Below are 97,180 nucleotides of genomic sequence, written 5' to 3' on the forward strand. Positions count from 1 at the left end.
CCGCAGGCCGAACGGCATCTGGCCGGAGGGCAGCACCCGCTGGTGCGGGACGCCGTCGTCGTCCTCGACGATGACCGTGCGGAGGGCCTCGTGCCGGTCGATGACGTCGCGGAGCGCCGCCTGAAGTGCGCCCACGTGCAGCTCACCGGTCAACCGCAGGGCGAGAGCGCCGTTGTAGGTCGGCGAAGGGCCTTCGAACCGGTCCACGAACCACAGTCGACGCTGCGCGAACGACAACGGGATCATTGTGTCTCCAAAATCGGCAGAACCACCAGGGAGCGAGCCGTCACTCAGCTCTGATCGAGCAGCGTCAAGAGTTCGGTGTTGTAGAAGTCGTCGATGGAGCAGGCGCCCGACAGCGTCGAGAAGTACCGGTCGATCAGCTCCTGGTGACCGACCAGTTTCCGCAGCAGCTCGGCCCGCCCCTCGGGCTTGAGCTCGGCCACGTTGAGCGCACCCTGATAGTGGCTGAGGGCGTCGTCGTCCAGGTCGTCCTCGTAAGCCTGCAGCGCGTCCTCGAGTGCCGCGTCGTCGTGCAACCGCTCCCCGATGTGGTCGGTGAGCGACTGGGCCTGGACGAAGGCTTCGGTGATACCGCGGGCGGTGATGGAGTCCTTGTGGTTCACCGCGTCACCGACCAGCGCCCACCCGGGCCCGAAGGCCTTGCGGAAGTAGTTCTCCTGGTGCCCGGTGCCGTACAGCTGCTCCACGCGCTCGCCCGCCGACATCCGCTCGTACAACTCGGGCGCCGTCGTGCGGAAGGCATCGAGGTAGGCAGGTTCCACCGCCTTGCGGATCTCGGAGAACTCGTCCTGCGGGAAGTAGGTCATGAGCAGCGTGAGGTCGTCGTTGGTGGGGATGACACCGATCCAGCGCCCCTGCCGCTCGTACAGCTCGAAGTGCGAGGGAACCCCGGCCCAGTAGCTGTAGTAGGTGCAGGTCATCCGCGGGTGCTCGATGATGTTCGGCGCGCCGACCTTGCGGGCCACCAGCGAGCGCATGCCGTCCGCGCCGACGACCAGGCGCGCCCGGTCCGTCGCCTCGGCGCCGCCGGGCGTCGTGTACCGCACCCCGACGACCCGGTCGCCCTCAAACACCAGATCGTTGACCGCGCAGGACTCCCGAAACTCCACGCCGGCCGCCACGGCACCGTCCGCGAGGATCGGGTCGAGCACGTACCGCCTCGGCGCGTACGTGGTCCGCTGGCCGTCGATCGGCAGGGAGAAGCCGTCGATGCGGACACCGGGCGCCTCGTAGCTCTGGTGGTCGATCGGCCGGCAGCCCGCGTCGCGGAGCTTGTCGAGCAGCCCCCACCGATTGAGCAGCGCCACGCCCTGCGTGTGGATGTAGTGCGAGGACAGCGTGTCCTGCGGGAACCGCGCTTTCTCCAGGAGCAGCACGCGATAACCCTGCTGCGCGAAAAGCATGGCCGTCGGCGAACCCGCACAACGGGCACCTATGACAATCACGTCGTACATGGCGCCTCTCTTACCTCGTGGCTTCTTGGATTCCAACGGCCGCAGCCGGAAATGTCGTTGCGATTGAGCGCACTGTCGATGCAGCGGAATGAAATATCCGCTGCCGCACACGAATGTGATGCTAGCCGCCCGAACCAATGGGAGAAATACACACGGCACTGAACCCGGGCCGGTCCCACGGTCACCCAAAACCGGGCGATCCCACCCGTCCGCGCCCATGACGGGGTGCCGTGTCGTGTCTCGCCGGCGAGACACGACACGGCATCGAACAGGCACGACGCTAGGGGGTTACCGCACTCTGGGATTCGATGTACGCGGAAATGGACGCCACGGTCGGGTTGAGGAACATCTGGTCCACCGGGACCTCGACGCCCAACTCCTCGATGAAAGCACCCTGAATGCTGGCCATTATCACGGACTGGCCGCCCAGGGCGAAGAAGTCGTCGTCGACCGATATGTCGTCGCGCTGGAGTTTCCGGCACCAAATGGCGCGCACCTCATCGGCGATCATCACAGTCCTTTCGGTTGTCATCAAGGTCCGTCGACTATGCCGTGGTGCCGCTGCCGACATACTGGTCCCGGCACGTATCGAGCAGCGCGGCGCGGTCCGCTTTCCCGTGCGGGCTCAATGGAATTCGCGGGATGCGAATGAACCTGGCCGGCACCATATTCCGCGGCAGCGTCCTGAGGAGGCCGGTGCGCAGGTCGTTCTCGTCGAGATCGTCCCCCGCCGGGACGATGAACGCGATCAGCTCGGCCTCGCCGGAGTCGGTGTACGTGACCGCCACGGCGGCCTCCCGGACCCCGGCCAGCCTGCCGAGCGCGCGCTCGACGTCGGTGGGATCGATGCGCATGCCCCGCACCTTCACCTGCGCGTCCATCCGGCCGGCGACGACGAGTTCGCCGGCCTCGGTCACGTAGCCGCGGTCGCCCGTGCGGTACAGCCTGCGCGGCGCACCCTCGACCACGATCGTCGTGAACTTCTCGTTCTCGGGGCCGGAGCCGTTGAGGTAGCCCGCGCCGACGCCGGCCCCTGAGATGCAGATCTCGCCGTACTCCCCCGCGCCGACACCGCGCAGTTGCTCGTCGAGAAGGTGGATGTCGGTGTTGTGGGCCGGCCTGCCGACCGGTGCGATGTCCTGTTCGCCGGGCCGGTGCTCGGCGAGGTCGTACGACGTCGCGACATCCGTGCACTCGGCGACGCCGTACTGGTGCAGGAGTGTGCACGTATTGCCCTGGCGCCGTGCCCAGTCGGCAATCCGTTCGACCTTCAGCGGCTCCCCGCCGAAGAGCACGTAGTCGAGCCGGGTGAGCGCTTCACCTCCGCGTGCGGTCTCCCAGTCCACCAGCACGTACAGCGTGCTCGAGGCGCAGTGCACCACGCGTATCTCGTGCTCGGTCAGGATGCGGTAGGCCATCATGGCGTCGAAGTTCCGGCTCGCCATCAGGTGCTGGGTGGCGCCGCAGAACAACGGCGTCATCAGGGCACGCTGGGAGAGGTCGAACCCGAACGCGCTGACGACCAGGTTGTTCGACCCGCGGTGCAGGCCGTACTCGAGCTTCAGCCAGTTCATCAGGTTGAACCAGCCCTCGTGCCGCACCGCGGTCAGCTTCGGCGTACCGGTCGACCCGGACGTGAAGACGGCGTAGCACACGTCGTCGCCCGTGACGGGGACGTCGGGAGAGGTCGCCGGGAGACCTGCCAGGTGATCGGAGAGCTGCTCGAGATCGACGACCTCGACGGCCGCCGACTCGACCATCTCGGCCGTCGCCGGGGAGGCCACGATCAGGGCGAGATCGGGGACCTGGCCCAGCAGCAGCTGGAGCCTCGCCGCCGGGTAGGCCGGGTCGAACGGTACGTAGGCCGCGCCCGCCTTCAGCGTGCCGAGGATGGCGACGAGCATGTCGATCGAGTAGTCGAGACAGACGCCGACCTTCGCCCCTCGGCCGTGTCCGCGCGCGGCGAGGAAGTGCGCGAACCGGTTGGCCCTCACGTCCAGCTCCGCGTACGTCACCTGTCGGCCGGCGCAGAGGACGGCAACGGCGTCGGGGGTGGCTTCGGCGTGCGCCTCGAACTGCTTGTGGACGACGGGCGCCGGGGGCAGGGCAACCCGCTTTCCCTTAAGGATCATCAACTGACTCCGATGTGTGAGGTGTCCGGTCGGACGAGCCGCCGGCGCACCACGGGGAACGGGGGTCGGCCGGCACGTTCGGGCGATGCGCCTCCAGGGCCTGTCCGCCGGACAGGCCCTAGGCGGTCCGCCGCTCGGCGGTTTCGAGCATCTGGGTCACCCACTTGCCGACGGGCAGACCATGCGCGGCCGCGGCTTTCGAGTAGTACTCCAGTTGGCCGGCGGACAGCTCGATGGTGAGCGTGGTGACCTTCTGCCGGCGCTTCTCAGCGGCCGCCGACTCGGCCAGCCGGGGTACCTCTTGCTTCTCGTCGTCGCTGCTCGAGGGGATCTCGGTCGTGTCGCTCTGCGCGGCCAGGCTGGCGCGAACCGTCCTGCGGAGTTCGTTGCGCGACCACTTCTGCTGCTCGGCCTTGCGCAGCCAGTAGTCCTGCTCCGGTGGCGACAGGCGGGCCACCTCGGCGTGGTGGGCGAAGCTGAGGCTGTCCCACCTGCGGTGGTGCTCGAACCGCCTGCCCACCCACGCGTAGTTGCGCAAGGTCTGGTAGTCGAGCCCCGTTCGCTCGATCGCCTCCTTGTACCGCCGCCAGCCGTAGGTGGTCTCCCCGTAGATCAACCAGTCGGCGAGCCACCACGCCGAGGAGTTCACGAGCTCGCGCAGGCTGGTCCCGATCCGTTCCCAGGACCGCTCCGAGAGGTTCTCCGGGAAGATCATCCCCGACTCGTGCACCTTGGCCTGTGTCCCCACGAGGGACAGGACCGTATCGCGCTGCGCGGGCTCACCGCTGTTGTCCACCGGCCCCGCGCTCGCGGTTCTCACAGCGCCCCTCACAACCTTCATCTCCCAACTCAGAGTGTTTGCCCGGGTGTGAACCGATCACTGGACCGAGCACCCGGGCGGCGATCACTGTCGTTCCACTTGGGCCGGCCGCGTGTTCTTCGCGAGCGCCGGCGAGACGTAGGTGTGCGGGCCCGTCGACGGACGGCCGCGAGTCCGGGGTGACTGCAGGGTGTGTGCCGTACGGCCCTTCCGCGTCACCCCCATGGGTCACGAGCGGTGGCAACGGGTTCCGCGGTGTCGACTCGACGAGAATCCGAGCGGCGTTCAGTCCGCCGCCATGGCCTCCCGCAGGCTCTTGGGGCGCAGGTCGGTCCAGTTGCGCTCGACGTGCTCCAGGCACTCGGCCCTGGCCGCCTCGCCGAAGACCACGCGCCAGCCTGCGGGCACCTCGGCGAACACCGGCCACAGGGAGTGCTGCTCCTCGTCGTTGACCACAACGTAGAAGCGGCCGTCCTCGTCGTCGAAGGGGTTCGTGCTCAACTGGCACCGTCCTTAACCGTCATGGGGTGACTCGGGATGGGGAATCGCCAGGCCGGGTGCGAGAAGCACCGGGCGCGGGTTCGCCGATCGGCGTTGTCCGGTCGACAGGACACCCGGCATCGGGGGCGACCCCGACATTGCCACGTCACCGTAAGGATGTGACCGTCAGCGCTACAAGGGCGGCATGCTCGCCGGTCAACCGGTCGTCCGCCCGGATCTGCACCCCACCGGGATCCTCTGTACCCCGCTGCGTTCCTGTGCCACGATGCCGCGCCGTGTCCCGTGGACGGGCCTGTCAGGGCTGCTCGGTTCGGGTCCGGTCACTCCCTGTGGATCCTCGAGCCGATCATCGGCAGCCGCGCGGCCGACTCGCAGAAGCCGCAGGATGCCCGTCCGCTGTCCGCTCCGGTTCGAGCGGTGGTGCGGGGCCTGGCCTTCCGGGCCGGACCGCCGTCGTCGTACGGGCCTGGCTGCCCGCGTTGCCGGTAGCCGTCCGAGGATCGCTCAAGAGCTGCTACACCAGCGGCAGAGCCCCTCTCGTGCACGCGCCCTGTCGGTCGGACACCGCTCTATGGTCGAAGACCCGTGGCCCGATCCGAGGGGGGAGCGATGGACAGCACACGACCTGCCTTGCGCATGTTCGTCCTGCACCACGCGGGGGGCTCCCACCTGCTGTACCGCAACTGGCCTGCCGAGCTGCCGGACACGTGGGACGTGCGGCTGCTCGACGCCCCGGGCCACGGCCACCTGCTCGACCTGCCACAGATCACGGACGCCGGCCACCTCGCCGACTTCCTGCTGCGCGGCATTGAGCCCGAACTGACCTGCCCCTACGCCCTTTTCGGGCACAGCATGGGCGCCCTCCTGGCTTACGAGATCACCTGTCGGCTCGTCGACCGGGGCTTGCCTCTGCCGGTGTGGGTCGGTGTCTCCGCACGAGCGGCACCGCGGCCGGCGGGGCGGAGAAGCGGGTACCACGAGCTGCCCGACGTCGAACTGCGGACCCGTCTGAAGCTGCTCGGCGGCACGCCCGACGGGGCGTTCGACGACCCCGACCTGTGGGCCGTGTACGAGCCGGTCATCCGGGCCGACCTGCGCCTGGTGGAGAACTGGCGCCCCGCTCCCGACTCCGGTCCCCTGCCCGTGGCGCTGTCCGCCTACGCGGGCGGCGAGGACCACTCCGCTTCACCGCTGCGGATGACGGGCTGGGAAGAGCACACCGAGCACTTCCTGGGCCTGCGGGTCTTCGATGGCGGTCACTTCTACTTCGTGGACGATCCCGGGCCGCTGCTGCGGCAGATCGAGCGGGACGCGACCACGGCGCTCGACGCGACGGGCGCGACGCGCTCCTGCTGAACCTTCGGTGAGCCGCCGACGCGTGGCCGCCCGACGCCTGCAAGCGACTGAGATGCCAGCCTGTGTGAGGTGAAGAGATGCAGTTCCGCATTCTCGGTCTCGTGGAGGTCAAGGACGAGCAGACGGGTCTGCGGATCCTTCCCACGGGTGCCAAGCAGCGTGCGCTGCTGGGGGCGCTGGTGGTGAGGGCCGGGCACAACGTCTCCGCGCACCGGCTCATCGACGAGCTGTGGGGCGAACACCCTCCCGCCAACGCGGCGAACGCGCTCCAGCTCCACGTGACCCGGCTGCGCCGGCTGCTGGCCGGCCCGCAGAGCCGGCCCGTCGAACAGCACGCACAGCGCGCACAGCGCCCGTGGATCGTGACCACCTCGCACGGCTACACCCTGCAGCTCGCTCCCGTCGAAACGGACGCCGCGCGCTTCCAGCACCTGACCGCCCAGGGCCGGCGGGTCCTGTTCAATGACCCCGGGCAGGCGAGTGAACTGCTGCGCCGGGCCCTGTCGTTGTGGCGCGGCCCGGCTCTGGAGGGGAGCGTGCTCGGCGACATCTGCGCGGTTGAGGCGGCCCATCTCGAGGAACACCGCCTGACGGCTCTGGAGATGATGTACGACGCGTATCTGCGCACCGGGCGCCACGGCGAGATCACCGGCGAGCTGATGGAGCTCACCATCGATCACCCCATGCGGGAGAGGTTCCACGACCTGCTGATGGTCGCCTTCTACCGCTGCGGCCGGCCGGCGGAGGCGCTCGGCGTGTACGCCCGGGCGCGCAACGTCATGGTGCACGAACTCGGCGTCGAGCCAAGCCCCGCCCTGCGCGGCCTGAGAGAGCGGATCCTCCACCACGACCCGGCCCTCGCCCTGGCGGCGGGCCCCCTCGCGACCAGCCCGTCTCAGGCCGAGGCGGCGCCCGCGGAGGCGAACGCGACGGCCGACGACGCGGTACTCCCCCTCGACGAGGAGATAGCCAGCCTGCACCGCCGCATCGAGCAGCTGCAGCAGGAGCAGCATCGACTGGTGTGCCGCTTCAACGAGTTGACGGCGAGCACGGCACAGCAGGTGGCGGTCGGCTAGGGGGTGTCGTTTGGATCACCTCGGATCAGGCCGCGGAGCATGGTGCGGTGCATCGCAAGGCGGAGCATGACCCGCGTACTGGGCAGCGCAACGGCAGGACGGCAGCGAAGTCCCGTCGACGGGATAACTCCCCCGGGCTGTCACCTGGACGATCACGTACCCGGCCGTCTGGAGCTCACCGAGGATGCCACCGGACGTTCGGCGCCATGCCACAAAGACGTTCGCCGTGCAACCGTTCGAGCGCCACTCCGGCGCCGCTTCAGCCCGCCCCGCGAGACTTCTGGCTGGTTATATGCACCCTTCTCATGGAGGCATGATGGCGCGTCAGGCCGGTCGAACCTCGGAGTCGCATGGCGGCCCGACAACCGCCCTCCCTCAGCCCCCGCCACGGCAATCGCGCACCGCGGGGGCCGCGCCGGACCGGGGCCAGGTGCTGACGACCAAGGTGGGCCTGCAGATGCCGACCGGGATGGCCTACGACGAGTGGGAGCGGTCCGGGCGCCAGCTCGCCGGCGTCCTCGACTCGTCCTCCTGGTGGCTGGGCGACTGGCTCGTATACGGCAAGGACCACTACACCGACCGGTACCAGCGCGGGATACGCGCCGTCGGCCTCTCGTACCAGACCCTGCGCAACTACGCGTGGGTCTCACGACGCTTCGACCTGACTCGGCGCCGGCCCGCCCTGAGCTTCCAGCACCATGCCGAGCTGGCCTCCATGCCGGTCGAGGAACAGGACTTCTGGCTCGACCGCGCCGAGCAGCGGCAGTGGACCACCAAGCAGCTGCGCGGCGCCCTCCGCGCCGCGCGCCAGAGCGAGCAGGAGCCGCCCACTCCCACCGAGCCGAGCCGCCGCCTGGAGGTTCCCGGCAGCCGTCTTCAGTGGTGGCACAAGGCTGCGGAGCAACTGGGTGTCGATTTCGAGCAGTGGGTGATGACCACGCTGGACAGCGCGGCCACGAACGCCCTGGAGGACCTCGGCAAGCCGGAGGAGCGGGGGGAGATCTCCGAACTCAAGGGCATCAAGGGCCTGGCCGCGTCGGTCGCGGGCGTTTCCGAGGAGAACGCGCGGCCCGGGGGCATCGCCGAGCGGGCCCGGCCGGTGGCCATCGGCGCCTGAGTCCCCGGCGCCGAGGCCTCCGGCGCCGAGGCCTCCGGCACGTCACGGCAGCCGGCTCATCAGCCTGGCGGTCTCGCGCTTGTATGTGCACGCGCTCTGCCCGAACGACTCCCGTACCCGGTCGCGCACGTCGCCCGGTTGCTCCTGGCTGAGCTTGAACATGCCCTCGGCCCCGGTCACCGTGAACCGGAAGGCCCCCACGGCGGGCGCGATCTTGCGGAAGTAGTCGAGCGACTCGGTCATGTCCCAGCCGTTGCCGAACGCCCCCTCGAAGGCGCGCACGGTGGACTGCACCACGCCCAGCGTCTCCTCCATCGAGTCGATCTTCTCCACCACGCCGCGGACGTGCACCGCCGTGAAGTTCCAGGTCGGGGCGGCCGGCGTCACCTCGTACACCGTGGGCGACACATAGGAATGCGGACCGGTGAACGTCAGCACCTGGACACTGCCCGTCTCCAGCGCCGCCCAGTGCGGATTCGCCCGGTTCAGGTGCCCGAGCAGCGTGGCCCCCGGCAGCTCGCCGGACCAGTCGCCGGACGTTTCGGGGTCGAAGATGACCGGCAGATGCGTGGCGAACGGCCCCCTCTCGGGGCCGCCGTTCGCCACCGCGAGCGCCAACGGATTATCGCGGATCAGGTTCACCATCCACGAACTTTCCGGTTCGCGGTAAAAGCTGGGCACAAACATCCGGATTCACCCTTTCGGAAATTGGCTCAGGGCATGGCTGCGGCTCAGGTCATGACTGATCGCATCACTCCGGGCACATACGCCGTCGGCCGCGCCATGGGGAGATTCTGAGAATCCGCGCCGACCATATCTCCGTCCCGTCAACAGGACAACGCTTCCGGATGTCGAGCACCTCGATAGAAGGTCTCGAACGTTCTTCATGTCGTCTTCGAGTTGCCTTTGAGACGCTCTCCGCAGCACACTGCAGAACGGTCTCTCGGGCCACCGGCCGATTTTTCCAGACGCAAAGCGGGAGAATTTTCTATGGGCATAACGGGCAGGCGCAACCAAGAGATCTACGACCTGGTCGGTATCGGGTTCGGCCCGTCCAACCTGTCGCTCGCAATCGCCTTGGAGGAGCACGGGGCGAGCGCTCCGCAGCATCCGGTCACGTCCCATTTCTTCGAGCGGCAGCCCACGTTCGGCTGGCACCGGAACATGCTGCTGCCGTCGACGACCATGCAGATTTCATTCCTCAAGGACCTGGCGACCTTCAGGAATCCGATGTCCCGGTTCAGCTTCATCTCGTATCTGCACGCCTCGAACCGGCTGGTGCAGTTCGTGAACAACCAGGACTTCTTCCCGACCCGGCAGGAATTCCACCAGTACCTGGAGTGGGCGGCCGCCGGCCTCCGCGACCAGGTCACCTACGGCGCCGAGGTCACCTCGATACGGCCCTGCGCCGACGAGGCCGGGGACCGGACGCCCGACCTCCTCGAGATCGAGGTGCGCGGCAGCGACGGCACCATCAGCGTGGTCACCGCACGCAACGTGGCCATCTCGACGGGCCTGGTGCCGCGCCTGCCGGAGGGTGTGACGGCCGGCGAACGGGTGTGGCACAGCTCGGAGTTCCTGAGCAGGTTCGACGCACAGGCCCCGGACGACCTCAAGAGTGTGGCGGTGGTCGGCGCCGGCCAGAGCGCGGCCGAGATCACCCGGTTCCTCCACGACTCGCTGCCGCACGCCCAGGTCTCCGCGATCATCCCGTCCTACGGCTACTCCGTCGCCGACGACACCCCCTTCGCCAACCAGGTGTTCGACCCCGGCGCGGTCGACGAGTACTACTTCGGCGCCGAGCGGGCGCAGGACGCGTTCTGGCGCTACCACCGCAACACCAACTACTCGGTGGTCGACGCCGACGTCATCCGGGCGCTGTACCAGCGTTCGTACGACGAGGAGGTGCGCGGCAGCCGACGGCTGCACTTCCGCAACCTCACCCGGGTCGACGAGGTCAAACGCCTCGGGAGTGGAACGCGGGTGGTCCTGCGCTCGCTGCTCGACGACCGGACGGAGGAACTGGCCGTCGACGCGCTGGTGTTCGCCAGCGGCTACGACGGCCTGGACCCGGCCCACCTGCTCGGCGACTTCGACCAGCACTTCCAGCGCGACGCGGCGGGCAGGCACCGGGTGGAACGCGACTACCGCCTCGTCCCCGCATCGGGACTGACCTGCGGCGTCTATCTCCAGGGCGGCACCGAGCACAGCCACGGCCTGTCGTCGTCGCTGCTGTCGAACATCGCGGTACGCAGCGGCGAGATCGCCGATTCGATCGTGCTGCGGCGCACCGAGCGGGAGCTTGAGCGTGCCCGCCCCGTGGCGGAAGCGCCGTCGGCCGTCTGATGCGGCCCACCCCACGGCAGTTCCGGGGTGCGCCCGGTCACCTCACGCGGCGTCGGCGGCGGCCGTGCCGACGTCCATCGCGTCCCGCAGGCTCCGCGGCCGCAGGTCGGTCCAGTGCTCCTCCACGTAAGCGAGGCACATGTCGCGGCTCTCCTCGCCGAACACGATGCGCCAACCGGCGGGAACCTCGGCGAACGAGGGCCACAGCGAGTGCTGCTGCTCGTTGTTCACCACAACGTAGAACCGGCCGCCCAGGTCGTCGAACGGGTTGCTGCTCATCAATCCACTCCACTTCGAGCCGGCCACGATTCACTTTCGAGCGGAGAGTGAATCATCATCCATCAGTGGGATGGAATTGGCAGAACATATTCAAGCAGGAGAAGCAGTCGGCCATTTCAAGCGAGTTGACGGGAATCGACTTCCGTCGGCCCGCGTCCGCGCGCGATGATTTCGGCGCAATCACAGCTCGGGCCGACAGGTATTCACCTTCCCAAGAGCCCGCATCAGAGCCAAGTGTTTTCGTGCCGAACTCAAGCGCATGTCCACCGGTCATCGGGCCCGGCCCGTGGCCGGCGTCCTCCACAGAAGGAGTCGTGCCCATGAGCACCAACTGCCCGGTCGGCGGCCTCGTCCCCCGGCGTGCGCTCTCATGACCGTCAGCGTGCACCCAGCCCAGGTCAAGGCCCGGTCCATCGGCGACGCCCTGCCGTGGCTGGCCCGCCACCAGGGCCGAACGGTCGTCATCAAACTGGGCGGACACGCCATGGTCGACGAGGACCTCACGGCGGCCTTCGCCCGCGACGTCGTCTTCCTGCGCTACGCCGGGCTGCGGCCCGTGGTGGTGCACGGAGGAGGCCCCCAGATCGATGCCGAGCTCGCGCGGCGCGGCCTGGAGCGCGAGTTCAAGGCCGGGCTCCGCGTCACCTCGCCGCCCGCGATGGACGTGGTGCGGATGGTCCTCGCCGGCCAGGTGCAGCGCGAGCTGGTCGGGCTGATCAACCGCTTCGGTCCTCTGGCCGTCGGCATGACCGGCGAGGACGCGGGCACCCTCACCGCGGTGCGGCACATGCCGTGGATCGACGGGGAGCCGGTGGACGTCGGCAGGGTCGGCGACATCACCGACGTGGACACCGGTGCCCTGGACAGTCTGCTGGCGGACGGCCGGATCCCGGTGGTCTCGCCGCTCGCCCGCAGCGCCGAGGACGGCCTGGTCTACAACGTCAACGCCGACACCGTGGCGGCGGCGCTCGCGACCGCGCTGCGCGCCGAGGCGCTCGTCATGCTGACGGACGTCGCGGGTCTGTACGCGGGCTGGCCGCACAGTGAGGAGGTCATCCAGCGGCTCACGGCCTGCGAGCTGGAGAAGCTTCTGCCGGAGCTGAGCGACGGCATGGTGCCCAAGATGACCGGTTGCCTGCACGCCGTGCGAGGCGGCGTGGGCGCGGCCCGGGTGATCGACGGACGGATCCCGCACTCGGTCCTCCTCGAGATGTTCACCGACGACGGGGTCGGCACGGTGATCGTGCCGGACCCGGACGAGGTGGAGATCCTGCCGTGAACGAGCAGCGGCAACAGCGACGGCAACGGCGAACCATCGGCTCGGCATGGCCCCGCAGCGGCCGATCCCGGCTCACCGGCACCCGAACGGCGACACTCGAGCGAAGGCGAGGGCAGCGCCCGTGACACACACCCCCTGGGCTCCTCCCTCGGCCGAGGGCCGCGTCCACGCCATGCCGTCATCCGGTCCGGCGGATCAACATGCCCGAGGACCGGCCGACTTCATCCGGCATCCGCTGGACTCGGGCCGCCTGACGCACGCGGCGGATCTCACGCCGCAGCTGGCGGCCCTCGGCCACGAGCTGGCCGTCGCAGCCGAAGCGGACGGGGACGAGGCCCGCGCACTCGCCCGCCGTCTCGCCGTCTCCCTCTCGCCCGAGGCCCGGCTCGTGCTGCTGAGCGCCCTGGCCGAAGCCGACGCGTCGCTCCCCGGCCGTCCCGAGTCCGGCGATCCCGAGTGCCGGCCGGCGCCCCGGAACGATCCGCCCGACGGTCTCATCCGCCTGCGGTTCGCCGATGCGATCGCGCTCGAACGTGCCGGCGCCGCCTTCGGCGCCGGATCGGGCCCGGGCCTCGGCGACGCGTGGAGCGACCCCGCGACGCTCACCCTCCGGATCCGCGGCGACGCCGGCATCGAGACCCTGCGGGCCGTGCTCGCGGTCCTCGACGCGGCAGCGGTCACGGCCGAGTCGCTCACCGTTCACACACACGAACTGGACGACGTCTTCGCCGCGTTCACCGGCCTGCCCTGAGCTCCGGGCGGGACCGTCGCCTGCCCCGTCGGCCGCCCGTGAGTGCGCGGGGCCACCGCCGGCCCGATGTCCCGGAGCACCGGACGGCGGTGGCCGCGGGGGCGCCGTGTCACGACAGCGCGAGGGTGCAGCACTTGACGCTGCCGCCCGCCTTGAGCAGCTCCCCCAGGCTCACTCCGATCGGGTTGAAGCCCCGCTCCTTCAGCTGTGCGATGAGCCCGGTGGCCGCCTGGGGCAGCAGCACGTTGAGCCCGTCGCAGAAGGCGTTGAGGCCGAACACCGCGGCGTCCTGGTCCGAGGCGAGGACCGCGTCCGGGAACATCTCCCGCAGCACCGCCCGGCTGCCCGGGCTGAAGGCCGCCGGGTAGTACATGACCTCGTCCGACGAGAGCACCGAGAGCGCGGTGTCCAGGTGGTAGAAGTTCGGGTCGACCAGGGTCAGGCCCGTCACGGGGATGCCGAAGAACTCCTGGGCCTCCGCGTGCGAGCGGGAGTCGGTCCGGAAGCCGGTGCCGGCCAGCATCCGGCGTCCCACGCGCAGGTAGTCGCCCTCGCCCTCGTTGATGTGCTCCGGCCACAGCAGCTCGTGGAAGCCGTTCCGCGCGAACCAGTCGAGGTAGGCCGGCCCCTCCGCGGTCCGCTCCCGGTGCCGGAACCGGGCGCCGAGGACCTTGCCGTCCACCACGGTGGCGCCGTTGGCGGCGAACACCATGTCCGGGAGGCCTTCGATCGGCTCGACCACCTCGACCGTGTGCCCGAGCGAGAGGTACAGCTCCCGCAGCTGCTCCCACTGGAGCAGGGCCGTCTCGGCGTCCGTCGGCTTCTCCGGGTTCATCCACGGGTTGATGCTGTAGGTCACGTCGAAGTACTGCGGGCGGCACATGAGCAGACGGTGCGCAACGGCCTTCCGTTCCGCCCGGGGTGCCCGTTCGTCGACTGCGGCGCCGTTCATGGGCATGGCGGGTTCCTCCTTGTGTTCTTCGTGAGAGAGGGATGCGTGCTCGGCGCGGCGGGGTGTGCGGCGCCGGCCGCTCGGCCCGCGAACGGGCCGTCGTCAGACCTCGATCAGGCCGCTCGCCCGGGGCCCGTGGGGTGCCGGGGCAGCGGTGGCTGCGCATCGGACCGTGGGCATCCGGGTCGAGGGCGGGCATCGGGCAGGGGGCGGCGTGCCGCGGGGCAGGACGGGGCGGGGCCGGGCGGGGAGGGTCCGCGACAGGTCCAGGCTCTCCGCACGGCTTTCCCCAGCAGCCCCAACTCCCCTATGCCACAGGGCAGTTGACTGCCTCCATCCTAGTCCGGCACACCTTCCGCACCCCGATCCCCCCATCCGCGTTCAAGCGTTCTTCCAAGTGGCTCACCGGCTTTCACAGGGAGGCGTGCGGCGCGGGACCGGTCGTCCGGTGCGCGAAGACTTCCCCCGTACGTCGACGCGCCCGCCCTCGTCGGGGTGACGGCGGGCGGGCGCGGACAGGGAGGGGATGTGCACGGCCCACTCTAGGCAAGGGGCGGCCCCGGGTCTCTTCGCTGTGCGGAACCTCGAGCTCGGCTGCAGCGGTGTTCCACCTCACGCCGCCTCTCCCAGGTCATGGTCGTCCCGCTGTTCCGCCCTCGTCGTGGTGGGTCATCAGCGTGACCGGGAGAGCGGTGCGGGCACCGAGAGTCCGCGGCGGCTCGGTGTCCGCGGGCGGCGCGGTCGGCGGGCCCAGGCGTGGATCCGGCTCGCCGACACCCGTTCGTAGGCGGCTCGAGCAGGGAGAAGACCATCCACAAAACTCTGGCGCGGTCCTGGGATCCCACGTGCTCAGGCCAGATCGTCGCGGGTCACCCGGCGGTGCGCGGTGCGCCACTCGCCGCGGGTGCGGACCAGGACGTCCTCCATGACGCACACGTACAGGACCTTGCAACCGCCTCCGCTCGGCGTGACGTACACCAGGGCCGAGCAGCGGGTACGCAGCGACCCGTCCGCGTGGGGCTGTACGTCGAGCTTGCCGACCCAGTGGTTGAGGCGGCTGCCGGCCCGCCGCTGCCGTTCCGCGCCGGCGCGCACGTAGTGGGCGAGCCCGGCGCGGCCACGCACCGGCTCGGACAGGGAAGGCAGTTCGAAGACGGCGTCCTCGGTGAAGGTGCCCGCCCAGCGCTCGGTGTCGTGCGCGTCCAGGATCTGCATCTGGTGCGCGTAGAACTGCTGCACCTCCGTGTACAGGGCGGCGAACTTCTGGCTCCGGAGCGTGCGTTCGGCGGCGCCCACCAGCTCGACGGTCAAGATCTCAGCCCCCGATTCCGTCCGTGTCCTTGGGGTGGTGAGGGACACCGAGGGTTCCCGGGACACCCCAGGGAATCCGAACTCGGTACGGACAGTCTTTGAGGCTCGGATCGAGCATCCTTTGAATGCTCCTCAAGCGCTCCCGCCGACGGAGGCCGCCGCGGATGTCAGCCGGCGTATCGAGTGGCGGGCTCGGTCCTGGCACGCCGGACCTGTTCTCGGCCGCCACCCGCATCGCTGGATCCGCTCTCGAGCGGTCCTCCACAAGCGGTTGTGAGAATGCGTGCCGAGCGGTGCAAAGCCCACTCGTGCGAGCGGCCGCCGCGGCCGGGACGCGGCGGTCGTCCGACCTTCCTGCCCCGGTCCGGGACCGCTGCTCACAGGGCCGGACGCCGGAGGGTCCCGTCGATGGAGTGGACATGCAGAAGGTGGAAGTGCCGGAACTGCGCCTGTTCGTGTTCCACCACTCCGGTGGTTCACATCTGACGTACCGCGACTGGCCGTCCCACTTCCCGGCCGGCTGGGATGTGCAGACCCCCGACGCACCGGGCCGCGGCCCACGCGACGGACGTCCCGCGCTGATGAACGCGGGTGCCCTTGTCGAGTACTTCCTGCACGAGCTGGACAGCCGGCTGACGGGCCGCTTCGCGTTCTTCGGGCACAGCCTGGGTGGGCTCGTCGCATACGAACTGACTCGTCGGCTCATCGATGTGGGCCGCACTCCGCCGGTCTGGCTCGGCTTGTCCGCACGCGGCACGCTGCACCCCGACGGGGACGGTACGCGACGGCACCTGCTGTCCGACGCGGAACTGCGCCGGGAGCTGGTGGCGATGGGCGGTACGGCGCCCTCGGTCCTCGACCACCAGGGGCTGTGGGAGCTGTTCGCGCCGACCATCCGCGCGGACCTGCGCATCAGCGAGACCTGGCGCACGAAGCCCCTCACCGCGCCGCTGCCGGTACCCCTTTCGGTGTTCGGCGGCACCCAGGACCACGTGGCGCCACCGCACCGCCTGGGCGGCTGGGCGGCCGCCTCAGAGCACTTCATGGGCCTGCGTCTCTTCGACGGCGGCCACTTCTACTTCCAAGGCCGGCTCCCGGAGGTCGCCGGGCTGATCCAGGACGACGTGCGCCGCGCCCTGGCCCAGGTGCCCTCCGCGGTGGCCCGATGACCGTCCTCGACCTCGCAGCACCGGCTCCGGTACGCGGCGAGTGACCGGGTTCCGGCTGCTCACCGCCCTGGTCGTCCACGCGGGCAGAGCCGGCGTTCGCCGGCCGGTTCGACGACCAGGTCCGAGCTGCGGGTTTCCGTATCGTGGTCGTCTCCTGCGCAGTGTCACAGGGCGTCGCCCTCGCCCTCAAGGTCGAGGGGCGTGAGCGCGGCGAGCTTGCGGGCGGCGTCGAGGGGCAACTGCCGGCGCACGGCCCGCGGGATGCAGTCGTCGAGTGAGGGGGCGTCGGCGGCGGCGCGCAGCGGTTCGTCCGTGGCGTCCGGGATCCCCTACGTCAGCCCGCCGCCGCCTGCCTGAGCGCCCGGGCCAGCTCCCGCGCTCCGTCGTCGTCCTCGCCGCTGCCGAGCACCACCAGCGGCGGTGTGCGGCCCGCCGCCGCGAAGTGGCGGGCGATCTCGTACGCGATGGCGCCCGCGCCGGAGAAGCCGCCCAGCACCAGGCGGCTGCCTGGGCCGACGACCGGGCCGAGCGCGGCCGCGCCGCCGCGGGGCACGTCCGCCGACGCCCGCAGGACGTACAGCGCCTCGGGGCCGTCGTAGCACCGCACAAGGCCGCGGCACCAGGCGTCGGGCGCGCCCGGAGCGGCGATGAGGCAGATCGTGGCCCTGCCGGGCAGGGCCGCCGCGCGCAGCGGGACGAGCAGGCTCTCGGGCCTGCCGCGGTCGTGCACCCGGGGCATCTCCGCGCCGCTGAGCGGGCCGATCACGTCGGCGACGGTGGTCGTCGGCTCCCGCACCGTGTAGGGCAGCCGGCGCAGCAGCCGGGCGCTCTGCATGAGCATGGCCTGCGTCTTGTCGTCCTCCAGGCGTTCGCGGTCGTGGACCGCGGACAGCACCAGGCCGCCCTGCCCGTCGTGGTGGGCGACGACGCCCAGCGCGCTCGCGGTACGGGCCGCGGTGGGGACCGGGTGCTCGACGTGTACGCCGTGCGCCGCGAGCGCGCCGGTGAGCCGGTCGTCGCGGCGCGGGGTGTGCTCGAAGGCCAGCAGGGTCTCGGCGGGTTCGGCGCCGCCCCGGCCGAGCCACTCCTGGATGCGGCCGGCCGGCGTCCACTCGTGGGCGGCCATGTCCAGCACGCGGTCCCGCAGGGTGCGCAGCAGCCGCGCCACCGTGTCCGCCGGGTCGACCTCGACGGTCAGCGGAAGCGGGTTGGCGAGTGGGCCCGGGATCCGCTCGATGTCCTCCAGCAAGCTGCCGCGGCCCGAGAAGGAGACACCGAAGCCGACCCGGACGGGCCCGCGCAGCGTGCCGGAGGCCCGGTACAGCAGCATCGCCCACACGGTGTGCAGGGCGCTGGACTCGGTGGCGCCCCAGCGGGCCGCCCAGTGTACGAGCCGGGTCGTCTCGGCCCGGGAGAGCCGGGTGCGGCTGCGTCCGGCGCCGTCGTGGCCGGTGCGTTCGCCCGGGGCGGCACGCGGCAGCGGGGCGGGGGCGGTGACGGAGGCGGTACGGCGCCAGAAGTCCTGGGCGGGCGCGGGGTCCTGACGGTCCAGCCAGCGGGTGTAGTCGCGCAGGTCGGGGCGGCGTTCGCCGCCGGGCAGGATGCCGCCCGCGAGGTAGGCGCGGTAGAACTCGCGGACCAGGACGCGCACGCTCCAGCCGTCGAGGAGCGCGCGGTGGTAGGTGAGCACCACGTCGGTGTACGGCTCCTCGTCGAAGGAGCGGACGGGCGGCCTGTCGAGAAGGGCGACGTGCAGCAGGCCGGGGCGGCGCAGGTCGAAGCCGCGGGAGCGCTCGGCGGTCAGGAGGTGCTCGCGGTCGGCGAAGGTGCCGTGCGCGTGGTGGGCCACGTCGGGTTCGCAGTGGTCGAACAGGACGGCGCGGGGGTGCGGGTCCCAGACGAACGCGGACCTGAGGACGGTCTCGCAGGCGAACACCGCCCGCCAGGACGCGGTGAACCGGCCGGTGTCCAGCGGCCCGTGCCACCGCCAGGCGAGCTGCTCGACCTGGTGGTCCGGTCCGGTGCTCGCGTCGGCGAGCAGCTCGCGCTGCAACGGGGTCACGGAGAAGGTCTGCGGCAGCGGCCCGTACACGCTCGGCCGGACTCCTTCGCCGTCGGCGACGGACGCGGGGTCGGGTGCCGCCACCGGGGTGCTGGTGATCAGGTCGGCGAGGAGTCCGGCCGGGTAGGGCGCCGGATCGCCGGCCGGGGAGGGGAGTTCGAGGCTGTGGTGGTCGGGTCCGTGCCGGTGCAGCCGGAGTTGGTCGGTGAACGGCGTGGGATGGTCGGCGGCGATCCGGTCGAGCGCGGCCCGGAACAGGGCTATGTCGAGCCGGCCCCGCAGCTCCAGCACCGGCCGGGACTCCTGGGTGTGGTGTCCGGGGTCGAGGACCACGGTCATGGTCGGTGCCTGGGAGCGATCCATCGGCATCGGTTTCTCCTCCTCTCCTGACTCACGGACCTTCGATCATGGAAGGCCGCGCCACGTGCCGCTGACACGGCGCTGACACGGGTCGGCAGGAATGGCGCGGGCCGGTCTCGAACGGGTAGGCCGCCGCGTGGACCGGTTACGCAGGCGCGGCTTGTGCGGCAGATTCCGCACGTCACTCTTGACCGTGTGTGCGGAGAGGCAGAGCTGGGCGGCGATCTCGCCGTCGGACAGGCCCCGGGCGAGCAGTTCGAGCACTTCGCACTCGCGCTCGGTGAGCTGGTCGGGGCTGACGTGGGAGACCGGGGACTCCCGTGAGGCGGCGGTGCGGTGCGGCGGCTGCGCCGTCTCGTGGACGAAGGTGCAGCCCGCGGCCGCCAGGACGACGGCGGAGGCCGGCCGGCCGGCGGTGGCGGGCAGCGGGCCGTGAGCCGGGCCGGAGGGGCCGGGAGCGGGCTCGCCCATGGTCAGCGGCCGGACGCCGTCGCCGACGGCGCGGGCCAGATCGCGGGCGCGGTCGGCGGGCAGCGGGCTGTGCGCCATGAGCACGTGCGGGCGGCGGGCGCGCAGGGCGGCCGCGGCATCCGGGCCGGGGGTGGACTCGCCGGTGACGCAGATGCCCGGACGGCCTTCGAGCAGGGTGGCGTGCCGCTCGTCCATGGCTGCCTCCTCCCACTCGACACCGGTCACGGTAGTGGGCGCGCACGGCGTCTCCCCGCTTTCTCCGGCGCTTCCCCAGTGTTCCGCGAGCGGTTCTGACTGCTGGTCCCACGCGACGGGTTCGGCGACCGCGCCGAAGGAAGCCGTCGTCGAGCATGGTCTGCACCCGGGTGTCCCGGGAGGGGTCGAGTCCGCAGTCGTGGCACGCGATGCCGCCCAGGTAACGGCCGAGCGTGGACCCGGTGCCGAAGGCCCACGCGCCGCGGGCGGCTGGGCGGCCGTCGGGGGCGAGGAGCTCGGGGCTGCCGGCGCCGAAGCCGAACTCGGTGAAGGGCAGGCGCAGTCCGTGGCCGATGGCCTGGGTGTGGGCCTCCTTGAGGGTCCACAGCCGCAGCATGGCGGCGGACTGCTCCGTTCGGGTGGCGCGTGGGAGAGGCCGGGGCCGTGCGGGAGGAGGAGCCGGAGCGGTTCAGTGGTCGGGGCACCGGACCGTGGGCGGAAGGTCGGTGGCGGGTGTCGGGCGGTGCAGGCGGGTGCGGGCGGTGAGTACGGCTCTCGTGTCGCCGACCGTGACGGGGATGTCCTCGGCGGGGCCGTGCGGGCCGCATGCGAGGAGGTGGGTGTGGCCGGCCGAGCGGAGCCGGTGTTCCGCCCGGGGCGGGGCCGTGGCGGACGGGCGGACGATCCCGCGTGCCGCTGCGCGCAGGGTCAGTGTGCCCGAGAGACGTGGCCGGCGGCGAGTTCGCCCACGCCGTCGCCGGCCACGGCCGCACCCCCGGTCCTCCCACAGCCGGTACAGCGTCACCTGGTAGGTGAGCAGCGCGCTCCGGCCGTACTCCGGCGCCGCGAACAGCCGCGTGTCCAGGCCGTCCTGCGGCGCGAACACCACCGCGGCGAGCGGCAGTGGCCATACGTCGTCCAGCGCGCGGCACACGGTGTCGAACGTGGCGCGGAAGACCGGGAACGTCCCGTACAGGGCACGGCACAGGGTGAGCGGCCGGCCCTGCCGGTCGGGGAACAGCACGGCCGGCCCGGGCCCGCCGTGCGGCACGGGCGTCCGCGGGGCCTTGTGGGTCGTCCTGGACACGGGCACGCGGACCGCCTCTCACAGCATGCGGACCGCGGACCCGGCGTGACGCTTGGCCAGTTCGAGGGTGGCCAGGCTGTGGCGGCCGAGCGACTCGCGCACATGGCGGCGGGCGTCGGCGACGGTCGCACCCGGGCCGAGGACGGCTTCGACGTTCTCCTCGCGCAGCACGACGCTGTGCTGCGCGGTGACCGTGACGCCGGTCTCGTCCGGAACGACGGACCACTCACCGGTGTGGGCCGTCAGCAGGTCGGGCGTGACCGTCTGCTTGTAGACGATGCGGCCGGCGTGCGGGAAGCACACGCGGACCGACTCGGTGGTGTGGGTCGAGCCGTCCGCCGTCGTGGTGTCCATGGACACCATCTGGACGCCCGGCTCGTCCTCGGTGACGTCGAGCCGGGACACGTGCGGAACCCGCTCGGGCCAGTCCGCCACCCAATACAGGAAGTCGTAGACCAGTTCGGCGCCGCCCCTGACCCGGACCGAGTCCTCGAAGACCAGGATCAGTTCATCGAGGCGGCTCCACTGCTCGGCGATCCGGCTCAGGTTGCCCAGTTCCGTACGGCTGTTGGAGTCCACCGCCTTCTCCACCCACGCCACACCGGCCGGGTCGTCGCCCTCGACGGTGAAGTCGCACAGCAGCGTCAGCCGGCTGTGCCGGGCATCAACCTCCTCGACGGTCCAGGTGCCGAGCATGCTCTCGACGGGAGCGGCCGGCGGATCCTGGCGGAAGGTGATCCGGCGGTCCTGCGGGGACAGCTGCCGGCTGGAGGTCCAGGACCTGACCTGTCCGTCGGCGGTGGCCCACATCCGCAGCCGCTCGCTGCGGCCGTCGAAATCCAGCTGTTCGACGTGGACGTTGGACGAGAAGTACCAGGGCCAGCGCGTGGCGTCGGCGATCAGGCCGTAGACCACATCGGCGGGGGCGGCGACGTCCACGCCGTGCACTGTGGTGTGCACTCGCTCGGCGGCCATGTGTCCTTGCACCCTCTCCGTGTACGGCCCGATGACGGCTCGGGTCGGCTCAGTGGTTGCCCAGTCCGCCGCAGACGTTGAGCGCCTGCGCGGTGATGGACGCGGCCTGGCGGCTCGTCAGATGGCCGACGAGGCCCGCGACCTCCTCCGGGGTGGGTAGCGGCCGAGTGGGATCTTCGCCTCGAACTGCTCCTGCACCTGCTCGGTCGTCGTGCCGTAGGCGGCCGCGTAGCCCTGCCGGCCGACGACGGCGTGCTTGGAGGCGGTGCAGGGGGCGCCGAGGACGACGCCCTGCTTGCCCGCCGTGGAAGCGATGTTGATGATCCGGCCGCTGGGATCGCCGGTGATGCCGCCGTGGTTGAGGACCTCGCGGGTGAACAGGAAGACGCGGGTGAGGTTGGTGTCGATGACGTCGTGCCACAGCTCGTCGCTGATGCCCGCGGTGGGGCCGCCGCCGCTGCGGCCGGCGTTGTTGACCAGCACGGTGATCGGACCGAACGTGTCGACGGCCGTGCGCACCAGGGCGGCGAGCGAGTCGGCGGAGCGGACGTCGGCGGCCGCTCCCTCCACTTCCAGGGCTTCGGCGCGCAGGTCCTCGACGGTCTGCTCGACCTCCTCGGTGCGCGCGCACAGGAAGACGCGGTGGCCGCGCTGCCCGAGCTCGCGGGCGACGGCCAGGCCGATGCCGCTGGTGCCCCCGGTGACCGGGGCCACGGGCTTCGGCTGCGTCGCTGTCGTCATCGCTGGGCCTCCTGTCCGGTGACGGTGCTCAACACCCTGTCCCGGCCCGCTGGAGAGGCGGACGAGGAACCCTGGAGAGCCGCCGCCCGGCGGACGCCGCGGCCCTCCCATGTCTCGCCGGTCAGACGGAGTCCGCAGTCCGGACATGGCACCGAGCACCTTGCGCTGGATGGCGCGCCGCAGTGGCGGCACATTGCCTACGACGGTGAAGACGACCGGCAGCGCGGCGGTGGCGAGGAGGTTCTTGAACTGCACGAGGAAGGTGACCGTGCGGGTCGAGCCGAGCAGGGCCCGGCCGATGGGCACCCGTTCCTCGTCGTAGGTGTCGAGCAGTCCGCGGCCGGCGTGGCCGCGGGCGACCTCGGCGAGATTCCGGGCGAGAGTCCACGCCGCCTGGATGCCGGTGTTCATGCCCTGCACGGAGGCCGGGCCGTGACGTGGGCGGCGTCGCCGGCGACGAAGACGCGGCCGTCGTGCACGCGGGGCACCGTGCGCTGCTGGAAGGTGGACACGGACGTCCACTCGGGTTCGCCGACGGCGAGGGGCGTGCCGAGGCCGGCGCTCACCTTCTCAAAGAAGCGTTCCGCCGCCACGTCGGCGCCCTGGGCGCCGGGTGAGGCGCGAGGAGCCGCCAGTGTCCTTCGCGCGCGTAGGGGACCGTTAGCGGGCGGCCGCCGGCAGGGGCGCTGCGTGGTGCTCGACGATGCGGCCCTCGCCGTCGAAGCGGAACTCCGCGAGCAGACACCACACCGCCGCCTCGGTCGTCGCGGTCAGGCGCAGGGCGACGTGGTCGCCGTCGGCGAGGACGCTGTCGCAGGCCAGCAGCGGGCGGTCGGGGGCGAAGGGGGCGGTGAGGGGGCAGGGTTCGCCCCGGTTGGCCGACTCGACCAGGGCGAGGGCGAGTTCCTTGTTGCGCTCCTGCACGGTGTGACGTGCCAGGAGGGAGTGCAGGGTCTCGCTCAGGGGATCCGTCAGGATCAGGCGCACGGCCGGGCCTTTCGTGTCGTCGGGGACACTCGCCGGGTCAGGGTCGCGCCCGGAGGTGGAGGGACATTGGAGAACCGGTGAAACCGGACCACCCGCTCGTTTCCCCGCCCCCGGGCAGCGCATTCGGCCAACGCTCGGTGCGCTCCCGCAGGAGGCCGGGTAGGCGAGGCCGGGCAACGGCCCGCACGCGGGGAGGAGTTCCTCCAGCAGGTGCGGCTGCGGCAGCCGGTAGTGGAGCGCAGGCAGCCGCCGGTGGTCGACGGGGAAGTCACGGCGGAAGAAGGTGCCGCGCTCCGCGAGGGTGACGCGGACCCCAAAGCGCAGCAGCGGGCGCGCGGGGCGCGCGCCGACGGGCGGCACATCGGTGTGCACGGTGGTGTCCTGCCACGGGGACCGGCCCACGGCTCGGACCGCCGCCCGCGCCGCGAGCGGCTCGTTGACGAGGTCCAGGCACCGGCACGGTGTCTCCGCCGCGTTCTCCGCCGCGTCGACGGCCTCCTCGGAACAGGTCGAGGAAGCCGGCGAGAAGTCGGGCGCGGCCGGTGACCCGGGGCTCGCGCCGTCGGCTCTCCCGCCCGGGCAGTGCCGGCGGGACGATCTCGGTGCCGGGGTCGGCGAGGGCCGGTCGGCGGTGGAAGCAGCGCACGCCGGCACCGAGCGTGCGCGCAGCAGTGGAGCGTCACGGACGGTCGTCGGGCATGCGCGACCTCCTGCGGCGGACCCCGTGTCGCCCTGGCCGAGGCGTTCCTCCCATCGAGGCTCACCGACCGGCCTGGAGAAGCGCTTGAGGACCCGTCGGGCTCGTCCGGAACGGGGACGGGGCGAAGGAGCGTCGTGGACGGCGGGCCGGAAGGAACCGGTCCGCCCGGCGCCACGCCGCGCGCGGCCCGCGTGGCGCGAAACCGTCGGTCCCCCGCACCCGCGTCGGTGGGGTCGTCGCGAGGGTGGGCGTCAGGCGGCGAAGAGGTCGAAGGTCGAGGTGCGCCGCGCTCCCGCTACCACGTCCAGCTGCGGGTCGACGGCGAGCATGGCCTGGTGCAGCCGCTGCAACTGCGGCGAGGGCTCCACACCGAGCTCGTCGATCAGCCGCATCCGCAGCTTGCGGTAGGCCTCGAGCGCCCCGGCCTGCCGCCCGGACCGGTACAGCGCCACCATGACCTGCGCGTGCAGACCCTCATGCTGGGGGTGACGTGCCGTCAGGTCGGTGAGTTCGGCGATGAGTTCGGTGTGCCGGCCGAGTCTGAGGTCGGCGTCGATGCGCCGCTCCACGCTGGCCAACCGGCTCTCCTCCAGCCGCCTGACCTCGATCTCCAGGACCGGGCCGACACGTACGTCGACCAGGGCCGACCCCGTCCACAGGTCGAGGGCCGCCCGCAACCGCTGCGCCGACACCTCGTTGTCCCCCGCCTCGAAGGCGACCTGCCCCTCCCGCGCGAGACGCTCGTACTCGTGCACGTCGACACAGTTCTCGGGGATCTGCAGCAGATACCCGCCGTGCCGGGTGGCCAGCACTTCCTTGGCGCTGCCGGGAGAGCTCGGGCCCATCGCGGTACCCAGCCTCCTGCGCAGCTGGAGGATGTACGTCTGCAGGGTGGTGAGCGCGCTCTGCGGCGGCGCGGTCCCCCAGATCTCCTCCATGAGCATCGGAACGGGCATGACCCGCCCCGGGTAGAGCGCCATCAGCGACAGAATCTGCCGCGGCTTGGCCGCCGTAGGAACGATCGATCCCCCGTTGACCTCGGCACTCAACGGACCCAGAACCTGAATCCTCACGGTTTCCTCCGTAGTGGTCGAGCTCTCTGTCCAGTTCCTTTCGGTGGCCAGAAATCTGTGCCGCGAGTCACGCTAGCCGGGCCCTTTTCCAGCAAGCGAAGTTCTGTAGCGGCCCTCTAGCAGGCCTCCAAGTGCGGTATTGCCAAGGATGGTTGAGCCGCTAAAGAACGCTTGCACAAATGCTCGGAGTGAACTCCTGATTCCGCTCCTTCGGCGATCACGCAGATATCGTTCGATGTATTCCGACGCACATTCGGGATACCGCTGCTCGGACGGAGGCGCGATGGAATTCACCGGCCCTGAACGGGGCGGCCCGCAGGAGCCCGGCACAGGCGGTGGGCTGCGGCTCTTCGTGTTCCCGCACGCGGGAGGCTGGAGTCTGATGTTTCGGGACTGGCCGGACCACTTTCCGCCCGACTGGCGCGTGCGGGCGCTGGACGCACCGGGTCACGGGGCGCTGCTGGACACACCGCCACTCACCGACGGCGAGACCCTCGTCGCCCATTTCCTCGACCGGCTCACCCCGGAAATCACCGACGACCGCACCCCGTTCGCTTTCTTCGGCCACAGCATGGGATCCCTCGTGGCGTACGAGCTGACCCGCCGGCTTCTGGCGGAAGGACTGACTCCGCCGGTGTGGCTGGGAATCTCCGCCTTCAGCGCCCCGCAACCGGGCGACGAGACGGCCCCAGTGCTCGACAACGCCCTGTCCGACGACGAATTGCGCCACCGGCTGGGCGCGCTCGGCGGCACCCCCGCACGGGTGCTCGCGGACCCGTGCCTGTGGACGGTCTTCGCGCCGGCGATCCGCGCCGACCTCGCCGTGCTACGCGGCTTGCGCACGGCACCGGCCGCCACCCCGCTGCCGGTCGCGCTCTCCGCCTTCGCGGGTGCCGGCGACCGGGCGGCGCCCCCCGCGCGGATCGCCCCGTGGGCCGACCGCACCGAACACTTCCTCGGTCTGCGTGTCTTCCCCGGCGGCCACTTCTACTTCCAGGACGACCTCGACGCCCTGGCCGCCCAGGTCACCGCCGACGTGCACACCGCGCTGCGGGCCCGGGCCGCGGTCGCGGGTGCCCGGTGATCGGGGCGGGTACCGAGTTGCGGCTCCTGGGCCCGGTGGAGGTGCATCACCCGCGCACCGGGTCGCGTGTCGTGCCACCCGGCGCCAAGCAGCGGGCCCTGCTGGCCACGCTGGTCGTCGAGGCCGGGCACACCGTCTCCGTCGAACGGCTCGCCGACGAACTGTGGGGCGCCGACCCGCCGCGCAGCGCGGCCAACGCCGTACAGGCGCATGTCGCCCGGCTGCGCAGGCTGCTCGGGCCACCGGGCGGCCCGGCGGGCCGCGAGGCGATCGTGACCGAACCCACGGGATATCTGCTGCGGCTCGGCGAAGCGACCACCGACGCCGAGCACTTCCGCCGGCTGTCCACCGAGGGACGCGCCGCAGCCGCCTCCGACCCCGACCGTGCCGCCGCGCTCCTGGACCGCGCGCTGTCCCTGTGGCGGGGCCCGGCGCTCGCGGACTGCCGGGGCGGCCCGATCTGCGCGGCGGAGGCCGACCGGCTGGAGGAGCAGCGGCTGCTGGTGCTGGAGGCGTTCTACGAGGCGAGGCTGCGTTCGGCACGCCCCGACGGCATCACCGGCGAGCTGGAACGGCTGGCGGAGGAACACCCTTTGCGGGAACGTTTCTCCGACCTGTTGATGGTGGCCCTGCACCGCGCCGACCGCCGCTCCGAAGCCCTCGCGGTCTACGAGCGGGTGCGCCGGCGGCTCGCGACCGAACTCGGTGTCGACCCCGGACCGTCCCTGCGCGGCCGCCGCGAGGCCCTGCTGCGTCACGGCCCGCCCCCGCCGCCGTTCCCCGTAGGGAAGCAGGGTTCCGAGGGGTACGAGGGGTACGGCGATGACTCGGACTACGCGGAGGACATGGCGTACGGCGACCCGACCCTGAGGGCGGCCGAGATGGAACGCATCGGCAGGCGGCTGGAGGAGCTGTCGTACGAACTGCGCGAACTGACCCGCCGTTTCGAGGCCCTGAGGGCCGGCCACCACGCCGCCGGCCGGCTCGCCCCGTCCCCTCGCCGCTAGGTCCTGTCGTCAAATTCCCGTTGTCCGCCCGGAGGGCGGGCCTCGCGGCGTCAGGTGCGTGCTCTCGGCGTGCCGGGCGCAGGCCCTCGTACTGGTTGTACGTGGGTCTGTGCCCGGTGCGGCGAGAGTACGTGCATGGCGCCGCGAGGCAGGCGGGAATGTGACGACAGGGCCTAGGAGGCTTCTGATGGATCTCCGCGGCGTCGCCCGGAGGGCGGCCTCGCGACGTCGTGGAGGGTCCCCCTGCTCGAGCGAAGCCGAGAGTGGGGAGCGTGCCCTCGGCGTACCGGGCGTAGTCCCTCGTACTGGTCGTACTCGGGTTTGCGCCTGGTGCGGCGAGTGGGGGCACCACCCACGCTCTCAAGGCGGTGGGGAGCGTGCGTGGCGTCGTGAGGCGGACGGGAATGGTCAGACAGGTCCCAGTCCCCGTTCAGCGTGCGGTCGCCCGGCCGTCGGGGTGCCGACGAGGGGCTCGGGCAGCGCGATCCGGTGCGGTGCGGCCCTGCCCCAGGGAAATCCGTGGTGCAGCTGGAGCACCGGGTCCTGCCCGTCGGCGGCCTGCACGGCGACGGCGACCAGTACATCGGGGACGGGCTCCAGCTCGACGAACCGCCACCGCCCGGCCAGGTCGTCCGCGGGCGGCCGGAACCCCTTCACACCGCGGTCCTCGGCCAGGTCGAAGGCGAACTTGTCGAAAGGCAGGCCGAGTCCGAGGCCGCGCGCCTTGGAGTAGGCCTCCTTCAGCGTCCACAGTCGCAGCACGCGCCGGTCGCGCGCATGTCCCGGCGCGGCCCTGGCCACCCACTCCTGTTCCTCGGGGGCGAACATCTCCTCGATGGTGTCGAGGGCGTGCGCGTCCCGGCCGAGTCGCTCGACGTCCACGCCGATGCGCTGCCCGCGCATCACTCCGAGCAGGTTGTAGCCGTTGGCGTGGGAGAGGTTGAAGTCGAGTTCCGGCCCGCCCCGGGGCAGTCCGCCGTCGGGCGGCCGCAGAAAGGGCCGCCCCCGTGAGGAGCGCAAGATGGCGAGTTCGGCCTCGGCCAGTCCGGTCTCCAGCGCGAGCGCACGCCGCACCAGGGTGTGCGCGACCAGGTACTGGTGACGGTCGCGTTCGAACAGGAACCTGCCTGCGACCTCCTGTTCGTGCTCATCGAGCCAATGCGTGGCGAGCACCCCGGCGATGGCGGGAGCGAGGTCGTCGTTGGCGCAGATCCACAGCCTCACCGGTGCGGGCGCGGCCCGGTCCCGGTCCCGGTCCTGTGCGGTGATCGTCATCGCGTCCACTCCGAAGCCGTGCCCGTCCTGGCCGCGCCGTCCCGGCCGAGCCACAGCGACCGGGGCTGCCGCGCGCTCGTGGGCAACGGCACCACGGGACCAGCCGGGATCGCGACGCGCGTGACGTCGACGCCGGCCGGCCACAGCCGGGTCAGTTGCTCGAAGCGGTGGCCGTGCCACAGGGCGGTCAGGTGGTCGCGGGTCCTTGGCAGGTCGTCGAGAAGGGGTGGGCTGCCCAGCCGCTGCCGACAGCCCGTCATCGGTTCACACCTGCGCCATACGGCCCCTGCCAGATCCGGCGGGGGGCAGCTGGGTTGCCGCGGGCGTCTGGTGGTCCATGGACAGCGGGGTCTCGGACACGGCCATCAGGATCGACTGCTGCAGCCGGCGCAGCCGTGCCGAGGGCTCCAGGCCGAGGTCCCGCACGAGGGTGCCGCGCAGCCGGTGGTAGACGTCGAGCGCCTCACTGCGCCGGCCCGAGCGGTGCAGGGCCAGCATGAACTGGGCGTGCAGATTCTCATGGGTGCGGTAACGGCTGGTCAGCACGGTGAGTTCGGCGAGCAGTTCGCGGTGCCGGCCGAGCCGCAAGTCGGCCTCGATGCGCTGGTCGAGGGCGCACAGCCGGCTCTCGTCCAGCCGTTTGGCCTCCATCTGCAGCTGTGCGCCCGTCTGTACGTCGGCGAAGGCGGCGCCGGTCCACAGGCTCAGGGCCTCCCGCAGTTTGCGGGCGGCGCCGGGGAAGTCCCCCGCGTCCAGGGCCCGGTAGCCGGTGCCCGCGAGCCGCTCGAACTCGCGTACGTCGCTGGTGCCGCCGCCGGTGACGAGCAGATAGCCGCCGGGTGAGGTCACCAGCACGTCCTTGGCGCTGCGCGGCAGCCCATCCTCGGCGGGAGTGTCCTTCTCCAGCGCGACGGTGATGAGTTCGCGCAGCTGCAGTACATACGTCTGCAGGGTGGTGCGGGCGCTGCGCGGCGGTTTGCCTCCCCACAGCTCCTCGATCAGCCCGGAGACCGGCACCACCTGGTCGGCGTGGAGCGCCAGAAGGGCGAGGACCTGTCGAGGCTTCGGTGCGGTGGGGGCGATCGAGACCCCGTTCTCCTTGGCGTCCAGTGCGCCCAGTACGTCGATGTCCACGCCGTCTCCCCCTCATCCATGTGCGGTGTCTGGCACTGCCCAAGTAAAAAACAGCACGGGCAGTCTGTCAATATCAAACCGTCCAAGCTGTTTTATTTATTCCTCCTAGACTGACCCTAAAGCCCAGACAGATGCACCTGACCAGGCAAAACAGCAGGATCTGCAGCATGGACGCCGCGACAGGGCGACCGCTTCGGAGGTGAAACCCGGGGAGATTCAACCCTGAGTCAAGCAAGACGGGACCCTTGACAGACCAGGCGCGCTGTTTACGTCCGGCCGGACACTGTGATCGGCGTCCCGCCGGACACCAGTCGGCCGAGGGCATCGGCCGACGCCAGCCGGGGCAGCAGCAGGTCCCAGAACTGCACGAGCGTGGCCGCGGACATCCACGTACGGTCGTCCGCACCGAGCAGCTCGAAGCCCACTGTCGCCGCCACCACGGTGACCGAGGCATCGGCCGCAGACACGCCCTCGGCGAGCACGCCCTCGCGCTCTGCGTCCCTGAGCACCTCCTCGACCCAGTCCTGCCACTCTCCGCGCAGGTCCACGGCGTCGTCCCGGCGCGGCGAGCCGTTGCCCAGCTCGAAACCGGCCCGGACCACGACGTCCTGGTCCAGCCGTCCCATCAGGGCGTGGGTGGCGTCGATGAGCCGCTGCAGCGGATTCGGCCCGTCGGCCTGGGCCGGCCCGGCGATGGTGCGGAAAACGGCGGCCGCCTCGTCCTCCACAGCGCGGGCCAGGGCCTGCTTGCTCTCGAAGTGGAAGTGCAGCGCGCCGTTGCTCACCCCGGCCTTCTTGCTGATGGAGTTGAGCGACGCCAGAACGAAACCGTCTTGCGCGAACACCTCGGCGGCTGCTCGTACCAAAGCCTGCCGCGTGCGCGCGGCACGCTCCTGCTTCACCATGACGGTTCTCCTGACTGGGGCCGGCCGGTGGCGTCACCGGCCGGCCCTCGGGTTCGTTCCTGAACGGCGGCTTACTGTGGGGGGTTGCCGTGCTGCCGGCCGTAGGGCAGGTCGGCATGCTTGGTACGGAGCATCGCGAGGGAGCGGATGAGGACCCCGCGGAGCACGGGTACATGAGCTCGCCGTACGCGCCTCCGTACGCCGGGCGCAGGATGAGCGAGATCCTCGGCACCGTCGCGTTGCCATACGCGCACAGCAGCCCGGCGCCCTGCCGGATGATGCCGTCGTGCTCCTGGTCGACGCCCGGGAGGAAGCTCTGCGGCTGATTGGCGACGATGCCGACGACCTGGCCAAGGCCGAGGGGTTCCACCCCGGGTCCATGACAGACATCATAACAAACCGCATAGGCGGTTTAAGTAGAGATCTACGAGGATCCCGTGCCGCCGAGCCAGCTACTGGGAGCCGTGTAGACGTCCGGCCTCCGCCACCAACGAGTTTCAGCCGCGGGCGTCTCCTCCGCACCTGTCCGCAGGGCGAGCAACACCGCCACCACGGCGGCCAGTTCCGCCTCGCCGGGCCGGCCTCGCTCCACTTTGATCAGGGATTCTTCCCTGTCCATGCGGCCGGCACCCTTCGCCTCGGACTGGGAGACACGGTCGGTCAAGCCGCTCAAGAACGGCTTTGAGATCGCTTGAGATACGGGGCATGCCGCGCCTCACACGCACCAATGGACACGACCGCCACATGACTCGGCGCCATGGAAGACCCCTCGGGGTCCGAGTCACCCGGCCGGCTCAGGATGACCATCTCCACACTTAGGAATGCATCGTTCCATTTATCGCCCGCTGGACTGTCGCATTCCTTCTAGAAATTAAACCGGGTGGTATGTATCTTCGCCTTGCTGAAGGAGCTCACCCTCAGCAACAGGCCAACGCGGCTCAGGGGGAAACATGTCTGCGAGCACATTCCGCATCGATCACGCGATACCCAGCGCGGCAGGCACAGGGAGCGACACGACGACGCTTCCCGGGACCGGTGCCCTGCTCGTCCGGTCCCTGACCACCACCGTTCCGAAGGAACTCGTCCATCGCGCAAGCGTCGCCGAGGTCATGCTCACCGACTGGGAGCGTGTGGACGACCATCGCTTCGCCGTGGCCGCCCAGTGGCCCCGCGGGCACAGCTTTTTCGCCATGGACGGTCGCTACAACCCGCTCATCGCAGCCGAAACGATCCGCCAGACCGGGATCCTGCTGGCTCACGCCGAGTACGGCGTTCCGCTCGACCAGCAACTGCTGATGAGGGACATCAGCGTGAGCGCCCGTCCCGAGCACTTCGACATCGGCTGGACGCCCGCCACGCTCGAACTCCGCGTCACCGTCCTGGAGGCGGAGGGGCACGACGGCACCCTGACAGGGCTCCGCGTCAACGTGGAGATCCGCCGTGACGGTCACCTCGCGGCGACGGGCGGCGGCGCACTCACGTGTGTCACCCCGCTGGCGGACCAGCGGCCACGCCCCCACCACCTGCCCGGGGAAGGCCGGCCCCAGGTCATTGCGCTGACGGCCCCCGTCTCCCCGCAGACCGTCGGACGCGTCTCGCCCATGGACGTCGTCCTGTCCGCCATGGGGGAGCCGGACCGGTGGCAACTGCGCGTGGACACCGGACACCCCGTGTTCTTCGACCACCAGATCGACCACGTGCCGGACATGATGCTGCTCGAAGCCGCCTGTCAGGCCACGGCCGCGACGCTCGGGCGCTCCTGCATGCCGCTGGACATCACGAGTGAGTTCAGGCGTGACGCCGAACTGACCAGTCCCTGTGTGATCGAGGCGTGCCGCATCCCCGGCACCGGCATGGATGCCGTGGTATCGGTGCTCGTGACGGGTCATCAGGACGGAAAGCTCGTGTTCCGCTCCACGGTGACCGTGGCCACTCCCTGAGCGGACCGGCCGGGCGACCGCCCGGCGCGGCAGAGGTGCAATCCACCCCGCGCGCACTACGAGAGCTCCGTGACCGCGATCCGGCGTCGGAGCCCTCGTGGCCGTGCGGACGGGGTGGCCCGCCCGGTCAGCTCGCCGCCGCCACCGATTCCTCGGCCAGCGCCTCCTGCGCCCGCGCGTCGCTCCTGGCGCCGAGTTCCATCGCCCGCTCGGTGGTGATATCGAGGCTCGCCAGGACGGCCGGAACCGCGATGCCGGGCAGCAGGTGCTCGAAGAGCGACACCACCCGTGCCTCGAGGTCCTCCCGCTGCGAAAGGATCTGCGAATAGATCTGCACGCCTGTCCAGGCCGCCGAGAACAGCCAGGCGGTCTCGGCCGGCACGATGTGCGGAAGGAGCTCGCCCTGCTTCTTGGCCTCGGCCAGCAGATAGCCGCTCGCGTCGACCCACTGGGTGATGGCCGCGGTGCCGAACTGGGCCCGTGCGTCCTGCTCCAGGCTCAGCCTCGCCACGGCGCTCACCAGCGGATCCCGCCGCATTCGGTAGGCCACCGTGAGCCCCGTGTCCACGAGCTCCTGCAGCTTGCAGGCGCTCGGCTCCACCGAGGCCAAGCTGAACTGCTGACTGAGCACGCCCTCCGCCAAGGCCGCCTTGGACGGGAAGTGGAAGTAGAGCGCTCCCTTGGTCACGCCGGCTCTGGCCAGGATCTCACCGATGGTGGCGCGCTCGTATCCGTACTCGTCGAAGACCGAAGCCGCCGCCGTCACGATCGCCAGTCTCGTTCGGATCGCACGCTCCTGCCGCGCCATGAAGGCCCTCCCTGGTTGTTGCTGGGTACGGCACTAGGTCGGGTGTCCGCTCCCACCTAGAACAAAACCAGGGAGTCCGTATTTTCACAAGTCGCCGACTACCGTACTTCGCGCATTTTCGTTACGCGTTCATCCCTGTCCGACGTCTCAAGGAGCTTCCACATGCTGAAGAACGTGCTGGTCACTGGGGCAGGCGGCTTCATCGGCCGCCATGTGGTCCGCGCCGCCCTTACAAAACCGGCTGCGCGGGTTCGGCTGATACACCGCGGCCCGGAGGCTCCCGTCGGGGGTGTCGAGGCCGTGTGCGCGGACCTCACGAACCCCGCGTCGCTGAAGGGCCTGTGCGAGGGGATCGACGCCGTCGTGCACTGCGCGTCCCTGGTGGGCGGAGACGAGCAGAGCCTGCGCACGGTCAACGACCTGGGCACCCGGGCGCTGGTCGACGAGGCGCTGCGCCACAGGGTGCGCCGCATCGTGCATGTCAGCACCGCCGCAGTGTACGGACGCGGCCCCTTCCGCGAGGCCGAGCCCGCCGACCTGGTGCAGGCCCCCGCGTCCGCCACCAGCCGCACCCGTGCCGCCGCCGAGCGGCATGTGCTGGCCGCCGGCGGCACGGTACTGCGTCCGCACCTCGTCTACGGCACGGGCGACCGGTGGGTGATCCCCGGACTGGCCGGGCTCATACGGTTCCTGGGCGCGGGCGTGGCGTGCCCGTCGGTGCACTCCGCCGTCGACGTCGGCGTACTGGCCGAAGTCGCCGTCACGGCCGCCCTCCAGGAACACGACCTGTCGGCAGTCATCCACGTCAACCACCCCCGTCCGGTGCCCACTTCGGCCCTGATCGACCTGGTGATGGAGCAACTCGACCTGCCGGAGCGTGAGTTGCTGCCGCTGAGGCGGGCCAGGGAGCTGGCCGACGGCTTCCCCCCGGCCCTGCACCACCTCGGGATGCTCGGCACGGACCACTGGTTCAGCAGCGATCGTGTGTGGCGGGAGCTGGGCTGCGATCCGGGCCCGGCCCCCGCCGACGGCCTCGCCGCCCACCTGGCGTGGTACGGCCCGCTGCTGCGCGAGACCGCTGGCAACCGTTGCGAGTCGAGATCACGGTGGGCGAGAGCGCCTCAGGAGACAGTGAGGGAAACACGTTCGATCACGGCGGAGGTCCCGATGGCTTCGCCCTGACCGTCCTGCAGGGTCTGCCCGCCTCGACCGTGCACCGGATCCTGAGTCGGCACGCCCTGAACCGGCTGGCCTTCCTGGACCGGCCCCCCGGGCAGGTGATCCGCCGCTACGAACGCGACCGGCCCGGGACGCCAGGCGGGCCGGGCCACCCGCAGCGGGACGGGCTCGACTACGTCCACTCCGCCGTCGACGACCACAGCCGGCTGGCCTACAGCGAGATCCACCCGGACGAGAAGGCAAAAGCTTCGCCTGGCGGCAGGCGCTTGCCGACCTCGGCGCCGCCGGCGAGCTCACCCGTATCTACCGGCCGCAGACCAACGGCAAGGTCGAACGCTTCAACCGCACCCTCCTCGACGAATGGGCCTACCAGCGGCCCTGCACCAGCAACACCGAACGCACCGCAGCCCTGGCAGACTTCCTCCACGCCTACAACCACCACCGCTGCCACACCGCACTCGGCGGCCAGCCACCCATCACCCGCGTGAACAACCCCGCGAGTCAATACACCTAGTGCGCGAGCGCTGTGGCCTCCGGCCGCTCCCCTGCCGCGGCAGACGGTCCGAGCAGTACGGGCAGTTCACGGTGCCCGTTGGAGATGAACGACTCCAGCGGGCGCAGGCTCTGCGCGGGCACGGCGAGTTTCAGCGCGGGGAACCGTGTGAACAGGCCGCTCAGTGCGAGCGTCGCCTCCAGCCGTGCCAGCGGGGCACCGAGGCAGAAGTGCGGACCGTGGCCGAAGGAGAGGTGGTTACGGCGGCTGTCCCGGGTGACGTCGAACAGGTTGGCCTGCTCTCCGTGCACAGCAGGGTCGCGCCCTGCGGCGACGTAGGAGATGACCAGCGGGTCGCCCTTGGGGATCACCACCCCGCCGGCCTCCACGTCCTCCACCGCGTAGCGCAGGATCCCGTTCGCGCCGGGGGCGTCCACCCGCAGGGTCTCCTCGACGGCGTCCTCCCAACTCGCCTGCCCGGACCGGACGAGCGCGAGCTGCCCGGGGTGGGTCAGCAGCAGGGCGACCGCGTTGTCGAGCAGGTTCACGGTGGTCTCGTAGCCCGCCGTGTACAGCAGGATCAGGTTGTCGACGAGCTCCTTCTCCGTCAGCCGGGTGCCGTCCTCGTCCCGTACGGCGATCAGCGCACTGGTCAGGTCCTCGCCGGGGGTGTCGCGTTTGAGGGCGAGCAGGTCGTTCATCGTCAGATACAGATTGACGCCGTTCTGCCGGGCCTCCTCCAGCGAGGCGGAGGTGTGGAAGAAGCCTTCGATGATGTGGCGCAGCATCGCGCGGTGCTCCTCGGGGATGCCGAACAGCTCGGCAAGCACCTGCGTGGGCAGGAGGTGGGCGAACTCCTGCCGCAGGTCCACCGGTTGGTCCGGTGGCAACTGGGCGAGCCGGTCGAGCAGGTCCTGGGTGATCTGTTCGACGCGCGGCCGCAGCTGGGCAACCCTGCGGGCGGTGAACGCGGCGGCGACGAGCTTGCGCAGGCGTGTGTGGTCGTCCCCGTAGGCGGTGACCATGTTCTGCACCGATACCCAGATCGCCAGCGGCCATGTCTGCGCGATCTCTCCGTCGATCCACGCGGGCCAGTGCCGGTAGGCGTCCTTGGAGATCCGGGGGTCGGTCAGCAGGGCCTTGACCTCCTGATGACCGGTCACTGCCCACGCGTCGACACCCCCCGGCAGGGTCACCCGGGCGACGGGGCCCTGCTCCCGCAGCCGGGCGGCCTCACCATGGATGTCCCGCCCCGACGGGTCGAAGGTGTACGGGCACTGCTGCTGACGAGGCATTGACCCTCCGGTCGGTGAGGCGGGCTCCAGTGAGTCCGGGCCCGCGCGAACAATAAAACCGTATACGCGGTATGTTCAAGGGAACAGCGAACAGCGCCCCCATCCCAACCCAGCGGTCCCGCACCCGGGTCACCCTTCCTTGGCGGAAGGCCTGCCACCGCTTACGTCGGGGCCGAGCCGCGCATGCTCCGCCCTCAGTATGTCAAATGGGGGTTGAAAACAAAACCGGTTAGTCCGTATCTTATTTGGCCTGAGCCACCCCTTCCCAGTCTGCTCGACATCTATGGAGAGAGGCGGAGAGCGCGCGTGACTGCTCTGACGACCCGTACGACAGCTCTCGTCACCTCGTCACGAGAGCCGGGTGCACCGCTCGTGACAGACTTACAGGCCATGCCGCGGCTGACGACCACGGTCCCCCGGGAGTACGTGCACCGGGTATGCCACGCGGAGGTCTTCCTGACCGGCTGCGAGAAGCTCGACGACGACCGGTTCGCCCTCACCGGCGAGTGGCCGCGCATGCACTCGTTTTTCACCAGCGCGGACGGCAGACGCCATGACGCCCTGCAGGCAGCTGAAACCATTCGCCAGACGGGGCTCTTCCTTGCGCACGCCGAATTCGACGTACCTCTGGGCCACCAGTTCCTGCTGTCGGAGCTGTATCTGACCACGTTCGCCAAGAACATGGTGATCGGACGGGGCCCCAGCGAGCTGTCCCTGACGGCAACCTGCACCGATGTGGTCCGCAGGGGCAAACGGCTCGCGGAGTTCCGGATGGCCATCACCATCGAGCGTGGCGGCCGGTCGTGCGCCGTCGGCGGCGGCCGCTTCACCTGCATTTCGAACGGAACCTACCGCCGCCTGCGCGGCACCGCCACGACGGCCAAGCTGTACGCCCGGACACAGCCCCAGGACACGCTGTCTGCGGCCGCCGTCGGCAAGGCCACACCTGCCGACGTGGTGCTCGCCGCCACCGACCGGGCCGACCGCTGGCTCCTCGACCCCGATCCGCGGCACGCGATCCTCTTCGAGCACTCCGGCGACCACTACCCCGGCATGGTCCTGCTGGAGGCCGCCTGGCAGGCCGCCACCGCGCTCGGCGGCCCGAAGGGTCTCGCCCCGTCGTCGGTGCACGCGCAATTCCAGCAGTACGCGGAGTTCGCCTCGCCGGTGTGGATCAAGGCGACGCCCCTGCCCTCGGAATCCACCGGCGGTCCGAGCGTACGGATCACCGGCGTGCAGCAGGACCACATCGTCTTCACAGCGACCGTCTCGGGCACGCCGAACTGAGCGCGTGCCGGTCAGGCCGCGCGGAAATCTCCCAGGGCCGGGATCGCCGTACCCGCGGGCTGTCACGTCGTGACGGCCCGCGGCACCCCGCCCGCTAGGGCAGCAACTGCGCCACCTCCGACGACAGCGGCCCGCCCTCGGAACGCTCCGTCTTACGCCCCTTGCTGCCCGGCGCCAGGGTACGCGGATCCACGGCCTCGGCGGGCGCACCGGTCGCGTAGAGGCCCTTGGGGTCGCTGTCGCGGTCATGCGGCAGCAGCCAGAACACCCGGCGGCGGAACGTACCCGAGGAGCGGGACGGCTTGGCCTCGGGCCCCAGCAGCGCGTAGCCGACCATGCGGCCGTCGCGGTGGTAGGCGGGCTTGCCTCGGCGGGTCGGCAGCCGGTCCAGGCTCTGGCGTACGTAGTCGAGTCCGCTGACGTCCTCGAGCCAGACGAAGTCGGCCTCGTTGACGATCTCATCCTCTGCGATGAGGGCACTCATGCTGCCTCCTCGTCGGCGACCAGTCCGATGCCCGGGTAGTACTTCCGCTGGTTGGACAGGATCATCCCCTTGGGCGACGCCAGTCCCACCACTTCTCGGACCCGCGCGGCGAAGGCCCGCGAAGAGACCGCCGGGGCCCCCTCATTCTGGCACCACACCTTGTAGGCCGCGTAGAGATGCGCTTGTTCCGCCCTCAGGTCCGGATCCAGTCGGCAGGACTCGCCGAGGAAACGCCCGGTATGGTCCTCGGTCTCCGCGTACGCCGTGGTGGCGATCCGGACGCGTTCGGGCCCGGTGAGGTCCTTCTCGCCGCTGAGGTAGCGACGGGCGCCCAGAATCAGCCAGTTGAGGATGCCGGGACCCTCTTCGGTGACGAGGATGTCCGCGAGATTGTCGATCTTGCGGTCGTCGGGAACGACACGCTCGAACGGGATCAGGCGCATGCGCCGCCAGAACGCGAACCCACCGGTGCCGACTTCGGGCCGGTGATTGCCCAACAGCCACAGCTTGTGGGTGGGTTCGAAGCTGAAGAAGTCCTGACGCATCCGGCGCGCCTTGATGCGGTCGCCGCCGGTCAGCAGCTTGACCCTGGCCTCGTCGAACCGGTCGCCCGGCTTGACCTCGCTGCAGACGATGACGCGGCGGCCGTGCAGTTCGGCCAGGTCGGTGGGGTGACCTTCGTACGGGCGGGCCATCAGGAAACCGGGCGGGGCGGCGTCGGCGTAGTCACCGACGAGTTTCATCAGCACGTCCAGCAGCACCGACTTGCCGTTGCGGCCGGAGCCGAACAGGAACGGCATGACCTGTCCGCCGACATCCCCGGTGATGGAGTAGCCCAGCAGCAGATGCAGGAAGTCGATCATCTCCGCGCCTTCGGGTCCGTCACCGAAGGTGTCGGTGAGGAACCGGTCCCAGCGTGGGGTGGGCATCGGCTGCGGGGCCGCGGTGGTGGAGCGGGAGTGGAAGTCCTTGTTCGGGTCCGGCGTACGGATCAGTCCGGTGCGCAGGTCGACGATTCCGGCCGGGGTGCACAGCGCGTACGGGTCGGCGTCCAGCCGGGCCGCGTTGAGCACCATGCCCGGAGCGGACCTGGCCTGGGTGAGCATCGCGTTCATGCCGCTGGTGCTGAGCGCGCGGCGGCGGTGCTGCTGGAGCGCGGCGGGCGTGAACACACCGTGCGGGTCGGTGCTCGCGAGGGATTCCGCCAGATCGCCGGCGGCCCACATCACGGTGTCGTCCTCGTCGACCTGCCAGCGGGTGCTGTCCCAGCGGAACCAGCCGAGGCCGGGAACATGCCGGTAGTCGTTGGAGTACAGCTTGACGAACAGTTTGGCGTTGCCGCGGTCGCTGAGCGTGTCGGGCAGCAGTCCGTCGGCGGTTGCCTCCCCGTTTCCGCGTGTGGCGAGGACGTTCTCGCCGGCCTGCCGGGGCTCCGGCACAGCGGGCTGAGCGAGGATCTGCACGGCGACCGCCTGGGCGTCGAAGAGGGTGCCGTCGTGTCCGGAGGTCATGTTCGGCCTCCCAGGGACAGCGGACGCAGCCGGCCGGCGCCCAGGCCGCTGCGGATGATGGCCCCGTAGCGCCGCTCCTGCCCGGGACGGGCGTGCTCGGCCGCCTCCGTCAGGACCCGTTCCGCCTCGTCCGCCGACAGGTGCCCGGCGGCCACGAGGCCCCCGGCAGTGTAGGCGGCACGGTTCAGCTTCTCGGAGAACGCCGCGCCTTCGGGTACGGCGGCGCAGTCGGCCACTTCGGCGAGCAGCGTGGCCAGGGCCCGGCTCACGGCGCCACGGCCGCCTCCCGCGGCGATGACGGCCTGCCGGGCGCGGGGCGGCACCGGCCGGGGCGCGGGCACGTGCGCGGGCGGCAGGTGGCCGGTGCGCTCCAGCTCTCGGGCGAGCCAGGCCGGCAGCGGAGCGGGCTCACGTACGGCACCCACGGGCTCGTACACCCCGGCCTCGGTCAGCGTGCCCGGGGCGACGATGTACCCACCGCATGCTCGTACGTCGACCTGCCAGGCCAGCGCACGGCTGCCGCTCGACCCGGTGGAACATTGCCACTGGTGCCCATGAGGGGCCCGGTACCACACGTGAAGGCCCCCGGACGGGGTGCGTACGCGCAGGGTCGTCTCGTCGTCGGCGGGACTGGTGGCGCCCCGCAGGGCGGCCAGCAGACCGATCGTGTGGAACCCATCGGCAAGTCCGGTCAGGTCGACTCCGTCAGCAATCCTGATGCCGGGCAGCAACCGGTCCCGGTCGGGCAGCTGCCTCTCGTGGGCGTCGACGTCGATGATCACCAGCCCTGCAGGGCCGCAGGCGACTCCCACACCGAGGCCCGGGTAGGCACCCCACCACTGCTCGATCCTGGTCGAGTCCAGCGTGGCGGCACGGAATCCATGGCACCAGCGGCCCGCGGCGGGGCAGCCGCATGCCACGTAGGTGTGCCCGGATTCCCGGCAGGACGCACAGTTGCCTGCCGGCGTCTTGCGGCCCGGGGCAAGGGGATGAACCGGCCAGCCCCGACCGGCGCACCATCGGGCGGTCGCCAGTGAACGAGGGATGCCTGACGGCCGGGCACCCGATTCTCGTGAGTCGCCGCATAAGAAAGGCAGCTCAGAAGCCATGCGCATCCCCCATTTAGCGACCCAAGCGACTGAACGACTGGAACAGACTAGCGAAACGGAGGTGGCAGAAGGAGGCACCTGCAGGAACTGAGTCAGAACACGTCAGCAGGGATGCGAGCGACTCAGAGAGCGGCCCAGCGACCGGGGTTGCTTGCGTCGCTTCTTCAAGCACTCAGCGTAGAAGCAGGTCAGAGGCCCTAAGCGGAGCCAGGAAGCGACTGAAGCGACTCAAGGTCCCCATATATGACTCGCAGGCGCCTATACAGAGCACATCCCACTCCCCCATATATCCGTACGTTGGGTCGCTTCAGTCGCTGTCTGGCCTTGAGCACCAACTCTGACCTGTGGTTTTGTCAGGACAGTCAAGAGCGACCGACCGCGCGTCCCGTCGCTGTTCCTCAGTCGCTGCCGCAGGCCGCGCGATCCGCGAAAGCACCCACGCCCGGATCCACGCCAGCTACTCAAGCGACTCTCCAGCGGATCTTCCCTGGCCGTCCTGAGCGCTACTGGACAGTGACTCAAGCGACTCTCCAGCCATGCTTGGGCCGGGCTGCCCATGGCCTTGGTGGCGGGCGCAAGAACTGTGACCTGGGAAGCGCACCTCATGGACGTGAGGTACATAAGGTCTACAGGTCGAAGTCGAGGTGGTCGATGTCGGTGAAGCGGACCTCCTCCAACTGGCCGGCGCGGCGGCCGCTGTCCTGGAAGTACACCTCCTTGAGCCCTTCGGCTGCGATCTCCTGCAGACGCTGGTCGCTGGCGCCCTGCTCCTGGGCGTCGAAGAGACGGGCGGCGTACTGCGGCGGCAGCGCGACCGTCAGGTGACGGAGCCGGTCCTCGTCAGTGGAGCCGATCGGCGCGGTGTAGCCGATGCGGGCGCGGGTGTCGATGATGATGCCGCCGGTGGTCGCCGCCTTCTGCCGGGCCTTGGCGCGGATCTGCGGCTGCCACCGGGCCTTCACCTCGCGCTCCAGGCGTGCGGCGAGGTCAGCGCGCGGCTTTTTGATCTGGTCCTTCACGTACCGCTCGACGGTGCGCTGGGACACGCGCAGGAGCTGGGCGACGGCTCTGGTGCCCTTGAGCTGCTTGACCAGGTACCGCATCTGCGCGCCCGCGCTCTTGGGCGCCGGGCGGGTGAACGCCTTCTGCACCGCCTTGTCCAGGCCGTTCCCGAACATGCTCATCGCCTGCTACTCCCCGCTGTCGACGTCGGTGACGGTGCCGTCCTTGATATATCGGGCGAGGTTGAGCTCCGGGGCGTTGAACTGCTCGCGGACTCCCTCGCCCCACAGCACGCTCTGGGTGCCCTCCCACTTCACCAGGCCCGGGTTCACCCCGAGCTTGAAGCCGCCCGGCAGCGGCTTGCCGTCCCGGTACGGCAGGAAGTCCAGCGGCGAGGTGCCGTCGACCGCGTACACGACACAGTCGGAGAGGATGGCCACCGGGTACTGCCCGGTGAACGCCACGTGCTTGACGATCTTCCGGTGGAGGTTGATCCGCGTGCGGGAGATGACCGCCGCGCGGATGTCCGGCCGCCAGGTGGGCCGGGACAGGGCCCGCCACGGCTCGCCGGGCTTCCAGCCCTCGCCCCGGGGCCGCTCGCGCAGCTTGCCCAGGCCGCCCTTGACCGTCGCCTTGACAGCGGACACCACGATCGCCAGCTCCGGGTCACGCTGCCGGTAGCCGTCCATCGCCGCCAGGAAGTCGGCCGGCGACAGGTCCGCGTCGACTCCGAGGTCGGCCATCGTGGCGAGGTAGGCGTCGCGCAGCCGGTTGTACCAGGCGTCCAGGTAGCGGCCGTTGTCGTAGCGCACCCAGGCCTCGATCGGGCGCACGTCGTAGCCGAGCTCCACCGCGTACGCCACGGTGGGCGTCGCGTACCAGGCCGGGCCCTCCGGGCGCTCGCCCTTCGGCGTGAACGGACTCGGCAGCAGACTGCCGTCCAGCTCCACCCACTTGTCCTTGGCGACCTTCACCCGGGACAGGTCGACGTGGGACAGGTCGACCAGCCAGGAGCCGGGCAGCTTCGGGTCGAACACCGGCTGCTTGACCTGCGTCGGCTCGCCCAGGCCGACGATCAGCCCGTTGCCTCCGGCGGCGAAGGCCATGTTCACGTCGATGCCCACCAGGTGCCGCTTGGTGCATTCGGCGTCGGTGAGCGGGCGCGCCCAGTCGTACGCCTCCTCGAACAGCTTCTCCGCCGGGCCGCGGACGTGGAAGCGCTGCAGGTCCTTGAGCAGCGGGTGCCCGTCGGGCGCCTCGCACGGCGCGCAGTCCACCGGGTCTTTCCCCAGCGAGCCGGGGTTGTGCTCGGAGTGCCGCTTGCCGTCGGCGTCGGCCTCGGAGGCGCGGGTCGGCGGGTGGAAGGCGGTCATCAGCTCCAGGCCGGTCACGGCCGTGGAGCCGCGCGGCGTCATCACCCGGGACGCGAACACGCCCAGGAGCCGGGCGAGTTCCGCCGGCGGAAGCTGCCCGGCATCAGCCCAGTGGCGGGTGTCGAGCGCGTGCCACGACGGGATGCACAGCTGGACGCAGGCCCGCTCCGAACCGTGCGCGGGGCGGTAGATCCGCGCCCACGGCCCGAACCCGCGCTTTGTCAGCTTCCAGTCCGCGCGTACCAACTGCTTGATGACCTTGTGGCCTTCCGGGATCCGCCCGGCGAGCCGCTCTTCGTCGGTGAGTGCGACGGGCAGGCCGTAGCGCTCCAGCGCGGCCTCGGTGAGCACGAGCAGCGGGTCGGCGTCCTTGCCCGGTCCGGACAGCTTCGGCTGCCCGAGCTTGGCCTCCTTGAGGGTCCAGTCGACCAGGGACGGGATGGACTTGGCGGGCACGTCCAGGATCAGGCCGCCGACGCAGTACGCGAGGACCTGGCCGTCGGCGTCGACGTCGACGACCGCGAGCGGGCCGTTGGCGAAGCGCGGGTCGGCGCCGACCGGGGTGTTCGCAGGGGCGGCCTTCCCCGCGGCCGGGCGGCGTGACGTCGACGACGGCCTGGCGGTGCGCGCCGGACGCGACGCGGCAGGCGGAGCTGCGGAGTTGGCGGTGGGGCGGGACTGGGTGTTCTCGGAAACCGTCATGGCCGCAGCCTCGGATGTTTTGCCTGTGGATACAGTCCGCGCTTCCGGAGCCGGGGTGGGCGTGCCGGTGAACGTGTCCGGCACTGCAGCCGGGGCAGCCGCCTCCTCTGCCGCAGCGGTCGCGGGGTAGAGCTCCGCGAGCTTCTCCAGCAGCCGCGCGTACGCCTCGCGCTCCGGGCCCCGCGGCTCGGTCCGGGTCTTACTGGACTCCCAGCCGGACACCGTGGCCCTGCGCACCTTCAGCGCGGCGGCCACTTCGTCCAGCGTCAGGCCGTGCGCGATGCGCAGCCGCTTGCGCTCCTCTGCCGACGGCAGTGGAGAGCGGGACGCGACCAGCGCGTCGACCGCATCGAACAACTCGGACATGGAACACCTCCCGACCGACACTCTACCTCACGAGCCGTACGGATCGCGTACGGCTACCGTACGGATAGCGTACGAAACATGTTCGACGGCCAGAAGGTGCACACTTCTGTACGGTGGTGTGCATGACGGAGACGACTTACTCGATCGTGGAAGCCCGCGCCCGCCTGGGCGCCATCGCGCGCGAGGTCAGCGCCACCCGTGAGCCGGTCGCCATCACCGACCACGGGCAGACCATCGCGATACTGGTCAGCCCTGCTGACGCCCTCGAACTGCAGGAGATGCGGGCCCTGGCCGCCTACCGTGCGCGGCAGGCCCGGGGCGATGACGCCGGCGTCCCGCATGACGAGGCGTACCGCCGCGTGTTCGGCGGAGCTGAGGCGTGAGCTACGAGGTCATCTGGGAGCCCGAGGCCCTCGCCCAGGCGGAGCGCCTCGCCAAAGACGACCCGGACGGGGTGCGCCAGGTGTTCACCGCCGTCGACCGCCTCGCCGACGACCCCCGGCCCGACGGCGCGTTCGGCAGCGCCGACGTGCTGCGCATCCACGTCGGGATCTACCGCGTGATGTACGAGATCAGCGACCAGCAGGTCCGCGTCAGCGTGATCCACCTCGGACGCGTGCGCTGAGCAGATTGGGTGCGCTGACCGGGCCCGGAGTTCCCCCGGCTGGTTCAGCGTGTGTGTGGCAGTGACGGATGTGACGGTCGTACGGGCGAGCTCAAGGGGTTGCGGTGAAGGACGCGGACGTCATACCGCCATCGGCGCCCAACCCTTCGCATCGCCGTAGCCCGGAGCCACGCCACCGAGGCCAGGCACGCGCCGGGGCAGACTCGCCACGCTCCACCGCCATGTGCGAGGCCCGTGCTCGGTACGGAGATCCCCGCAGGCCCGAAGTGCTGATGACAGCGCTCTCCGAAGATCCAAAACGGCTGAGCGCCGCCAGGGCGGCCTGCGAGCCGCTCCGGGATCGCGCCATACCGGCAACTCCGAGTTCGGGCGTGCAAGGTGCCGTTCTGGAGGCCGGTTTCGGCGGACTCCGCGAAAAATTGATCTTCGAGGCCCCGAAGCCCTCGAACAGGCCCGACGTTGGAAGTCGCGTTCGAGTCGAGGCCCCCTGCCCTTTGCTGGCCGTCCCGTGCCTGCGCCATGAGAGTGGTCAACGCGTTCACCACCCCCGGCCAGGGCGCGCCGCACCAAGGGCAACGACATCACCCCGTCGGCCCGCCGGCCGAGCTCGCGCTTCCCGGCGCCAGCGGCGTGCTCCGCACGCAGCGCCTCGCCGAGCCGCTCCAGAGCCCAAGCCTCCGCGTCGCGCGCATCACGCACCGCCTGCAGTGCGTCATCCACGGTCGAATACGGCCGCCGCTGGGTCGGGCTCGTCAACCGTTTCGGCGGAACGCACCACGGCTACTTCCTGCCGAGTGAGGGCGACAGCGACATCGCCTACGCCCTCTTCTCCTTTCCCAGTCTCGCCGCGTACGAGCAGTACCGCACGGACAGCATGACCGACCCAGAGTGCCAGGATGCCTTCGAACTGGCTCGTAAACGGCAGTCCGCAGTGAGGGTATCGCCGAGCAGTTCCGCCTCCGCCCCGCGGTGAAGGCCCAGGTCGACGCCGGGTATATGGGGCTGGCCAAGGAGTTCCCTGATCGAGTCACCGCCCCACCGCCAAAGCCGAAGGACGCTGCCTGGGACGGCGACGAGTGCGCCTGGCGCGAGCAGCGGCGCCGTCAGGTTCTCGTTAGCGGATGTCGTGGTCGGGGTGGGTCCGGTCGTACGCGTGCCGTGCCTCGGCGATGACGGCACGGTGGGCAAGGGACCAGTCGGCGAGTGCCTTGACCAAGTGGGTCAGGCCGGTCCCGGTCTCGGTCAGGCGGTAGTCGACCTGGGCCGGGACGGTCGGGTACACGGTGCGCAGCACGAGGCCGTCGCGTTCGAGCCTGCGCACTGTGAGAGTGAGCATGCGCTGCGAGATGCCGTCGATGGCGCGCTGCAGTTCGCGGAACCGGCGCGTTCCGCCCGCGAGTTCGACGATCACGAGCACCGACCACTTGTCCCCGATGCGGTCCAGTACGTCGCGGATGCCGCAGTCGGGGTGGTCCTCGCGTCCGCAGGGGTCGAGGTCCGCGGGGGTGGCGGTTACCCCGGTGTGCGTGAGTGACATCAAACTGCCTTCTTGTAGCCCGTGGGCGTGCGGTCAAGGATCAAGCGTAGTTACCGATGAGAACCACGACGAAAGACTGCGATTGACATGATCTTGGTGACCGGAGCGAACGGGAACCTCGGCTCGGCCACTGTTGCGGCGCTGCGGCGCCGCGGCGCCGTCGCGACGGGCGGCAGCCGCACGCCGGGCGAGGGGATGCGGCGTGTCGACTTCGACGACCATGTGGGCCTCGATCTCGCCGGTGTGTCGACCCTGGTGCTGATCTCCGCCGGTTATGCCGAGGACGACCAGGTCGTCGGGCGGCACGCGACGGTCCTGGACGCCGCCGTCCGCGATGGCGTCCACCACGTCGTCTACACGAGCCTGACCGGTGCCGGCGACCATCTCGGATTCGCGCTCGCGCACCGTGCGACCGAACGCCTTGTTCGGACAAGCGGATTGCCGTGGACGATCCTGCGCAACGGCCTCTACGCGGAACTCTTCGGCGGCCTCCTGATGTGGGCCGACAACGGTGTGGAGTCCGCGTTCGGCGATGGCGCCCTGGCCGCGGTCGCGCGAGAGGATCTCGCCGATGCCGCGGCGATCGTCGCGGCGAATCCGACACGGCACAGTAGGCGCGTCTACGACCTCGTCGGCACGCCGATCACGGGGGAGCAGGTGGCCGCCCGACTCGGGGTCCCGCATCGGACCATCAGCCTGGGCGAGTACCGGCGCAGGCTCCTCGACGAGACGCCGGGGCTGTTGCCGTTCCAGCCGCCCATGCTCGCCTCGATCGCCACTGGTATCAGACACGGCTTCCTGGACGGCACCGCCCCCGACCTCGCGGACCTCCTTGGCCGTCCAGCCCGCGATCCACTGGCTACGGCCGTCGCAGCCGCGTCCGCCACGAGATCGGAAGCGAGCGTTTAGCGGCGGGCGACACGCGCTCAGCAACAACCTGAGTTCTCCCGGACGTCTCGGGAGGACTCAGTTGCGCAAGGCTGACGCTTTGACAAGGCGCCAGAGGCCACCAGCCGCAGGGCCCTCAACCTGAACACTCAGACTTGACAGGGAAAGTAGCGCCAGCCGGAACCAGCGTGGAGCGTCGCGATACTCAGCACCCGGTCATGAGACACCGCCTTTAACCTGCAGAAAAGTGCCAACAAGGTCCGTCCCGCAGAGCGGGAGACTTCGTTGCCCCCCTCATGTCGGCGTCCCGTCGGACGGGCGTCAGCGATTGGTCGGGGCGTGCCTTCGCGTGCCGACGCTCGAGGCGGTCGAACGCGAGCGCTCCCCCCGGTACAACCGCCACGGCCCGGACCGTGCACATGCTGCGCAACGTCCAACACCGGGGGATGTTGCTCTCAAGAAGGAGGCACGCGAGCCGTCCCCACGACGATCGGCGGGGCTCCGAGAGGACCGTCTTCGATCCAGAAATCCTGGACGCTGAGGATGGTACGCAGGGCCTGATTCATGGCGGCCTGCCGGGCGCTCCATCGCTCGGAAGGCATCTGTGTCTCGGCAGCGGGGTCCTGCTGCCAGGCCACCCGCACCGCCGTACTCCGGCCGGGGACGGCCTCCACGGCGACGCCGTCCGCGTCGAAGTCGAGGGCCACCTCGATGTCGAAGCACCAGCACATCCACCGCCAGCTCCCGCGCTCTCGCTTCGAACTCAGAACCGTCGGGGTTGGCCCTGTCGACGGCGTACTCCGCCCTCCGGTGACACCAGTCACCGTGTCCTGCGTCCACGCCTGGCCCTCCCCCGCTCGCCGCGCCCTGCACCAGCGTGCCCCACCCGGCATAGTCACGGAGACGAGCCGGCGCGTGGACATGTCGCTGTCCGCGCCGCTCTTCAACATGGACCGCTATTACGCCGTAATAGCTGGGGTGCGTGATCGATCGGCAGCTGCGCCTGAAGTGGGTGCGAGTCCCCTGCCGCATTGAGGCAGGGGACTCGGCAGTCTCACCCGGTCAGAGCGCCGTGCCGGCGCCATTGGATGCGGTCAACTGGGCATGGTGCTTGTTCAGTAGCGTCATCATCTTCTCGAACTCGGCGGGGTTCATTTTGCGGATCAGGTGGTGAGCGAGGAACACGCCGTCGTCGTACGGCAGGCGGGGAAGGTTGTGCGTCTCCGAGTCACCGTGCTCATCGGAGTCCGCGCCGTTCTTACGGGGCTCTGGGACGGTCTCAGAGGGAATGTCGACCGTTTCGGTTTCTGAGGACTCGGCATCAGTGCGGGCGCTGCCGGATGGACTTGGGGCGGGTCCGGCCGGCTTCTTCGCCTGCTCCCGCTTCTTCCTTTTCCGCTCCGTCTTCTCCTTCGCTTCCTGAGCCTGCTGTTCCTTCAGTTCGTCCAGGACCGTCTGTTGCTTCTCGGCTGGCTTGTTGGCTACGGCACGCAGGAGCTCGATGGGCTCCTGCTCGATTCGCTCCTTCAGTTCGGGCGTCAGATTGAGCAGCGCGAGGCGCTGCGACACCCATCCCTGGGATTTGTGGAGGCGCTTGGCCAACTGGGTCTGCGTGCCGTGGATGACAAGCAGTCGTTGCAGAGCGCGGGCCTCGTCGAGCGGTTCCAAGTTCTGGCGGTGGATGTTCGCGACGAGTGCTGACTCCAGGATCGCGTCGCCGTCGCCGCCTTGGCCGTCGTCGACCATCACGTAGAGGTCGGTGAGGCCTGCCTCCCGTGCAGCCGCCAGGCGGCTGCTGCCGTCGACGACGACGTGCGTCGTGTCGGGTTCCAGCTCTGCCTCGCGCTCCGGGTTGGCTGTGACGTAGGCATCACGGTTCATGACCGTGATGGCCTGCTTCTGGCCGTGCTCCTTGAGGCTTCCCGCGAGTTCGGTCAGGTCTCCGAGACTGGTACGCGGGTTGTCCGGGTTGGGGCTGATGCGGTGAGCGGGAAGCCGCGCGGGCGGGGCGACGCACTCGGTGGGCACGCCAGTGGCGGCACCGATCGCGGCACGTCGAGCGCTGACCGGCCTGGTTCCTGAGCCGAAGCGCCCGGCTCCGAGTTGGTCGGCCTTGCTCATGAGATCTCCCGGGCGAGTGCGCGCATGCCGACTGCCTGTTGTGACTTGGGGGCGTAGGACAGCAGGGGCTGTTTCATGCGGACGGCCTCTTTCTGTTCCTTGAGGTCTCCGATGAGGCCGACGACGCGTGGATCCTTTATGTCGACCCAGCCCTGGAGGGAAGAGGTGGCGATGTAGCCGCGGCGGCCGTCGTAGAGGTTGACGACGATGCCGAGGTAGTCGATGGCGATCTGCAGGTCGCTGCGCAGGTCGTCGATCTGGTTGGTGAGGAGTTCGTAGGCGTCCGCCGAGCTGTCCTCGGCCTGTACGACGATGAGGGCGCCGGACTGGCCGGGCCTCTCGCCGTCGCGGCGGCGGCCGTAGTAGGCGGCGGCGTCCATGCTGAGGCCGAGGCTGGGCGGGCAGTCGATCAGGATGACGTCGTAGTCGGCTTCGAGCGGGGCAAGGGCCCGCTCGAGGGCGGCCTCTCGGGCGCGCACCGCGGACAGGCGTACGTCGAGCAGGAACGCGTCGTTGCAGGCGGGCAGGAGGTGGAGGCGGCCGCCGAAGTTCTCGTCATCGATGGAGATGATGAGGTCGCGGAGTTCGCCCTTGGGGTCGCCTGCCATGTGGTTGGTGAGGCTGTCGCCGTTCATCGGCAGCGGCTCGCCGCCCAGTTGGTTGGTGAGGTGGCACTGCGGGTCGAAGTCGACGAGCAGTACGCGCAGCCCGAGCCCTGGCAGATCTTCCACCTCAAGGGGGCTGTCGGCGTCGTCGCCCGCGGCGGCGGCGAGTTGCTTGGCGATGCGGACCCGGTGGAGGGTGCCGGGGTCTTCGGCCAGGGCTTCGCCGGTGCCTGCGGTGATGGCGGTCTTGCCGACACCGCCTTTCTGGTTGCAGACGATGATGCGCCGGGTGATCACGGGTCGTTCGATGTCCGGGGCTGGGTTGGAGTCCAGCCACAACTTCACGGACTGGGCGAGGCCTTGGATGAGGGAGAGACGGCGGTCGGCAACGACGCCGCGGAACTCCTCCCACTGGCCTTCGGGAAGGAAGGTGGAGAACGAGTCGGCGCCCGCAGTGTCGAGGTTGACGGGAGCTGATGCCAGGCTGCACCAGTCTCTGATGCCCTGTTCGACGGCGGCCTGGATCTCGATGCCGCGCTGGGCGGCTCTGATTTTGAGGTCCTGCCGGAGCCATCCCGGCAGTTTGGAGACGACCTTCTCGCGGTCGCTGGAGGTGGCTGGCGAGGTCATGGAGGACACCTTACTAACGCGCGTGATCGTTAGCATCATCGACACGTTAGGTAGACCCACTTGATGTGTCCCTCGGCCCCGTCGCTCCCCTATTACGTCGTAATAACCTCCCCCTCGGGCCTCGCTGCTGTCCTGTCTCTGCGGTGTGTAGGCAGTCCCGCTCTTCTGTAGGCATGTGCGGCTGGGTCCCGGTCATGTGTAGGCACGTTCTGGAGAGTTGTCCCGTCTCGCTGAGCTTGGATGAATCTCACTGTTTCTGAGTGAGGGCGGCATGTCGGGTTCGAGTCCTGGCTGGAGCGCGACACGCGATCCTGATGGACTTCGAACCTCAGGTCGTGGGCTTCGCCCCCACCGTCCGTCCGACTCACGGACCGAGCTGGTCACCTACCCCGAAGTCGTCGTGCTCACCGGTCTGTCCGCCTCGACGCACCGGCGCGACCACCCCGATTGCCCACCGAAGCGGCACGACGACTCGGCATCGCATCCCACCAACTGCCCCTCCGTGAGAACGTCGTGCTCATGATCGAGACGTGGGCTTTCAGCGAGGGCGCTCTGCCGGTGATAGCTGAGGAGGCCGTTGAAGAGCTCGGCAGGAGGATCGCCGACGGGAAACTTGAGTCGTGGCTGACCAGCTCAACGGGGCGATGTCTTGGTGTCGTGACGAACACCGAGCGAGCGATGGTGATGTTGCTCGACGGTGAGGGCGACCCTGGTGCACACGCGTCAGACCCTGGGGCCGAAAACAAGAGTTCCGGTCTTGTGTGAGTACGGCGTTCACGGTGCTTCTACGGGCGCAGTGGCTGGTCGGAGTCGTACCTGAGGCCCGGATGTATGTGCGCGAGGTACAGGCAGAGGACATCGAGCTGGAGTACGTCAGCGCGACCGGGGTCCGTGAGCGGGGGTCTTTTGGGGCGTCTCTGGTGAGTCCCATTCGAGTCGGTACGGCCCGAGCGCCGGTTCCCGGCTTTCCGAGGTCAGGACAACTGGTGCGGCTGGTACTGGTCGGCGACCTGCGGCGGTCACGTGGGATATGAGTCGTGGCTGGAGCGCGACCGTCTGATGCTGCACTGCCGGCTCCTACGCTGCAAGGCCAGGAGCGACTCGATGGGCGATGCCCACCACATCAGGGTCGAAGTCGAGCCCGATCAGCACCGCCTGTTCCAGCCACGATTCGTAGCCCACGTGCGGGCCTGTCGTCGCGGTCCACCACCAGCCCGTGAAGTTCTTCTGACCTCGGTAGACCGGGAAGGACCGGGACGGTCGGCAGTCCTCGAACGGGATATGCCAGCACTGCATCAGAGCTGAGCGGACCATCCGGCCCACACCGTCGACGTACTCCAGATCAGACCGATCGGCCCCGCCCTCCGGGACCACCGCAACAGCCGGATCCGCCATGCCCACCCCCGGCACCGCAACGTACGGACACGTCCGAACGTAGGACGGATACCGAGCCGCTGGCCAAACAGGCGAGACTTTCACCCGAACGTGGCCAGCATGAGCGAGGCCTGGCCAGGTACACGGAGTCACAAGTCGAGCGGGTTGGAGAGGTACCGACGTCCCGTCAGCAGCGGGGCTATTACGCCGTAATAGCTCCACCCTGTGGCCCGCGTGCCACAGCCGGACGGTTCCGGGTGGCTATCGCGGCGCGAACCTGCGCGCGGCTCGACTTGCTAGGCCTGTCTGGCGGATCTTGTGACCGTCTCAGTCTCGGTTCGTTGGCATGGTCATGGGGCGGGGAGATCTCGCAAACGAAGAGTGGGCCCGGCTGAAGCCGCATCTGCCGAAGTCCGGGCAGCGTGGTGGCCGTTGGGCCAGCCACCGCAGGATCATCAACGGGATCCTGTTCCGGAACCGGACCGGGGTGCCGTGGCGGGCCCTGCCTGCGCGTTTCGGTCCCGCGGAAGACCGTGTACGAACGCCACAGACGCTGGTCGGCGGACGGCACTTGGGAAAGGCTCTTCGCGGCCGTGCTGGCCGACGCCGACGCGGAAGGCCGCATCGACTGGTCGATGGTGAGCGTCGATTCGACCTCCGGCAGGGCCCACCAGCACGCAGCCGGGGCCCGCAGGAGACCGCCGCAGGTGCCGGGAAAAGACGCACGCCCCGGCAGCACCGCCCCGACGAGGGACTCGGACGCTCCCGGGGCGGCCTGACCTACGCCAGGTCAAGCACACCATCCCCGAACCGAAGAACCAGCGGGCCAACCGGCAAGCCCGCGGCAGCAAGGGCGGCCTGCCCGCCAGCTTCAGAGGAGGAACGAAGTTGAGCGGACGATCAACGCCCTCGAGAACTTCCGGGCCGTGGCCACGAGGTTCGACAAACGCGCCTAGATCTTCCACGGCACCGTCACCGTCGCCTCGATCCGACTCTGGCTCCGCACATGACCCGCCGGACAGGCCCTAGAGCAGGCTGAGTGCCTGCATCGCATCGCGTTCGATGCGCGAGAGTTCGTGGAGGATGAAGCCGGCCTGTATGAGGTTCTTCGCGTCGCCGGATTCGCCTGCTGTCGCGACGAGTGCGGCCACCTGTGTCCAGAGGGTGGCGGCCTCGGTATACAGCCTGTGGCCAGTGCGCAGGTGGCTGCTGTCGATCAGGTGGGCACACTCGGCGAGGAAGTCCCGGTAGAGATTGCGGAACAGGGCGCCGCCGGTGCCGGCCCTCTCCATGAGGACGGCGGCCCGTGGCAGGTCCTCCCGCGGATTGTCGCTGCGCTGCAGCCACTTCGGCACTTGCTTGGCGGTCTTCTCTATGCCCCGGTGGCCCAGGTTCGCGATGGGCGGGTTCAGGAAGGCGTCGGCGCAGGTCTTGATCGCGGGGATGATCCGGTCCTGTGGTGACGTCAGGCTGCTGGGCGCTGTGATGGTGAAGGAGCGGTGCTTGGCGGTCATGGGGCCGCGCTCGGCCCTGGCCCTGGCCAGGCCGGCGAGGCTGGTGGTGACGGCTCCGCCCTGCGGGTCGGTGTCCACCAGGTAGGCGTCCTGTTCGCCGTAGCCGTACATGGCCACGACGTGCCCGCCGAAGTGCACCTTGGTGCTGAAGTAGTCCAGGTGGTAGCTGTCGAGCTGAAGGCCGACCGGCCGACCGGCGTCGATGGGTGCCGCCACGTTCTGCCATGCCTTGCGCGGGGAGGTGGTCTCCCCGACCAGCAGCTCAAGCCCGAGTACGGCGGCCAGGTTCCTGGTGAGCTCGAACGGCTTGACCCGGCCTCCCAGGAAGGGAAAACCCATGGCTTTGCTGTCCCAGTAGATGAAGGACAGCCCGGAGCCAAGCCCGAACAGCATGGGCTCGGACAAGTCGAGTCCCTCATGCCGCAGCAGCACGCCCAGCGCCGTCGTCTCGCAGTGCTGCATGCCGCGGACATCGATGTCCTTCACCATGGTCATGCCGCTCATTCTCCTCCCTCACCTGACGACAACGCTGCAGATGGGCGTGCCAGACCACCGCGTCCCAGGCATGATCGCCGGACAGGCCCTGGTCCGATCCCGTCGGGGCAGCCGTAACGCGTGGGCCGCCTACGCCTGGAGAGCCCGTTCCCTGAGGCTCGGTCGAGGCGGCGGGGGTCAATGGACCTGCCACCACGGCCTGGATGATGACGTCGTTGGCTGCTCTCTCGCTACTCTTCGCCGCGCTGAGAAGCCGGATGCCGAAGATCAGGAGGAAGGCCCACCATGCCGATTCGCCCACTGCGCGGTCGTGCTCGTTGAACAGGTCGAAGTTCGCCAGCAGCAGTTTCGTCCGAAGCTGCCGTGTCTCAATTTCCCGAGAACCGCCCGGACCCGGATGCCCAGCACGCCCGCGCCGCCGACCCGTCCACCACCGACAAGATGGCCCACTGCAGCAAGGCTCGCCGAGGAGTACGCCCGCCAACAGCAGCGATCGACGCCGAGCGCGCGGCCGCCGCGCGCTGGGACGGCCGACCTCAGGCGAGCAGTTGGTAGTTACAGGCCGTCAGGAGCGGAAGCCGCTTATGGCAGCCGGACCGCTCTGCGAGCGTGGGGTCTTCTCGCCCACCTTCTTCACGTCGATGGTGCGCGGGTCCACTGCTTCGCCGGGGGCGCCTTCGCGGTACAGGCCACCGGGATGGCTGTCCCGGTCGTGCGGAAGGAGGAAGAAGACGCGACGCTTGTACAGGCCGCTGTCGGGGTCGGGTTCGGCCTGGTCGTCGAGGAGGGCATAGCCGACCATGCGTCCGTCGCGCTCGTAGGGGGGCTTGGTGTTGCGGCGGCGGGTCTTGTCGAGGGCCTGGCGGACGTAGTCGAGGCTTTCGGGGTCTTCCAGCCACACGACGTGTCTTTCGTGGGTGAGATCGCCCTCGGTCAGTAGCGAGCTCATGGCTGCTGCCCTTCCTTCATCTGCTGGGCCGGGCGGCGGCCCGCCTCGTGGTGTGGTGATCCGCCCGTTGCTGGACGTGGTCCTGCGGGTCCATGGTAAGTCGGGCGGATGAGGGTGGGTAGGGACCGCCGGGCATGCTGGCGGCCAGGGCTGACGGGCGGGCGCGGGAGTTGGCTCATGACAGGGTGTCCAGCAGGGCGAGGCCCGGGTAGTACTTGCGGCCGTTGGATTTGATCATGTCGGCGGGGGAGGCAAGGCCGACTTCCTGCCTCACGCGGGTGGCGAAGGCGCGGGTTCCGGCGGGGCGGATGCCTTCGCCGGTGCTGCACCAGGACGCGTAGGCGGTGTACAAGAGGCCTTGCTCGACGCGCAGGTCGGGCTGGGCCTCGATGTCGCGGGTGCAGCATTCGGTGAGAAAACGGCCGATGTGGTCCTCGGTGTTGGCGTACGCGCTGGTGGCGATGCGGACGCGGTCAGGGCCTTCGAGGCTGTCACGGGTGGTGAGGTAGTGGCGGGCACCCTCGATGAGCCACTGCAGGATGCCGGGGCCTTCGTCGCGGACGAGTTCGAGCGCAAGGTTGTCGATCTTGCGGTGGTCGGGGACGGTCCGTTCGAAGGGCAGCAGCCGGATGCGGCGCCAAAACGCGAACCCGCCGTTGCTCACTTCGGGGCGATGGTTGCCCAGCAGCCACAGATGGTGGGTGGGGGCGAAGGAGAAATAGTCCTGGCGCATCCTGCGGGCCTTGATCTTCTCTCCGCCCGTCAGGAGTTTGACCCTTGCCTCGTCGAACTTGTCGTTGGGCTTGAGCTCGCTGCAGACGATCAGCCGGCGGCCGTGGAGCTCGGTGAGTTCGGTGGAGTGCTCGGAGAACGCACCGCGGTCCATGAGGAAGCCGGGCGGGGCGGCATCGGCGTAATCACCCAGGATCTGGATCATGACGTCCAGGAGGACGCTTTTCCCGTTCTTGCCGTGGCCGTGGAGGAAGGGCAGGACCTGGGCGCCGACGTCGCCGGTGATGGAGTAGCCCAGCAGCAGGTGCAGGAAGTTGATCATTTCCTGGCCTTCAGCGTCGTTGCCGAAGGTGTCGTGCAGGAAGCGGTGCCAGCGTGGGGTGTCGGTCTGCTGAGGGGCGACGCTGGTGGCGCGGGAGTGGAAGTCACGGCTGGGGTCGGGCTTGCGCAGCAGGCCGGTGTTCAGGTCGACGACGCCGGCGGGGGTGCACAGGGCGTAGGGGTCGCCGTCGAGGGTGTCGGGGTCGACGGACAGGTCCGGGGAGGCCTTGGCCTGCGTGAGGAGGGCCTTCATGCCGGTGGTCGACAGTGTGCGCTTCTTGTGGTGGTGGAGCTCCCGTTCGCTGAAGAGTCCGCGGGGGTCGCTGTCCGGCATGTCCTCGGCCATCTCGCCCGCGGCCCACAGGGCGGCTTTCTCGCCGCCGGTGCGCTTCCAGCGGTAGCCGTCCCAGGAGAACCAGCCCAGGCCTTCGACATGGCGGAACTGATCGCGGTAGAGCTTGACGAACAGCTTGGCATTGCCTCGGTCGGTGAGCGTTCCGGGCAGCGGTGCTGACAGCGCCCAGGATGGCGGCGCGACCGGGGAGGTGTGCGCCTGGGCAGGCAAGGGGGTCGGCTTATGGTCCGTCTGTTCGAGGTCCAGCATCTGCTGGGCAGCAGCGTTGGCGTCGAAGCGCGGCGTCTCGGCGCTGCTCATGAACGTCCTTCGAGGTGTAGCGGGCGGACCGACCCGGCGGCGAGGGCGTCGTCGATGATGCGTTCGTTACGGGCACTCTGCCAGGGGCGCGCGGTCTCGGCGGCCTCTCGAAGCAGGGTGCGCGCGGTGTGTTCATCGAGGTGCCCGGCGGCCGCCAGTCCTCCGGCCGTGTATGCGGCCTTGTTGAGCTTCTCGGTGAAGGCGGCACCCTCGGGCGTTGCCGCGCACGCGGTGACGTCCAGCAGCAGCGGGTCCAGGACTCGGTGCGCGCGGACTGGGGTTCGGGGACGGCGGCTACGGGAAATCGCGGGCCGGGGGGCGACCGGGGCATGCTGAATTGTGTGTCCGGTCCTCACGAGTTCTTCGCCGAGCCATTCGGGCAGCGGTGCAGGCAGGTGGGACGGGCCCTCCCGCAGGTAGGTCCCCTGAGTCGTGCGGGTAGTCGGGGCGACAATGTAGCCCCCGTCAGCCCGGACGTCGGTCTGCCAGGCCAGGGCCACCTTCGGACTGGCCCCGGTCGAGCAGCGAAACCGCGTGGCCGGGTAGGGGTTTCGGTACCAGACGTGCAGGCCTCCCGACGGGGTGCGCACACGCAGCGTGCTGTCGTCCTGGGCTGGGCTGGGGTAACCGCGCAGTGCTGCCAAGAGGGCCAGGGTGTCGAAGCCGGAGGCCAGGCCGCGCAGGTTCACGGAGTGGTGGATGGGGATGCCAGGCAGGAGACGGTTGCGGTCAGGGACCGGCGCGGAGTGAGCGTCGATGTCGATGACGATCAGGTCGGCTCTGCCGCAGGCGACGCCGACGCCCCAGGAAGGGTTGGCAGACCACCAGCTGTCGATGCGTGTCCTGTTGGTGGTTGCGGCGTGGAATCCGTGGCACGGTCGGCCGGCGGGGAGGCAGCTGCACTCGGCAGGAGAGTGGTGCTTGTCCTTGCAGTCTGGGCAGTTCGCGGTGGGAGTCTTGCGGCCTGCGGCAAGGGGATGGACGGGCCAGCCCTGTTCGGCGCACCACCGGGCCACGGCGTGGGATGTGGTGGGTCGCGCAGGAGTTGCGGGCACTCTCATCACGTTGGGGCCGGGCACGCGTTTGTCCTTCTGCGGGGGTCTTGTCCTTCAGTCCCTGACAGTCCCAGCCGTTGGCGGGCCACGTGCTGAAGTGAGGGACCGGAGGGACTGTAGGGACTGTCCTTCGGAAGAGAGTCTAGGACCCGGCCGCGTGTGGGGGGCCGCAGTTCTTCCCCGGCGTGGCGCTATATCGGTTTTCCGGTCCCTATGGTCCCTTGAGTCTCTGAAAGGAGAGCGAAGTGTGCAACTTATGTCCAGGATTCACCAATTGAGAGCGGCTGAAGGGACTGCACTTCACCTAACTCGGCAGCCCAGGGGGTCGCTTGGCGCAGGGACTTAACTCGCTGCGGCGGCGGGGCCCCGTTACGGCCGGAAACGCCGCCAACCCGCCGCCAGCGGGTCCCTGCATCTGCTGCCCTCCCGGGGCAGGGAGGGCCTGTAGGAGGGGGCAGGGTCTGTCGCGTCTCCCGGGACCCTCTGCATTCTCGCAGGTCAGAGGCGAAGCATGCCCCTAAAAGGGACTGTAGGGACTGAGAACTTCAATTATGGGCCAGCTACATGTGCGTAGATGAACAGATGTGCCCGCGCGTACCTCTGCACATGACTGGCTGATAATTCCCGATCAGAGTCCCTTTGGTCCCTGATAGGCGCCGCCTACGCGTGTGACCTGGGCATATACGAGGGACCGGACGGTAGGGTCTGAAGGTGCAGAGCCCCTTGCCGCGTCCCTCCTCCGCAGGCAGGGTGCTGTCCCTGGACGCAGACGTCGGGGAGGGGCTCAGGCTGTTGGAGAACCGCCGCCGTCCTGCTCGCGGGCTTGATGGGGGTCTCACTGCTGTCGGCGGCCCCCGCGGCCGCCGTGCACGGCGCCCTCCCCGGCGACTTCAACGGCGACGGGTACCGCGATGCCGTACTGCCCGCGCCGGGCGCGAATGTGGCGGGCAAGGAGGCGGCCGGTGCGGTCGTCGTGCTGTACGGGTCGGCCTCCGGACTGTCGGCGACCCGGGGCAAGACCATCACGCAGAACACCACCGGGGTGCCGGGCACGGCCGAGGCGTACGACGGGTTCGGCGGTGCCACCGCCACCGCCGACCTGAACCGGGACAGGTACGCCGACCTGATCGTCTCCTCGCCGTACGAGGACACGACGAAGGGCACCAACGCGGGGACGGTGACCGTCCTGTGGGGCAGCAGCGGCGGGCTCACCACGGGCACCGACCTGCCGGCCTCGGGCGCCGCAGGGCTCGAGCCGCTGTACTACGGCCTCGACATCGCAGCGGTGAGCGGCCCTTCGGGCGCCAAGACCGAGGTCCTGGTCGGCGGGTGGCACGGCAGCGTCCGCTTCACAGGGCCCTTCAGCCGCACCGGCACGTACGGTGGCTCGGCGGTCGCGAACGACTCCTTCAGCGATTCCGTCGCGCTCGGCGACCTCGACGGCGACGGCGCCCCAGACCATGTGAACGTCACGTTCGGCCAGAGCGGAGAGACCGGGGGCTGGATCTTCGTCAACCCCGAGGACTCCGACGCCACACCGGAACTCCCGCCCCATCTGACCAAGGGCAACGGCCACATCGCGGCCACCGGCGACCTCAACGGCGACGGATTCGCCGATCTCGTGGTCGGTGACCCCGACGAGCCCGAAGTCTCGGGCGCGGACGGCACGTCGGGCGGCCGCGTCCTGGTCTGGTACGGGTCGGCGAGCGGCATCGCAAGCGATGCGAAGCCCGTGCAGCTCACGCAGAACACCGTGGGAGTGCCCGGAGCGAGTGAGAAGGGCGACGCCTTCGGCGGAGCCCTCGCGGTGAGCGACCTCAACCGGGACGGACTGGCAGACATTGTCGTCGGCGCCCCGTACGAGACCCTCGGCAGCACCCGGCAGCGCGCGGGCACCGTAACCGTGATCCCGGGCCGCGCCTCGGGCACGCTCGGCAGCGGCTCGTACTCCTTCTCGCAGGAGACCTCCGGCGTCCCCGGTGCCTCCGAGCCCGGCGACTTCTTCGGTACGACGGTCGCCGCGGGCGACGTGAACAAGGACGGAAAGCCCGAGCTGCTCGTCGGCGCGGCAAGCGAGAACAACTCCACCGGAGCCGTCTGGGTACTCCCCGGCGGCTCCACCCGCCCGACGGCCACGGGCAGCCGCGTGTTCACAGCGTCCTCCGTCGGCCTCACCCAGCAGAACGGCACACTGCTCGGCGGCAACGGGCTGCTCTGGGTGATCTGAGCGGCGTATGGCATACCTGAGGGGCCCGGAACCGAGCTCGGTTCCGGGCCCCTCACGTCACGCGGTTACTTCGGCTGCGGCTTGCCGACGAGCAAGTCTGCCTGCACCCACTCCTGCCCCGTACCGGCGCCACTTACCGGCGGAAGTCACCGGCACCACCAGTCCGTGAACCGCGCAGTCCGGGACGACCTGCCCCGGAGCGCCGTTCGCAACGGCACCCGGGCGGAGCGCCGCCTCGGGCACCGTGCCGGCCGTGGGGCAAGGTCAGGCGGGAGTAATGTTCTCCGCTTGCGGACCCTTCTGGCCTTGGGTGATGTCGAAGGTCACGATCTGGCCTTCCTGAAGCTCCCGGAAGCCGCTGGCGTTGATGTTGGAGTAGTGCGCGAAGACGTCGGGGCCACCGCCGTCCTGCGCGATGAAACCGAAGCCCTTCTCGGCGTTGAACCACTTGACCGTTCCGCTGGCCATGCCGATACCTTTCATCCGATGACGGGTCCGCACCGCGCGTACCCGGAGGTGGTCGTCTTGGTCCTCGGGTACTGCACAGCAAAACGCCCGCACCTAGGCGCGGGCAGGAACTGCGAACCACGACATCTGCGGACGACGCTACAGGGCGGATGCGCCGGTCACCAGTGAGTAAGCCCCCTCAGACAGGACGGTGTTGAGCTGCCTCGACCTGGACCTTGCCGCCCAGGCAGCGACCCATCACCGCCTGCAACGAATAGTCTCTTCCTCTGGAATCTCCCGCAGCCGGACCGCCTCTTCCGCGGTGAATACCTGATCAAGGGCGAGAAGGTCACCTTCGATCCCCATCCGCTTACTTTCGCCGCTCATGCCACTTACGAACCCCGCAGACAGCAAGCGCGGTGACGGCCGCCGTGAGCAAGCTGGCGGGAAGCTGAGTCAGCAGCCCCTCAGCCATCAGAGTCAGTGACGTGTTCAGCATTCTCTTCTCCTTGGTGAGATCCGACCTTTCTCACCAAGGCTCTGCGTGGGCAAAGCCCCCCTGACATGGCCTGACGACTCCGTACAACTCAACACGCCGCCCCACGCGATCAAACGCGTCCTCGTCGGCACCCTGGCCGACCTCTGCCGCACCCAGATCCAGGCCGAAGTACTCCTGAAGGAAATGGATTTCCCGCCGCAGACCCGGCCCCGCTGGGACGCCAGCGCGGAGACCTACTGGCGGCAGGTGGTGCGTGTCCTCGAGCTGGGCGCCGTGCAGGGCGACGGCGTCCGGCAGCTGCTGGAAACGGTGCTGCGGCACTACCCGTTCAACCAGGACCTACAGATGATCCGGGACTACCTCGGCGATGAGCAGCAGGAGCGCCCCGACGCTGACGGCAATGCCGACACGTGATACAGGAACCTGCAGTTCGTCGGCAGCGAAGGGTACTCGGAACTGCACCGGCTGGTGCGGGAACTGGTCGACGCTGACGCCGTGCAAGTCTTCGCCGGGCAACAGCAGCGCCCGGCGCGCCTGCCAGTGGGCGCGGGAGCAGCGGCGCGAGTGCCGACTTCCCGTACCGCGCGCCCGGACGCCTTCGACCCGCACCTGGACGTCGACTTCGACGCGGAGGAGGAAGAGCCGGCCGCATCCCGACCGAGCGGGTGAACACCCCCGACGGCATCGCGGCGGCCCGCTGGTTCCAGGCCAGTGACGCCGGTCAGAGGGGAGGACCGGAGTGGAGGATCCGCTGGAAGAACCGGTGGTCTCGCCATGCACCGTTGATGTGCAGGTACTTCGGTGCGGTTCCGTATCGGTGGAAGCCGGCCTTCTTCAGGACCCGCTGCGATGCCAGGTTGTGTAGCTGCGTGCCCGCCTCCAAGCGGTGCAGGGCGAAGTCCCAGCGAGCGCAGAGGCAGGCGGCTTCGACAGCCGCCGTAGCAAGACCGCGGCCGGCCCACTCGCTGTCGGTCCAGTAGCCGACGCTTGCACTGCGCAGGGGCCCCAGAGTGATCTTGGAGAGAGAGATCCCGCCGACGATCCTGCCGGTCTTCACCTCGACGAGCACCCAGGGCATGAACGTGCCTGCCCGGCGCTGTGCGAGCTGCTCCTTGATGCAGGACCGCTGCCCGACTTCGGTGTAGTACTCCTCCGGCCGGTCCGGCTCCCACGGCTGCAGGTAGCTGCGGTTTCGCAGCAGCGCCTGAGACAGGGAGCCGGCGTCTTCGAGAGTGGTCGGTCTCATTTCCACGCCGAGTTCCAGCAGTGTGGGAGTCGGCGCCGTCATGGGGTGGAGCAGGCGTGTGCCACCGGCTTTGCCGGCCGCAGGTATTCGTCGAGGGACCGCCCGCAGCGCACGCGGAACCGTGCGACGGGTTGTGCGCGGTCGAGGTCGAGGACGATGGTCCGCTCCTCGGTCCAGCCCTGGAGCCGGAACTCGGCGTTCCCGATGTGCACGAGTCCGAAGCGGGGTTCACCCGCGATGCAGAGCGTGAGCCGTCCGTCCCGTACCTCGACGGAGCCCGGCAGGCTGTCGTCGGGGTCGGCTCCGGAGTCGTCCGACCAGTCGGGGAAGTTCGCGGGGATGTCGACCTGACAGCGCAGTGCCAGCTGTTCGAAGGGCTGCAGGGGGATGGGCTCCCTGGCCATGAGGACATCGCTCCAGGGCAGCTCGTCGAGGAAACCGGCCGGGAAGAGCGCCATGAGCTCCGGAGTCGGGACGGTATCCACCACGAGGTGGATCCGTCGTTCTGCGCCCCGGTTCCTGGCTATGTGGAGCCGGTCGAAGTCTGCGTACCAGAGGCGGCCCGCCTCCCAATGGTACGTCTGGCCGTCCACGGTGAGCTCGGCGCCGGGCTGGGTCACGATGGGGATGTGCAGGCGCAGGAACCCCCAGGGGAAGTTGGTGTGCCCGTCGCTGTGCTCGTGGGTCTCCGCGCCGGGCCCGAGCGCCATGAGACGCGCGCTGTGCAGCGGGGCGGGAACGGCGGCCAGGACCTCGGCGTGGTAGGGGCACCGGTCGAGCACAGGGGTGTCGAGGTGGTCCTCGAGTCCGGCGCCGCCGGGGTCGGTGCGCCGGACGTTTCCTGTGGGGCCTCGAAGAGGAATGATCTTCCAGTCGAAGGTGTCCTCCTCGCCCAGTCCGTTCTGGTGGACCGGGCGGTTCGGGCGCCACGTGAGGTCGGCGAGGCCCTTCACCTCGGCTGCGAGCCGTGCGGCGTCGAAACTGAAGCCGAGGGGGGCGGCGGGGGGGAGGTGATGCCATGTGGCGCCGGACGGACGTTCCAACGGAGAGGACACGGGGGAGCCCTACCCTTCGGTAGATCGAGCTGACTGGTGGGAGGCCGGAGTGTCGGCGGCCTCAGCTGCCTCTGGACCTGCCTTGGACGGGGTGATGCGCCAGGGTCGGTGCCGGCCGATGAGGGCGGCCGCCGCCAACGCGGCGATTCCGGCGCTCGTGAACACCCAGGGCATGGGCATCCAGTCGGCCATGAGCCCTCCGACTGCCAGGCCGACTCCCTGGGTGGCGATCGAGCCGGCTCCCGTGAGCGTCATCGCACGGCCTCTCAGCCCTGCGGGCACACGTTCCACGTACAGCTGGTCAAGGGGAAGCGCGAAGGCTGTTCCGGCACCGCTGACGAGCAGCAGGGCCAGTGCCAGGGGCAGCGAGGGGGAGAAGGCGAAGAGGAGCAGGGGGGCGCCTGCGAGGAGGAGGAGCGCGGGTACCCACCGGCTTCGCTCCTGAGGTCCCAGGAATCGGGCGACGGCCGTTTCGCCGATGACGGTGCCGACCGCGGGGAAGGCCAGGAGGAACCCGACGCTCTCGGGTCCGCCACCGAGCTCGGCGGCATACGGCGCTGCGAGCCCCTCCGGCAGGACGATGAGGGCGGTCGGTATCCACTGGAGAAGCAGGAGCCGTCGCAGGACCGGATCGTTGAGGATGGACCGGTTGCCGCGGAATGTCTCGCGGATGATGCCCGATTCGCGGTGGGTGCCGCTGGCGGTTGCCGGCCTCGGCCGGACGAACATCAGCACCATCGTGAGGGAGAAGGCAAACGTCGCCGCGTCGACGAACAGCGTCGCCCTAGGCGTCAGGATGATCAGTAGGGCTCCACCCAGACCGAAGCCGATTATCTGCCCGACTTGGATGGTTCCCGAGAACATGGACCTGGCGAGCGGGTACCCGTTCATGCCGATGATATCGGGGAGCATCACCTGCCTGGCGGCCCGGAACAAGGGGGACAGCGCCCCCGAGGCGGTCACCAGGATAAGAAGAACAGCGATGGGCATTCCGGGTACGGTCATGGCCAGGACACAGGCCATTCGGCTCGCGTCGCCGATCAGCATGAGCCGCCGAGCCGGAACCAGGTCCACGACGGCAGAAGCCAGGGCCGCCGTGAGGATCTGGGGCATGAAACCCAGCGCGAACGTAATGGCGGCCATCAAAGCGGAATTGGTGCGGTCGAAAACAAGGACAGACAGGGCTACCTTCGTCAGCACGTCGCCGAGAATCGACACGGTATGTGCTGCAAAAAGGCCGCTGAATTCGCGATTGCGCAGAAGCTGGCCGTATGTGACGGTTCCGTCCATCATTCCGCCCTGCCGGTCATGGGACATCCCGCCACTGTTCGGCCGGCCGTGGGGAGATCAGCCGTGATACCGCTGTCCGACCTGATTGCGAGCCGCACCCGCAATCCGCTGGGTGAAAGACCGCGTGAGGGATCGGGCACAACCTTGGCGGCCGAGGAAGGCGCGAGATGGAAAGCGCGCGTAAGGAGAGCGGTCGCGAGCGTCATCTCGATCAGGCTCCACGACATTCCCATACAGATCAGAGGGCCCGCGCCGAACGGCATGTATGCGAACTGCGGGGCGACGCTGCCGGAGCCATCGGGCAACCAGCGGTCCGGGTCGAATGCCAGCGGGTCGGGGAACCATCGCGCGTCCCGCTGCATCACGTACGCGGGGACCATCACCTTGGTACCGGACTCCAGCGTGTAGCCGCCCAGCACCGTCTCGTGCATGGCGTGGCGGGCGAACATCCAATTGGGCGGCCAGAGGCGGAGGGCCTCTCGGACCACCCTGGCGGTAAGGCTCAGCCGCTCGTAGTGATCATGCGTGATGGGCCCGGATGTCGGAAGCACCGCTGCCGCCTCGGCCGCGACCATTCTCTGGATCTCCGGATGCCGCGTCAGCTCGTGGACGATCCATCCGAACCCGGCTGCCGAGGTGTTCTCCGACGCGAGCAGGGTGGCCGCCAGAGTCTCGCGGATGACCGCATCGGGCAGTACGCCGTGCCGGGCAGTGGGCTGCATCAGCACATCCACGAGGTCACCGGTCGCGCGCTGGCCCACGGTCCGTCGAAGGCCCATCGCCTCGCTGATGGCCTGCTCGAGCGCGCGGTTGGCTCGTACGACCCGGCGGTGACGCGGGAGCGGGAACCCGAGCGGCAGGGAAACGGAGCTGCTGACGACCGGGGTCAGCGCATCGAAGAGGTCTCGCCCCAGGCCGGCCACCAGATGCGCGTTCTCACCGAGGCAGAGTACGGCTCCGACCCTGGCCGTGAGCGCGCGCATACGATCGACCACATCGATCTCGCCACTTCCCCAAGAGGAAATCCCGCCGTCCAGCTCTGCGGCGATCCCGGGGATCTTTGCCTGCATGGAGGAGGGGCGCATGTACCTCATGCGGGCAGCTCGTGATGAGGCCCACTGCTGCTTGGTCTCCGCATCGTCCTTTTGTTTGCGGTGGAGGAAGTCGACCTCGGCACCGAAATCAGTGTTCGTGCGTGTGAGCACCTCCCCGGCCAGTGCCGGGTCGGCCACGACGACTATGTGGCGGTCAAACGACCAGATCGCGCCAAACTTGTCTGACATCTGCACCATGAACCCGAGGCGGTCCTGGTCGTAAACGGGACCGTTGCCGGCAAGGCGCCCGCCAAGCGGACCTGGCGGTCGGTTCATCGGCTCCTCCATGATGTGCATTGCAAGGTCCTCGGGCCGGGACGAGATAGCGCCTCGCCCCGGCCCGAGGGATTACACGGATCGACCTCGGTGAGATCAGTACTTGTAGAAGCCGGCCACGGCCGTCATCTTCGTGCGGCGGGCGATCGCATACGAGACGGTCTTGAGCATGGCCATCGTTAGTACCTCTTTCATGAAGGTGGGTTCGCACGGCGGACATGTCGGCATTTGCCGCGTCCCGGAGAGAATTCCTCCGGTAACTCCTTGTGCACTCTCAGACTCGCCCCGGCGAGTCCCCCCGTCCAGAGTGATCACGCTGCACTAAGCTGCGTGCAGGATCTTCCCTGGGGGGAAACAGTGGAAAATCGTACGCTTGAGGACTTTGCCCGGTTGGGCAAAACGGAAATCGAAGTCTTTCGCTGGGCAGCACAAAATGGACATCTCGATATCGGTGAAGCTGCCCACGACCTCGCCTTGGATGTCGAGGAAGTGCAGCAGGCCGCGGCCTCACTAGGGGCCCGGCACCTGCTCCGGCACCTGCCCGGAGACGCCGCAAATGAGCGGCTGGTGCCTGTCGCACCGGAGAGTGCGGCAGCGATCATGTTCACCACCGCCGAGGCCGAGCTGCGCGGCCGGCTGGCCCGCATCGACGAACTGAAGGGTGACTTCGACGTCCTGGGTTCGCTCTACGCCGAGACCCAGCGCAGTCGGCGCAGGCATACGCCGATCCAAGAGGTGCACGGACTCGAATCCGCCACAGAGCTGCTCGAGAACGCGATTTCAGCCTGCCAGGTGGAAGTGCTGACCTGCGAACGCGGCAGGGACCTGCAGCCAGGGCGCATGGAGCAGGCCAACGAGCGCGATCTGGCCCTCGCCCGGCGTGGCATCCAGATGCGCACCCTCTACCAGCACTCCGCCCGCCACGAGACAGTGACCCAGGACTACGTCAGCCATCTCGCCTCGTCGGGTGGCGAGGTCCGCACCTTGCCCGACCTGTTCGGCAGACTGGTCGTTGTCGACCGGAAGGTCGCGTTCATCCCCCGTGCTGACGAGCACGAGGGCGTGGTCGTCGTCCAGGACCTCTCCACCGTCAGCTACCTGTGCGCAGTCTTCGAACACTCGTGGGTGCAGGCCACACCCCTCAACCCCGGGCACTTCGGAACGCCCGTCATCAAGACGGAGGCCGCGCAGGCGATCGTGCGACTGCTCACGGAGGGCATGAAGGACGAGATGATCGCCAGACGACTCGGCATGTCCTTGCGAACCTGCCGCAAGCACATCGCGGACGTCATGGAGAGCTTCCGGGCTGAGAGCCGATTCCAGCTCGGATACCTGATCCGGGCACGGCTGGGCGACCCAAAACGCGCCGAGAGCGGAACGATCGACGTCGTTGTTGCTGCGGCCCTGTCCTCGGACAACCCAGAGCAGTGATCACGGACCGCAACTGAACTGGCTGTCGGCGTACTTCGTTCAGCCGTACTTCCCCCCTCGATGAAGGGGGAAGTACAACTCCGGCTACCCGTCCGCCGACCTGATCACCAAGGCCCTGAAGCAGGGCATCCGCCCCGAGGTTGCCGACCTCATCCAGCGCACGCGCACCGAGCTGCCCGCCGCAGCCTGATTCCGGCGGACGACCGTTGGATCACACCGCACGGCGGGTGTCCGTGACGCTGCCACCAGCTTCGTGAGCATGGTCCGCCGCAGTCACTCCTTCCTCGTCGTCGTGGCGATCCGGTCGGCGTAGGTGCGGTACGCCTTGCGCCCGGCCGGGGCGGAGCCGTCGCCGGCGAGGGCGGCGCACTGCTTCAGCACGGCCTGGTGGAGCGCGGACGGGGCGGTGACGCGCACCGAGTAGCCCTGCCCGCGGCGGATCGTCCGGCCACCGCGCAGCGCTTCGCGGATCTCGGCGACATCGGTGGCCTTGAGGTGCTCGGCGAGCAGGCCGGGCACGTCGATGGCGTGCGGCTGCTCGGGCGCCTGTTCCTGGTCCTCGACGTCGGCGGGCACGCCGTCGAGTTCCTCCAGGACGTCGCCGACGTCGCGGGCGCCGGCCGCGTCGAGCACCCTGCGGATGCTCTTGGGTGCGACGCCGTACTGCCGGGCGAGCGCCTTGACCGCGGCTCCCTTGGCGTACGCGTCGACGATGTCGGCCGCCTGGTCCTCATCCAGCGCGGCCGGGCGCCCCAGGGTCTTGCCCGCGGCCTCGGCGGCAGCGACGCCCTCCTTCGTGTTCTCGCTGATCATGTCGCGCTGGAACTCCAGGACCCCGGCGAGCATCGTGACGAACAACTTGGTCTGCGGGTCGTCGGCCGCGAGATCGAAGCCGGACCAGGCGCCGGTCGCGATACGCAGGTGCAGTCCGCGCCGCTGGAGGACCTCCCGGATCTGAATGACGTCCTTGGTCGAGCGGAACAGCCGCGCGGCATCCGCGATGCGGATGATGTCGCCGACCGCCGCCTCGTCGAGCAGTTGCCGGAACCCGGACCGGCTGATCGCGTAGACGCGGGACGACGTCGCCGGGTCCTCATACTTCGGAGCGCCGGACTTGAGCAGATCACCCAGAGCGTGAAGTTGACGAGCATTCGTCTGCTTGTCGGTTGAATGCCGCAGATACAGACGATCCGTCATTCGCCGGCCGGCGTCCCATCCCGGCCGTCCTGGACGACCTCCTCCTGGTCGCTGACGACGCCGTCCTGGTCCAGGAGGCGTCGATCATCGCCGGTATGTGGATGCTCCTTGATCACGCTGGTCTCGTTGTCGAACCTTTGGCCGCGCTCGGCATCGCGGCGATCCTCGAAGACCGTGACCGCTTCGCCGGCCGACACGTCGTCACCATCGTGTGCGGCAGCAACGTCGACGTAGACGCCTACCACCGCTGGGTCGGCGCGGCTCCCATCCACAGGTCTTGACAATTGCTCGCCGTACCCGGCGGGCGTTCCTCAGTCGCACCTCTCGCACGTGTGCGACAGCCTTCCCGTCAGTCGCGGTGCTCTTCCGCGACCACCGCACTGAGCACTTCCACCAAGCTGCCGATGGCCTGCACAACCCAGCCGCCGACGACCTGGAGACCGGCCACCTCGAAGCACTCGCCGACGGGCAGTGCGGGACGTGGCTGCTGGACGGGCTCGCGGGCGCCGACCTGATCGACCCGCTTGTACGGGCGGCGTCGGCCGGCGGCCTGCAGTCGGCGGCGGCCTCGATGTCCCTGCCGCTGGTCGCCCGGGACCGGGACGGGCAGGTGGTCGGGGCGCTGCTGGCCGTTCCGTCCGGCACGGTCGCTTCCACGGTCTCTCAACTGCCGGGGCACGAGCGGTACGCGCTGCTGTCGATGGTGAAGTACGCGAAGATCAAGGCGGTCGCGGTGCGGGCGGATGCCCGCGGGCGCGGTATCGGGGCCGCGCTGCTGAAGCGGTGCGTGCAGGTGTACTGGCAGCTGGACTACATGCTGCTCTTCGGCGAGTTCGAGACCGGGCGCGACCTCGGGGTGTACTACACGCAGCAGGGCTTCACCGTGCTGCGGCCCGGCCAGGCGACCGACGTCGGCACCTTGCTGGCCGGTGTGCCGATCCAACTCGGTGCGGGGCCGGGCGAGACGTTCTTCTATCGGTGGCGCGGCCGCGTCAGGTGACGCGTTCGGGCAGTTAGCGGCGCAGCAGGTCGGGGCGGGCATCGGCGATCGCGAAGGCCCGCGCGAGCCCTTCGACGAGCGCCCGGTCGATGCGGTAGAGCCGCGCTCGCTCGTCCCGCTGGAGCAGCCGGTCCGCGCCGGCCAGCCGATGCGGCGCTGCACCGCCTGGACACTGGTCAGGGTCCCGCCGATCTTTGTCGGCGGGATCGGGTCCAGTCATCGGCGCCCCATCCCGAGGCGGGAAGGCGCCTCGTTCGGGTTCGGTTCCGTCGTACCCATCCCCATGCTGTACGCCCTGCTGTACGGTCGGAACATGTCGAAGTCAGTGACAATCCGGGTCCCCGAAGAGCTCCACGCGCAGCTGCAGGAGCGCGCCGAAGCCGAGGGCACCACGGTCACCGCGCTCATCACCGAGGCCGCGCACAACGCGGTCCGCGACCCCCGCCTGGACAGCGCCGCCGACGTCTTCCGCGCGTTCGTCGTCGACAACGCGGCCGCGTTCGACGAGGCGTTCCCCGACGACGCTCCCGCCCGCCTGGACGCCTCTGGACGGGCTGCCGCCTGACCATGGAGCTCCACATCGACATCCGCTGGCTGCTGGAGCGCCAGGCGGAAGTGCTGCCCAAGCACCCCTCGGTCCACGACTTCTCCAACCTCGTGGCCGCCATCGCGCGCCACCGGGTCAACACCCCCCAGGTCGGCGTCGCCGTCGACAACGCCTGGCGCGCTGCCGCCCTGATGCACGCCATCATCCGGCTGCGCCCCCTCCCGGCACGCAACGCCCTGTACGGCGCCGCGATCGTCACGGCGTACATGGACGCCGCGGGCGAGGCCGTCGACCCGCCGTACGGCGCGCTGATCGACCTCGCCCGCGACATCGACGCCGGCCACGCCGATGGCTACGACGCAGCTGACCGCATCCGCTCCTGGCGGATCTGATCTCACTGGTGTGCAGTGCCCCGGACTTCCCCTTCGTCCGGGGCACTGCCTGCGTCTGCTGCACGGTGCGGTGTCGCGGGACCACCACGGCCGGTCAGCTTGCTGGAGAGCGATGACACTCGGGGCCGATGGTCGAACGACACATGGGTGCTGCCCGTGCAGCAAACGCGCATTCACTGCTGCACCGTGCTGCCGTTCGGGCAGCAGATGTCACACAGGCCGTCCTGCCGACGTCGCGCTCCTGCGAGGGCGGGACGATAGATCGATCACCGGAGCAGACGGAACGGCGGCTTCTCACCACCCTGACGCTGATGTCCTGGCCAGGGCCCGCTGGACCTCGGTTGCGGGGAATGGAGTGCGCTTGCTCTGCGTGAGCAGCCGATGGTGGAAGTCGTCCAGGACGATGGCGTGCGGCGCGTGACGGTCGATGATCGCGCCGATGTCGGACGGAACGCCGTCGGGGCGGTGGCCTTCGACCCATGCACGCAGGAAGGCCCCGTGTTCGGTGCCACCACGCACACCGTCGGGCAGGTGATGGCGAAGCAGGTGGTTCGGTGCGTAGCTGCGGTCGTACACAAGATGATCGGCAAGGAAGGCGTCTTCCTCCGCCGAAAGATCGAAGTCGCGGCTCAACGCGAGCCCGAAGTCGGCAAAGTACACCTGTCGGCCGTCAGTGAGCAGGTTGGCGAAGTGCGCGTCGAAGTGGACCATTCCGCGCGCGCTCATGAACTCCGTCCCCCGCAGCAGCCCATTCTCGACCCACTGATAGGACGGTTCGCCTCCTGGCTCCGGCCAGGCCGCATCACGGATATCGCCGAGCCAGGCGCCGAGCGTCTGAGGCACATGCTCCAGGAAGAACACCAGGCTGAAGGAGGATTTGCCGATGGCCTCCAGCCGACGGCGCACGGCTGGCGACCCATCCCAATGCGCGACGGCCCCCTCAACGCCCCCGAGCCCGTCGGCGAAGCCGGCAGGGGGACTGTCAGGCAAGATGCGCCAGTGATACAGCAGCGGGAAACCCGCGTACTCGTTCTTCAGTACCCAGCCTGTGGTCATGATGTGCGCGGCCAGCTCACGCCAGGCACCGAACCCCGTCGACCCCGCCCCGTACTGGTAGAAGAGGGGAAGCTCGAACAGGTTGGCGGTCGACCGCACGTGCTCCGGCTGCAACTCGATGTCCGTCAGCGGGACCCGCTTGACGAAGACGCGTATCCCCTCGACTTCCATCTCCGCCGACCTGCCGCCGATGCCGGAACCGAGACTCGGCGCGGCGGCCACCGCATCCTCGAGCCGAGGGTCGCTGAACAGGGACAGCCGTGCTCCCACGGCCGCATATGCGGACACCCGCGCAGCATGCCCTGACTCGGTCACATCCATCGGCGGCTCCAGCCTGACATCAAAACTGACTGCTGTTGATCATGCCAGGCGTCCGGATGCGACTCCCGAAGTTGCCGTGAAATGACTCCCTGAGAAACCGCCACAGCCACTACCGGGACAAGAGCGGTGAGCAGGGCGACGTCGAGGATGCCGAGGCCATGAGGGCGGCTGATGACGGTGGAACCCTGGGGGCGGGTGCGGGGTGCGGTCCCAGTGATGACCTGGCCGAGGGTGCCGGTTACTTCGGTGTGCGCGGCCTCCAACAGGGGCATGCCGGGGTGGTTCTCGGTGAGGAAGCGGCCCAGGCTCTGCTTGGGGTAGCCGCAGACCTGGTGGAGGTCACCGGCCGTTCGGCCTGGTCGCACCGTGCCAACGCGGGGAATCAAACGCGGCCGCCGGATGCTTTGACCTCGAGTGAAGAAGATAGGTTTCCTCTCGTTCGGCCACTGGTCGCCGAGTGCGCACTCCAAGACCCGGTCCGCGGCTGACTTCCTGCACCAGTCCATCGACCTGGCGGTCGCTGCGGAGGAGCTCGGCGTGGACGGTGCGTACTTCCGGGTGCACCACTTCGCGCGGCAGGCGGCCAGCCCGTTCCCGCTGCTCTCGGCCATCGGTGCACGGACCTCGAAGATCGAGATCGGCACCGGCGTGATCGACATGCGCTATGAGAACCCGCTGTACATGGCCGAAGACGCCGGCGCTGCCGACCTCATCTCCGGCGGCCGGCTGCAACTCGGCATCAGCCGCGGATCACCGGAACAGGTGATCGACGGCTGGCGTTACTTCGGTTACACCCCCGCGGAGGGCGAGACCGGAACGGACATGGCCCGCCGGCACACCGAGGCCTTCCTCAAGGTGCTCGAAGGCGAGGGCTTCGCGCAGCCGAACCCGCGGCCGATGTTCCCCAACCCGCCGGGACTGCTGCGCATCGAGCCGCACTCCGAGGGGCTGCGCGAGCGGATCTGGTGGGGCTCCGGCTCGAACGCGACCGCCGTCTGGGCGGCGAAGCTGGGGATGAACCTGCAGAGTTCCACACTGAAGGACGACGAGACGGGCGAGCCGTTGCACGTCCAGCAGCGCAAGCAGATCGAGGCGTACCGCGAGGCGTACAAGGAGGCAGGCCACGCGCGAGAGCCGCGGGTGTCGGTCAGCCGCAGCGTCTTTGCCCTGACCAACGACCTGGACCGGGCCTATTTCGGTCACGACCGCAACTCGAGGGACCAGCTCGGCATGATCGACGACACGACCAGGGCGATCTTCGGACGCTCGTACGCCGCCGAGCCGGACGTGCTGGTGAAGCAACTCCAGGAAGACGAGGCCATCCAGGCCGCGGACACCCTGCTGCTGACCGTCCCGAACCAGCTCGGTGTCGACTACAACGCCCATGTGCTGGAGAGCATCCTCGCCCATGTGGCACCGGAGCTCGGCTGGCGCTGAGTGTTCTGCCGCCCTGCGTGCGGGCCGGCTCGGCACCGTGGTGGTCAGGCCCCCGGCTGGGCCGAGCCCCGGGCCCGGCCCTGTACCGCAGCACCACGATGGTGTCAGTTCCCCGTTCCCATCAACATTTTCTCGACGCAGTGATCGACAAGTGCTGTCCAGACCTCCGCTGCGGCAGCTGACGGGCTGCCGCAGCGACCAGGTGACATCATTCCCAGGTTCTGGCTCAACTTCTGTGACGAGTGACGCTCCGTTATGGCTCGATATCGAAGAGAGCGATGGAGGGTGGCAGCGGGGCAAGTACTGCGCGAAGGCGGTTGAGCATCGCCCGCCATTGCTTCCAGCCCTCCGGGTCGACCCAGTTTGAGGCCGACCCGGCCTCGTCGCTGACGATGCGGGCGAGGGCTTCGTCGGCAAGCGTCCGAAGATCGGTGGGAAACACGGGCATGGGGGTTTCAGGGCCGTAAGGTGTGTCGACGGGTTCGCCTCCCGGGCATTGCCCCGCGATCAGTGCGGCAGCGGCCACTGCTTCTTCCGCTTCCGTAAGGTAACCAGTGGCGTCGACAGTGCGGGTGAGGACGCCGCGGATCAGGGTCTCGCGTTCCTTGGGCTCGGCATCGTCGAGAGCGTTGGCGAAGTCCGCAGCTGTGTCGTTGTCGAAGGGGCCGGTGTCCCAGGTGCCCATGCTGATCTCCTTGCGTAGCTTCGCCGGGATCCTTACATCAGGCACCGACCACACGACCGTTTCCCTCTGGCCGGCCTCCGACTTCGGTGCGGTCAGGAGGATCTTCGCGATCCGGGGGAAGAACGAACCCGCCGCCCGTGGTCAGACTTGCATCCGATCGGGCGGGCTGAGGTCCGAGGCCGGGTGTGCGACCCCGGTTTGGTCCTGGAGCACGGTTATATGGAACGGGTAGCCTGCGCTGGCCTTCTGGCCTTCGTTGCCGAAAAGGGACTGGTGGGTAGCGTGACGCACAGAGCTAAGAAGGGATCCTCGTATAAGGGGACGTCGTCGAAGTCGATCCTTCATCAGTACGATTTCCTGGGCGACTTCTACCGGCTGACGCTGGGCCCCGAGCTCGTCTTCTCCTACGGCATGTGGGAGGAGGGCGACACACTCGAATCGGCCCAGCTGCGCAAACTCGACTACCACGCCGAGGCGGCGCATGCAGTGGGCGCGGAACGGGTGCTCGACGTCGGTTGCGGCTACGGCAGCCTCCTGCACCGACTGGTGGAGACCCACCACGTCAAGCGCGCGGTAGGGATCACGATGAGTCCCGCCCAGGCCGCGTGGGCCCGTAACCAGCACTGGCCGGGCTGCGAGGTTCGGCTCGAGAACTGGTTCGATCATGAACCGGACGGGTTCTATGACGCCATCATCGCCATCGAGGCAATCGAGCATTTCGCCGGGAATACCATGTGGCGGTCGAAGCGTGTCGCCCGATACCGGGAGTTCTTTCAGCGCTGCCATTCCTGGCTGCTGCCGGCGGGGCGTCTGTCGTTGCAGGCCAACGCATGGAATGACCGCGGCTGGCTTGCTTCCCTGGTGCTTCCTCCCCAGCAACTGGCCCCGCACGGCGGGAGTCATGTCGCCAGGGAACGCCTCGGTCTCAAGGGCGTCTACGGCGGTGTCAGGAACGTACGCGAAGGTCTTCACGCGTCGCGGAAGGTGTTCCCCGAGTGCTTCCTGCCGACCCGGGGCGAACTGACGGAAGCCGGCCGCGGCCTGTTCCGCGTGGTGGAGACGCGAAACAACCCGAGCGACGGCGTGTCCACGGTGGAGAGCTGGTTGGAGCGGGCTGAGGCCAACCGGAGACGCGGCGCGGAACTCATCGGTGAGAGCGCGGTGTCCGACATCATCAGGGAGCAGAAGACCGCACTCCGGTTCATGCGCGAGGGCCGCTTCACCGTCGTTCGTATGGTCTTCGAGAAGGTGTGAGTCGCCTTCCCCGACTGCCGAGGCCGGGCTCGTTCGCACGCGGCGCTCAGGATCGCTGGGGCGAGCTCTCTGCCCACCACAAGCTCACGCCCGACGCTTGAGCGGAGCCGATGAGGTCGTCGAAGGAGTCGGCCGCGGGACAGAGACCGCGGATTTACCACTGCACGCCGGTGGCCGGGCCAGCGCACTGGGCACGGGTCCTTGAGCGCAAGAACGGGTAGACGCTGGCCGAGCAGTCTGGTGAGCGGGGCCCGGAAGGAATGCAGCGGCTGCTGAACCAGGCGGACTGGGACGAGGACGTGGTCCGGGACCGGGTCCGTGCCTACACGGTGGAGTACATCGGTGCCGCGGACGGGGTCCTGGTCGTCGACGAAACGGGGTTCGTGAAGAAGGGTGTGCGGTCTGCGGGGGGTGCAGCGGCAGTACACCGGAACCTCCGGGGCCTGTAATTGAATAACTGAGCTCTTTCAGCGTGGCCACTGATCGGGTGACGGGATCGGTGTCCGCAACGCACGAGGCTCCCGTGCCGTTGAGGGAGGTGTTCGAAGTCTCAACCATCGGCGCAGGAGCCTCGTTGGTCCCCTAATCCGTAGTTAAGGGCGTCCCAATGGAGCGGAAGCTTCTGGGGATGCTCGAGTAGAGGGCTGCGATGCCTGCGGCGAACCGGGTCTGCTGAGACCTCTGCATAGAGCGGCGCGCGGTCCTCGTACTCATGGTGGTGGCAGCTGCGTGGGCGTCGGACGGACGCCTATTGGTTCCCCGGCCTCGATGCCCAAGGATAGATCGGCGGCGCCGGCGCCCGTGCACCTGTCACCGTCCAGCCGGTGTTGGCGCCCGCCGCACCAGCGTGCCCTGGTCGGCCTGGTGTACCTGCGCCGGCACGACACCCTCACCCAGCTCGCTGCTGGCTTCGGCATCGCCGTCGGCACCGCCCACGCGTACGCGACAACCGTCATCGATCTGCTCGCCGACCGCGCGCCCGGGCTGCTGCGCGCACTGCGCGAAGCCGACCCCGACTACGTCCTGCTGGATGGCACCCTCGCGGAATGCGACCGGGTCGGCGACAGTCGGGCCGACTACTCCCACAAGCACCGCCGACACGGGGTGAACGTGCAGGTGGTGACCGACGCGACGGGCCGGCTGCTGTGGATCTCGCCTGCGCTGCCCGGCCGTGCGCACGACCTGACCGCGGCCCGCACCCATCGCATCATCCGGATCTGCGAACGCCAGGGCATCCCGGTCCTCGCCGACCGTGCCTACCAGGGAGGATGTCGGGCCAGACCCACTTCCGCACCCCGGGTGGCCTACTTGGCGGCCCAGCAGCCCAAATTGTTCCGGTTCCCCTCCGCCGCCCGGCGCGGCGCGTCCGGCGATCCCAGCAGACCGTACGGCAGATACCCGGACCGGACACCGAGTTCCCACCCATGGACCTGGACGGCGAGGCAGGCCAGGGCGAGGGTGCCGAGGGGGAGGAGGGACCGGGGCGCGGGATCACCGGCATCGGCCTCGACGCTCTCCCGGTACGCGACCAGCCGGGCGACGAGGGCGTCCTCGAAGGCGTGCTGGTCGTCGTCGAGGAGTACGCGGAGCAGCCGCTGGTCCGCGCTCAGCGCGTCGCCGACCTCGTCGAGCCGCCGGGCGGCCTCCGCGCGTTCCCCGGCGTCCGGCTTGCGCAGCGGAACCGTAGGCCAGTCGCGGGGCAGATGCCCGGCCGCCTCGGTGAGATAGGGGCACAGGGCGTCCATGGCCGCGAGGTCGGCGGGGTCGGAGACGGAGGTGTACCGGTTGTAGGGCACGCCGTCACGGATGGCGGGCGCGTAGTCGCCGCGCAGCAGCAGCCCGGTGACCCGCTCCCAGTCCCACACATGCCCGCTGACGACACACATCTCGAACATGTCGAGCCAGGTCCGCGCGGTGGGCGCCTCCCTGACGACGTCCCGGAAGGTGATGGGCCCGTCCCCGAACTCGTCGTCGTCCGGGTCCGTGCTGATCCGCTCCCCGACGAGGGGGAACCGGAGTTCCTGGTCCCCGCTCGGGAAGCACATGATGCTCAGCACTCCGTGCACACACTCCGCGGCGGTGACGGCAACCGTGCCGGCCGCAGCGTCGAGCCCCGGCTCCGTCACCGTTCGCGCGGCGACATGGTCGAGCAGTTCGTCCGCCATGGCCCGGATCAGCGTCGGCGAGATGCTGCCGTACCGCAGCGAGTGCCACCGCGTGTAGGCCCGCCCGTCGATGTCGTCGAGCGCCTCGGCCAACCGCTGCTCGCCGACCTGATGGCATGTCACATTCCGCACGTACCCCGTCCCTTCATGAACTCCACGACTGGACGAAGCACGTTATCAACGGGCACTGACAGCACTAGCTTGATCTTTAACGTTCGAGGTCGAATGGTGCGTCGAACTTGATCACTCGGTCAGGTAACTGCCGTACGCGGAAGCGGCCTTCGTCTGAACATGTGCTCCGACCTCGGTCCGGGTGGTCAGCCGCGTTGCCGTACACATGCGCGAGGCAATCGCACGACACGACGGACGAGTTGCAGTCAACGGACGCGGGCGCGTACAACAACGACAACGGGGCCTCCTTGGGCCGCTCGGTTAGGTTCGCACCCCCGAGCTACCAAGAGGCCCCGCCTTCATGTCCGCACCACCGCAAGATCACCCGACCAGGAACCTTGTTCGACCTGCACGTTCCATGATCGGTACGACAACGGCTTCTGAGACACAAGGCTGAACGACCCGGTTCGCTGAGAGAACGACTCGATTGAGTGAGACAGGACAGCAGGTCCTTCTGCGGGCCCATGCCGCCGGGCCGTGTCCATGGGGCCACCGACGAAACTCGCTGACCTGCTGAAATGTGGTTCCTACGGCGAGGGAATCCCGCCAAGAAGTGTGGCCCTTCCCGGTGAACAGCGGTACGCCCGTGTCGTCGGTTCGGGTTGTGATTATGGCGAGCTCCCAGAAGGGCAACCCGCTGGTGACGAGGATGGGTGGAACGTCACGTATTTCCCCATCTGTAACTTCACGGAATGGGGCGGGGACACAGCGGTGTCGACACCGAGTCCTCATGCGGACGACGGAGCTGCTCCTCGTTCCCCACGGTCGCCAGGTTTTCCGGGCCGCCTGATAGCCGCGTCCAGCCCCACACTCAGCAGTCGGGCGGCCCGTCACCGGCCGCAACCCGCTGAGGAATTACGTGGGGCCGAAGCTGCCACTGACGGTTGCCTGAACGCTCACAGGATGATCTCGAAGGCGCCGGGAAGCACCGCTCGATGCATTCCGCCACCTCCGAAGCCCCATTCCGCCAGTTCGCCTGGATGCGCGGAGGCCGTTCTGAAACCCTGGTCGGCAGTGAGCCGCCGGGTGGACGCCCGGGGCCGAGGTCTGACAAGTGGCAGTTCCGGGGGGCATGGTGGCGGACTTGACGCAGTCGCTGATCGAGCATGTGATCAACGGCGAGCCGCTTGATCTGGCCACTGGTGAGGTTGTCCATGAGGCGGCGATGCGGACGTGGAATGAGGATCGCACAATTCCCGCTAGCGTGATCCGCGATATTCTTCGAGGCCGCCTGGCACCGGAGCCCGACCCGCACGGGGTGCAGCTGCGTGGTGCGCGCATTGCTGGCCGGCTCGACCTGGCGAACATCGCCACGACAGTGCCGCTTGTGCTCACCGACTGCCTGCTCACCAGCGGGCTGACAGTCCGCAACGCGCACCTGCCCGCGCTCAGTCTGGGTGGGTGTCTGCTTGAGCATCCCGACCAGCCACCCCTGGACGCTGAGGGTGTGAGGGTCGAGCATGACGTCCTGTTGGACGCAGGGTTCAAGGCGGTAGGCGGAGGCCGCAGGGGTGCGGTGTGCCTGCTCGGGGCGCGTATCGGCGGCGTGCTGAGCTGTTCGAGGGCGCGATTGCACAATGACGCAGGGCCTGCCCTGAACGCCGATCGCCTGCAGGTCGATCAGTCCGTATTCCTGATCCAGGGGTTCGAGGCTGTGGGTGACGATGCTGTGCGGCTTGTCAGGGCAAACATCGGCAGCAATCTGGGCTGCTCTCGCGCGCAGTTTCGTGCCATTGCCGGAACCGGGCTACACGCAGACGGCCTGGAAGTCGGCTCGGACGTCCACCTCCATTGCATCGCACTGGCTGTCGGCCGCAATAGCGCTGTACGGCTGGTCGGAGCGCGCATCGGAGGCCAACTCAGCTGTGACTGGGCGAAGTTGCGCAGCGATGCGGGACCAGCCCTCACAGCCCAGAGCCTGCAGGTCGGTGAGGGCGTGTTCCTCAGCGATTGGTTCGAAGCCACAGGCGGAGGACCGTCGGTGACGGTCAACCTGATGAACGCGCGCGTAGGCGGTACGTGGATCTTCGCGCCACACCGGCTGGAGCATCAGACGGACCCTGCACTCCGTCTGGACGTTGACGGGCTGGAGTACGCCGGCCTACCCGAACGGGGATGGCGCGACTGGCTGCGCCTCTTGGGCGAGGCCACCCCCGCCTACAGGGCGCAGCCCTATCAGCAGCTTGCCGCCGCGCACCGTGCTGCTGGCCACGACCGTGACGTTCGCGCCGTGCTCATCGCCCAGCGGCGGGATCAGCTGCGGCGGGCCGACGCTGGTGTCGGTGAAAGGGCGTGGGGCCGGTTTACAGGAATCACCCTTGGCTACGGCTACCAGCCCTGGCGTGCCTTGATCGGCCTCTTCGCCACCGTACTTGCAGCTGTGCTCCTCGCAGCGGCCGGGCCCGGCGCACATGGTGGCCTCGCAGCCGCCCCCGGGGATAGCATCGCGGGCCCGTGCACCAGCATCGATCGGGTCGGGGTGGGCCTCGATATTGGCCTTCCGCTGATCAAGACGGGGAGTCGTGTTCGGTGCGACACCACGAACACCACGGCCGGCCAGGCCCTAACAGTGAGCGGCTGGATCCTCCAGGCGCTCGCCTGGGCCTTTGCCACCCTCTTCGTCGCAGGGTTTACCAGCGCAGTCCGCAGGACCTGATCCGGGACTCAACTGCGAACGCCCAACCAGTCGACAAGCCAGGCGAGTTGCCTGTTTGGGGCCCGCCGGTTGCGCCCACGTCGTGGCGGGTTCTCAGAGCGGAAAGCCTCTGGTGGCGATGTATTCGAGGGCAGTGACGAAGATCTCGAAGGGGCCGGAAGCACCGCTCGGCGCATTCCGTCACCTCCGAAGCCCCATTTCGTCGGTTCCTCCCATGGCCTGGCGCATCTCGTCAGTGATTTCACGGTTGTTCTCGCTCACCGCCCCACCGTGGACGACCGCCCCCGAGGGTGGCCATACCGCGAGGTCACCAAGCTGGACGCCGTACGGCGAAGCTCTGGTCAGCCGGTGATCGCCCATGGCAGGCTCTTGCTCTCCAAGCGAGGGGAGCATCTCGATGAAGGGTTTCGCGGAGACGGAAGGCGAAGTGTGTCCGGACTGCAAGGCGGGACCCGGTCCTGAGAACGCCTGCGTCGGGGTGGGGATGCCTATCCAGATGTGGCACACGCCTGACTGCCCGCAGTGGACCGTCATGCAGATCAACTTTGAGGCGGGCTCCCGGCGCATCAAGGAACAGGACGCGTGGGCCAAGGGTGTCTTCCCGGCCGTGCACGAACGTCTCCAACAGGCTGCCGCCGCGATGCCGCCGGGCACGCCTGCTCAGCCGTTCATCGATGCCCTGACCGAACTGGTCCAGGCGCAGGCCGACACCACTGGCTTCGTCGTCCTGCACCGCTGGGCGGAAATCCTGGAACAGCACTTCCCGCCCCAGCTGCCCGACCCCGACCACACCACCGACTAGGCACCCGCAGGTGCCGACCACGGCGGCGCGCACCCCGACCATGACCCCGACCACGGCAGTTCAGCGCGTTGGCGTACCTCGCCGACCGCCCGCGCGCCCGGCGTTCCTCGAGGAAGCCCTCGGGGAGGGCGCCTTCTTGGCGGGCTTGGCCGGCACCTCGGGCACGTCCGTCTCGCCGCGCGCCGCCCGGGCCTTGCCGAAGCGCTGCCCTCGGACGAGGAGATCACCCGCGTCCGGCGGCTGATCAAACGGGTCCGTCACGGCCTGGACGACCTCACCGGGGAAGAACGCACCGCGATCCAGCAGGCAGTCACCATCGTTCGCCGCGGCCGACAAGCCGTCCCCCTTGGCATGCCGCGGATCCGCCAGCCTCTGCCTGACCTGCGTCCGGAGAGGCCGACGTGACCACCAGCCCCCTTGCCGATGGGCGGCGGGCCGACGCAGAGCGCCGCCGCCAGCGTGTCCTTCAGGCCCTGGACCAGGCGATCCGTGACGGCGCGGACATCTCCGTCTCGGGCGTGGCCCGCGCCGCTGGAGTCGACCGAACGTACTTCTACCGGCATCGTGACCTGCTGGAAGTCATCCATGTGGCAGCTGCGGCCCCGTCCCCTTACGACGGGCAGGCCACGGTCAGCCGGGCCTCTCTCCAAGCGGATCTGGCCAACGCACACGAGCGCAACAGCCGCCTCACCCGTCGTGTCAGGCAGCTGGAACAGCGACTCTCGCAGGCCCTGGGTGAACAGGTCTGGGCCGAATCCGGACTCGGGGCACCAACCGACATCGACCAGTTGCAGCGCAGGATCACGACGCTCGAACAGCACGTCGTCGACCTCCAAGACCAATTGGACGAACGCACCCAAGAACTCGACGCCGCCCGGGCAGCCAACCGGGAACTCACCCGCAACCTCAACCAGGCGCGATGATCCAAGCTGCGGACCGTGGCCACGGACGAGCCTGGTGCCGACCTGTAGTGCGTCAGACGCCGGCGGGACACGTCGCGTGCAAGCCGTGCAGCCGAGAGGGGCCTTTCTCGCGGAACCATTATCGGTGGGCTGCGGCGGCGGTACGGTCGTAAGCCCGAGGGTGCAAACGAGGGGGCGGGGATGCTGGAAGCGGCGTTGGCGGCACTGGCCGCGGCGGGCGGCACTGCGGTGGTACAGGCTGCGGGTACCGACGCGTGGCACGGGTTCAGGTCGCGGGCGGCCCGACTGCTCGGCCGTGGGGACCAGACACGCGAGGCCGCAGAAATGGAGCACCTGGACCAGACCGCGGCGGCGCTGGAGTCTGCTGACAGCGGCGAGGTGCAGACAGCTGAGCGTGTCCGGATCGCTCAGGAGGCGTCCTGGCAGACCCGCTTCGAGGTGCTGCTGGAGAGCGCGAGCGACCGGGAGGAGCTTGCCCGGCTCACCGAAGGGCTGCGGAAACTGGTCACCGAGCAGACCGCTCGCACGGTCAGCGGCAGCATCGTCTCGGGCAACACCTTCCACGGTCCCACCGCGATCCAGAGTGGAAACGAGAACCGGCAGGACAACCACTTCGGGCCGGAGAGGTGAGCGAGCCCGGCGGCGCGGAACGTGCGCCCGCCGAGGTAGCCGCGAACATCTTCCAAGGACCTGCGGCGGTCCAGCAGGGCAGCCACAACACCCAGAACAACTTCTTTGGGCCAGATCACGAAGCCTTGCGCGCACGCTGGCTCCAGGCATACCTGTCGGCCGCCCGACGGGCCGGCCATGACAGGCGCTATCCCGGGGTACTGCCCGAGACAACACCACCGCTGTCAGCCGTCCACGTCCGCCAGCAGGCCACGCCCATCTCAGCAGTGCCCCAACAGGGTTCAGAGGAAGGCGCCGCAGCCTCAGAGAATCTGCGGGGAGCACTGCCAGCGGATGAGGTCCTGGCGGCGGGCGAGTCCTGTGTGATCCTCGCAGGGCCCGGGGGAGGCAAATCCAGCCTGCTGCTTGCCCGCCTCGCTGACGGGGTGTCGCGGTGGCTGGCCGGCCAGGACGACAACGCGGTGCCGGTTCTGGTCCCGGCTGAGGCCCTGGCTTCGGCTCCGGTGGCCGACGCCCTGGCTGCGTTCCTGAGCAAGGACATGAGCGGGCTAGCAGAGGCGTTGCCCTCGGCGTTCTTCAGCGCCCCGCCCTCTCCCGGTGCTCGGTGGCTGCTGCTGGTCGACGGCTTGGACGAGATCACCGACTCCACGGTTCGGCGCAAGGTCTTGGACCGCTTGAAGGCGACTGACGGGCCGCATGTCGACCTGTACCGGTTCGTCCTGGCAACCCGCCCGCTGCCCCAAGGGGAGATCGATGTCCTAGGTTCCTGGGTGCCTCGGTACGAGCTGCAGCCCTTTACCTTCGAAGATCTTCCCCGAGTTGCCCGCCTCTGGTTCGACCACCTTTCTGACCCCGACAGCGTCACCGAGAGGTTCATCCATGCCGTGAGCCGCACCCGGCTGACGGAGCTGACCCGCATTCCGCTGATGGCCTCCCTACTCTGCCAGCTGCATGCCGATGCCCCCGACCAGGACCTGCCCACCAGCCGTGGCCAGATCTACCGAGATTTCATCGCCCTGCTCCACAAGCGTCAGCACGTCTCCAGTTCCCCGGATAACCCAGGCCGACTGCGTGCCGGCCTTGACGCTTACGGAACTGACGCCCTCCAGCGTGCCGAGGAGCTCCTTGACCGTCTCCCGGACCTGATCTCCCACCTCGCGGCAGAACGGGGCAGGGGCAACGACCACCCCGCGCTCGACATTGTCGAGTCACAGCCCCACGCCCAGCGGCCCGCACGCGTTCCGCCCGACGAATGGCGGGCCTTTCTCGGCAACAGCCTGCTCCACAGCGGGCTGTTGACTGTTCGCGCGGGCGACTATGCCTTCCTCCACCAGACGCTCCTCGAATATCTGGCAGCCCGGCACGCCACCCGCGATAGGCCGGCACGCGCCCAGGCCCTCAACGACCTATTCACTACGAACCGTTTCAGGCCGTGGTACTGGAGCGCGATGCCGTGGAACGAGTCCTACGTGGGCTTCCTTCTGGAGGCCGCGGACATCAACGCTCCCGATGTAATCGAGGTTCTGCGCCGTCTGGTCAGGCGAGGGAAGGGCCCTGCCGGCATGTTCCTGGCCAAGCAGGCACGGCTGGGCACCCCACTCCCAACCGAGATCGCCCGCGCTGCTGTTGACGCACTCCGTCAGAATTCTTTTGTGTTGATCGGCGGCGGCGAGGCGATCGGATCGAGTGAGGCCATAGTCTGGCTCAGCGGCGGAGGTGACCACGACGTGCTCTTCAGCCGTGCGAGCGTCGGACATCCCACTACGCGCGTGCCAGCAGCCGAGGAACTGATCCGGCTCGGCGACGAGCGCGGCGCGGATCTGCTCGTCGACATCGCATGCGACGTAGAGCACCTCCCGGCTGACCGTGGGCTGGCAGCCAGGGCTCTGATCCGGCTCGGCGACGAGCGCGGCGCCGACCTGCTCGCCGACATCCTCCAGTCCCAGCAGGCTTGGTTGCGCGATCGGCTGCACGCTCAGGCCGCACCCCCGGTGAAGCTATGGCGGTGGGTGAAGCGAACCCTGACGAGACCCCCACATGAGCCACCCGAGAACCCCGCGCGGCTACGGGGCGCAGACCACCCCGAGACCCTGCTCATCCGCCACGAGATCGCTCAGGCAATCGGAGAGGAGGGAGATCCAGACGCGGCTGCCACCGCGCTCGAAACGCTGCTAGGCGACTTGGTGCGAGTAATGGGACTCGACCACCCCCACACTCTCACAGCCCGCAACAACCTCGCCCACTTCCGGGGCATGGCGGGGGACGCGGCCGCCGCGGCCGCCGCCTTCGAGGGACTGGTGGCCGACCGGGAAAGGGTCCTCGGACCGGACCACCTCGAAACCCTCATTGCCCGCAGCAACCTAGCCCACTGGCGACGTGATTCGGGCGACGCGGTCGGCGCCGCCGCCGCCCTCGAACATCTGCTGTCCGACATGGTGCGGGTGCTGGGCGAGGACCACCCCGAAACCCTCTACAACCGGTACGACCACGCGTCCTGGCGTAAGGAGGCGGGGGATGTGGACGGTGCCATCTCTGCCGTCGAGCAGTTGCAGCAGGACATTGCCCGGGTGATGGGCCCGGACCACCCCCAGACCCTCCACATCCAGCGTGATCTCGCCCGCTGGCGAGGCGAGGCGGCCGGTTCGAGCGCGTCGTAATGTCCGAACGGGCCACGCGAACAGTATGACCGCTGGCCTTCCTTGGCTTAGCGACCAGTGCCCCAGCATCTTCACAACGTTGAGTAGCCGGAGCCAGTTACGCGGGAAAGCCCGTACCGCTCCATTCGTCGTCCGCGACCACCCAATCACCACCCGAACCGGGGATAGCGCCACGCCTGTTGCGCTGTATATGTTCAGCCGCATTAGCGCTGAGCTGCATCAACGCGAGAACAACGGCACCGCAACAGCTCGGACCCCCAGAGAAAGTTCATAGCCGCGGCCCATCTCTCCGTACGAGACCTCACGGTCCTCGACTTCGCACCAGTACCGGCGGCGGACCAGGCCGGTGCGGTAGCCGTCCGGCAGCGCGGCCAGGGCGGTGACCGTACGGCGGCACGCTTCTTCGCTGTCGCCGTCGTGGTGGGAGCAGGTCGCGCTGTCGATGTGTAGCAGGGTGCGGGTCATGGTGCTGGTCGGCGCGGGCAGCTCCAGGGCGCGCTGCTGGCTCTCGTGGGCGCGGCGGGTGTCTCCGAGCGTGGTGTAGGCGTGGCTGAGGTGCACGTGGTGCTTCTGCTCGGAGTAGGTCAGCCAGGTGTCCGACCGCTCGCCCTCGGGGAGCCGTTCCATGAGGGCGTCGGCGGCCGCGAGCGCGTCGCGGGCCTGGTCGTCCTGGTGGTTGAGGGCGTAGGCGCGGGCGGCGACGGCGGTCGCCAACGTCGCCGCGGCCGTGGGTCGTTGCCCGGCGGCGTGGCGGGGCCTGGTCGGCGAGACCGGCCGCAGCCCTCGGTGCGCCGTAGTTGAGCGGGACCATCGCCTCGCGGGCCCGGACCCAGGCGTGCAGCTGGTCGTCGCCGGATTCGGTGACGTGGTGCGGGGCGGAGCGTCTTTGGTCGTCGTCTGGGGGAGCTGTATGTAGGTGTGCGTCGGTTGTCGGCGGAGTTGTTGGCGCTCTTTGCAAGTCCCCATCCGCTGCTCAGGAGGTCCCCAGACCTGCTCACCGTCGTTCCCCATCCAATCGGGGCGCTCGCCAGCAGTGGAGCGTTGATCGTCCGGATTCGCCCGAGAGTTGGCCCGTACCTGGGCGGACGGTGTTCTTGAACCGGGCTCCGCACGAAACGGGGGGACCTATACCTCTCGTACGGCATTCAGGCAGCGGGTGCCTTGGGTGCGCAGAGCGTCGGCAAGTTCGGGTGGGGCGTGGGTGAGGGTGAAGTCGGCGTCGACCGAGGTGATCATCCACGCGAGGTCGCGGGGGGTGTCGGCGCCCAGGTGCAGCAGGCAGCTGTGGTCGGCGACGGGTTCGATGACGCCCATGCCGGGCCAGATGCGGTCGGCGACCGCTGCGGCGGGCTCGTGCAGGGTGATGGTGGCCTGGAAGGGCCACGTCTGCGACGACAGCTGGTGGGCCAGATAGGTGGCCACGTCGCCGTCGGGGAGTTCGCGGGGGGTGAACTGCGGGCCGGTCGGGGTGCGTGGGGTGAGCCGGTCGATGCGGAAGGTGCGCCAGTCGGTGCGATGGGTGTCCCAGGCGACCAGGTACCAGTGGCGGCCGAAGCTGACCAGGCTGTGCGGCTCGACCGAGCGGATGCTGTGGCCGTGGCGGGGGCTGGTGTAGTCCAAGCGCAGCCGCTCGCGTCGGCGGCACGCCTCGGCAATGGCCATGAGGGTGTCCGCGGAGACCTTGGGGGCCGGGGCCTCGCCAGCCCGGACGGTAGCGGTGTGCAGGGTGTGCACCCGGTGCCGCAGCCGGGATGGCAACACCTGCTCCAGCTTGGTCAGTGCGCGCAGGGAGGACTCCTCGATCCCGGTGACCGAGCCGCCGGCCGCGGTGCGCAGCCCGATCGCGACGGCGATGGCCTCATCGTCGTCGAGCAGCAGCGGGGGCAGCTTTGCCCCGGCGCCGAGCCGGTATCCGGCTGTGCCCTGGGTGGCGTGCACCGGGTAGCCGAGCTCGCGCAGCCGCTCCACATCGCGGCGCAGGGTGCGTCGGCTGACGTCGAGGCGTTCGGCGAGCTCGGCGCCGGACCAGTCGCGATGGGTCTGCAGCAGGGACAGCAGCTTCAGCAGCCGCCCTGAAGTATTCAGCATGTCTTCAGACTGCCGGAAGCTTAGGACCGAAAGTGACCTCAGCAAGCCCTAGCTTCGCAACCATGACGAACGCGATACCCGAAATCCACCCCTTCCGCATCGACATCCCGCAGGCCCACCTCGACGATCTCCACTCGCGTCTGGCCGCCACCCGCTGGCCGGACGAACTGGCCGGTGTCGGATGGAGCCGCGGCGTTCCGGCGGCGTACCTGAAAAGCCTCGCCGAACACTGGCGCACCGCCTACGACTGGCGGGTGCACGAGGCGGCGCTCAACGAGCACCCCCAGTACATGACCACCATCGATGGGCAGAACATTCACTTCCTGCACGTGCGTTCTCCCGAGCCCGATGCCACGCCGCTGATGCTGCTGCATGGCTGGCCGGGCTCAGTGGTGGATTTCCTCGATGTCATCGGGCCCTTGTCCGATCCCCGCGCGCACGGCGGCGATCCGGCAGATGCCTTCCACCTGGTCGTCCCCTCGCTGCCGGGGTTCGCGTTCTCCACCCCGCTGGCCGGGCCGGGCATGGGCGCGGCCACGATGGCCGGGGCACTCACCGGGCTGATGTCCCGCCTCGGCTACGCGCGCTATGGCGTCCAGGGATACGACACCGGCTCGTGGGTCGCCTTGGAGATGGGCAAGCAGGCCCCGGACCACGTGATCGGCATCCACGTCAACGCGATGATCACGTTCCCGGTCGGCGCGGAGGGCGAGATGGACGGCCTCACCGAAGTCGAACGACGACGCTGGCAGGCCATGCAGAACTTCAACGACGGCTACCTGCAGTGCAACTCCAAACGGCCGCAGACGGTGGCCTACGCCCTCACCGACTCCCCTGTCGGCCAGCTGGCCTGGATCGTGGAGAAGTTCAAGGAGCTCACCGACCCGGAAGATGGGCTGCCCGAGGACAGCATCGACCGGGACCGCATCCTGACCGAGGTCTCGCTGTACTGGCTGACCGGCACCGCTGCTTCAGCCGCCCAGGTCTACTACGAGGAGATCTCCGCGAACACATGGAGTGAGGCCGGAGCTGACGACTGGAGCACCGACTCCGCCACCGCGCACGACACCGGGTGGGGCGACGGTCAGGACGACTGGGCAGCCGGTCGGCGTGGGACGGTGCCCACCGCCGTGCTGGTCTCCACCCACGACGTGACCATCCGCCGCTGGGCCGAACGCGACCACAACGTCGTGCGGTGGACCGAACTCGACCGCGGTGGTCACTTCCTTGCGATGGAAGTCCCCGACCTGCTCGTCAGCGACGTCCGCGAGTTCTTCGGCAAAGCGCGCTGACAGGGAGATCCGAACCTCAACTGGCGGGCGAATCAGCCTCATCATTGAGCGTGCAACCAAGTGGGGAGAGGAGCAGGGGCGGGGATTTTCAGGGTTCTGGCCGCGGTTGCGTGATGGCTACGGCTGGATGATGACGCGGACTCTCGACAGCGAGCACGAAGCATGCCCGTAGATCTGGCGCATGCTCGCGATCCTCAGGGAGGCAGCCAGTGAAGCCCTGGATTTGGCCACGGACCGTTTCGCTCTGCCTGTTTGCAAGGCTCAGTACGGTGGTCGACCGTGGACGATTCCGTACGTGTCGTCGAGGTGGTCGCCTATGATCCGACCTGGCCGGAGCGGTTCGAGATCGAGCAACGGCTCTTGGCGGACGCGCTGCCTACGGCGCTGAGCATCGAGCACATCGGATCGACAAGCGTTCCTGGGCTGGCGCGCTCGCGGTGGTGCTGGGCGGGGATCGCCTCGTACAGGTCCAGGGCGCGGCGGCGGACCAGGCCGGTGCGGTAGTCCGCGGGCAGCGCTGTCAGGGCGGCGACCGTACGACGGCACGCCTGCTCGGTGTCACCGTCGTGATGGGAACACGCCGCCGCGTCGATGTTCAGCAGGGTGCGCGTCATGGTGCTGGTCGGCGCGGACAGCTCCAAGGCGCGCTCCTGGCTGACGTGGGCGAAGCGAGTGTCCCCGAGCGTGGTGAACGCGTGGCTGAGGTGGACGTGGTGCTTCTGCTCGCCGTACGTCAGCCACGTGTCCGACCGCTCGCCCTCGGGGAGCCGGTCCATGAGGGCGTCGGCGGCCTCGATCGCGGCGCGGGCCTGCTCGGGCTGGTGGTTGAGGGCGTAGGCGCGGGCGGCGACCGCGGCCGCCAACGTCGCCGCGGCGGTCGGCCGGTGCCCAGCGACATGACGGGCCCGTTCGGCGAGGCCGGCCGCCGCCTTCGGGGCACCGTAGTTGAGCGGGACCATCGCCTCGCGGGCGAGGACCCAGGCGTGCAGCTGGTCGTCGCCGGATTCGGCGGCGGCCCGGGCGGCCGTGGCGAACCAGGCACGGGACTCCCGGCGGCTGCCCAGGTCGTGTAAGACGATCGCGGTCATCCCGGCCATCTGCCCGGCTGTGCGGCACAGCCGCGCCCGTACCGGTGCGGGCTGCGGGACGGTGAGCAGCGGGCGCAGGGTCGTGAAGTCGGTGACCAGGTCGGCCAGGACGCGGGTGGGCTGCTGGCCGTGGTAGCCGTACCCGTAGCTCTCGGCTGCCGCTTCCAGGTCGGCCAAGTCCTGGGGTGCGTCGGGGGAGAGGGTCTGGTCGACGTCGGTCCGGGCGGCGGTGAGGGCGGCGAGGGCCGGTGCGGTGAGGCCGGCGGCCAGTGCGCCGCGCAGCAGGTTGCGGCGCTTCATCGGATCATCTTCTCCATGGTGGGACTCCGTGCTGTGGGCGGCGGTGTCTTCCCAGGGTTGCGCAGCGAGCCCCAGTAGGGCACCGGGAATGCGCAGTCCGCCGGCGATTCTCTCGACAGTTGCCAGCGCGGTGACAGCTGCGGTGCCGCGGGCGATCTGGCTGACCCGCTCGGATTTGAGCGCACACGCCTCCGCGATCCGGTTGAAGGAGATCCCCACGTCGTGGGCCATGGCGAAGACCGTGGTGAAGTCCCGCTCGCGCAGGGCCCGGACGAACACCGGGTCGGCCAGCAGATGGCGCGGCGCCTGGGCGGGTGACGGCGGTAAGTCGTCCACAAGTCCCCCAGAGCTCTCGTGGAATGACAGTGCGTCAGCCCAACGACCATACCCACCGTGGGGGCCCCGTCACGGGGTTATCGCCAGGGTCCGCCGTGGCTGTACTGGGGGTGTTCGCGGCCGCGGCTGTCCAGGGCCCGGCTACCAACCCCGCAGGAGGATTCCATGCAGAGTCCCGCCACGCCCCCGCCCGCCACGTCCGGGCCGTCGACCGGCGGCCTGGTCCGCTCCCGCCGGGCGATCGTCGCCGCCCGGGGCCGCAACGCCATCCCCTCGGACGGCGGCGGCACCGGCAAGAGCGACGGCAACGACTGACGGATCGGGAGCCCTGACGCGATGACGGATGTGTCCATCGCGGCGTGCCTGGGCGAGGACTTCCTCGCCCAGGCACTGCACCGCGAACACCGCCACGTACCCGGCGCGCTCGACGTCGCCGGACTGATGACCTGGGACGACCTCAACCAGATCCTGGCCGGCCACCGCCTGGAGCCGCCGCGCATGCGGCTGTCCCGCGACGGCGAGACGCTGCTGGTCGGCGGGTACACCACGCCGGTGGCCACGCGCCGCCACACCGTGTGGCACCGCCTCCACCCGGCCGAACTGCACACCCGCCTCCAGGAGGGCGCATCCCTCGCCCTGGACAGCGTCGACGAACTCCACCCGCCCATCGCCCGCCTCTGCGAAGCGATCGAGCGTGACCTGCGCACCCGCGTGCAGGCGAACCTCTACGCCTCGTGGACCAGCACCGAGGGGTTCGGCGTTCATTGGGACGACCACGACACCGTCATCGTCCAGCTGGACGGCGCGAAGCGGTGGCGGATCTACGGCACCACCCGCCCGTTCCCGCTCTACCGCGACATCGAGGACCCGGGCGAGGCGCCCACCGAGCCCGTCGCCGAACTGGTCCTCCATCCCGGCGACGTTCTGTACGTGCCGCGCGGCGTGTGGCACGCGGTCTCAGCCGACCAGGGAGTCCGCTCCCTTCACGTCACCTGCGGCCTGCAGACCCACACCGCGACCGACCTGATGGCGTGGGTGTCCGAGCAGCTGCTCACGCACGAGGACTGGCGCCGCGACCTGCCGCTGCTCGCCGCGCCGGACGTTCAGGCCGACGCCGTGGACGGGATGCGCAAGCGGCTCGCCGAACTGCTGGACGACCCGGCGCTGCTCGCCCGCTACCGGGCCGCGATGGACGGACAGGCCGTCGGCCGGATGGTGCCGAGCCTGCCGTACATCGACGGCGTCCCCGCCGACGGCGGCCTGCGGGTGCGACTGACGACCGCCCGCGCCGTGCTGGACGTCGGCGAGGACGCGGTGACGCCCGGCGCAGGTCTGCGCCGATGAAGTCGTCCAGGAGGCTCAGGAGCGTCTCGTAGTCCGGGCGGAGGCTGTCGCTGAGACCAAGGAGGGTGACGACCTGCGTGGGCCAGCGCCGTGTCGAAGCCGGCCTGGATGGGGACCCGCCGCGGCAGAGCGGTGCGGGCCGCCTCGGCTGTGATGCCGATGTCCGCCAGCAGACGCTGCTGCTCAGGATGGAGAGTGCTGTAGCGGGTGCACTGCAGATACAGCCACTCGCCGTTGAGGATCTGCGTGCCGGGGAATCCCGCGGCTGCATCGGGCGGGCCGGCGACCGCGGCGTGATCGCGCGCCCGGTAGTACGAGCGCTGCCACTGCACCGACCAGGGGACGTTCCACCACGGGTCCAAAACCGAGAGAGCCTGTGCACGGTCCGGCGCTATCGCCCACGCTCTGGCCTGGACGTTGCTCAGCCATTCCCCAAGCCGATAGGAATCGACCACGGTGTCCTGCGGGACTGCAAGATTGCCGTGTTCGCGCACGTAGCGGCTGGCATGCACCAGGCCGGCCGCGAAGGCTTCGTCCGCCTGCCGGCTGTGTCCGCGCCGCCGCTTACCCTCCGCACTACGGCCGCTGGACCCCATACGCGCCCGTACCGCGAGCTCGTCCACCAGAGGACGCTGACGGTGCGCCGGAGCCACCGCCCACATCGCCTGCTCCGCAACCCTTGTCCCGCCATGCGCCCGCACGCACTGATACGCCCACGCAAAGAGAGGACCCGATGTCTCCTGCGCCAGCTGCTCCGCGTACCAGGGCCGCCGCACACAGCCCGCAACAGCAGTCAAAAGCGACGGCAGATCAGCCAGGCGAAAGGGAACATGGCCCTGCGCATCGGCCACCACACCGCGCCGGAAGCCGTCACTGGCCAGCAGCGTGGCCAGGGCAACGGTCTCCGGATAGATCACCAGCTCCCGAGCCACAACCCGCCACGCATCCTGGTCCAAGCCGTCACTGTCCAGGCTCCGCAGCCGTGCCGACCACAAATGCTCCCGCGGCCACGACTGCCACCACCACGACGAGGTCACCGCCCGCGCCACCTCAAAAGCATCCGACGCCAGCACGGAACGACGCAGCAGCCTCACATGACGGCGCTGGGCGTCCAGCACCTGCCCGCACCCGGCCAGGTCCACCACTCGGCCCGCCGTGCCCGGTATATGCATCAGCCACCGGCGATGAGACAGACAAACCCGCTGCTGCGGCCCCAGATACAAGCGAGCGGCCTCCCTCCTTCCGGCACGCCGCGCCGTGCATTCAGGGCAAGCCGGCCCCCAGCACCGCACCTTCTCCGCGGTGTGGTGAAACTGCGCTGCCGGCCCTATAGCGAACCGTCGACGGGGCTCCTCCTGCGCCCAGGCAGGCAGCGCCCGCAACAGGCGATCCTGCGGGACACGGCACAGCTGCGCCACCCGGTCCCGGGCCTCCTGGTTCAGATAGATCTCACTGTCCGGCCGCGCCCTGCCCATCGCGTTCGGCAGCCCGTCCACATCGACGACCGCCGCCAGCAGGTTCCTGAACGCCATGCCGTAGCGCGCCGCCAGCCGCATCAGAAACGACTGCGTCATCTCGCCCTGCAGCGGGCCCACGCGCAGCACACCGCTCGGCAGCGCGATCCCCCCGACTGCTGCCGGTGCTCGCGGTCGCCGCCATGAACCAGCCGGGCCCGCCCGGACCCCCGGTACCCCAGGCCGGGGCGGCGCGGTACGCCATGGCGGTCACCGTCGGCGCGCCGGATCCGTCCTTGCGGATGTCGCAGCCGCACATGGCCCTGCCCGCTGTGACCGGCGCCGCCGAAGCTGATCCGCTCCGGGCCGCCCTGGACGCGGTGTATGCCGCCGTGGCCACCTACGGCGAGGACTGTCCGGCACTGCTGGAAGAGATCAGGTTCGTGAGCGCAGGACGTGCCTGAAGTGCCCCGACTGCTGCCCATTCGATGCCGAGTTCGGCGAGTGCGGTCCGTTGCTGCTGGGTGAGTTTGTCTCGCCTTGTCCGGGTGTTGGAGATCCACACGCCCAGCTTCACGACCACCGGCTCTGCTTCGCCTTCCACCGCGATTTTTTCTGCGTGGGGTCTGGGGATGCGGTGGTGGCCTTCGCGGGCGATGTACTGGGTGAGGGCCGTGAGGCCGCGTTGGAACGCCTGTTGTGCTTTGCTCGGGCCCTTCATCGTGTGCTTGGCTGTTGGGGCCGGGGCGGGCCGTTCAGCGGGTGTGACGCCCAGTTCCGACAGCCGTTCCTGCTGTTCTTCGGAGAGTTCCGTCCAGCTGCGGCGTTGCCGTTGGAGCCATCGTCCGAGGTCGTCGCCTTCGAAGGTCACGCCGGGTTCGATCGCCGGGAGGATCCCGCCGGCCTCGGTGTCGGCGAGGTCGGCGAGGACGCGGTGGTGGCGTTGCCAGTCCAGCGGCCACGGGCAGTCCCAGTCCGGGTCGATCGCGGCCAGCTGCGCGGCACGGCCCGCGGCGCGCTCGGGGTCCTTGCCGAGCCCGCCTTTCCTGCGGAGGTTGGCCATGTGCTGCCCGATGGGCATCAAGTCCGCCCCTGTTGCCAGACTCGCGCCCTCGCCCCACACCGCGTCCTGCCTCGGGGCAAGGTGCCCGTGTGCACGGTGGTAGGAGCGCAGCATCGCCAGCTTGGTCTCCCAGGCTTCTTCGCCAGGTTCCCACACCATCCCGGCGTCGTCCGCGTCCAAGAGCTTCTTACGCCGCTCCTCCAGCTCCCCCGTCCGGAGGGCTTTGCGCTGCTCGTGGATCCAGCGTCCCAGGGGGAAGGTAGTGACCCCGAGTTCGACCTCGGTGTCGTAGGGAACGGCGTGCAGGCCGGTGATCTCGTTCTCGGCCCGCCAGCGGATGAGGGCTTGGTAGCCCTCCAGCCATACCAGGGATTCGGGCCGGTAGACCCGCGTGCGCAGGAAGGCGGCGATGGTCGCCGGGTCGCGGGGGGTGGAGAAGTGCAGCAGTGCGGACTCCACCGCGGCCTGCGTGTTGTCCTGCTCCTGGTGTTTGCTGCCTGTCCCGCCGGCGCCGGTGATCTGCCCGTTCTCGTCGCGGACGAGATGGTGCAGCTTGGCTCGCGGTGGCCTCGACAGCGCCCGGGAGGCGAGCTGTTCCACGAGTCGTTCGTCATGCGAGCGCAGGCCCTGGAGCACGGCTACGAGAGGGCGGAACGAGGCGGAGGCGACCATGTCGTCGGGGTCCTCGCCGGGCTCCAGGAAGACGGGCACGATGATCCTGGCTACCTTCGTCGTGCCGTCCGGGTTCGGCCGCAGGGCGCGGCCGATGTTCTGCACGATCTCCACCTGCGAGCCGCGGGTGTCGGCGAAGCAGATGGCCTCGACTCCCCGCTCGCCGACGATGTCCACGCCTTCACCGAGGACGCGCACGCTCGCGAGGAAGGCGCGGTGCACACGTCGGTTGTTGGCGTCGATGCCGCCTGCGAACTGCCGTAGCACCTCGCGCCGTTCGGCGACGAGGTGGTCGCCGCACAGCCACGTCGACCACACGCGGTCCGGTGGGACGTGGCGGCCGGCCTCGAGCTCGTAGAACTCCGCGTCGATCGACGACTTCGGCAGCGCGTCCGCGTCGGCCAGAGCCTCATCGGACGCCTCGGTCACGTACAGCTCCGCGGCCGTCTGAGGCATCTTCTCCGCGAACGCGGCCGCCTCCTCCACCCGCTGGTGGAACGTCATGACCGTACGCAGGTTGTGGCGCGCGGCGTGCTCCAGGAGCGCGGTCTGCAGCAGCGCCAGACGCCGGCCCCGCAGCGCCTCCTCCGACAGCCCGAGCACGGGCGAGGGGTCCCGGATCTCCAGTACGTCGATCTCGAAACCGGCGAGGATGTTCCGCTCGATCGCCTCGGACAGCCCGAGCTCGTAGATCCACTCGCCGTACATCCCGTCCGGGGCGCTGGTCATGGAGGCGACCTCCAGCTCCTGGCCGTCTGCGCCCTTCTGCGGGCGGGGTGAGGCGAGGATGCGCGGGGTGGCGGTGAGGTAGAGCCGGAAGTCGGCCGGGATGCGGGTGTTGTCGTGGATTGCGGCCCAGGGGCGGCCGATGTCCCCGGCGAGTCCGTGGGCTTCGTCCAGGACGGCGAGGTCGAAGCCGTCCATCGTCTGGCCGTACAGCCGCTCTCCGCCTGCCAGAGCGGCCTCTAGCGGCCCGCGCACTTTCGCCCGGCCGGTGATGTCCTCGGGGTCCTCGCGGTCCACGAGGGAGGCGTACGTGGCGAACACGACGACGGGCCCGTGTCCGGCCCACAGGGCGAGCTGGATGGGGTTCGTGGTCGTCCGCACCGCGAGTTGCTCCAAGACGTCGTCCTTCTCCAGCGAACACACCGCGGCCATGGGGCCGTTGTGACCGACTTGGCGCCAGGCCTGTGCGGTCTGCACCAGAAGGTCCAGCGTGGGGACCATGACGAGGACCCGCCCGCCCCGGAAGCATTCCAAGGCGGCCGCGGCGGTGGTGATCGTCTTCCCGGAGCCGGTGGCGGACACGACCGTAGCGCGCGCTCCCTCCGAGGGCACAGATGATCTTGCAGGGAATCCAGCCCACTTGCGGATACGCGTATTTGCGTCCATCTGGTGTTCTCGAAGCTGGATCACAGCAATTCTCCGGGTTCGGGAAGGACCTGTTCGACCGAGGCAATCTGGTATGCGCCCTGCTGGTAGAGGCCGCCTGGCCGTCCATAGATGGTCCAGGCCCGGTGGGCGGCTTCACTGAGGGAGGAGGCCATCATGTGGACGGTGAGCCGTGGTTCGCCCGGAGAGCCGGCCCGCTGGGCGACGATCCGGTAGATCCGATGACGCAGCATCTCGGCCGGTGCCCCGCCGTGTTGCTCTGCAGCGGCTACGTCAAGGGCCACACGCTGCATCCGCTGCTCCTCACGGCGGCCTACACGCGGATCCTGTCCCGGCGCGTAGACAGGCATCTGTTGCTCCGTCATCACGTGGGCGATCCGCCCCCATTCAGCGCACTCCCACATGGCGATCACCAGCTCACTCAAGTTGAGGATCTCTGCCGGTCCTCCGCGTGCACGTTCCTCGCGCTCCCGGGAGAGCCCCGCATGCGTTTGCACCTGGCCGAGGACGAGCCCGGCGGCCTTTCTCGTCACACCGAGCCGGGCTATTTCAGCCGGAAGATATTCGCAGACTGACATGATCCCCGCCCTCTCGCCGCCAGAGATGTGTCTCCTGTTTCCACCAACTCTACATGCAGCATCAAACCGATGATGCGTTACAAACTGAAACCAGAACACGAACGAGCGCCCCCGCCCTCCGTAGCTAGCCAGGCCCGCGACAGAGGGCCCCAAGGTTCTGGAGGCGAAGCCGGAAGGACCGCCAGGCGGGGGAGCGCAGCGGACCCGCCCCAGGAGTGCGAAGCACTCCCCAAGTCCCCTTATGAAAAGCAGGAGTAGTCGCACCTGGCACACCGTCAACCCCGGGCCGCGCTGCGCGCTGCCCGCCGGACGCGAAGCGGCCGGCTCCTTCTCAACTCCCGAAGCGAAGCGGAGGGAGTTGGCCCGGCGAAGCCGGGCGCGGTGAGCGAAGCGAACCGCTGCACTTGCACATCGCGCAGCGATGTGGTACCCGCTCCGCGGG

88 protein-coding genes and 10 pseudogenes (1 of these 98 running past the window's edge) are annotated in these 97,180 nt (G+C 69.3%); 41 read left to right on the top strand and 57 right to left on the bottom strand.

Annotated features, from left to right (window positions below; all coding sequences use genetic code 11):
- The 6 genes from ACX28W_RS21765 to ACX28W_RS21790 form a co-directional block, all read right to left on the bottom strand.
- Positions 1-246, bottom strand: partial view of an amino acid adenylation domain-containing protein gene (locus tag ACX28W_RS21765; RefSeq protein ID WP_459000680.1) — the 5' portion only. Its footprint begins 7,539 nt before the window's first position; the window shows 246 of its 7,785 coding nt (coding positions 1-246); the start codon lies at positions 244-246; its stop codon lies beyond the left edge, outside the window.
- Between the two features lie 44 nt (positions 247-290).
- On the bottom strand, positions 291-1,478 hold the full coding sequence (locus ACX28W_RS21770; protein WP_459000681.1) for an NAD(P)/FAD-dependent oxidoreductase: 1,188 nt from the start codon (positions 1,476-1,478) through the stop codon (positions 291-293).
- A 280-nt stretch (positions 1,479-1,758) separates the two neighbouring features.
- Positions 1,759-2,010 carry a phosphopantetheine-binding protein gene (locus ACX28W_RS21775; protein WP_459000682.1) on the bottom strand — a complete coding sequence of 84 codons (252 nt, stop codon included), beginning with the start codon at positions 2,008-2,010 and terminating at the stop codon, positions 1,759-1,761.
- Positions 2,011-2,023: 13 nt separating this feature from the next.
- Complete coding sequence (locus ACX28W_RS21780; protein ID WP_459000683.1) at positions 2,024-3,610, bottom strand: amino acid adenylation domain-containing protein; 1,587 nt, start codon at positions 3,608-3,610, stop codon at positions 2,024-2,026.
- Positions 3,611-3,728: 118 nt separating this feature from the next.
- Positions 3,729-4,430, bottom strand: a complete 702-nt coding sequence (locus ACX28W_RS21785) for an LmbU family transcriptional regulator (RefSeq protein ID WP_459000684.1) — start codon at positions 4,428-4,430, stop codon at positions 3,729-3,731.
- Positions 4,431-4,715: 285 nt separating this feature from the next.
- Complete coding sequence (locus ACX28W_RS21790) at positions 4,716-4,931, bottom strand: MbtH family protein (RefSeq protein WP_459000685.1); 216 nt, start codon at positions 4,929-4,931, stop codon at positions 4,716-4,718.
- Positions 4,932-5,540: 609 nt separating this feature from the next.
- On the opposite strand from ACX28W_RS21790, the gene ACX28W_RS21795 reads away from it, so the two are divergent.
- The 3 genes from ACX28W_RS21795 (at position 5,541) to ACX28W_RS21805 (ending at position 8,480) form a co-directional block, all read left to right on the top strand.
- Positions 5,541-6,287, top strand: a complete 747-nt coding sequence (locus ACX28W_RS21795) for a thioesterase II family protein (RefSeq protein ID WP_459000686.1) — start codon at positions 5,541-5,543, stop codon at positions 6,285-6,287.
- 77 nt (positions 6,288-6,364) lie between these two features.
- Positions 6,365-7,363, top strand: coding sequence for an AfsR/SARP family transcriptional regulator (locus tag ACX28W_RS21800; RefSeq protein WP_459000687.1), 999 nt, complete (start codon positions 6,365-6,367; stop codon positions 7,361-7,363).
- A 430-nt stretch (positions 7,364-7,793) separates the two neighbouring features.
- Complete coding sequence (locus ACX28W_RS21805) at positions 7,794-8,480, top strand: LmbU family transcriptional regulator (RefSeq protein WP_459000688.1); 687 nt, start codon at positions 7,794-7,796, stop codon at positions 8,478-8,480.
- A 42-nt stretch (positions 8,481-8,522) separates the two neighbouring features.
- Here the strand turns inward: ACX28W_RS21805 and ACX28W_RS21810 are convergent, their stop codons facing one another.
- Positions 8,523-9,167 carry an FMN-binding negative transcriptional regulator gene (locus ACX28W_RS21810; protein WP_459000689.1) on the bottom strand — a complete coding sequence of 215 codons (645 nt, stop codon included), beginning with the start codon at positions 9,165-9,167 and terminating at the stop codon, positions 8,523-8,525.
- Positions 9,168-9,470: 303 nt separating this feature from the next.
- On the opposite strand from ACX28W_RS21810, the gene ACX28W_RS21815 reads away from it, so the two are divergent.
- A complete protein-coding gene (locus tag ACX28W_RS21815) occupies positions 9,471-10,826 on the top strand; it encodes a lysine N(6)-hydroxylase/L-ornithine N(5)-oxygenase family protein (protein ID WP_459000690.1) in 1,356 nt (451 codons plus the stop codon).
- Positions 10,827-10,868: 42 nt separating this feature from the next.
- On the opposite strand, the gene ACX28W_RS21820 is transcribed toward ACX28W_RS21815, so the two are convergent.
- Positions 10,869-11,105 carry an MbtH family protein gene (locus tag ACX28W_RS21820; protein WP_459000691.1) on the bottom strand — a complete coding sequence of 79 codons (237 nt, stop codon included), beginning with the start codon at positions 11,103-11,105 and terminating at the stop codon, positions 10,869-10,871.
- Positions 11,106-11,475: 370 nt separating this feature from the next.
- Here ACX28W_RS21820 and argB point away from each other — a divergent pair, with 370 nt between their 5' ends.
- Both argB and ACX28W_RS21830 read left to right on the top strand, forming a co-directional pair.
- On the top strand, positions 11,476-12,384 hold the full coding sequence (gene argB, locus ACX28W_RS21825) for an acetylglutamate kinase (RefSeq protein WP_459000692.1): 909 nt from the start codon (positions 11,476-11,478) through the stop codon (positions 12,382-12,384).
- A 121-nt stretch (positions 12,385-12,505) separates the two neighbouring features.
- A complete protein-coding gene (locus ACX28W_RS21830; RefSeq protein ID WP_459000693.1) occupies positions 12,506-13,135 on the top strand; it encodes a hypothetical protein in 630 nt (209 codons plus the stop codon).
- A 109-nt stretch (positions 13,136-13,244) separates the two neighbouring features.
- On the opposite strand, the gene ddaH is transcribed toward ACX28W_RS21830, so the two are convergent.
- Positions 13,245-14,087, bottom strand: a complete 843-nt coding sequence (gene ddaH, locus ACX28W_RS21835) for a dimethylargininase (protein ID WP_459000812.1) — start codon at positions 14,085-14,087, stop codon at positions 13,245-13,247.
- A gap of 849 nt (positions 14,088-14,936) precedes the next feature.
- Positions 14,937-15,398 (bottom strand): nuclear transport factor 2 family protein, encoded by a 462-nt coding sequence (locus tag ACX28W_RS21840; protein ID WP_459000694.1) that lies wholly within the window; start codon positions 15,396-15,398, stop codon positions 14,937-14,939.
- 419 nt (positions 15,399-15,817) lie between these two features.
- Between ACX28W_RS21840 and ACX28W_RS21845 the strand changes: the two genes are divergently transcribed.
- Complete coding sequence (locus ACX28W_RS21845; protein WP_459000695.1) at positions 15,818-16,567, top strand: thioesterase II family protein; 750 nt, start codon at positions 15,818-15,820, stop codon at positions 16,565-16,567.
- A gap of 334 nt (positions 16,568-16,901) precedes the next feature.
- Here ACX28W_RS21845 and ACX28W_RS21850 read toward each other — a convergent pair whose 3' ends face one another.
- The 8 genes and pseudogenes from ACX28W_RS21850 to ACX28W_RS21885 all read right to left on the bottom strand — a co-directional run bounded on the left by ACX28W_RS21850 (position 16,902) and on the right by ACX28W_RS21885 (position 25,218).
- Positions 16,902-18,998, bottom strand: a complete 2,097-nt coding sequence (locus ACX28W_RS21850) for a condensation domain-containing protein (protein ID WP_459000696.1) — start codon at positions 18,996-18,998, stop codon at positions 16,902-16,904.
- 36 nt (positions 18,999-19,034) lie between these two features.
- Positions 19,035-19,655, bottom strand: coding sequence for a helix-turn-helix transcriptional regulator (locus tag ACX28W_RS21855; protein WP_459000697.1), 621 nt, complete (start codon positions 19,653-19,655; stop codon positions 19,035-19,037).
- Between the two features lie 469 nt (positions 19,656-20,124).
- Entirely contained in the window at positions 20,125-20,742 is a 618-nt protein-coding gene (locus ACX28W_RS21860; protein WP_459000698.1) for a hypothetical protein, read from the bottom strand.
- Positions 20,743-20,760: 18 nt separating this feature from the next.
- Entirely contained in the window at positions 20,761-21,717 is a 957-nt protein-coding gene (locus ACX28W_RS21865; RefSeq protein ID WP_459000699.1) for an aromatase/cyclase, read from the bottom strand.
- Between the two features lie 49 nt (positions 21,718-21,766).
- Positions 21,767-22,458: pseudogene (locus ACX28W_RS21870) on the bottom strand (SDR family NAD(P)-dependent oxidoreductase).
- A 342-nt stretch (positions 22,459-22,800) separates the two neighbouring features.
- Positions 22,801-23,093 (bottom strand): annotated as a pseudogene (locus tag ACX28W_RS21875) (FAD-dependent monooxygenase); the annotation flags it as partial.
- Positions 23,094-23,118: 25 nt separating this feature from the next.
- Entirely contained in the window at positions 23,119-23,817 is a 699-nt protein-coding gene (locus tag ACX28W_RS21880) for a hypothetical protein (protein WP_459000700.1), read from the bottom strand.
- A gap of 579 nt (positions 23,818-24,396) precedes the next feature.
- Positions 24,397-25,218, bottom strand: coding sequence for an AfsR/SARP family transcriptional regulator (locus ACX28W_RS21885; RefSeq protein ID WP_459000701.1), 822 nt, complete (start codon positions 25,216-25,218; stop codon positions 24,397-24,399).
- Positions 25,219-25,501: 283 nt separating this feature from the next.
- Here ACX28W_RS21885 and ACX28W_RS21890 point away from each other — a divergent pair, with 283 nt between their 5' ends.
- Together ACX28W_RS21890 and ACX28W_RS21895 are read left to right on the top strand one after the other, a co-directional pair.
- Complete coding sequence (locus tag ACX28W_RS21890) at positions 25,502-26,302, top strand: thioesterase II family protein (RefSeq protein WP_459000702.1); 801 nt, start codon at positions 25,502-25,504, stop codon at positions 26,300-26,302.
- On the top strand, positions 26,299-27,309 hold the full coding sequence (locus ACX28W_RS21895; RefSeq protein WP_459000704.1) for an AfsR/SARP family transcriptional regulator: 1,011 nt from the start codon (positions 26,299-26,301) through the stop codon (positions 27,307-27,309). The genes ACX28W_RS21890 and ACX28W_RS21895 overlap by 4 nt, the downstream gene beginning before the upstream one ends.
- A gap of 408 nt (positions 27,310-27,717) precedes the next feature.
- Here ACX28W_RS21895 and ACX28W_RS21900 read toward each other — a convergent pair whose 3' ends face one another.
- From ACX28W_RS21900 to ACX28W_RS21925, 6 genes and pseudogenes are all read right to left on the bottom strand, one after another.
- Entirely contained in the window at positions 27,718-28,584 is an 867-nt protein-coding gene (locus ACX28W_RS21900) for a 4'-phosphopantetheinyl transferase family protein (protein ID WP_459000706.1), read from the bottom strand.
- A complete protein-coding gene (locus tag ACX28W_RS21905) occupies positions 28,581-28,844 on the bottom strand; it encodes a hypothetical protein (protein WP_459000708.1) in 264 nt (87 codons plus the stop codon). The genes ACX28W_RS21900 and ACX28W_RS21905 overlap by 4 nt, the downstream gene beginning before the upstream one ends.
- A gap of 4 nt (positions 28,845-28,848) precedes the next feature.
- On the bottom strand, positions 28,849-29,718 hold the full coding sequence (locus ACX28W_RS21910) for an AfsR/SARP family transcriptional regulator (protein ID WP_459000709.1): 870 nt from the start codon (positions 29,716-29,718) through the stop codon (positions 28,849-28,851).
- Between the two features lie 266 nt (positions 29,719-29,984).
- Complete coding sequence (locus ACX28W_RS21915; protein WP_459000711.1) at positions 29,985-30,623, bottom strand: ScbR family autoregulator-binding transcription factor; 639 nt, start codon at positions 30,621-30,623, stop codon at positions 29,985-29,987.
- 184 nt (positions 30,624-30,807) lie between these two features.
- Positions 30,808-30,975, bottom strand: a pseudogene (locus ACX28W_RS21920) (carboxyl transferase domain-containing protein); the annotation flags it as partial.
- A gap of 72 nt (positions 30,976-31,047) precedes the next feature.
- Positions 31,048-31,242 carry an acyl-CoA carboxylase epsilon subunit gene (locus ACX28W_RS21925; RefSeq protein ID WP_459000713.1) on the bottom strand — a complete coding sequence of 65 codons (195 nt, stop codon included), beginning with the start codon at positions 31,240-31,242 and terminating at the stop codon, positions 31,048-31,050.
- Positions 31,243-31,573: 331 nt separating this feature from the next.
- On the opposite strand from ACX28W_RS21925, the gene ACX28W_RS21930 reads away from it, so the two are divergent.
- Positions 31,574-32,563 (top strand): ScbA/BarX family gamma-butyrolactone biosynthesis protein, encoded by a 990-nt coding sequence (locus ACX28W_RS21930; RefSeq protein ID WP_459000715.1) that lies wholly within the window; start codon positions 31,574-31,576, stop codon positions 32,561-32,563.
- Between the two features lie 127 nt (positions 32,564-32,690).
- Here the strand turns inward: ACX28W_RS21930 and ACX28W_RS21935 are convergent, their stop codons facing one another.
- A complete protein-coding gene (locus tag ACX28W_RS21935; RefSeq protein ID WP_459000716.1) occupies positions 32,691-33,371 on the bottom strand; it encodes a ScbR family autoregulator-binding transcription factor in 681 nt (226 codons plus the stop codon).
- Positions 33,372-33,533: 162 nt separating this feature from the next.
- Here ACX28W_RS21935 and ACX28W_RS21940 point away from each other — a divergent pair, with 162 nt between their 5' ends.
- Positions 33,534-34,553 carry an NAD-dependent epimerase/dehydratase family protein gene (locus ACX28W_RS21940; RefSeq protein WP_459000718.1) on the top strand — a complete coding sequence of 340 codons (1,020 nt, stop codon included), beginning with the start codon at positions 33,534-33,536 and terminating at the stop codon, positions 34,551-34,553.
- An 11-nt stretch (positions 34,554-34,564) separates the two neighbouring features.
- Positions 34,565-35,064, top strand: a pseudogene (locus ACX28W_RS21945) (integrase core domain-containing protein); the annotation flags it as partial.
- Here ACX28W_RS21945 and ACX28W_RS21950 read toward each other — a convergent pair.
- A complete protein-coding gene (locus tag ACX28W_RS21950; RefSeq protein WP_459000720.1) occupies positions 35,061-36,338 on the bottom strand; it encodes a cytochrome P450 family protein in 1,278 nt (425 codons plus the stop codon). The pseudogene ACX28W_RS21945 and the gene ACX28W_RS21950 overlap by 4 nt on opposite strands.
- Before the next feature lie 372 nt (positions 36,339-36,710).
- Between ACX28W_RS21950 and ACX28W_RS21955 the strand changes: the two genes are divergently transcribed.
- Positions 36,711-37,625 carry a ScbA/BarX family gamma-butyrolactone biosynthesis protein gene (locus ACX28W_RS21955; protein WP_459000721.1) on the top strand — a complete coding sequence of 305 codons (915 nt, stop codon included), beginning with the start codon at positions 36,711-36,713 and terminating at the stop codon, positions 37,623-37,625.
- Between the two features lie 94 nt (positions 37,626-37,719).
- Here ACX28W_RS21955 and ACX28W_RS21960 read toward each other — a convergent pair whose 3' ends face one another.
- The 5 genes from ACX28W_RS21960 to tap all read right to left on the bottom strand — a co-directional run bounded on the left by ACX28W_RS21960 (position 37,720) and on the right by tap (position 44,172).
- On the bottom strand, positions 37,720-38,109 hold the full coding sequence (locus tag ACX28W_RS21960; RefSeq protein WP_459000723.1) for a DUF6009 family protein: 390 nt from the start codon (positions 38,107-38,109) through the stop codon (positions 37,720-37,722).
- On the bottom strand, positions 38,106-39,620 hold the full coding sequence (locus tag ACX28W_RS21965) for a DNA primase family protein (protein ID WP_459000724.1): 1,515 nt from the start codon (positions 39,618-39,620) through the stop codon (positions 38,106-38,108). The genes ACX28W_RS21960 and ACX28W_RS21965 overlap by 4 nt, the downstream gene beginning before the upstream one ends.
- Positions 39,617-40,729 (bottom strand): bifunctional DNA primase/polymerase, encoded by a 1,113-nt coding sequence (locus ACX28W_RS21970; RefSeq protein WP_459000725.1) that lies wholly within the window; start codon positions 40,727-40,729, stop codon positions 39,617-39,619. Before ACX28W_RS21970 ends, ACX28W_RS21965 begins: the two co-directional genes overlap by 4 nt.
- A gap of 626 nt (positions 40,730-41,355) precedes the next feature.
- Complete coding sequence (gene tpg, locus ACX28W_RS21975) at positions 41,356-41,913, bottom strand: telomere-protecting terminal protein Tpg (RefSeq protein ID WP_459000727.1); 558 nt, start codon at positions 41,911-41,913, stop codon at positions 41,356-41,358.
- A 6-nt stretch (positions 41,914-41,919) separates the two neighbouring features.
- Positions 41,920-44,172, bottom strand: coding sequence for a telomere-associated protein Tap (gene tap, locus ACX28W_RS21980; RefSeq protein WP_459000729.1), 2,253 nt, complete (start codon positions 44,170-44,172; stop codon positions 41,920-41,922).
- Positions 44,173-44,294: 122 nt separating this feature from the next.
- Here tap and ACX28W_RS21985 point away from each other — a divergent pair, with 122 nt between their 5' ends.
- From ACX28W_RS21985 to ACX28W_RS21995, 3 genes and pseudogenes are all read left to right on the top strand, one after another.
- Entirely contained in the window at positions 44,295-44,555 is a 261-nt protein-coding gene (locus ACX28W_RS21985; protein ID WP_459000731.1) for a type II toxin-antitoxin system Phd/YefM family antitoxin, read from the top strand.
- Entirely contained in the window at positions 44,552-44,797 is a 246-nt protein-coding gene (locus ACX28W_RS21990; RefSeq protein WP_459000733.1) for a type II toxin-antitoxin system RelE family toxin, read from the top strand. The genes ACX28W_RS21985 and ACX28W_RS21990 overlap by 4 nt, the downstream gene beginning before the upstream one ends.
- 724 nt (positions 44,798-45,521) lie before the next feature.
- A pseudogene (locus ACX28W_RS21995) lies at positions 45,522-45,770 on the top strand (NIPSNAP family protein); the annotation flags it as partial.
- A 141-nt stretch (positions 45,771-45,911) separates the two neighbouring features.
- Here the strand turns inward: ACX28W_RS21995 and ACX28W_RS22000 are convergent.
- The gene (locus ACX28W_RS22000; protein WP_459000735.1) at positions 45,912-46,334 is read right to left on the bottom strand and encodes a winged helix-turn-helix transcriptional regulator; all 423 of its coding nucleotides are present in this window, start codon (positions 46,332-46,334) and stop codon (positions 45,912-45,914) included.
- 87 nt (positions 46,335-46,421) lie between these two features.
- Here ACX28W_RS22000 and ACX28W_RS22005 point away from each other — a divergent pair, with 87 nt between their 5' ends.
- On the top strand, positions 46,422-47,243 hold the full coding sequence (locus ACX28W_RS22005) for an NAD(P)H-binding protein (RefSeq protein WP_459000736.1): 822 nt from the start codon (positions 46,422-46,424) through the stop codon (positions 47,241-47,243).
- A 434-nt stretch (positions 47,244-47,677) separates the two neighbouring features.
- Here the strand turns inward: ACX28W_RS22005 and ACX28W_RS22010 are convergent, their stop codons facing one another.
- From ACX28W_RS22010 to ACX28W_RS22020, 3 genes are all read right to left on the bottom strand, one after another.
- Complete coding sequence (locus ACX28W_RS22010; protein ID WP_459000737.1) at positions 47,678-47,953, bottom strand: hypothetical protein; 276 nt, start codon at positions 47,951-47,953, stop codon at positions 47,678-47,680.
- A gap of 331 nt (positions 47,954-48,284) precedes the next feature.
- The gene (locus tag ACX28W_RS22015; RefSeq protein WP_459000739.1) at positions 48,285-49,343 is read right to left on the bottom strand and encodes a ParB/RepB/Spo0J family partition protein; all 1,059 of its coding nucleotides are present in this window, start codon (positions 49,341-49,343) and stop codon (positions 48,285-48,287) included.
- Positions 49,340-50,578, bottom strand: coding sequence for a ParA family protein (locus ACX28W_RS22020; protein ID WP_459000741.1), 1,239 nt, complete (start codon positions 50,576-50,578; stop codon positions 49,340-49,342). Before ACX28W_RS22020 ends, ACX28W_RS22015 begins: the two co-directional genes overlap by 4 nt.
- A gap of 519 nt (positions 50,579-51,097) precedes the next feature.
- Here ACX28W_RS22020 and ACX28W_RS22025 point away from each other — a divergent pair.
- Positions 51,098-51,343 (top strand): hypothetical protein, encoded by a 246-nt coding sequence (locus ACX28W_RS22025; protein ID WP_459000743.1) that lies wholly within the window; start codon positions 51,098-51,100, stop codon positions 51,341-51,343.
- Positions 51,344-51,655: 312 nt separating this feature from the next.
- On the opposite strand, the gene ACX28W_RS22030 is transcribed toward ACX28W_RS22025, so the two are convergent.
- The gene (locus ACX28W_RS22030; RefSeq protein WP_459000745.1) at positions 51,656-51,973 is read right to left on the bottom strand and encodes a hypothetical protein; all 318 of its coding nucleotides are present in this window, start codon (positions 51,971-51,973) and stop codon (positions 51,656-51,658) included.
- Between the two features lie 331 nt (positions 51,974-52,304).
- On the opposite strand from ACX28W_RS22030, the pseudogene ACX28W_RS22035 reads away from it, so the two are divergent.
- Positions 52,305-52,908: pseudogene (locus ACX28W_RS22035) on the top strand (IS5 family transposase).
- A 69-nt stretch (positions 52,909-52,977) separates the two neighbouring features.
- Here ACX28W_RS22035 and ACX28W_RS22040 read toward each other — a convergent pair.
- Positions 52,978-53,961: a BtrH N-terminal domain-containing protein gene (locus ACX28W_RS22040; protein WP_459000747.1), complete on the bottom strand. Its 984-nt coding sequence runs from the start codon at positions 53,959-53,961 to the stop codon at positions 52,978-52,980.
- A 363-nt stretch (positions 53,962-54,324) separates the two neighbouring features.
- Between ACX28W_RS22040 and ACX28W_RS22045 the strand changes: the two genes are divergently transcribed.
- Positions 54,325-54,516 (top strand): hypothetical protein, encoded by a 192-nt coding sequence (locus ACX28W_RS22045; RefSeq protein ID WP_459000749.1) that lies wholly within the window; start codon positions 54,325-54,327, stop codon positions 54,514-54,516.
- A gap of 10 nt (positions 54,517-54,526) precedes the next feature.
- On the opposite strand, the gene ACX28W_RS22050 is transcribed toward ACX28W_RS22045, so the two are convergent.
- From ACX28W_RS22050 to ACX28W_RS22060, 3 genes are all read right to left on the bottom strand, one after another.
- Positions 54,527-54,910: a DUF6009 family protein gene (locus ACX28W_RS22050; RefSeq protein ID WP_459000750.1), complete on the bottom strand. Its 384-nt coding sequence runs from the start codon at positions 54,908-54,910 to the stop codon at positions 54,527-54,529.
- Positions 54,911-55,085: 175 nt separating this feature from the next.
- Positions 55,086-56,618 (bottom strand): DNA primase family protein, encoded by a 1,533-nt coding sequence (locus tag ACX28W_RS22055; protein WP_459000752.1) that lies wholly within the window; start codon positions 56,616-56,618, stop codon positions 55,086-55,088.
- The gene (locus ACX28W_RS22060; protein ID WP_459000814.1) at positions 56,615-57,679 is read right to left on the bottom strand and encodes a bifunctional DNA primase/polymerase; all 1,065 of its coding nucleotides are present in this window, start codon (positions 57,677-57,679) and stop codon (positions 56,615-56,617) included. The genes ACX28W_RS22055 and ACX28W_RS22060 overlap by 4 nt, the downstream gene beginning before the upstream one ends.
- 820 nt (positions 57,680-58,499) lie before the next feature.
- Here ACX28W_RS22060 and ACX28W_RS22065 point away from each other — a divergent pair.
- On the top strand, positions 58,500-59,900 hold the full coding sequence (locus ACX28W_RS22065) for an FG-GAP-like repeat-containing protein (RefSeq protein ID WP_459000754.1): 1,401 nt from the start codon (positions 58,500-58,502) through the stop codon (positions 59,898-59,900).
- Between the two features lie 264 nt (positions 59,901-60,164).
- Here ACX28W_RS22065 and ACX28W_RS22070 read toward each other — a convergent pair whose 3' ends face one another.
- Entirely contained in the window at positions 60,165-60,368 is a 204-nt protein-coding gene (locus tag ACX28W_RS22070; protein WP_459000756.1) for a cold-shock protein, read from the bottom strand.
- 523 nt (positions 60,369-60,891) lie between these two features.
- On the opposite strand from ACX28W_RS22070, the gene ACX28W_RS22075 reads away from it, so the two are divergent.
- Positions 60,892-61,260, top strand: coding sequence for an effector-associated domain EAD1-containing protein (locus ACX28W_RS22075; protein ID WP_459000758.1), 369 nt, complete (start codon positions 60,892-60,894; stop codon positions 61,258-61,260).
- Positions 61,261-61,567: 307 nt separating this feature from the next.
- On the opposite strand, the gene ACX28W_RS22080 is transcribed toward ACX28W_RS22075, so the two are convergent.
- The 4 genes from ACX28W_RS22080 to ACX28W_RS22095 are packed head-to-tail and all read right to left on the bottom strand — an operon-like array spanning position 61,568 to position 65,828.
- Positions 61,568-62,134, bottom strand: coding sequence for a GNAT family N-acetyltransferase (locus tag ACX28W_RS22080; protein WP_459000760.1), 567 nt, complete (start codon positions 62,132-62,134; stop codon positions 61,568-61,570).
- Positions 62,131-63,147: an aspartyl/asparaginyl beta-hydroxylase domain-containing protein gene (locus tag ACX28W_RS22085; protein ID WP_459000762.1), complete on the bottom strand. Its 1,017-nt coding sequence runs from the start codon at positions 63,145-63,147 to the stop codon at positions 62,131-62,133. Before ACX28W_RS22085 ends, ACX28W_RS22080 begins: the two co-directional genes overlap by 4 nt.
- A gap of 9 nt (positions 63,148-63,156) precedes the next feature.
- Positions 63,157-64,464, bottom strand: a complete 1,308-nt coding sequence (locus ACX28W_RS22090; protein ID WP_459000763.1) for an MFS transporter — start codon at positions 64,462-64,464, stop codon at positions 63,157-63,159.
- Complete coding sequence (locus ACX28W_RS22095) at positions 64,437-65,828, bottom strand: cytochrome P450 (RefSeq protein WP_459000765.1); 1,392 nt, start codon at positions 65,826-65,828, stop codon at positions 64,437-64,439. Before ACX28W_RS22095 ends, ACX28W_RS22090 begins: the two co-directional genes overlap by 28 nt.
- A 309-nt stretch (positions 65,829-66,137) precedes the next feature.
- On the opposite strand from ACX28W_RS22095, the gene ACX28W_RS22100 reads away from it, so the two are divergent.
- Entirely contained in the window at positions 66,138-67,238 is a 1,101-nt protein-coding gene (locus ACX28W_RS22100; RefSeq protein WP_459000766.1) for a LuxR C-terminal-related transcriptional regulator, read from the top strand.
- A gap of 273 nt (positions 67,239-67,511) precedes the next feature.
- On the opposite strand, the gene ACX28W_RS22105 is transcribed toward ACX28W_RS22100, so the two are convergent.
- Positions 67,512-68,435: a recombinase family protein gene (locus ACX28W_RS22105; protein WP_459000767.1), complete on the bottom strand. Its 924-nt coding sequence runs from the start codon at positions 68,433-68,435 to the stop codon at positions 67,512-67,514.
- On the opposite strand from ACX28W_RS22105, the pseudogene ACX28W_RS22110 reads away from it, so the two are divergent.
- Both ACX28W_RS22110 and ACX28W_RS22115 read left to right on the top strand, forming a co-directional pair.
- Positions 68,435-68,716: pseudogene (locus ACX28W_RS22110) on the top strand (threonine dehydratase); the annotation flags it as partial. The gene ACX28W_RS22105 and the pseudogene ACX28W_RS22110 overlap by 1 nt on opposite strands.
- A 77-nt stretch (positions 68,717-68,793) precedes the next feature.
- The gene (locus ACX28W_RS22115; RefSeq protein WP_459000769.1) at positions 68,794-69,435 is read left to right on the top strand and encodes a GNAT family N-acetyltransferase; all 642 of its coding nucleotides are present in this window, start codon (positions 68,794-68,796) and stop codon (positions 69,433-69,435) included.
- A 13-nt stretch (positions 69,436-69,448) separates the two neighbouring features.
- On the opposite strand, the gene ACX28W_RS22120 is transcribed toward ACX28W_RS22115, so the two are convergent.
- On the bottom strand, positions 69,449-69,655 hold the full coding sequence (locus ACX28W_RS22120) for a hypothetical protein (RefSeq protein WP_459000771.1): 207 nt from the start codon (positions 69,653-69,655) through the stop codon (positions 69,449-69,451).
- Between the two features lie 93 nt (positions 69,656-69,748).
- Between ACX28W_RS22120 and ACX28W_RS22125 the strand changes: the two genes are divergently transcribed.
- On the top strand, positions 69,749-70,000 hold the full coding sequence (locus ACX28W_RS22125) for a YlcI/YnfO family protein (protein WP_459000772.1): 252 nt from the start codon (positions 69,749-69,751) through the stop codon (positions 69,998-70,000).
- Between the two features lie 2 nt (positions 70,001-70,002).
- Positions 70,003-70,374, top strand: a complete 372-nt coding sequence (locus ACX28W_RS22130; RefSeq protein WP_459000774.1) for a toxin Doc — start codon at positions 70,003-70,005, stop codon at positions 70,372-70,374.
- A gap of 294 nt (positions 70,375-70,668) precedes the next feature.
- Here the strand turns inward: ACX28W_RS22130 and ACX28W_RS22135 are convergent, their stop codons facing one another.
- Together ACX28W_RS22135 and ACX28W_RS22140 are read right to left on the bottom strand one after the other, a co-directional pair.
- Positions 70,669-71,751: a protein kinase family protein gene (locus ACX28W_RS22135; protein WP_459000776.1), complete on the bottom strand. Its 1,083-nt coding sequence runs from the start codon at positions 71,749-71,751 to the stop codon at positions 70,669-70,671.
- Positions 71,742-72,116, bottom strand: coding sequence for a hypothetical protein (locus tag ACX28W_RS22140; protein ID WP_459000777.1), 375 nt, complete (start codon positions 72,114-72,116; stop codon positions 71,742-71,744). Before ACX28W_RS22140 ends, ACX28W_RS22135 begins: the two co-directional genes overlap by 10 nt.
- Positions 72,117-72,165: 49 nt before the next feature.
- Here ACX28W_RS22140 and ACX28W_RS22145 point away from each other — a divergent pair, with 49 nt between their 5' ends.
- Positions 72,166-73,188, top strand: a complete 1,023-nt coding sequence (locus tag ACX28W_RS22145; protein WP_459000779.1) for an LLM class flavin-dependent oxidoreductase — start codon at positions 72,166-72,168, stop codon at positions 73,186-73,188.
- 253 nt (positions 73,189-73,441) lie between these two features.
- Here the strand turns inward: ACX28W_RS22145 and ACX28W_RS22150 are convergent, their stop codons facing one another.
- Positions 73,442-73,873: a DUF4259 domain-containing protein gene (locus ACX28W_RS22150; protein WP_459000781.1), complete on the bottom strand. Its 432-nt coding sequence runs from the start codon at positions 73,871-73,873 to the stop codon at positions 73,442-73,444.
- Between the two features lie 219 nt (positions 73,874-74,092).
- Between ACX28W_RS22150 and ACX28W_RS22155 the strand changes: the two genes are divergently transcribed.
- From ACX28W_RS22155 to ACX28W_RS22165, 3 genes and pseudogenes are all read left to right on the top strand, one after another.
- Positions 74,093-75,127, top strand: a complete 1,035-nt coding sequence (locus ACX28W_RS22155; RefSeq protein ID WP_459000783.1) for an SAM-dependent methyltransferase — start codon at positions 74,093-74,095, stop codon at positions 75,125-75,127.
- A 200-nt stretch (positions 75,128-75,327) separates the two neighbouring features.
- Positions 75,328-75,568: pseudogene (locus ACX28W_RS22160) on the top strand (transposase); the annotation flags it as partial.
- Between the two features lie 381 nt (positions 75,569-75,949).
- Positions 75,950-76,393: pseudogene (locus ACX28W_RS22165) on the top strand (transposase); the annotation flags it as partial.
- Positions 76,394-76,431: 38 nt separating this feature from the next.
- Here ACX28W_RS22165 and ACX28W_RS22170 read toward each other — a convergent pair.
- A complete protein-coding gene (locus tag ACX28W_RS22170; protein ID WP_459000785.1) occupies positions 76,432-77,424 on the bottom strand; it encodes an immunity 49 family protein in 993 nt (330 codons plus the stop codon).
- Positions 77,425-78,547: 1,123 nt separating this feature from the next.
- Here ACX28W_RS22170 and ACX28W_RS22175 point away from each other — a divergent pair.
- Together ACX28W_RS22175 and ACX28W_RS22180 are read left to right on the top strand one after the other, a co-directional pair.
- A complete protein-coding gene (locus ACX28W_RS22175) occupies positions 78,548-80,119 on the top strand; it encodes a hypothetical protein (protein ID WP_459000787.1) in 1,572 nt (523 codons plus the stop codon).
- 532 nt (positions 80,120-80,651) lie between these two features.
- Positions 80,652-80,921, top strand: coding sequence for a hypothetical protein (locus ACX28W_RS22180; RefSeq protein WP_459000789.1), 270 nt, complete (start codon positions 80,652-80,654; stop codon positions 80,919-80,921).
- Positions 80,922-80,981: 60 nt separating this feature from the next.
- Here ACX28W_RS22180 and ACX28W_RS22185 read toward each other — a convergent pair whose 3' ends face one another.
- A complete protein-coding gene (locus ACX28W_RS22185) occupies positions 80,982-81,257 on the bottom strand; it encodes a hypothetical protein (RefSeq protein ID WP_459000791.1) in 276 nt (91 codons plus the stop codon).
- Positions 81,258-81,322: 65 nt separating this feature from the next.
- Between ACX28W_RS22185 and ACX28W_RS22190 the strand changes: the two genes are divergently transcribed.
- From ACX28W_RS22190 to ACX28W_RS22200, 3 genes are all read left to right on the top strand, one after another.
- Positions 81,323-81,844 carry a DUF6262 family protein gene (locus tag ACX28W_RS22190; protein ID WP_459000793.1) on the top strand — a complete coding sequence of 174 codons (522 nt, stop codon included), beginning with the start codon at positions 81,323-81,325 and terminating at the stop codon, positions 81,842-81,844.
- A gap of 180 nt (positions 81,845-82,024) precedes the next feature.
- Positions 82,025-82,474 (top strand): hypothetical protein, encoded by a 450-nt coding sequence (locus ACX28W_RS22195; RefSeq protein WP_459000795.1) that lies wholly within the window; start codon positions 82,025-82,027, stop codon positions 82,472-82,474.
- Positions 82,471-85,131, top strand: a complete 2,661-nt coding sequence (locus ACX28W_RS22200; RefSeq protein ID WP_459000797.1) for an NACHT domain-containing protein — start codon at positions 82,471-82,473, stop codon at positions 85,129-85,131. Before ACX28W_RS22195 ends, ACX28W_RS22200 begins: the two co-directional genes overlap by 4 nt.
- Positions 85,132-85,350: 219 nt before the next feature.
- Here the strand turns inward: ACX28W_RS22200 and ACX28W_RS22205 are convergent, their stop codons facing one another.
- Entirely contained in the window at positions 85,351-85,845 is a 495-nt protein-coding gene (locus ACX28W_RS22205) for a hypothetical protein (protein WP_459000798.1), read from the bottom strand.
- A gap of 411 nt (positions 85,846-86,256) precedes the next feature.
- Positions 86,257-87,219, bottom strand: coding sequence for a helix-turn-helix transcriptional regulator (locus tag ACX28W_RS22210; RefSeq protein WP_459000800.1), 963 nt, complete (start codon positions 87,217-87,219; stop codon positions 86,257-86,259).
- 62 nt (positions 87,220-87,281) lie between these two features.
- Between ACX28W_RS22210 and ACX28W_RS22215 the strand changes: the two genes are divergently transcribed.
- The 4 genes from ACX28W_RS22215 to ACX28W_RS22230 all read left to right on the top strand — a co-directional run bounded on the left by ACX28W_RS22215 (position 87,282) and on the right by ACX28W_RS22230 (position 91,579).
- Complete coding sequence (locus tag ACX28W_RS22215; RefSeq protein WP_459000802.1) at positions 87,282-88,511, top strand: epoxide hydrolase family protein; 1,230 nt, start codon at positions 87,282-87,284, stop codon at positions 88,509-88,511.
- Positions 88,512-88,817: 306 nt separating this feature from the next.
- Positions 88,818-89,015 carry a GrpB family protein gene (locus tag ACX28W_RS22220; RefSeq protein ID WP_459000816.1) on the top strand — a complete coding sequence of 66 codons (198 nt, stop codon included), beginning with the start codon at positions 88,818-88,820 and terminating at the stop codon, positions 89,013-89,015.
- A 1,385-nt stretch (positions 89,016-90,400) separates the two neighbouring features.
- Positions 90,401-90,550, top strand: a complete 150-nt coding sequence (locus ACX28W_RS22225) for a hypothetical protein (protein ID WP_167358666.1) — start codon at positions 90,401-90,403, stop codon at positions 90,548-90,550.
- 21 nt (positions 90,551-90,571) lie between these two features.
- Entirely contained in the window at positions 90,572-91,579 is a 1,008-nt protein-coding gene (locus ACX28W_RS22230) for a cupin domain-containing protein (protein ID WP_459000804.1), read from the top strand.
- Between the two features lie 368 nt (positions 91,580-91,947).
- On the opposite strand, the pseudogene ACX28W_RS22235 reads toward ACX28W_RS22230, so the two are convergent.
- A pseudogene (locus tag ACX28W_RS22235) lies at positions 91,948-93,183 on the bottom strand (Helicase associated domain protein); the annotation flags it as partial.
- A gap of 53 nt (positions 93,184-93,236) precedes the next feature.
- On the opposite strand from ACX28W_RS22235, the gene ACX28W_RS22240 reads away from it, so the two are divergent.
- Entirely contained in the window at positions 93,237-93,497 is a 261-nt protein-coding gene (locus ACX28W_RS22240; RefSeq protein WP_459000806.1) for a hypothetical protein, read from the top strand.
- On the opposite strand, the gene ACX28W_RS22245 is transcribed toward ACX28W_RS22240, so the two are convergent.
- Together ACX28W_RS22245 and ACX28W_RS22250 are read right to left on the bottom strand one after the other, a co-directional pair.
- Positions 93,434-96,184 carry a helicase associated domain-containing protein gene (locus tag ACX28W_RS22245; protein ID WP_459000807.1) on the bottom strand — a complete coding sequence of 917 codons (2,751 nt, stop codon included), beginning with the start codon at positions 96,182-96,184 and terminating at the stop codon, positions 93,434-93,436. The two genes, ACX28W_RS22240 and ACX28W_RS22245, sit on opposite strands and share 64 nt — an antisense overlap.
- Positions 96,181-96,738, bottom strand: a complete 558-nt coding sequence (locus tag ACX28W_RS22250) for a hypothetical protein (protein ID WP_459000809.1) — start codon at positions 96,736-96,738, stop codon at positions 96,181-96,183. Before ACX28W_RS22250 ends, ACX28W_RS22245 begins: the two co-directional genes overlap by 4 nt.
- Between the last annotated feature and the right edge of the window lie 442 nt (positions 96,739-97,180).

The sequence above is a fragment of the Streptomyces sp. SD15 genome (assembly GCF_054462255.1).

Bases quoted from the DNA above. Each gene is read 5' to 3' on its own strand.
- ACX28W_RS22065 (WP_459000754.1), top strand. From the start codon at position 58,500: ATGGGGGTCTCACTGCTGTCGGCGGCCCCCGCGGCCGCCGTGCACGGC.
- ACX28W_RS22120 (WP_459000771.1), bottom strand. From the start codon at position 69,655: ATGACTGGACCCGATCCCGCCGACAAAGATCGGCGGGACCCTGACCAG.
- ACX28W_RS22195 (WP_459000795.1), top strand. From the start codon at position 82,025: ATGCTGGAAGCGGCGTTGGCGGCACTGGCCGCGGCGGGCGGCACTGCG.
- ACX28W_RS21905 (WP_459000708.1), bottom strand. From the start codon at position 28,844: ATGACGGGCTGTCGGCAGCGGCTGGGCAGCCCACCCCTTCTCGACGAC.
- ACX28W_RS22060 (WP_459000814.1), bottom strand. From the start codon at position 57,679: ATGAGAGTGCCCGCAACTCCTGCGCGACCCACCACATCCCACGCCGTG.
- tap (WP_459000729.1), bottom strand. From the start codon at position 44,172: ATGTCCGAGTTGTTCGATGCGGTCGACGCGCTGGTCGCGTCCCGCTCT.
- ACX28W_RS21815 (WP_459000690.1), top strand. From the start codon at position 9,471: ATGGGCATAACGGGCAGGCGCAACCAAGAGATCTACGACCTGGTCGGT.
- ACX28W_RS22020 (WP_459000741.1), bottom strand. From the start codon at position 50,578: ATGACCTCGCCAGCCACCTCCAGCGACCGCGAGAAGGTCGTCTCCAAA.
- ACX28W_RS21890 (WP_459000702.1), top strand. From the start codon at position 25,502: ATGGAATTCACCGGCCCTGAACGGGGCGGCCCGCAGGAGCCCGGCACA.
- ddaH (WP_459000812.1), bottom strand. From the start codon at position 14,087: ATGAACGGCGCCGCAGTCGACGAACGGGCACCCCGGGCGGAACGGAAG.
- ACX28W_RS21965 (WP_459000724.1), bottom strand. From the start codon at position 39,620: ATGACCTCCGGACACGACGGCACCCTCTTCGACGCCCAGGCGGTCGCC.
- ACX28W_RS22210 (WP_459000800.1), bottom strand. From the start codon at position 87,219: ATGCTGAATACTTCAGGGCGGCTGCTGAAGCTGCTGTCCCTGCTGCAG.
- tpg (WP_459000727.1), bottom strand. From the start codon at position 41,913: ATGAGCATGTTCGGGAACGGCCTGGACAAGGCGGTGCAGAAGGCGTTC.
- ACX28W_RS22070 (WP_459000756.1), bottom strand. From the start codon at position 60,368: ATGGCCAGCGGAACGGTCAAGTGGTTCAACGCCGAGAAGGGCTTCGGT.
- ACX28W_RS22055 (WP_459000752.1), bottom strand. From the start codon at position 56,618: ATGAGCAGCGCCGAGACGCCGCGCTTCGACGCCAACGCTGCTGCCCAG.
- ACX28W_RS21925 (WP_459000713.1), bottom strand. From the start codon at position 31,242: ATGGACAGGGAAGAATCCCTGATCAAAGTGGAGCGAGGCCGGCCCGGC.
- ACX28W_RS22155 (WP_459000783.1), top strand. From the start codon at position 74,093: ATGGAACGGGTAGCCTGCGCTGGCCTTCTGGCCTTCGTTGCCGAAAAG.
- ACX28W_RS21810 (WP_459000689.1), bottom strand. From the start codon at position 9,167: ATGTTTGTGCCCAGCTTTTACCGCGAACCGGAAAGTTCGTGGATGGTG.
- ACX28W_RS22130 (WP_459000774.1), top strand. From the start codon at position 70,003: ATGGAGCTCCACATCGACATCCGCTGGCTGCTGGAGCGCCAGGCGGAA.
- ACX28W_RS21900 (WP_459000706.1), bottom strand. From the start codon at position 28,584: ATGACGATCACCGCACAGGACCGGGACCGGGACCGGGCCGCGCCCGCA.
- ACX28W_RS22005 (WP_459000736.1), top strand. From the start codon at position 46,422: ATGATCTTGGTGACCGGAGCGAACGGGAACCTCGGCTCGGCCACTGTT.
- ACX28W_RS22230 (WP_459000804.1), top strand. From the start codon at position 90,572: ATGACGGATGTGTCCATCGCGGCGTGCCTGGGCGAGGACTTCCTCGCC.
- ACX28W_RS21770 (WP_459000681.1), bottom strand. From the start codon at position 1,478: ATGTACGACGTGATTGTCATAGGTGCCCGTTGTGCGGGTTCGCCGACG.
- ACX28W_RS21970 (WP_459000725.1), bottom strand. From the start codon at position 40,729: ATGGCTTCTGAGCTGCCTTTCTTATGCGGCGACTCACGAGAATCGGGT.
- ACX28W_RS22030 (WP_459000745.1), bottom strand. From the start codon at position 51,973: ATGGCGGATCCGGCTGTTGCGGTGGTCCCGGAGGGCGGGGCCGATCGG.
- ACX28W_RS21935 (WP_459000716.1), bottom strand. From the start codon at position 33,371: ATGGCGCGGCAGGAGCGTGCGATCCGAACGAGACTGGCGATCGTGACG.
- ACX28W_RS22240 (WP_459000806.1), top strand. From the start codon at position 93,237: ATGAACCAGCCGGGCCCGCCCGGACCCCCGGTACCCCAGGCCGGGGCG.
- ACX28W_RS21865 (WP_459000699.1), bottom strand. From the start codon at position 21,717: ATGGCCGCCGAGCGAGTGCACACCACAGTGCACGGCGTGGACGTCGCC.
- ACX28W_RS21795 (WP_459000686.1), top strand. From the start codon at position 5,541: ATGGACAGCACACGACCTGCCTTGCGCATGTTCGTCCTGCACCACGCG.
- ACX28W_RS22180 (WP_459000789.1), top strand. From the start codon at position 80,652: ATGCAGATCAACTTTGAGGCGGGCTCCCGGCGCATCAAGGAACAGGAC.
- ACX28W_RS22015 (WP_459000739.1), bottom strand. From the start codon at position 49,343: ATGAGCAAGGCCGACCAACTCGGAGCCGGGCGCTTCGGCTCAGGAACC.
- ACX28W_RS21780 (WP_459000683.1), bottom strand. From the start codon at position 3,610: ATGATCCTTAAGGGAAAGCGGGTTGCCCTGCCCCCGGCGCCCGTCGTC.
- ACX28W_RS21950 (WP_459000720.1), bottom strand. From the start codon at position 36,338: ATGCCTCGTCAGCAGCAGTGCCCGTACACCTTCGACCCGTCGGGGCGG.
- ACX28W_RS21800 (WP_459000687.1), top strand. From the start codon at position 6,365: ATGCAGTTCCGCATTCTCGGTCTCGTGGAGGTCAAGGACGAGCAGACG.
- ACX28W_RS22105 (WP_459000767.1), bottom strand. From the start codon at position 68,435: ATGACGGATCGTCTGTATCTGCGGCATTCAACCGACAAGCAGACGAAT.
- ACX28W_RS22095 (WP_459000765.1), bottom strand. From the start codon at position 65,828: ATGCACATCATGGAGGAGCCGATGAACCGACCGCCAGGTCCGCTTGGC.
- ACX28W_RS22000 (WP_459000735.1), bottom strand. From the start codon at position 46,334: ATGTCACTCACGCACACCGGGGTAACCGCCACCCCCGCGGACCTCGAC.
- ACX28W_RS21960 (WP_459000723.1), bottom strand. From the start codon at position 38,109: ATGAGTGCCCTCATCGCAGAGGATGAGATCGTCAACGAGGCCGACTTC.
- ACX28W_RS22040 (WP_459000747.1), bottom strand. From the start codon at position 53,961: ATGACCATGGTGAAGGACATCGATGTCCGCGGCATGCAGCACTGCGAG.
- ACX28W_RS22225 (WP_167358666.1), top strand. From the start codon at position 90,401: ATGCAGAGTCCCGCCACGCCCCCGCCCGCCACGTCCGGGCCGTCGACC.
- ACX28W_RS21845 (WP_459000695.1), top strand. From the start codon at position 15,818: ATGCAGAAGGTGGAAGTGCCGGAACTGCGCCTGTTCGTGTTCCACCAC.
- ACX28W_RS22215 (WP_459000802.1), top strand. From the start codon at position 87,282: ATGACGAACGCGATACCCGAAATCCACCCCTTCCGCATCGACATCCCG.
- ACX28W_RS22090 (WP_459000763.1), bottom strand. From the start codon at position 64,464: ATGTCCCATGACCGGCAGGGCGGAATGATGGACGGAACCGTCACATAC.
- ACX28W_RS21820 (WP_459000691.1), bottom strand. From the start codon at position 11,105: ATGAGCAGCAACCCGTTCGACGACCTGGGCGGCCGGTTCTACGTTGTG.
- ACX28W_RS22010 (WP_459000737.1), bottom strand. From the start codon at position 47,953: ATGTGCTGGTGCTTCGACATCGAGGTGGCCCTCGACTTCGACGCGGAC.
- ACX28W_RS22150 (WP_459000781.1), bottom strand. From the start codon at position 73,873: ATGGGCACCTGGGACACCGGCCCCTTCGACAACGACACAGCTGCGGAC.
- ACX28W_RS21930 (WP_459000715.1), top strand. From the start codon at position 31,574: ATGTCTGCGAGCACATTCCGCATCGATCACGCGATACCCAGCGCGGCA.
- ACX28W_RS21775 (WP_459000682.1), bottom strand. From the start codon at position 2,010: ATGACAACCGAAAGGACTGTGATGATCGCCGATGAGGTGCGCGCCATT.
- ACX28W_RS22125 (WP_459000772.1), top strand. From the start codon at position 69,749: ATGTCGAAGTCAGTGACAATCCGGGTCCCCGAAGAGCTCCACGCGCAG.
- ACX28W_RS22080 (WP_459000760.1), bottom strand. From the start codon at position 62,134: ATGACGGCGCCGACTCCCACACTGCTGGAACTCGGCGTGGAAATGAGA.
- ACX28W_RS22250 (WP_459000809.1), bottom strand. From the start codon at position 96,738: ATGTCAGTCTGCGAATATCTTCCGGCTGAAATAGCCCGGCTCGGTGTG.
- ACX28W_RS22025 (WP_459000743.1), top strand. From the start codon at position 51,098: ATGATCGAGACGTGGGCTTTCAGCGAGGGCGCTCTGCCGGTGATAGCT.
- ACX28W_RS21915 (WP_459000711.1), bottom strand. From the start codon at position 30,623: ATGGTGAAGCAGGAGCGTGCCGCGCGCACGCGGCAGGCTTTGGTACGA.
- ACX28W_RS21850 (WP_459000696.1), bottom strand. From the start codon at position 18,998: ATGCCGATGGATCGCTCCCAGGCACCGACCATGACCGTGGTCCTCGAC.
- ACX28W_RS21855 (WP_459000697.1), bottom strand. From the start codon at position 19,655: ATGGACGAGCGGCACGCCACCCTGCTCGAAGGCCGTCCGGGCATCTGC.
- ACX28W_RS21985 (WP_459000731.1), top strand. From the start codon at position 44,295: ATGACGGAGACGACTTACTCGATCGTGGAAGCCCGCGCCCGCCTGGGC.
- ACX28W_RS22050 (WP_459000750.1), bottom strand. From the start codon at position 54,910: ATGAGCTCGCTACTGACCGAGGGCGATCTCACCCACGAAAGACACGTC.
- ACX28W_RS21940 (WP_459000718.1), top strand. From the start codon at position 33,534: ATGCTGAAGAACGTGCTGGTCACTGGGGCAGGCGGCTTCATCGGCCGC.
- ACX28W_RS22135 (WP_459000776.1), bottom strand. From the start codon at position 71,751: ATGGATGTGACCGAGTCAGGGCATGCTGCGCGGGTGTCCGCATATGCG.
- argB (WP_459000692.1), top strand. From the start codon at position 11,476: ATGACCGTCAGCGTGCACCCAGCCCAGGTCAAGGCCCGGTCCATCGGC.